The organism is Defluviimonas sp. D31 (assembly GCF_033436765.1).
Lineage (GTDB): Bacteria > Pseudomonadota > Alphaproteobacteria > Rhodobacterales > Rhodobacteraceae > Albidovulum.
Genome location: NZ_JAWQFN010000001.1, coordinates 1 through 114,194, shown reverse-complemented (window position 1 = coordinate 114,194; position 114,194 = coordinate 1). Strand labels below are relative to the sequence as shown.

Sequence of the window (114,194 nt, the reverse complement as noted above, 5' to 3'; positions counted from 1 at the left end):
CTCGCCCAGTCCTCGCCATGGCTGCACCATTCGGGCGGCACGGTCTGCGAACCGACCGATGTGCCGGTGAACAAGCGCCATCTGGACATGGTCTATTCCCACATCCGCTACTCTGACCGCGCCTTCCTTGGCTCGATCACCGCGGCCGACCGCGCCGCGGACAGCGTCGAGATGGCGCGCATCCTCTTTGGCGCGGAGTTCGTGGATCAGCACTGCGTGGTGATGGGGAACTTCAACACTACCTCGCCGCTGGTGCTGGACGGTGTCACCACCGCGGGCATCCGCACCTATGCGGCGGCCAATCAGGGCTCCATTCACTTGCCGTTCCTTCTGGGCGGCGCCGTTGCCCCGCTCACGATCGCGGGCATGGTGGCGCAGGGGCTGGCGGAAAGCATGGCCTCCTGCGCGCTGACCCAGCTCGTCCGCCCCGGTGCGCCCGCGATCCTGGCCAGCTTCTTTTCCTCGATGAGCTTACGCTCCGGCTCGCCCACCTTCGGCACGCCGGAGCCCGCGATCGGCTCTCTGGCCATGGGCCAGCTTGCGCGCCGCCTGAACCTCCCGCTGCGCTGCGCGGGAAATTTCAGCACGTCGAAACTGCCCGACGGCCAGGCCATGCAGCAAAGCATGATGTCGATGATGTCGGCCGTGCAAGGCGGCGCGAACTACGTGCTGCACTCTGCCGGTTTCCTCGATGGGCTGCTGTCGATGTCCTACGAGAAGCTCGTGATGGACACCGACATGTGCGGCGCGCTCCATGCCTATCTCGACGGGATGGAGGTCAACGAGGACACGCTTGCCTTCGATGCGCTCGCCGAACTCGGCCCCGGCCAGCACCTGTTCTCCACCCAGCACACGCTGCGGCACTACGAGACCGCGTATTGGGACAGCGGGCTCGATGACAACCAGCCCTGGGAGACATGGGACGAACAGGGCGGCATCGATTACGCCCAGCGCGCCAACGCCCGCTGGAAAAAGCTTTTGCGCGAGTACGAGGCCCCGCCGCTGGACGAGGGCATCGACGAGGCGCTGAGGGATTTCATCTCCTGCCGCAAGGATGCGATGCCGGACATGTGGTACTGACCCCGCGCACGGACTGACCGGCTGACCCCGACAAACCGAAAAAGACGACGCCCAGATGCCAGCCGGCCTCCGGGCGCTCGCTTCCTGCATTCTCACGCCCGCCAAAATGGGAAAAATTGGCATGAGCAAGAACCTGATCGACCTTATGGACGACAAGCTGCGCGACAAGCGCGAAAACTTCGACAGCATCCCCGTCATCGACGTGGCCCCGCTTCTCGACGGCAGCGACAAGAAGGGTGTGGCCAAGCAGATCCGATGGGCACTGTCGAACGCGGGCTTCATGTATGTGAAGAACCACGGCATTCCGCAGGCCTTCGTGGACGACGTCTTCGATGTGACCCGCCGCTTTTTTGACCTGCCCATGCAAGAGAAGATGGCGCTGCATGTCGGCAACTCCGACGTTGCGCTGCGCGGCTATATCGAGCCCTTCGGCGAGAACACCGATCCCGGCAAGACCCGCGACCTGAAGGAATGCTTCGACATCGGCCCCGAGCGCGCTTCGCTGGAAGGCCCGTTCTTCGGCCCGAACCAATGGCCTGCCGGCTTCCCGCAGTTCCGGGAACTGGTCTACGGCTACCATGAGAAGATGATCGTCCTGTCCAGGCAGTTGCTGCGGGGCATCGCGCTCAGCCTCGATCTGCCCGAAGCGCATTTCGAGGGCATCATGAAAGACCCGATCAGCATCCAACGCCTTCTGCACTACCCGCCGCAGAACGGGCATGCCGGCAAGGATATCATCGGCATTGGCGCACACACGGATTACGGCAACCTGACGATCCTAGCACAGGACGACGTGGGCGGGCTGCAGGTGATGAACCGTGAGGGCGACTGGGTCGACGGGACCCCGATCCGGGGCGCTTTCGTCATCAACATCGGCGACCTGATCCAGAAGCTGACGAACGACGTCTGCCTCGCGAACATGCACCGGGTGATCAACACGTCGGGGCGCGAGCGCTATTCGATCCCCTTCTTCATCGACGCCGATTTCGATGCCGTGATCGCGCCGTTGCCGTCCTGCGTGTCGGACGCCAACCCGTTGCGCTATCAGCCCGTCACCTGCGGGGCGCATAAATTCGGGCGCTTCGTCGCCAGTTACGCGCATCTGCAACAGCCGGCAGCTTGAGGGCCTGCCACGCGGCCGTGCCGCCAGGTGCGAGGGCCACGACAGGCCCCGGCGAAACGGACGTGATCAAGCAAACTCTCGACTGGGCCAGGACCATCGGTCGATTGGCTCAGTCACTCTTTCGCTGTGCCGATCGTATGCGATGCCTCCAAGCCGGACTGGACCAGCTCAGACCACCTTGTCGGGAACAGGTGCAACGGCATGGCAACTATCGGGTTTCCAAGCGATGCCAGTCCAGCCAAGGAAAACTAGTTTGCCGGAGCGGGGGGCGAGGATGTCAGGAGCGTCCAGCAGGATATCCGGCCAGCCCCGCTTTCGGGCTCGACCCGTGATCAGCGCATCCTGAGTGCGCCGTCGAGACGGATCACCTCGCCGTTCATGTAACCGCATTCGACGATGAAGCCCGCCAGCGCGGCGAATTCCGCCGGATCGCCAAGTCGCTTGGGAAAGGTAACCTCGGCGGCGAGACCTGCCTGCACCTCGTCCGGCAGCCCCCGCATCATCGGCGTGGCGAAGATGCCGGGAGCAATGGCACAAACGCGGATTCCGGAGGCGGCGAGATCGCGCGCGATCGGCAGGGTCATGCCAGCAATGCCCGCCTTCGATGCCGCGTAGGCGGCTTGACCCTTCTGCCCGTCGAATGCCGCGATCGACGCGGTGTTGATGATCACCCCGCGCTCCGGGCCTTCGTTCGCGGCCATCTTCGCCGCCGCCAGCCGGATCATGTTGAACGTGCCGACGAGGTTGACGTCGATCGTGCGGCGGAAGCTCGAAAGGGCATGAACTCCGTCGCGGCCGAGTGTCTTCTCGCCGATGACGATGCCCGCACAATTCACAAGCACGTCGATCCGGCCCATTGCGGTCATCGCGGCTTCGATGGCGGCAGTGGCCGATCCCTCGTCGGTAACGTCGGCATCAACGAAATGAGCGCCGATCCTGGCCGCGAAATCGGCCCCGGAGGTTTCTCGATCAAGAACAGTCACATGCGCCCCACGCACACGGAACGCTTCGGCTGTGGCGGCGCCAAGCCCAGACGACCCGCCGGTGACGATCACGCCGCATTGGTCGAGAAGCATTTGGTCTCTCCGGATAAATGAACGAACGTTCATAAAGTAGGCCGGTTGCACGCGACTGTCCAGTTTGTTTGCGAGGCATTGAATAAGGGGCTGGTATGCTGGATTCCGCCAATTGGTGTGGGATTTCTGCAACGCGGCGCAGGCGAGAGTTGTGCCCCCCTTGGCGCAAAGTGTATTTGGCCTATCTTAAAGGCACCGGCGACAGGCTCCGCAGCGCGATATGACAGATCGTTTTACGGGTGCTGGACGTCACGGAGTGATTAGAGCGATATTGGAGACAAAGATGAGCAACATGATCAAGACCGCACTCGCAGGCGCGGTTCTCGCCGGTGGTCTCGCGATGCCGGCTTTCGCTGGTGGTCTGGCTGAACCGGTCGTGGAAGCGCCGATTGCGCCGGTTCCGGTCATCGTCGGCACCGACTGGACCGGCTTCTACGTCGGTGGCGATCTCACCTACGGTGACGTGGGGACGAGCGGCCCGGACGGCGATGGCTTCATGTACGGCCTTCGTGCAGGTTATGACTACGACTTCGGCAACTGGGTTCTCGGTGGTCGCCTCGACTATGACTGGAGCGACATCGATCTCGCCCAGCGCGCTGGTTCTCTTGACTCGGTCTGGCGTGTGGGCGCCCGCGCAGGTGCTGACCTCGGCCGCACCCTGATCTACGGTATCGGCGGCTACGCCGAAGCTGATGCGAGCCTGAACGGCGTTGGCTACTCGGATGACGGCTGGTTTGTCGGCGCTGGCGCGGACTACCTGATCACCGATCGGTGGACCGTTGGTGCCGAAATCCTGTACCACGAGTTCAGCAACTTCGCCGCGACCGGCGTCGACATTGATGCGACCACCGCGTCGCTCACCGCCGGCTTCCGGTTCTGATACGGCTGCGGGAGGGCATGCTCTCCCGCATCCCATTTCTACCAGCGCCCGCTTGCTCCTTATGGGGTTGGCGGGCGTGTCCCATTAAGCATCATGCATGCCGTTTGCGGCAGGGCGAGATGCGATAGGCGGGATTCTCCTGAAATCACAGATGCGGCAAGGCGTGATCATCGCTGAGACGGCGGCGGTCGCGATCGAGCCTTCGTTTCCGCCAACCAAGCCGCGACCGGAACCGGGCAAAGCCTCGGGCGGCAACGGTGCGGTTCGGAGACGAGCGACCGTCCGGCACGACAACCACGAGGATCCCGTCGTTGCGCTCTGCAGCGCCGGCAAGTGTTGCCGCGTTTCATCGCTTCGGGATCGTTGACGCCAATTTCCAGCGATTACTTCCGCTTGACCGACTATTCACCCAATGTTGCCACAAATCGCGGCAAGTAAGACGCAAAGCAAAGGGCGAATCGTCTGCCCGGACCAATTGAGGAGTACATCATGAGTTTCCTGCGGCATTTTCCGACGGTTCTCGTCGCCTTGTGCGCACTGGCACTGGCTGGCTGCGGCTCGACCTTTCGGACTGCCTATTCCGAGCCGGTCCCCGCGGCGACCTCGTCGAGCTGGCGGCTTGCCGACGTCGCGGTAACGGTGCCCGATAGCCTCAAGGTCTCCGAGGCCAAGACGCTGTTCCCCAATGCCGACATCGTCTGGCGCGAGGATCCGGCCGGTGACCGGCATGCGCAGGTGGCGAAAATCGTCGGCGACGCGGCGCGTGCCGGTGGCGCTGGTCTCAATGGCTCGCGTCCGGTACGGCTCGAGATCACGGTCTCCCGGTTCCACGCCCTGACTTTCGAGGCCGAGACCCAGCTCTCCACCGCGGGCGTCCACAACATCGACTTCACGATCCAGGCCGTCGATGCCGCAAGCGGTGAAGTCCTTGCCGGGCCCGAGGCGGTCGAAGCGGCGTTGCCGGCGCTGTCCGGTCAGGACATGGCCAAGGCGCGGGCCCGTGGCGAGACCCAGAAGAGCCAGATCTCGGCACATCTGCGCCGTGTGTTCGCGGGCTGGCTGGGTCTTGGTCCCGATCCGCGCGGCAGCTTCAACCGCCTCGGCGGCTGAACCCATGCATTCACTCCGGGGCCGGTCATCCGGCCCCGGACTGCTCTCTTCGAGGGCTTGGCCTGCGACAGAAGATTGGTTATGACAAGGCCATGAAACCGAACAGCAACATCTGCATCATCTGCATTACCGGCTGACATCGTCAGGCGGGCTGTTCTTCTGTTTTCATCGAACCGATAGACTGTTATGCCCGCCGCCGGGATGCGTGCGCGAGGACAAGGCATGACGACGATCCGTCTCACCAATACGAAGACCCGCAGGAAAGAGGTCTTCGAGCCCATCGACCCGGCCAACGTGCGGATGTATGTCTGCGGGCCCACGGTCTATGACCGCGCCCATATCGGCAACGCCCGGCCCGTGATCGTCTTCGACGTGCTCTACCGGCTTTTGCGCCATGTCTACGGGGCCGAGCATGTCGCCTATGTCCGCAACTTCACCGACGTCGACGACAAGATCAACGCGCGCGCGGCCGAGATGAAGGCGGCGGGCGATGCGCGCCCGCTCGAGGCGATCATCCGCACGCTCACCGACGAGACCATCGGCTGGTACCACGCCGACATGGACGCGCTCGGTGCGCTTCGGCCGGACCGCGAGCCGCGCGCGACCGAGTGGATCGGCGCGATGATCGCGATGATCGAGGACCTGATCGACAAGGGCCACGCCTATGCAAAGGAGGGCCACGTGCTCTTCCGGGTGCGGTCCTACAGGGACTACGGCCAGCTCTCGGGCCGCTCGGTCGACGACATGATCGCGGGCGCCCGCGTCGAGGTGGCGCCGTTCAAGGAAGACCCGATGGACTTCGTGCTCTGGAAGCCGTCGAGCGACGAACTGCCGGGCTGGGACAGCCCCTGGGGCCGGGGCCGCCCCGGCTGGCACATTGAATGCTCGGCGATGAGCCAGGAGCTTCTGGGCGAGACCTTCGACATCCACGGCGGCGGAATCGACCTCCAGTTCCCGCACCACGAGAACGAGATCGCCCAGTCGATGTGCGCCCATCCGAAGGGCGGTTTCGCGAAGGTCTGGATGCACAACGAGATGCTGCAGGTCGAGGGCAAGAAGATGTCGAAATCGCTCGGCAACTTCTTCACGGTGCGGGATCTTTTCGATCAGGGCCATCCCGGCGAGGTGATCCGCTTCGTCTATCTCGGCACGCATTACACCAAGCCGATGGACTGGACCGAGGAGAAGGCGCGCCAGGCCGAGGCGACGCTCAGGAAGTGGCGTGGTCTCGTCGCGGGCATCGAGCCCGCGCCGAGCCCCGCGCCCTCCGTCATCGCCGCGCTCGCCGATGACCTCAACACGGCGGGCGCGATCGCCGAGCTTCATGCGCTCGCCGGGGCTGGCGACACGGCGAGGTTGAAGGCGTCTGCGGCGCTATTAGGGCTTCTTGATGACGCATTGGGCGGCTGGGCCAAGGTCCGGGAGGCGAACACAGCCGCCGCGGCCCTCATCGACGAACTTCTCGCAGCGCGTGCCAATGCCCGGAAGGCCAAGGATTTCGCGCGCGCCGACGCGCTTCGCGACGGGTTTGCGGCGGCGGGTGTGATCGTCAAGGACACGCCGCAGGGGGCCGAATGGGAGCTCGCGCCGGACTTCGACCCTGCAAAGCTAGAGGCGCTCAGATGACCCGCGAACGCCTCTACCTCTACGACACGACGCTCCGCGATGGCCAGCAGACCCAGGGCGTGCAGTTCTCGGTGCCCGAGAAGGTGCAGATCGCGGCGGCGCTCGACTCGATGGGCATCGACCATATCGAGGGCGGCTGGCCCGGCGCGAACCCGACCGACAGCGAGTTCTTCGAGAACCGTCCCGCGACCCGCGCCACCTTCACCGCCTTCGGCATGACCAAGCGGGCAGGGCGCTCGGCCGCGAATGACGACGTCCTCGCCGCGGTCCTGAACGCCGGCACCCCCGCCGTCTGCCTTGTCGGCAAGACCCATGACTTCCACGTCACGACCGCGCTCGGGGTGACGCTCGAGGAAAACCTCGACAGTATCGGCGCCTCGATCGCGCATTGCGTCGCGCAAGGCCGCGAGACGCTCTTCGATGCCGAGCATTTCTTCGACGGCTTCAAGGCCAATCCCGGCTACGCGCTCGATTGCCTGAGGGCGGCCCACAAGGCCGGCGCCCGCTGGATCGTGCTCTGCGACACCAATGGCGGCACGCTGCCGGCCGAAGTCGGCCGCATCACCGCCGAGGTCATCGCGGCCGGAATCCCCGGCGAGCGGCTCGGCATCCACACCCATAACGACACCGAGAACGCGGTCGCGGCCAGCCTTGCCGCGGTCGATGCCGGGGCGCGGCAGATCCAGGGCACGCTGAACGGTCTCGGCGAGCGCTGCGGCAACGCCAACCTGACCGCGCTGATCCCGACGCTGCTCCTGAAGGAGCCCTATGCCAGCCGCTACGAGACCGGCGTCACGCGCGATGCGTTGAAAAGCCTCACCCGCGCGAGCCGGATGCTCGACGACATCCTGAACCGGGTGCCGCTGCGGAGTGCGGCCTATGTCGGCGCCTCCGCCTTCGCGCACAAGGCGGGGCTCCACGCCTCGGCGATCCTCAAGGACCCGGCGACATACGAGCACATCGACCCCGCGCTCGTCGGCAACGAACGCGTGATCCCGATGTCGAACCAGGCCGGCCAGTCGAACCTGCGCGCGCGCCTCGCCGCCGCCGGAATCGAGGTCGCGTCGAAGGACCCCGTCCTTGCCCGCATCCTCGAGGTGATCAAGACGCGCGAGGACCAGGGCTATGCCTATGACGGCGCGCAGGCCTCCTTCGAGCTTCTCGCCCGGCGCGAGCTCGGGCTGTTGCCGGACTATTTCGAGGTCAAGCGCTACCGCGTGACCGTTGAGCGGCGGAAGAACAAGCGCGACCGGATGGTGACGCTCTCGGAGGCGGTCGTCGTGGTTAAGATCGGCGGCGAGAAGATGCTATCGGTCTCGGAATCGATGGACGAGACCGGCGCCGACCGCGGCCCTGTCAATGCGCTTGCGAAGGCGCTCGCCAAGGATCTCGGGCCCTATCAGGCGAATATCGACGACATGAAGCTGGTAGACTTCAAGGTCCGCATCACTCAAGGCGGGACCGAGGCGGTCACCCGCGTCATCATCGACAGCGAGGATGGCGCCGGGCACCGCTGGTCGACGGTGGGCGTCAGCCCCAACATCGTCGACGCGAGCTTCGAGGCGCTTCTCGACGCGATCACCTGGAAGCTCGTGCGCGACGGGGCGGTCGCGGCGTGAGCCTCATGGCCTGTGCCCAGTTGGTAGAGGCGGGCGACCCCGACCGCTTCGCCGCGACCATGGCCGCGCCGGTGGCGGTACGGGACCGGCTCTGGCCGCTCTACGCCGTAAACCTTGAGATCGCGCGGGCGCCTTGGGCCGCCTCCGAGCCGATGGTGGCGGAGATGCGGCTGCAATGGTGGATCGACACGATCGGCGAACTGGCGGAGGGCGCGGACCGGCGCGGCCACCCGGTGACCGAGGCGTTGGCGCCGCTCCTCGCCACCGATCCCGGGATCGCCCCCGTCCTGCAAAGTGTCGCCGAGGCGCGGCGCTGGGACTGCTGGCGAGAGCCGTTCGAGGATCGCGCCGCCTTCGACACCTATCTCGACGCGACCTCCGGCAACCTGATGTGGGCCGCCGCCCGCGCGCTCGGTGCGACGCCGGCTTGCGAAACGGCGATCCGAGATTTTGCCTGGGGGGCCGGTCTGGCCGCCTACCTTCGCGCCGCACCGGAGCTCGAGGCGCGCGGCCGTGTCCCCTTCGTCGATGGCCGGCCAGAAGCGCTGGCAAGCCTCGCCGCCGAAGGCCGCGCCCGCATCACCCGCGCCCGAAAGTCTGGCGTCCCCCGCGCCGCTCGCCCCGCTCTCTGGCCCGGCGCGAGCGCCGAGCGGCTCCTGTCTCTGGCTGAACGCGAACCGCGGCGCATCGCCGCCGGAACGCTCGCCCTGTCCGGTTTCGCCCGGAACTGGGCGCTCCTCGCCTGCGCGTTCACCGGCCGGTACTGACCGCTTCCCCTTCATCTTGCCCGGAAATATCAAGGGCGTCGTCCATTGGGGCGCCATTGGTTCGAGAACCAATGGACGACGGGCAGCGCCCCCGGCGCTCATCCCTCCCGCGGGCGCATCACCAGCCAGATCAGCGATGCCCCGGCCAGCACCAGGAACGGTAGCATCGCGAGGTTGACCGCCTGCCATCCGGCAACCGTGCTGCCGCCCGAGCAGTTCATCAGCGTTCCGGACGTGAGCGAGGCGAGCGTCACCCCGCCAAAGACCACAAGGTCGTTGATCCCCTGGATCCGGCCGCGTTCCTCCGGCGTGTGGGCCGATGCGAGAAGCGCCGTCGCACCGATGAAGCCGAAGTTCCAGCCGATCCCAAGCAGGACGAGGGCCGCGAAGAACTGCTCAAGCTCCACGCCCGACATCGCAACGGCGCCAGCTCCTGCGAGGATCACGAGGCCGAGCCCGACGATCCGCGGCGCGCCGAACCGCACGATCAGGTGGCCGGTGAAGAACGAGGGTACGAACATCGCCAGGACATGGGCCGAGACGATGTCGGCGGCGTTCCCCTTGTCGTAGCCGCAGCCGACGACCGCGAGTGGCGTCGAGGTCATGACGAGGTTCATCAGCGCATAGCTCACCGTCGCGCAGACGATCGCGACCCGGATCGTCGGATCGCGGAGCAGCGCGGCCCGGCTGCGCCCGGCGATCACGCCGTCCCGGCGCCGAGGGACGGTCGGAATGTCGAGAAACAGGAAGAGCCCGGCGCCGACGAGGTTAACGGCCACCGCCGCAAGATAGGTGCCGAGGAAAGCCACCGGCATGGCGTCCGCCGTGACCTTGACCAGTTGCGGGCCGATCAGCGCCGAGGCGAGCCCCCCCGCCATGACCCAGGAGATCGCCTTGGGCCGGAACGAATCCGGCCCGGTATCGGCGGCGGCGAAGCGGTAGAAGCCCTGGGCCGACATATAGACTCCGGTCAGGAGCGCACCGATCAGGAAGACCGGGAACGAGCCCCAGAGGAGCCCGAGCGCGCCGACCGCCGCCCCCGCGCCGCCGCCCGCCGTGCCGAGCCAGAACCCCGCCCTGCGTCCGAACCGCGCCATCAGCGCCGACATCGGCGTCGCGGTCAGCATCGAGCCGAGCACGATCATCGAGATCGGCAGCGTAGCCCAGCAGGGATTGGGTGCGAGCATCTGCCCGGCCAGCCCGCCCACGATGAAGATCATCGGCATCTGCGCGCCAAGGATCGCCTGCGCGAGGATCAGCACCGCGACATTGCGGCGGGCGCGGTGGGAATAGTCGGGAAGGGGGGCTATGACGTCCATGCGCCTGCCTAGTCGGGCGCGCGGGGGGCGCGCAAGCGGCAAAACACCACAGGTTTCATGCGTCGGGCGGCACCAGCCCGAGGCCGCGCAGGTAGATGCCGATCCCGGTCTCGAGCAACTCCTCGGGCGGGAAGGGGGCGCGGGCGCCCGGGGCGCCTCGGGTGTAAAGCTCGACGACGCCGTGGCTCATTGCCCAGATATGGGCCGAGAACATCGAGGCGGGCGGGCGCTTGTCGGCCGGGATATGCTGCGACAAGGCCTCGGCGGCGCGGGAAAAGACCAGCCGCGCGCGTTCGGCCGCCCGCGCAAGCTCGGGATTGGCGTTGAGCGAGATGCCGCTCTCGAACATCGCCATGTAGTGGCCGGGGAACTTGCGCGCGAAGGCGAGATAGGCGCGTCCTGTCGCCTCGAAGGCGGAAAGCGCCGTTGGCCGGCCCTGGTTGTAGGCATGGTCCATCAGGTCGGCGAAGATCTCGAACCCCTGGCGGGCGCATTCGGCGATGAGGTCGTCGCGGCCCGCGAAGTGGCGATAGACCGCGGCCGGGGTCACGCCGGCCGACTTCGCCGCGTCCGAGAGCGTGAAGCCCTGAGGACCCTGTTTCTCGATCAGCGTCAATGCCGCCTCGACGAGCGCCCGCCGGAGGTCGCCGTGGTGGTAGCCCTGCTTAGCCATGCAGGATCCCGGGTCCACCGCAGATCTTCGCGTCGACCTTACCAATTGCCTTGCGGTCGCGCCCGGCATAGTCGACTTGACCAAGAACGGTCTGGATCGCCGCTATCCGCGCCCGCGCCTTGTCGTCGGCGCGAATGACGGTCCAGGGGGCGTGTTTGGTATGGGAGCGGTCGAGCGTCTCGCGGATCGCCGCGGTATAGTCGTCCCATTTCTTCAGGCCCTCGACGTCGATCCAGGAGAGCTTCCACTGCTTCAGGGGATCCTTTTCGCGCTTGAGGAAACGCCGAAGCTGCTCGGCCCGGCCGACATTGAGCCAGAGCTTCACGAGCACGATCCCCTCGTCCACAAGCATCTGCTCGTATTCCGGCAGTTGCCGGAAGAAGAGTTTGCGCTGATCCGGTGTGCAGAAACCGAAGACATGCTCCACGACGCCGCGGTTGTACCACGAGCGGTCGAAGAGCGCGATTTCGCCCGCCGCCGGCAGCCAGTCGACATAGCGCTGGAAATACCACTGGGTCGCCTCGCGCTCGGTCGGTTTCGGCAGCGCGACGATATAGGCCGAGCGCGGGTTTAGGTTCTCGCGCATCCGCTCGATCGTGCCGCCCTTGCCGGCGGCATCGCGCCCCTCGAATAGGACGCAAAGCCGCTTGCCGGTCTCGCGCAGGTCGTGGAGCATCTTCACCAGCTCCACCTGCAGCGCCTCCATGTGGCGGGCGTAGTCCTTGCCCTTCATCTCGCGGTCGTAGGGATAGGTGCCCGACAGGATGTCGTCCTTGTCGCCGGCGCGGATTGCCTCTCGGATCTCGGCCGGCGCCTCGGTCTCGAGGTAACGGGTGATGTCGCCGACGAAGGGGATCTCTTGCGCCGACTCGTGCGTCTTCTTGCCCAACCTGGCCTCCTCTTCTCCTGCTTCCAGTATCGCCATTGCCGCGGCCTTCGCAACGGCGGCGGGATCAGCCGCCGATCGCGGCGAGATCGAACGGCGTCGACTGGTAGATCTCGTTGATCCAGTTGCCGTAAAGGAGATGCGCGTGGCTGCGCCAGCGGTTCAACGGCTGCCGGGCCGGGTCGTCGTCCGGGTAGTAGTTCATCGGCACGTTGATCGGCGTGCCGTTGGCCACGTCGCGGTCGTACTCCTCCTTCAGCGTGCCGGAGTCGTATTCGAAGTGGTTGAAGATGTAGAGCGCGCGGTGGCAGACGTCCTCGATCAGGCAGGGCCCGACCTCGTCACTTCCAAGGAGCGTCTTCAGGCCTTCGGCCCGGTCGACCTCATCCTGACGCATCTCGGTCCAGCGGCTGACCGGGATGACGAAATCGTCCGAGAAGCCGCGAAGGTAAGGCGACGCCGGAGCGCGGTTCTGGTGGCGGAAGCAGCCGAAGGCCTTGTGGTCGAGGATGTGCTTCTTCACGCCGTGGAAATGATAGGCCATCGCCATCCCGCCCCAGCAGACGCCGAAGGTGGAGTGGACATGGGTCTGGGTCCAGTCGAAGACCTCGCGGAGCTCGTCCCAGTAGGTGACCTCCTCGAACGCCAGATGCTCGATCGGCGCGCCGGTGATGATCAGCCCGTCGAATTTCTCGTTCCTCACAGCCTCGAAGGGGCGGTAGAAGGCCTCCATGTGCTCGGCGGCGGTGTTCTTCGTCTGGTGCTCGCTCATGCGGATCAACTGGAAGTCGATCTGCAGCGGCGTCGCGCCGATCAGCCGGGCGAACTGGTTCTCGGTCTGGATCTTCTTCGGCATCAGGTTCAGGAGCCCGATGCGGATCGGCCGGATGTCCTGATGCGCGGCGCGGTCGGGCGTCATCACCATGACGCCTTCCTTCGAGAGAACCTCAAAGGCGGGAAGCGTCGCGGGCAGGGTGATGGGCATCCGTAAATCTCCTGTGGAACGGCCGAGATAGTCGGTTCAGCCCCGTGCCTCAAGGGCGCGGGCGACGAGGTTCTCGAAATCGGCGGGGGTGCGGACCGTGGCCACCTCCTCGGCGGTGACGCTCACGCCCCAGTTCTTCGCCATCGCCGCGTAGATCGGCTGGCGATGGGCGAGCGCGCGGGCATAGGTCCAGCGCACGAAGGCATCGGGGTTGACCTTGTCCTCGGCGACGCCGGTCTCGGCCAGGTAGTCGGACCAGGCGGTGCGAAGGAAGTCGGGTTGGTAATACATCGGCTTCGGCGCGCGGTCGAAGCGGCGGATCAGTTCTTCGGTATGCGCGTCGGACCCCTTGATCCAGACCATGAGCGCGGCCCCCGAGAGCGCAGTGAGCACCGGATCGGAAAGGTCGTCCGGGTCCACCACCTCGCAGATCGAGCCGCCGGAATCGCAGACGAAGTGGCAATAGCCGTAAAGCTCCCGCGCGCGGTCGATGAAATGGGGGGTGTCGAGCAGCGCCGAGATCTCGGCGCGGCGGTGCTGGTCCTGGCGGCGCATGTATTCGGCGAAGGGCAGGCCACCCTTGGCCGGATCGCCCGGTTTGCCGAGATAGGTCGAGAGCGGCGAGAGGTTGTTGAAGGTGATGTTCGAGGTGATGTGGACGCTGTCCGTCATCAGCAGCTCGCGCAGAAGCGGCACGCGCATCGCCTCGCGCTTGAAATTGTCGGCGATGTGCTCGCCCATGTAGCGGGTGCCGATGCGGTAGTCGATGGAGTAGTGGAACCAGTCGCCGCTCTCCCTGAGCAGGTTCGAGACATGGGTCTTGCCCAGCCCCGACATGCCGAAGAGCAACACGCGCTTGCGGTCCGCCGCGCGCCAGTCCTGTGCCGTCTCGTAGATCATCGCCGCCTTCCTGCTCGTGTCGTCCCCGCTCCTAACCGCATGCGGCGGGATTTTCACGAGAAATCTGCATGTCCCGTGGAGTGGGTGCAACATTGCAGGCGCGAAAGAAAGCGGCCCCGCCGGGTGGAGGCGGGGCCGTCAGTCAGGCGCATGCGCCGGTATCAGAAGCTGTAGCCAATGCGCACGCCGGCGCCGATGCCGTCGTTGTCGTCGAAGTTCGCGCCGATGCTCCGGGTGGTCGCGCCGCCTATGTCGACATAGCGCAGGCCGCCGGTGACCTTGATGTTGCCGCGGGTATAGGTCGCGGCGACGCCGATGCTGCGGTAGCCGTCGGTCGGCCCGAGGTTGCCGGTCAGCGAGCCCGTGGACGGCTCGTAGCCGAGCGTGACCGCGCCCGACCAGGTCTCGTTGAACCGCCGGCCAAGGCCGAGCGTGTAGGAGACGGTGTCATCGCTGATATCCGCGATCGAGCCGCCGATGACCGAGTTGAACGCGGGCGGCGTGATATCGAAGACCGACCAGTCGACCCAGCGGACCGAGCCGAACAGGAGCGTGTCCGTCGCGATCCCGGTCTGGAATTCGAGGTTCACCGATTGCGGGATCTCGGTGTCGAACTCGGTCGGCACAGGCGAGTAGCTCTCGTTCGCCGTCAGGGTATGGGTCATCGCCGAATTGTAGGTCAGCGCGACGCGGGCCGCGATCTCGGGCTTTTCCCAGGCGACGCCGAGGACATAGCCCCACTGGCGGTCGCCGTCGGCCGTCATCGTGTAGGAGAAGAGCGGAATCCCCACGACGCCCTCGACGGTCTCGGTCCGCACGCCGCCGATGACCGAGAAGTTCTGCGGCAGCTTGTAGCGCAGGAGACCGGTAAACGCGAGCGAATCGACATCGGCCGTCGATCCCGCGAACGGATAGGGCCTGGCACTGGCCGGATAGCTCACGTTCACGCCGATCGGCTCGTCGACGATGATCGCGAGATCGACCTTGTCATTCAGCGCGTGTTTGTAGCCGAACGAGAAGGTGCCATAGCCCGTGGTCATGTCGCCGCTCGACAGCGCGCCGCCAAGAATGGTGCCGCTGACGTCCGGATTGATGCCGCCGATCGAGAACTCGGCGTAATTGCCCTGCTCGAAGAGTATTGCCACTGATTGCGGGGAGCGTTCCAGTCCCCCCGCGACAGCGGTCGTCGCGCCCATGGCAAAGGCGCCCGCCGCCATTATCACACGTCCCATCGATCCTCATCCCTAACGTGTATGGTTATTGTGTGGCGACGGTATGGGCGCCGGCTTCCCGGCGTCAATGAATGACGTCACGTCGCGTCAAACTACCTTGCGTTTGTGACGTAACGGCACTGCCGCGCCCCGTTCCCGGATGTTCAGCCAGTTCGCCGCGAGGATGATCGCGCCGCCCGCGAGAACCCAGAGATCGAACGGCTCGGCGTAGAAGATCATGCCAATGACGGCGATCACCGGCAGGCGCAGAAAGTCGATCGGGGTCACGACGGAGGCGGGCGCGAGCGAGAGCGCCTTGGTCAGGCTGAAATGCGCGCCGAGCCCGGCGAGGCCCATCGCGAGAACCCATGGCAGGAGCGCGCGGGAGGGCAGGGCGATGGCGCCGTCTGCGCCGGCGCAGATGAGCGCAAACGCGGATTGCATCACCGCGAGCCAGAAGAGGATGCAGGTGATCGACGCCACATGCGTGAGCCGTTTGGTCACGATGGCCGATCCCGCGAAGCCGACCGCGCAGAGCAACGCCGCCACGAGGCCGATCGATAGGCCGCCGCCGAAGGGGCGTGCGACGAGCAGGATTCCGGCGAATCCGATCAGCGCGGCGGCGAGCCGCGTCCGTGTCAGCCGCTCCCCGAGAAGGAGCGGCGCGGCGAGCGCGACGAGGATCGGGTAGGAGAACTCGAGCGCGAAGAGCTGCGCCATCGGGATCAGCGCGAGCGCGTAGAGCCAGAGGTTCTGCCCGGCGAAGTGGAGCACGTTGCGCAGGGCGTGGACATGGAGTCGGCGGGTGGTGATCTCGGTCTGCCGGCCGGTAGCAAAGGCCAAACTCACGACCACGGCGACGCCGATCACAGAGCGGTAGAGCATCATCTCGAACGTGTCGAGCGCGGGGGCGATCTCGCGCCCCGAGACCGCCAGGATGCAGAAGCCGGTGATCGAGCCGATCATCCAGAGGGCGGCCGCGAGCGGAGCGGGCAGTCCCGTCATGCCTGCCCGCGGGCGTGGAAGACGAAGCCGAGGAAGTTAAGCAGAACCTGCGCGGCAAGGATCGCGGTCGAGCCGGTCGGATCGTAATCGGGTGCGACCTCGACGAGGTCGATGCCGACGATCTCGTGCGCCCGCGCCGCGCCCTGCAGAATCTCAAGTACCTCGTAATAAAGAAAGCCGCCATGCGAGGGCGTGCCGGTGCCCGGAGCGATCGAGGGGCAGAAACCGTCGATGTCGATGGTGACATAGAGCCGTGCACCCTTGGGGATCCGCGCCAGAACGCCGTCGGCCCCGAGCTTGCGGACCTGGCGCACCGAGAGGATGTCGGCGCCCATCGCGCGGGCGGCCTCATAGCCCTCCTTCGCCGTCGAGGAGACGTTGCGGATACCGAGCTGGGTCAGCCCCGTCACATAGTCCTTTTCGGCTGCCCGCCGCATCGGATTGCCGTGGCCGTGACGCACGCCGTGGCGCTCATCGACGAAATCGAGATGGGCGTCGATCTGCAGGATGTGGATCGGCCCCCGGTCGTCGAAGGCGCGGATGCAGGGAATGTTGACCGAGTGGTCACCGCCGATCACGACAGGAAGCGCGCCGGCCTCGAGGATCGCGCGCACTCCCGTCTCGATGTTGGCATGGCTCCGTTCGGTGTCGGTATGGACGATGTCGGCGTCGCCGAGGTCGACGATGCGGACATCGGGGCCGAGATAGGTCGCATCGTCCTCATGGTCGTAGGCACCGGCATGGCCGAACGAGAAGAGCGTCGAGGCCTCGCGCACCGCGCGCGGACCGAACCGGGCGCCGGCGCGGAACTGGGTGCCGAAATCGAAGGGCGCCCCGAGGATCGCGACGTCGGCGTCGATCGCATCCCAGTCCGCGACATGGGGCCTCTTGCCGAAAGTTGCGATTCCCACGAAGGGCAGGTTCAGCCGCCCGGTTTCATAGCCATGTGTGCTCATGGTCGCCTCCCTTTGCCGGGGCAGAGTAGAGTGGCCAAGCGGCATCGCATAGACGACAAGCGGCATCCCGGTCGCGCCTGACAGGAAATTTATGCACGCGATGCGCTTTCCGCTCGCAAATTCCTGCCCAACGCGGCAGTTTCAAAGAAAAAGACAGAGGCAGATCATGGCATTCAAACCTCCGGCCCCGACGCCGCCGGGCCTGTTCCGGCGCATGCCTCCGGCAGTCTTTCCCGTGATAATGGGGCTCTTCGGCCTCGGCCTCGGCTGGCGGCGGGCGGCGGACAGCTTCGCGATTTCCGGCGGGATCGGGGAAGCGATCCTCGGCGCGACGACACTGCTCTTCGTGTTCTCGTTCTTCGGATACGGCGCCAAGCTCGCGCGGCGCCCGCGCGTGATCGTCGAGGAACTTCGCGTTCTGCCCGGCCGTGCCGGCGTCGCCGCGGCGGTCCTGTGCTGCTATCTCCTGTCAATGACGCTCGTGCCCTACAGCGTCGTCGCGGCTTACATCGTCCTGATGGCTGGGTTCGCGCTACACGCGATCCTTGTCGCCCTGCTCGTGCACCAGTTCGTCACAAGTCCGCCCGAGCAGCGCCGGGTGACGCCGGTCTGGCATCTCACCTTCGTCGGCTTCATCGTCGGCGCGCTCGCCGCGACAACGCTCGAACTCTATGTCCTTGCGCTCGTGCTCTTCCTTGCTACGGCGCTCGTTGCGGCGCTGATCTGGCTGGTAAGTCTCGAGCAGATATTCAGGGACGGGGTGCCTTCGCCGCTCCGGCCGCTGCTGTCCATCCACCTGTCGCCGGTCGCGCTTCTGGGGCTGGTGGCCGAGGCGCTGGAGCTTCATGCCGTGTCGCTCGGCTGCGCGGGGATCGCGGCGTTCATGCTCGCGTGGTTCTCGGTCAGGATATTCTGGCTGACCGAGTCGGGTTTTTCCCCGCTCTGGGGCGCATTCACCTTTCCGCTCGCGGCGACCGCCAATCTATGGCTGGTGGTCGGCTGGTTCTGGCGTGTGCCGGGCGGTGTGCTCCTCGTCGCGGCCACGCTGATCGTGCCTGCGATCGCGTTCCAGATGCTCAGGCTCTGGGCACGCGGGCAGCTTGCCATAAAGACCAACGCAGCGACGGCCTGAGCGGGCGCGCGATGCTCGTCCAGCGGATTTAGGGCTTGCCATCCGCCCCCTCGCATGAAACAGGGGAGCGCCAAACGAAAGCTCCCCTACGAGGTTCCCCATGGAGATTCGCGAGGCTCTCACCTTCGATGACGTGCTGCTTGTTCCGGCAGCGTCGAGCGTTCTGCCCTCCGATGCGGACACTTCGACCTATGTGACCAAGTCGATCCGAATGAACATACCGCTCCTGTCCTCCGCGATGGACACGGTGACCGAGGCGCGGATGGCGATCGCGATGGCCCAGGCCGGCGGTATCGGCGTCATTCACCGCAACCTCGGGATCGCGGAACAGGCGGCCGAGGTGAGTCGCGTGAAGCGGTTCGAAAGCGGCGTCGTCTACAACCCGATCACGCTCAAGCCCGACCAGACGCTGGCAGACGCCAAGATGCTGCAGGAGCGTTACTCCGTCACCGGGTTCCCGGTCATCGACGACGAAGGCCGCGTGGTGGGCATCGTGACCAACCGCGACATGCGCTTCGCCTCCGACGACAACACGCCCGTCAAGGTGATGATGACCGCCGAGAACCTCGCGGTGCTGAAGGAACCGGCCGACCTCGAAGAGGCCAAGGGGCTGATGAAATCGCGGCGGATCGAGAAGCTTCTGGTCACGGACGGGCGGGGCAAGCTGACCGGGCTCCTCACGCTCAAGGATACCGAGAAGGCGGTGCTCAATCCCCATGCCTGCAAGGACGATCTCGGCCGCCTGCGGGTGGCTGCGGCCTCGACCGTGGGCGATGCCGGGTTCGAGCGGTCGCAGGCGCTCATCGACGCGGGCGTCGACATGGTGGTGATCGACACCGCGCATGGCCACAGCGAGGGCGTTGCGAAGGCGGTGGAGCGGATCAAGGCGCTGTCGAACGCGGTCCAGGTCGTGGCGGGCAACGTCGCCACCGCCGAAGCCACCCGGGCGCTGATCGCGGCCGGGGCGGATGCGGTCAAGGTCGGGATCGGGCCGGGTTCGATCTGCACGACGCGGATCGTCGCGGGCGTCGGCGTGCCGCAGCTCACGGCGATCATGGATGCGGCCAGCGCGGCCGGGGAGATCCCGGTGATCGCCGATGGCGGCATCAAGTATTCCGGCGATTTTGCCAAGGCGATCGCGGCGGGCGCCTCCTGCACGATGGTAGGCTCCGCCATCGCCGGCACCGACGAGAGCCCCGGCGAGGTCATCCTCTACCAGGGCCGCAGCTTCAAGAGCTATCGCGGCATGGGCTCGCTTGGCGCGATGGCGCGCGGCTCGGCCGACCGCTACTTCCAGAAGGATGCGGCGTCGGACAAGCTTGTGCCCGAGGGGATCGAAGGCCAGGTGCCCTACAAGGGGTCCGCGGCCGCCGTCGTCCACCAGCTCGTCGGAGGCCTTCGCGCGGCGATGGGTTACACCGGCAACCGCAGCGTGGCCGAGATGCGCAAGAATTGCCGCTTCGTGCGGATCACGGGGGCCGGGCTCAAGGAGAGCCACGTCCACGATGTTCAGATCACGCGGGAGAGCCCGAACTACCGGCTAGGATAAGCCCTTTTCTCCGCGACCGTAGCGGCGGCTGTCAGAGGCCGCCGCCCGCGTGACTTCAACGATTTGACTCCGATCAGCCGGCGGAACTCGCGGAGCCGGCGTTCCGTTCGCATGTCGGCCAGGACATCCGTTGGACATGCCGTTCCAGCCCATGCCGGACGCGGACACGCCGTCTGGCCCCAAAGAGGCCAAACAGCCTCACGATTCCGATCGCTTTGGTCCTTGATATAAGTCAAGCCGCGGAAGGCACATTTGTGTGAGCATCCTTTCTCAGGATGCGCCTGTCCGGCGAAGCCTGCCGCCCACTCGGACCCCCGCGCTCGAAAAGCTGGCGCGACGGCCCGAATGCCGGGGCCGACTCCGAATGACAGGCGCCCAAGCGGCGAAAGGGCATGAGATCGGGGCATCGCCTCGGAACTCTCCGAGGTACTCGATCGCAGACATACGCCTTTCGCAGATAGCGGGAGGAGCAAGGATGACCGATCGAAAGGCCGACAAGGGCAAGGCGGGTGGCGAAGGGCCGCCCGAACGCGTTCCCTTCATGCAGCAGGTTCTCGACAACCCGTTCCTGCTGCTCTTCCTCGGGATCACCGTGCCGGCGGTGCTCTACACGATCTGGGGCGTCATGGAGATCGCCTCGATTCCGGTCTTCGAGTGACCCTGTCGCTGTAGGAAGGGCGCAACCATGGCCATCACACCCCCGTCAAACCGCCTCTGGTGGAAGGAACCGATCCACGGAATCGAGCTCGGCTGGATCATCATCGCCTTTCTCTGGGGCCTGTTCATGTTCTTCTTCATGATCGCCTGGCATTTCATCGGCGAGCAGAACCTCTCGACCGAGACCTACAAGGTCAAGCCAGAGCGCTACCAGGAAAGAGTCGAGGCCTTCGCCGCCGAGTTCCAGGCGCAGGATGCCGACGGCCAGCCGCTCGAGGAGAACGGCGTGCCGGTGGTGCGGCCGCCCGCGGGCGGCGACGCCTATATCCTCGCCCGGCTCTGGGAGTTCTGGCCGATCCTCGAACTGAAGAAGGGCGAGAGCTACCGGATCCACCTGTCCTCGGCCGATTGGCAGCACGGCTTCTCGCTTCAGCCCACGAACATCAACATCTCGGTCCATCCGGGCTACGAGCATGTCGTGACGCTGACGCCGACCGGGACCGGCGATTTCGGCATCGTCTGCAACGAATTCTGCGGCGTCGGGCATCACACGATGACCGGGCGCATCCGCGTCGTCGAGTGAGGGAGGAAGGACGATGACAAGCATTGATCATGGTGCGGTTCCCGTCTCCGGCGCCGGGGCGCGTTATCGCGTCTGCCGCTTCACCGGACTGAAGGTCGATTCAAGCGCCGAGACGCTGATCAAGGTCAACGCCGTCGCGGCGGTGCTGTTCCTCGCGCTCGGCGGGCTGATGGGGCTTCTCGTGGCGCTGACGCGCTGGCCGGCGGTGCAGCTTCTCGATGCCGAGCTGTTCTATCTCGTGCTCACCGGGCACGGGGCGAACGTGCTCCTGTTCTGGATCATCTTCTTCGAGATCGCGGTGCTCTATTTCGCCTCCTCGGTGATCCTCGGCAGCCGGCTTGCGACGCCGTGGCTCGCGTGGCTCGGCTTCCTCTTGATGGTCGCGGGCGCGGTGATGGCGAACTACGCGGTGCTGCGGGGCGATTCCTCGGTGATGTTCACCTCCTATCCGCCGATGCAGGCCTCGCACTGGTTCTACCTCTCGCTGATCGTCTTCGCGGTGGGGGCACTCGTATCGGTGATGGTCTTCTTCGGCACGCTCGTCGTGGCGAAGGCCGAGAACACCTATGACGGCTCGGTGCCGCTCGTCACCTTCGGGGCGATCACGGCGGGGATCATCGCGGTCTTCACGCTCGCCTCGGGCGCGGTGATCCTGATCCCGACCTGGCTCTGGTCGCTCGGGCTGATCTCCAACATCGACTCGCTGATGTACAAGGTCGTCTGGTGGGGCATGGGCCATTCGAGCCAGCAGATCAACGTCTCGGCCCATGTCGCGATCTGGTACGCGATCGGCGCGATGGTGCTCGGCGCCAAGCCGCTGTCGGAAAAGGTCAGCCGCACGGCGTTCCTGATGTACATCCTATTCCTGCAGCTCGCCTCGGCGCATCACCTCCTCGCCGAGCCGGGCATGAGCTCGACCTGGAAGATCGTGAACACCTCCTACATGATGTATCTCGCGGTCATGGGCTCGATGATCCACGGGCTGACGGTGCCTGGCGCGATCGAGGCGGCGCAGCGCCGCAATGGCTTCACCCGCGGCGCGTTCGAATGGCTGACCAAGGCGCCCTGGGGCAACCCGGCCTTCTCCGGCATGTTCCTGTCGCTCGTGATGTTCGGCTTCATCGGTGGCATCTCGGGCGTCGTGCTCGGGACCGAGCAGCTGAACGTGCTGATGCACAACACGATCTACGTTCCGGGCCATTTCCACGGCACGGTCGTCGCCGGCACGACGCTCGCCTTCATGGCGATGACATATCTCGTGGTGCCGCTGATCTTCCAGCGCGACATCGTCTGGCCGACGCTGGCGAAGTGGCAGCCGTTCCTCTTCGGCATCGGAGCGGGCGGGATCTCGCTCTTCATGATGGGGGCGGGCACGCTCGGCGTCGCGCGGCGGCACTGGGACATCTCGCTGACCGACGCGGCGCATGCGTTCGAATATCCGGCGGCGGCCTATCTGATGATGGGGCTCAACGGGATCTTCGCCATCCTTGCGGCGATCGGCGGGGTGATATTCATCCTCGTCGTCGTCGCCTCGATCCTGGTCGGGCCGAAGCTCGAGGGTCCCGGCGCGAAGATGCGCTTCCCGCTCCATGACCAGAGCCGCGAGGCGGTGGCGGAATACGGCAGCCACGGCACGCTGAAACTGCCGGGCACGATCATCCTCGTGGGCATCTTCTTCGCCTGCTTCGTGCTCTACTACTTCGTGAACTGGAAGTACCTGTCGGAACTCTGGCTGTTCCGTTGACCCCTTCCATACGATGCGGAGCCTGCCCATGACCGCCGCCCTGACGATGACCGCCTCGATCCTCAAGCTCCGGATCGGCTCCTTCGTGGCCCTCGCCGCCCTGGTCGGCATCGTCACGGGCGGCGGCGAAATGGGCTGGATCGAGGCCCTGGTCTTCACCCTCGCCGTGCTCGGGGCCTCCGGCGCGGCGGGGGCCTTCAACCACTACTTCGAGCGCGAGAGCGACCGGCTGATGGCGCGCACGGCGATGCGGCCCTTCGCCAGCGGGAAGCTGAAGCCGGGCGCGATCTGGCCTCTGACCTTCACCGCGCTCCTTGCGGCCTCGCTGGTGATGGGCTGGTCGGTGGGCGGCATGCTCGCCGCTCTCCTCGTCTTCTGCGGCGCCTTCACCTACGGCGTGGTCTACACGCTCTGGCTCAAGCGCCGCACCGTCTGGAACGTGGTGATCGGCGGCGCGGCGGGCAGCTTCGCGCTCCTCGCAGGGGCGGCAGCGGCGGCGCCCGAGTTCGGTCCGGTGCTGGCGCCGGTGCCGGTCATCCTGTCGGCAATGCTCTTTCTCTGGACACCGCCGCATTTCTGGGCGCTCGCCGCCGCGAAGGGTGCCGATTACGAGCGCGCGGGCATCCCGATGCTGCCCGTCGTCACCGGGCCGGAGGTCTGGGGGCCGGTGATCTTCAGCCATGTCCTGGTCCTCGTCCTGATCTCGTTCGGGCCTCTGCTCTATGGGCTCGGACCGCTCTACGGTCTCTGCGCCGCCCTCGGCGGAGCGTTGTTCCTCCGCTCGAGCTGGCGGCTCCTGCGCTGCCCGGAGCGCCGTAACGCGATGGCGACCTTCCGCGCGTCGCTCTTCCACTTTGCGCTGGTCTCGGCCGGCGTGCTGCTTGACGGGGTCGCGAGATGGGTCTCCTGAGGGCATTGGCAGTCATCCTCGCCGGTCTCGCGGCGGCGCCCGCCGTGGCGGAGAAGCTCGACGCGGAAATCGCCTACGAGACGAGCCAGGCGGCGATCGGCAACGCCACGGGTGACCACGTCCTGACCGATCATCGCGGCCGTACGCTCACGCTCGCGGAGCTGCGCGGCAAGCCGCTCCTCGTCTCGCTGATCTTCACCAGCTGCGCCACGGTCTGCCCGATCACCGCCGACCACCTACGCGAGTCCGTCCTCAAGGCGCAGCAGGCGCTCGGCACCGACGCCTTCAACATCCTCACCTTCGGCTTCGACGCCAGCGGAGACCGGCCGGCGCAGCTCGCGGGTTTTGCCGGCACCCACCGGCTGGTCGAAGTGGCAAACTGGCGGATCGCCAGCGCCGACCCGGCGACGACCGAGGCCCTGCTCACGGAACTCGGATTTTCCTTCCGCGCCGGGGCGGGCGGGTTCGAGCATGTGACCCAGACGAGCCTCCTCGATGCCGAGGGCCGGGTCTACCGGCAAATCTACGGCGAGGCCTTCCCGCTGCCGGTGCTCCTTGAACCCCTGAAGGAACTCGTGCTCGGCATCAGGACGACGGCGATCACGGCCGAGGGGCTCTGGGACCGGATCTCGTTCCTCTGCACGGTCTACAACCCGCTGACAGGCGCCTACCGTTTCGACTACGGCATCTTCTTCGGCATCTTTTTCGGGGCGCTCTCGCTGGTGCTGACCGGGATCGTGATCTTCCGGCTCTGGCTCGAACGCCGTCGGGCGCTGAGACAGTCCGGGCGCGGGGCGACCTGATGCGGGACATCCTGAGGCGCGGATTCGACCGGGTCGAACGCGGGCTCGACCGGCTGTTCGGGCCGGACTGGAACCCCCTCGCCCAGCTCGGCCCGCTCGGCTGGCTCCTGTTCTGGCTGGTGGCGGGGACCGGGATCTACCTCTTCATCTTCTTCGACACTGGCGTCACCGCGGCCTATGGCTCGGTCGAATGGCTGAGCCGCGACCACTGGTGGCATGCCGGGCTCGCCCGGAGCCTGCACCGCTACGCCTCGGACCTGATGGTGCTGGTGATGTTCACCCACCTCGTGCGGGAATGGGCGATGGACCGCTACCGGGGGCGGCGCTGGTTCTCCTGGATCACCGGCGTGCCGATCATCTGGTTCGTCTATCTCTCCGGCATCACCGGCTACTGGCTGGTCTGGGACGAACTGGCGCACTACGTCGCGCTGACCACGACCGAACTTCTCGACAGTCTCGGCATCTTCGCCGAACCGATCGCGCGCAACTTCCTCGCGCCGGATACGCTCTCGGACCGGTTCTTCACGCTGATGGTGTTCCTCCACATCGCGATCCCTTTGCTCCTGCTTCTCCTGATGTGGATCCACATCCAGCGCATCACCGAGGCGCGCACCAACCCGCCGCGCGGGCTTGGTCTCATCACGGTGGTCGCGATTATCGCGGCCTCGCTCGCGCTGCCGGCCAATCTCGACGGGCCCGCCGACCTGGCGAAGGTGCCGCAAGCGGTCGGGCTCGACTGGTTCCTCCTGTCGCTCTACCCGGTGATCGAGAGCGTGCCGCCCGGCGTGATCTGGGCCGGGACCGCGCTCTTCACCCTGCTTCTCTTCGGCCTGCCCTGGCTGCCACCGCGCCCTGAGGCCGCCGCCGCCGAAGTGTTCCTCGAGTTCTGCAACGGCTGCACGCGCTGTGTCGAGGACTGCCCCTATGCCGCGATCACGCTGGTGCCGCGCACGGACGGGCTGCCCTTCAGCCACGAGGTCGAGGTCAATGCCGACCGCTGCGTCGCCTGCGGCATCTGCATGGGCGCCTGTCCGTCTTCCTCGCCGTTCCGCCGTTCGGGCGATCTGATCACCGGGATCGATCTGCCCGGACGGCCGCTGGCCGAGCTTCGCGCCGAGGTGATCGCGGCGGCGCGCGGACTGACCGGGCCGGGGCGGGTGATGACGCTCTCCTGCGCCCATGCCGCGGGGCGAGAGGCGGCGCCGGGCCGCGTCGTCCTGCCTTGCGTCGCGATGGCGCCGCCCTCGCTTCTGGATTTCATCATCAGCCGCGGCCTTGCCGACGGCGTCGCTGTCGCCGGCTGTGCCGAGCGCGACTGCTACAACCGGGTCGGCGGGGCCTGGACCCGTGACCGCTTCGCCCGCACCCGCGATCCGCAACTCCGCCGGCGCGTGCCGCGCGAGCGGATCCTCACGGTCTGGGCCGGGCCGAGCGAGACGACGCGGCTCGCCGCCGAGCTGAAAGGCTTTTCGGAGCGGCTCGCGGCGATGCCGCCTTACGAGAATGTCCGGCCGCTCCAGGAAACCGAGTCCGCCGGGGCGAACGGCGCCGCAAAACGGGCAGGGAGCGCGACATGAGCGGGCCGGGCATCGACTGGGGCCGGCGCTGGCCGCATCTCGCACTGGGCGGGGCGCTGACCCTAGCGCTCTTTCTTGGTGTCGCCATGCTGTCGGCGCGGCCCATGTGGCAGAGCGTGCCCGGGGATATGGCCCTCATGCGGCTGAGTTTCGCCCACAGCGGCGTGCGCGATTGCCGCGACCGCACCGCCGAGGAACTGGCCAAGCTTCCGGCCAACATGCGCACGCCGCAGGTCTGCGAGCGTCGCCGGGCGCCGGTGCGGGTCGAGCTCGATCTCGACGGAGAACCGGCCTTCGCCGCCGACCTGCCGCCGAGTGGGATCTCGGGTTCGGGACCGTCGCGGGTCTATCACCGCCTGCTCGTACCCGCCGGCAGCTACCGCGTCGCGGTCCGGATGCGCGACGACCCGGCGGTCGCGGGCTTCACCCAGGAGGCGGCCTTCGATATCGTGGTGGCGCCGGCCGAAAGCGTCGCGATCGACTTCGACGCGACAACCGGCCGGTTCTACCTGCACTGAGGGGAGGGCGCGATGGCCCCGATCGCATGGAAACCGGAATACAGCGTCGGCGACCCGGCGGTCGACCACGAGCACCAGGAACTGGTGGAGCTGGTCAACAGCGCCGCCGCGGCGATCCTCGACGGCCGGCCCGGCGCCGATATCGACCGCAGTTTCGGCGATCTCTTCCGGGCGATATCGGCGCATTTCGCGCATGAGGAAAAGCAGATGCGGCGCGCCGAATACGACCAGTACCCGCCGCACAAGGCCGATCATGAGCGCCTGCTCGACGCGCTGCGCGACATCATGGATGACGCGCATGACGATGCCGAGGCGGCGGCGGAGCGGCTGACCGCGGCGCTCGAAGCCTGGTTCGTCGAGCATTTCCGGACCCACGACGCACGGCTGCACCGAAAGCTCGGACCACACGATCACTGACGGTCGCTCCGTGCGCCGTGTGGCGGCTCAGGCGTCGAGTTCTATCCAGACCGGAACGTGGTCGGAGGGTTTGTCGCCGCCGCGCACCGCCTTGTCGATCCCGGCGTCGTTGAGAAGGTCGGCGGCCTGCGGGCTGAGCAAGAGGTGATCGATGCGGATGCCGTTGTTCTTCGCCCAGGCGCCGGCCTGGTAGTCCCAGAACGAGTAATGCCCGGGCCGCGGCTCGCGGGTGCGGAACGCCTCGGTATAGCCGAGATTGAGGATCCGCCGGAACGCGGCGCGGCTATCGGGCAGGAAGAGCGCGTCCTCGACCCAGGCCGCGGGCTTCGCGGCATCCTCGGATTGGGGAATGATGTTGTAGTCGCCCGCCATGACCACCGGCATCTCCTCGGCCAGAAGCTCGGCAGCACGTTCCTTCATCCGCGCCATCCAGGCGAGCTTGTAATCGTATTTCGGCCCCGGCGCGGGGTTGCCGTTCGGCAGGTAGAGCCCGCAGAGCCGCACCGCCGTCTTGCCGACCACCGTCGCCTCGATCCAGCGCGCCTGCTCGTCCGCATCGTCGCCGGGCAGGCCGCGCGTCACGTCCTCCAGAGGCATCTTCGACAGGATTGCCACACCGTTGAAGCTCTTCTGGCCGTGGGTCTCGACGAAATATCCTCGATCCTCGAAAAGCTCGCGCGGGAACGCCTCGTCGACCGACTTGATCTCCTGCAGGAGCACGATGTCGGGCGACGCCTCATCGAGCCAGGCGGGCAGGGCCTCCGCCCGCGCCTTGATGCCGTTGATGTTGAAGGTCGCGATCTTCATTCCTGCCCCCGGATGCGGTTCCGGGGGCGATCATCCACGGCTTTCACCCGCGCCGCAACCCGATGGCGCGGCGGCGTCACTCGCCGCGCGGGAAGCGTTTCGATTCTTCCAGCACGTTGAGGTCCATGTGGTTGCGCATGTAGCGCTCCGAGGCCTTCTGCAGCGGCTGGTAGTCCCAGGGGAAGTAGTCGCCGTTCCGGAGCGCCTCGTAGACCACCCAGCGCCGCGCCTGGCTCTGCCGCACCTCGGCGTCGAACCGGGCGAGATCCCAGCGCGCCTCGGACTTTGCCTTCAGCGCCGCGAGCGTGTCGGCATGGGCCGGGTCGCCGGCGAGGTTCGTCAGCTCGTGCGGATCGGCCTCGAGGTCGAAGAGCTGGTCGGGGTCGAGCGCGCAGCGGTTGTACTTCCAGCGCCCCTCGCGGAGCGACACCAGAGGCGCGTAGGAGGCTTCGGCGGCGTATTCCATCATCACCGGCGCGGTGCGCTCGGTGCCCGTCGCGGTCGGAACGAGGCTCATCCCGTCGGTCCAGGGCATGACCTCGTCCAGCGAGACCCCGGCGAGGTCGCACAGCGTCGGCGTCACGTCGAGGGTCGAGACGGCCGTGTCGATGCGTTGGGGCGCGAGCCCCGGCGCGGCGATCATCAGAGGCACCCGCGACGAGCCTTCGTAGAAGTTCATCTTGAACCAGAGCCCGCGCTCTCCGAGCATGTCGCCGTGGTCGGAGACGAAGAGGATCACCGCCTCCTGCCGCGTCGTCTCCAGCGCCTCGAGGATGCCGCCGATCTTGTCGTCGATGTAGGAGATATTGGCGAAATAGGCGCGGCGGGAACGGCGGATGTCTTCCTCCGTGATGTTGAAGTTGCGCCAGTCGTTGGCGTCGAAGATCCGCTGCGCGTGGGGGTCGTGGTTGGCGTAGTCCATCGCCGGGATCTCGGGCTGGAGGTGCTCGCAGTCCTCGTAAAGATCCCAGTACTTCTTCCGCGCGACGTAAGGATCGTGCGGGTGGGTGAAGCTGACGGTCAGGCACCACGGCCGGTCATCGAGGCCCCGCGCGAGGTCATAGACCTTGCGCGTCGCGTTGTAGGCGACCTCGTCATCGTATTCCATCTGGTTGGAGATCTCGGCCACGCCCGCTCCGGTGACAGAGCCCATGTTGTGATACCACCAGTCGATCCGCTCGCCGGGCTTGCGGTAATCCGGCGTCCAGCCGAAGTCGGCGGGGTAGATGTCGGTCGTTAGCCGCTCCTCGAAGCCGTGGAGCTGGTCGGGGCCGACGAAATGCATCTTGCCCGAAAGGCAGGTTTGGTAGCCCGCGCGGCGCAAGTGATGGGCAAAGGTCGGGATGTCTGAGGCGAACTCGGCCGCGTTGTCGTAGACTTGGGTACGCGAGGGAAGCTGCCCCGACATGAACGAGGCTCGGCCCGGCGCGCAGAGCGGCGAGGCGGTGTAGGCGTTCTGGAACCGCACCGAACGCGCGGCAAGGCGCCTTAGGTTCGGCGCATGCAGCCATTCGGCCGGGCCGTCGGGAAAGAGCGTGCCGTTGAGCTGGTCCACCATCAGGATCAGGATGTTCGGTTTGTCTTGCGAAGTGCTGCTCAAGTCTTGCTCCTAGGGTTCTGGCGCGCCGCCGCCAACTTACTATGAACACCGGACCAGTTGCACGGCCTGGCACCGACGGATCGGGATCGGCGGCTGCGTGGTGCCGGGGGTGTCTTCGCGGTGATCCGCATATTTCAAATGGCACATAATATGAAAATATGCGTTCCTGCGTCGCAAAACAGCGATACCTGCTAATGACAGACTTTCATAATGCTTATGCCATGCTCGGCCGCTACAGCTCGGACCTGTGCCTGTTCGTCCTGGCGGCCGACCTCGGGAAGTTCTCAGCAGCCGCCGAGGCTGCGGGCCTTACACAGCCACGGCTGAGCCAGCGGATGAAGAGCCTCGAGGAAGGCCTTGGCGTTCAGCTCTTCGAACGCGGCAGGCGTGGCATACAGCTTACGCGGAGAGGGCAGGATCTCTATCAGGCCGTGGCGCCGGGTGTCGCGCTGGCCGCCGCGGGGCTATCGGCCTTCAGGATCCGGCCACCGACGGCCGAGGTCATGATCTCGGTGGATTTCGCCTTTGCGACCTTCCGCCTTCTGCCGCGCATGCCCGAGCTTCGGCAGGCGTTCGCGGCCCTCAACATCTCGGTCCTCGCCTCGCAAATGCCGGTCCCGGCCGACGCCTCCCCGGCGGATATCTCCATCCGCATGGGCGAGCTGAGCGAGCAACGGCCCGAGGAGGTCTGCCTGATGCAGGAACGCGTCTCGCCGGTCTGCAGCCCGGATTATCTGGAGCGACGGGCGTCGCGGATCCGGCTTGCGGATCTGCTGCAAGAGGCGCTTGTCGACCTCGCGTCGCCACCCGGCGCGCCCTGGATGAGTTGGAAGGAGTGGTTCGCGCGGTTCGGCCTGCAACACCGGCGGGATTCGGTACGCTCGACGTTCAACAGCTACGATCTCGTGGTCCGGTCGGCCGAAGCCGGTCTTGGGGTTGCGCTCGGGTGGCATGGACTCATCGACGACCGTCTGAAGGCGGGGTCGCTGGTGTTGGCGGTTCCGGAGCAGGTGGAAAGTGATAGGGGCTACCTGATCGGCCTCGATCCGGAGCGGGCCACGAAGGAGGCGCGCGCCGTGTACGACTGGATCATCGCGGCGATGACCTAGCCCTTAAGCGAGTTGTAGAGCGAGAAGTCGTGCTGATGCTCCTCGCGCAGGCGCGATTCGAGCTCGCTGTCGAGATCAAGCGAACCGGGAGGGGATACCATGAGCCGGGGCAGGTTGATCTCGCAGTCGAGCCGATCCTCGAGGAAGCCGACGAAACCCGGCATGTCGTCGTACCGGAAGATCCTGTCGACGCCTGGACCCTTCTGGGGGACGAGGAACCGGCTCTGACGCCCAACCCTCGCGAATTCGGGCTGCGGATCTCTCAGATAGGCTTCGATGAAGTCGTTGAAGGTGATCCCGGCGGTACTGCGTTCCGGGCTTGGCCCGTTGTCGCGCTGGCGGTAGCGATACCAGCTTCCGAGCCAGTCGAGCGGTTCGCGCATCACGGCGACAACCTGGAAATCCTCTTCCGCGGCGAGTTGGAGATAGGGAGCAAGGAAGCGCCAGTAGCGATGGGCCGAGGTATGCTTGAGTTCCGGCGGGCGCTGGATCACGACGCTCGCCAGCGATTCGAGCGCCGCCTCGATCGCGGTGCTGCCGGTTTTCGGCGTCGCGAGATAAACCAGCCGTTGCTTCCAGAAAACAAGCATCACGCCTCCCGTGCCCATGCCGTGAAGAAATCACGGCGCCGTTAACTAAACCTTTACCGGAAGAAGAAAAAGTCGATTTGATGAAATTCGTGTTGAAATGTTCTCTGTTTGATCTCATAAACATGAGAACATGACAAGAACACGAGCAGTGATTGCCGGCCTTAGCCGGGTGTGAAATAAGGAAGCGACCAATGGCAGTGGCGAACCTTTTCGACATGAACGACAAGCGATCCGCAGACAAACAGAAAGCCCTCGATTCAGCGCTTGCACAGATCGAGCGGCAGTTCGGCAAGGGTTCGATCATGCGCCTTGGCGCCGACAACCCGGTGATGGAGATCGAGGCGACCTCGACGGGCTCGCTCGGGCTCGACATCGCGCTCGGCATCGGCGGTCTGCCGAAGGGCCGGATCGTGGAGATCTACGGTCCGGAAAGCTCGGGCAAGACCACGCTGACGCTGCATGTCGTGGCCGAGGAGCAGAAGAAGGGCGGGGTCTGCGCCTTCGTCGATGCCGAACACGCGCTCGACCCGCAATATGCCAAGAAGCTCGGCGTAAATCTCGACGAACTGCTGATCTCGCAGCCCGACACCGGCGAGCAGGCGCTGGAAATCGTCGACACGCTGGTGCGCTCGGGCGCGGTCAGCCTCGTCGTCGTCGACTCGGTCGCGGCGCTGACACCGAAGTCGGAACTCGAGGGCGACATGGGTGACTCAAGTGTCGGCGTCCATGCCCGCCTCATGAGCCAGGCGATGCGCAAGCTAACCTCCTCGATCAGCCGCTCGAACTGCATGGTGATCTTCATCAACCAGATCCGCATGAAGATCGGCGTGATGTTCGGCTCGCCCGAGACGACGACGGGCGGCAACGCGCTGAAATTCTACGCCTCCGTGCGCCTCGACATCCGCCGCATCGGCTCGATCAAGGATCGCGACGAGGTCGTCGGCAACACGACGCGGGTCAAGGTCGTCAAGAACAAGGTGGCGCCGCCATTCAAGCAGGTCGAATTCGACATCATGTATGGCGAGGGCATCTCAAAGACGGGCGAGCTCATCGACCTCGGCGTCAAGGCCGGCGTCGTGGACAAGTCGGGCGCATGGTATTCCTTCGGTGACGAGCGCATCGGCCAGGGCCGCGAGAACGCCAAGCAATTCCTCAGGGACAATCCCGACATGGCCTGGCAGATCGAGGACAAGATCCGGGCGAGCCACGGGCTCGAATTCGGAGCCTCGGACGATGACGCAACGGCCGAGGATGTGATGGAGGGCTGAGGACGGTTTGAGATCGTTCCCCTTCATGCGAGGATCGAACGCGGCCCCAAGGGGCCGCGTTTCGCGTTTTCGGGGGATAGCGTGATGGATCATTTCGAGGATATTCGCCGCACCGTCGCCACCTACGTCGAAGGAATGGCGCGCGGCGACCGCGCGGCGCTTGAGCGCGCCTTCCATCCCAAGGCGTCCTCGATCGGCCATTTCGACGGCGGGCTCGAATGGGAGGGCGTCGAGAAGTTCATCGCCTCCTGCGCGGCCGAGGCGATCCCGGCTGAGGCGCCCGTGCCGCCGCACGCGATCGAGTCGATCGCCGTGGCCGGCGACACGGCCGTCGTGCGGGTGATGAACGTCTGGGCGGGGCTCGATTTCCGCGACACGCTGACGCTGCTTTTCCACGAAGGCCGCTGGCAGATCGTCGCGAAGGTCTTCCTGCACCTTACCTGAGGTCAATGCTGCGCCGCAGGAATATGGACATGGCTCCCGACAAGGGCTAACACGCCAAGGCTGAACCCTTCCGCCCCGAGAGGCCCGCCCGATGCCCAGCCTGAACGACATCCGCTCGACCTTCCTCGACTTCTTCCGGCGCAACGATCACCGGATCGTCGACAGCTCGCCCCTCGTCCCGCGCAACGACCCGACGCTGATGTTCACCAACTCGGGCATGGTTCAGTTCAAGAACCTCTTCACCGGGGTCGAGACGCGCGATTACGTCCGCGCCTCCACCAGCCAGAAATGCGTCCGCGCGGGCGGCAAGCACAACGACCTCGACAACGTCGGCTACACGGCGCGGCACCATACGTTCTTCGAGATGCTGGGGAACTTCTCCTTCGGCGACTATTTCAAGGCCGAGGCGATCCCCTACGCCTGGGAACTTCTCACCAAGGACTTCGGGCTGAACAAGGACAAGCTCCTCGTCACGGTCTACCACACCGACGATGAGGCGGCCGGGATCTGGAAAAAGGTCGCGGGGCTTCCCGACGACCGCATCATCCGCATCCCCACGGACGACAATTTCTGGCGCATGGGCCCGACCGGTCCCTGCGGCCCCTGTACCGAGATCTTCTACGACCACGGCGACCACATCTGGGGCGGCCCTCCGGGCTCGGCCGAGCAGGACGGCGACCGCTTCATCGAGATCTGGAACCTCGTCTTTATGCAGAACGAGCAGTTCGAGGACGGCTCGATGCGCGCGCTCGACATGCAGTCGATCGACACCGGCATGGGGCTGGAGCGCATCGGCGCGCTTCTGCAGGGCAAGCACGACAACTACGACACCGACCTGATGCGATCGCTGATCGAAGCCTCGGCGCACGGCACGTCGAGTGATCCGGACGGGCCGGGCAAGATCCACCACCGGGTGATCGCGGACCATCTTCGCTCGACCTCGTTCCTGATCGCCGACGGGGTGATGCCGTCGAACGAGGGGCGCGGCTATGTGCTGCGCCGGATCATGCGCCGCGCGATGCGGCACGCGCATCTTCTGGGCGCGCAGGACCCGCTGATGCACCGGTTGGTGCCGGCGTTGGTGCGGCAGATGGGCGGAGCCTATCCGGAACTGCAGCGGGCGCAGGCGCTGATCGAGGAGACGCTGAAGCTCGAGGAAACCCGCTTCAAGCAGACGCTGGAACGCGGCCTTCGTCTGCTGGACGACGAGCTTGAAAAACTCGGCGACAGCCAGCCGCTGCCGGGCGCCGCGGCGTTCAAGCTCTATGACACCTACGGCTTCCCGCTCGACCTCACGCAGGATGCGCTGCGAGAGAAGGGCCGGACTGTCGATGTCATAGGCTTCGACCATGCGATGCAGGAGCAGAAGGCCAAGGCGCGAGCCGCCTGGGCGGGCTCGGGCGAGACCCAGGACGCCGCGATCTGGTACGACCTGGCCGAAAAGCACGGCGTCACCGAGTTTCTAGGCTACGACACCGAGACCGCCGAGGGCCAGATCCTCGCGCTGGTCGCGGAGGGCAAGGAAACCGGCGCGGCGGCGAACGGCGCCAAGGTGCAGATCGTCGTGAACCAGTCGCCCTTCTATGCCGAAAGTGGCGGCCAGGTCGGTGACACCGGCTTCATCCGCACCGATACCGGCATGGCCCGGGTGACGGATACGAAGAAGTCCGCCGGCATCTTCATCCATATCGCCGAAGTGGCCGAGGGCGAGATCGCCCGTGGCCAGCCCGCGAAGCTGGAAGTGGCCCACGCCCGCCGCACCGCGATCCGGGCAAACCATTCGGCGACCCACCTCCTGCACGAGGCGCTCCGCCGCGCGCTCGGCGATCACGTCGCGCAGCGCGGCTCGCTCAACGCCGAGGACCGGCTGCGCTTCGATTTCAGCCATTCCAAGGGGTTGACGGGCGCGGAGCTTGCCGGTGTCGAGGCCGAGGTGAACGAGTTCATTCGCCAGAACTCGCCCGTGGAGACGCGGATCATGACGCCCGACGACGCGCGCGGGCTCGGCGCACAGGCGCTCTTCGGCGAGAAATACGGCGACGAGGTGCGGGTCGTCTCGATGGGCACGCTTTCGGGTTCCGGCAAGGGTGCCGACGGCGACACCTATTCGCTGGAGCTGTGCGGCGGCACCCATGTGAAGCGCACCGGCGATATCGGTGCTTTCGTGGCGCTCGGCGACTCGGCGTCCTCCGCCGGGGTGCGGCGGATCGAGGCGCTGACCGGCCAGGCGGCGCTCGACCACCTGCGCGGCCAGGACCAGCGGCTTTCCGAGGTCGCGGCGACGCTGAAGGCGCAGGCCGCCGACGTGCCGGCGCGCGTGAAGGCGCTGATGGACGAGCGCAAGGCGCTCGCCAACGAAGTTGCGCAGCTTCGCCGCGAACTGGCGATGGGCGGCAGCGCGGGGCAGGGCGCTTCCGACCGCGAGGTCAACGGCATCCGCTTCCTGCCGCAGATCGTCTCTGGCGTCTCCGGCAAGGACCTGCCCGCGCTCGTCGACGAACTGAAGGCGCGGATCGGTTCGGGCGCGGTGCTGGTCGTCGCCGATACCGGCGGCAAGGCGGCGGTGGCGGCGGGCGTGACGCCGGACCTCACGGCGCGGCTCTCGGCGGTCGATATCGTCAAGGCCGCGGCCGAGGCGCTCGGCGGCAAGGGCGGCGGCGGGCGGCCGGACATGGCGCAGGCCGGCGGCGCGGATGCGTCGAAGGCCGAGGAGGCGGTGAAGGCCGCCGAAGCGATCATCGGAGGTGCGAAATAATGAGCGAGACCAAATCCGCGCTGTGGATTGCGCATGTGACGGTGACCGACGCCGAGGCCTATGGCAAGTACGCCCAGGCCGCGGGCCCGGCAATTGCCAGGCACGGCGGCGTGTTTCTCGCGCGCGGCGGGCGCTATGTCCAGCTTGAGGGCAACGAGCGGCCGCGCAATGTCGTGGCGCGCTTCCCCTCGCTCGAAGCGGCGGTCGCCTGCTACAACAGCGACGAGTACCAGGCGGCGCTCGCCCATGCAAAGGGCGCCAGCGAACGCGACCTGATGGTGCTCGAGGAAGCCTGATGGCGGATCTCGCCCGGCTTTTGGCAACCCATGCCGGGGCGGGGCGAGTGGTGTGGATCGGGCTGCGCCCCGAGAGGCTGGCCGATCCCGTCTCGGTTGATGCGGCGGAGCTGACCGAGGCGGGGCTCGCGGGCGATCACGCCCGCAAAGGCAAGCGCGCGCTGACGCTGATCCAGGCGGAGCATCTGCCGGTGATCGCCGCGCTCTGCCGGCGCGCGGCGGTCGCGCCGGACCTCCTGCGGCGCAATCTCGTGATCGAGGGCATCAACCTCGCTGCGCTTCGCCATGCGCGACTGAGGATCGGCGGCGCCGAGGTGACGATCACCGGCCCCTGCGCGCCCTGTTCGCGGATGGAAGCGGCGCTGGGGCAGGGCGGCTACAACGCGATGCGCGGCCACGGCGGCTGGTGCGCCGAGGTGGTCCAGACGGGCCAGATCGCGATGGGCGATCGCGTAACGGTGGCCGGGGCGGAGACGAGCGGGCGCTGATGCCGCCGGGCATGGAAGCGCCGATAATGCGGCGGCCCGAACGGAATCTGTCGATTGCCGCTGCGAACCGCGCTACGTTAAGCCAAAAGCAACGAGGCAGCGCCAGGCTTCCGGACGTGGCGGAATCCGAAGGCGCCGCCCGCGACGCGAGGCGAGAGCATGTGCAGATGGGCGGCCTATACCGGCACTCCGATCTTTCTTGAGGACATCGTCAGCCGGCCCGGCCATTCGCTCATCCATCAGAGCCAGTGTGCCTCGGAATGCAAGTCGGCGATCAATGCCGACGGGTTCGGGCTCGCCTGGTATGGCGAGCGCGAGGAACCCGGGCTCTTCCGCGACATCCTGCCGGCCTGGTCGGACCCGAACCTGCGCTCGCTGACGGCGCAGGTGAAATCGCATCTCTTCCTCGCCCATGTCCGCGCCTCGACCGGCACCGCGACGAGCCGCAACAACTGCCATCCCTTCGCGGTCGGCCGCTGGTCCTTCATGCACAACGGCCAGATCGGCGGCTACGACGCGCTGCGCCGTGACGCCGAGATGCTGATCCCCGACCATCTCTATGCCCACCGGAAGGGCGCGACCGACAGCGAGGCCCTGTTCCTCGTCTCGCTCGGCGAGGGGCTCGACGAGGATCCGAAGGGAGCGCTCGAACGGGCGACGGCGCGGTTCGAAGTGCTGTCGCGCGAGAAGGGGACGGCCCCGCATGTGCGGATGACGGCGGCCTTTTCCGACGGCACGCGGCTCTACGCGGCCCGTTACGCGACCGACGCCGGGGCGCCGACGCTCTATCACCGCTGGTCGGAGTCGCGGCGCGGCCGTGCGGTTGTCTCCGAACCCCTGGAAACCGGTGAATGCTGGGACGCGGTGCCGCCGGGCAGCTTCTGCACCTTCGAGGGTGACCGGGTGACGATCGAGCGCTTTGCGCCCGCGCAACTCGCCCGCGTCGCCTGACGCCGCGGGGGCCTGCGGCTGTCGCTTTCCGGGTCACCAAATGTCGTTTTCGCTTGCGAAGCGCCGCATCCCGCAATCGGCCCCGGCCCAATGCGGGTACAAGAACCCCAAACCGACATAGTCAGGAGACTCAGGGATATGAGCGAAGTTTCGGAAGGCCGGCGGGCACGGGGTGGCGGCGGCGCGGCGCGCCGGGCGGAACGCACCGCTGTCCGCATCGAATGCGCCAAGTTCATCGAGCGCAACATTCCGAACCTCGAAATCCTCAACGAGGAAGCGCTCGAGATCATCGAGGCCAATGCCGAGACGATCCTCGAGGAAGTCGGCGTCAACTTCGTCGAGAACCCCGAGGCGCTGAAGCGCTGGAAGGATGCCGGCGCCGATGTAGACGGCGAGCGCGTCCGCATCCCGAAGGGCCTCGCGCGCCAGCTCTGCAAGACCGCGCCCTCGTCCTATGTCCAGCACGCCCGCAACCCCGAGCGCAACGTGACCGTGGGCGGCCGCGGCCTCGTCCTCGCGCCGGTCTACGGCCCCCCCTTCGTGCGTGACGCCGACGGCGGCCGCCGCTACGCGACGCTCGACGACTTCCACAAGTTCGTGAAGCTCGGCTACATGTCGAAATGGCTGCATCACTCGGGCGGCACGGTCTGTGAACCGACCGACATCCCGGTGAACAAGCGCCACCTCGACATGCTGCTCGCCCACATGACGCTGTCGGACAAGCCCTACATGGGTTCGGTGACCGAGCCGGTCCGCGCCGCGGATTCGGTCGAGATGTCGAAGATCCTCTTCGGCAACGACTTCGTTGACCAGAACACCGTGATGACCTCGCTCATCAACATCAACTCGCCGATGACCTTCGACGGGATCATGATGGGCGCGCTCGAGGTCTACGCAAAGGCCAACCAGGCCTGCATCATCTCGCCCTTCATCGTCGGCGGCGCGATGGCGCCGGTGACGGTCGCGGGAACGCTGACGCAGGTCATGGCCGAGGTGCTGGCCGGCGTCGCCTACAGCCAGCTCATCCGCCAGGGTGCGCCGGTGATATTCGGCGCCTTCGTGACCTCGATCGACATGAACTCGGGCGCACCGACCTTCGGCACGCCGGAAGCGGCGCATATCACCTACGGCGCGGGCCAGCTCGCCCGCCGCATGGGTCTGCCGTACCGCTCGGCCGGCTCGTTCTGCGGCTCGAAGCTGCCGGACGCACAGGCCGCCTACGAAACGTCGAACTCGCTCAACATGGGCCTCCTCGCCGGCGTGAACTTCATGCTGCATTCCTGCGGCTGGCTGGAAGGCGGCCTCGTGTCGTCCTTCGAGAAGTTCGTGATGGATGCCGACCAGCTCGGCGTGCTGCATCACCTCGCCAAAGGTATCGACATGTCCGAGACCGGCCAGGCGATGGACGCGATCCGCGAAGTCGGCCCTGGCGGCCACTATCTCGGCTGCGAACATACGCAATCGAACTTCAAGCAGGCGTTCTGGCGGACCGAACTGCTCGACTACAAGCCCTACGAGGCCTGGGAAGAGGAAGGCGCCCGCGACACCGTGGCGCTGGCGCGCACCCGCGTGACGAAGCTCCTGAACGACTACCAGAAGCCCGCGATCGACCCGGCTGTCGAAGAGGCGCTGAACGAATACGTCGCGAAGAAGAAGGCCTCGATGCCCGACGCCTTCATGTAATCGCGCCAGTCGCGAGGGACAGGAAGGGCCGCCCATCAGGGCGGCCCTTTTGCATTCAGGTTCGGCCCGGCTGGGGCAGGAGCCGCGCTTCGGCCATCATCGCGATCAAGACTTCGATATGCCGGATGAAGCTGTAGGAGGCGTCGCCGGCCTGGCGTGTCGCCTCCAGCCGCTCCTCCTCGGCCAGCAGAGCGGGAAGCGCCCGCTCCGGTGCGGGCGCTTCCGCGACGCGCATCACCCGTTTCAGGTCACGGTTGCGGTTGTACTCGGCAAGCCCGGCGCGGGCCGCGCGGATCAAGAGACGGGGACGCCGCAGTTCGGAGACGAGCGAGAGTAGATCGGACATTCCATCCTCCGGAAAAAAGACAACCGGAAGATGCATCTTGAATCGCGGGCGTTGCCTCTCTTGGCGGTGGTGCGACCGGGTGTTTCAGAGAAATTTAGAATTTATCAACAATTCTCAGGGTCGTGCTCGATTTTAACGGACGGGTAAGAAAAGCAACTCACGGTTGAGTTTGTTGTGGTTAAGGCGACGTGAAGGCGCTGAAGGACATTCGGGGGAAAGATGACGCTAATGGTTCACATGCAGGCCGGACTGCCTGCCTGGCTGCCCGAGAACGCGCGCCTGTATCTGCGCCATACGGAGGAGGGGCTGTCGCTCCGCGCACTGGCGCGAAGCGAGGGCTGCCATGCCTCGACGGTGCTGCGTAAGGTTCGTGCCTTCGAGAACCGTCGCGATGATCCTCTGATCGACGACGCGCTGAACCGGCTCGGACGGTTGCATCTTCGCCTGATCGGGACGGAGCGGGCACAGGAGACTTCGCGACCAGATTTTGCACAGGAAGGGAACTGCCCGATGACCGCACCGATCCGCTCGATCCAGCCCCAGATCGCCGACGAATCCACAGTAGAGCGCGAAGCGCGCCGCATTCTGCGCCGCCTGTGCGAGGCGGGTGCCCTGCTTGCGATCGCGCCGGAGATGGAGAAGGCGGTCGTTCTCAAGGGCACGGTCCGGATCGCGGTGGTCGATCGCTCTGCCGCGCAGGCCTTTGCCCTGAAGGACTGGATCGCGGTGCAGAAACCGGGCCGGGTGACCACATATGAGATCACGACGGCCGGCCGCGCGGCGCTGAAGCGGCTCCTGGCCGAGGAGCAATCGAACCGGTCCGGCGGATTCGCCGAGGTCCAGACGCCCTTCACTGAACAGCACCGGGTCTGGGATGAACGCGCGGTCATGGAACCGGGCGAGCAGACGACGCGGCGCATGCGCTACAACCTCGCCGAGAGCCCGCTCGCCGTCCTGGCGCGGCGGAAGGAGAAGGACGGCCAGCCGTTCCTGACGCCCGATCTCGTGGTCGCCGGCGAACGGCTGCGCGAGGATTTCGAACTGGCGCAGATGGGGCCGCGCGTCGCGCAGAACTGGGACCGCTTCCTGACCGCCGGCGACCGCGGCAATTTCTCGGGCGACGGCGGGCTTGGCGGCGGATCGGGCAGGGCGCGCGACCGGGTCGCGGCAGCGTTGAAGGATCTCGGCCCCGGCCTCGGCGACATGGTGCTGCGCTGCTGCTGCTATCTCGAAGGGCTGGAGGCCGCCGAACGCCGCATGGGCTGGTCGGCGCGGTCCGGTAAGATCGTGCTCCGCATCGCTCTGCAGCGACTGAAGCGGCACTACGACGAGATCAATGGCGGCAAGGCGCCTTTGATCGGCTGAACATCGGCCCCGTAATCATCAGGGGCGCCCCGGCGGGGCGCCCCTTTGTCGTGCAAGGACGGACTTCTGTCCCGATCAGGCGAGATCGAACCGGTCGAGGTTCATCACCTTGGTCCAGGCCGCCACGAAGTCGGTGACGAAGGTCTCGGACGCGTCCGAGCAGCCATAGACCTCGGCGAGCGCGCGCAGTTGCGAATTCGATCCGAACACCAGATCGGCGCGCGTGCCGGTCCACCGGACCTTGCCCGAGGCGCGGTCGCGGCCCTCGTAGAGTCCCTCGCCGGCCGGCTTCCACTCGGTGCCCATGTCGAGCAGGTTGACGAAGAAGTCGTTGCTCAGAGTCCCCGGCCGGTCGGTGAGGACTCCATGCTTCGACTGGCCGTGATTGGCGCCGAGCACCCGCAGACCGCCGACAAGCACGGTCATCTCGGGCCCCGACAGCGTCATCAATTGCGCCTTGTCGATCAGGAACTCCTCCGCCGAAGCTGTGTAGCGGCCCTTGAGGTAGTTTCGGAACCCGTCCGCCACCGGTTCGAGCGGCGCGAAGGACTCCGCATCGGTCTGCTCCTGCGTCGCGTCCATCCGCCCCGGCGTGAACGGCACCTCGACCTTGTGACCGGCCGCCTTCGCCGCCGCCTCGACCGCCGCCGAACCGGCGAGCACGATCAGGTCGGCGAGCGAGAGCTTCTTGCCGCCGCTCTGGGCGTGGTTGAACGTCTTCTGGATGGCCTCCAGCGCCGCGAGCACCTTGGCCAGCTGCGCGGGCTCGTTCGCCTCCCAGTCCTTCTGCGGTGCGAGACGGATCCGCGCGCCGTTCGCGCCGCCGCGCTTGTCCGAGCCGCGGAAGGTCGAGGCCGAGGCCCAGGCGACCGAGACGAGGTCGGAGACCGAAAGCCCCGAGGCGAGGACCTTGGCCTTGAGATCGGCGATGTCCTTGGCATCGACGAGCTTGTGATCCACCGCCGGGATCGGGTCCTGCCAGATCAGGTCCTCGGCCGGCACCTCGGTGCCGAGATAGCGAACCTTCGGCCCCATGTCGCGGTGCGTGAGCTTGAACCAGGCGCGCGCGAAGGCATCGGCGAAGGCTTCGGGATCCTTGTGGAAGCGCCGCGAGATCGGCTCGTAGATCGGGTCGAAGCGCAGCGAGAGGTCCGCTGTCGTCATCATCGGCCGGTGCTTCTTCGACGGATCATGGGCGTCGGGGATCATGTCCTCGTCCCTGACGTCCTTGGCGAGCCACTGGTTGGCGCCTGCCGGGCTCTTCACCAGTTCCCACTCATAGCCGAAGAGCATGTCGAAATAGCCCATGTCCCACTTGGTCGGGTTCGGCTTCCAGGCGCCCTCGATGCCGCTGGTGATCGTGTCATAGCCCTTCCCGGCGCCATGGGACGACAGCCAGCCGAACCCCTGCGCCTCGATCGGCGCGGCTTCCGGCTCGGGGCCGACAGCGGTCGCGGGACCGTTGCCGTGAGCCTTGCCGAAGGTGTGGCCGCCGGCGACCAGAGCCACCGTCTCCTCGTCGTTCATCGCCATGCGGCCGAAGGTTTCCCGCACGTCGCGGCCCGAGGCGACCGGGTCGGGATTGCCGTTCGGCCCTTCGGGGTTGACGTAGATCAGGCCCATCTGCACCGCCGCGAGCGGGTTTTCGAGGTCACGTTCGCCCGAATAGCGCTTGTCGCCCAGCCATTCGGTCTCGGACCCCCAGTAGATGTCCTCCTCGGGCTCCCAGATGTCCTCGCGGCCGCCGCCAAAGCCGAAGGTCTTGAACCCCATCGATTCGAGCGCGCAGTTTCCGGCGAGGATGTAGAGATCGGCCCAGGAGAGCGCCTTGCCGTATTTCTGCTTGACCGGCCACAGCAGCCGGCGCGCCTTGTCGAGGTTGCCGTTGTCGGGCCAGGAGTTAAGCGGCGCGAACCGCTGGTTGCCGGTCGAGGCGCCGCCACGGCCGTCGGCGGTGCGGTAGGTGCCCGCCGCGTGCCAGGCCATGCGGATGAAGAGCGGGCCGTAATGGCCGTAATCGGCCGGCCACCAGTCCTGGCTGTCGGTCATCAGCGCGTAGAGGTCTTTCTTGACCGCCGCGAGATCAAGCTTGTTGAACGCCTCGGCGTAGTCGAACGCGGTGCCCATCGGGTTCGAACGCGGGGAATTCTGGTGGAGAATCCGCAGGTTGAGCTGGTTCGGCCACCAGTCGCGGTTCGATACGTGAATCTTGCCTGACATCGGGCACTTGCTGTCGCCGTCCATGGTTTCCTCCGATCGTGTACGATGTTGTCGTCTATACGGATCTCGCCGCGCGGCGCGGGACGAATCCCTTTCGGCCCCGACCGTAGCGTCCCGCTTGAGGCGGTGCCAGTCGAACTCGTGGCCCCCGAGCCCCTCGCGGCAAGAATTGCCGCGTGACTATGGGCTGAAACTGGAATAATTAAAAATCGGAAATACTTCGGTATTTGATAAGGATTTCTTATGCCGATCACGCTTCGCCAACTCTCGTATTTCCTTGCCCTCGCCGAGGCGCGAAGCTTCGGCGGCGCGGCCGAACTGGTGCATGTCTCGCAGCCCGCTTTATCCATGCAGATCAAGGAGCTGGAAACCGTTCTCAACGCGACCCTCGTGGAGCGGCTGCCGCGCGGGCTGCACCTGACGCGGGCTGGGCGCGAGCTGGAAATCCGGGCCCGCCGGATCATCGCCGAGATCGGGGAGCTCGAAGCCTCGGCCAGGCGAAAGACGCTTACCGGCAGGCTCAACCTCGGCATCATCCCGACGGTCGCGCCCTATCTCCTGCCGCAGGCCCTCACCGCCCTCAGGGCGGACGACCGAACGCGCGACCTGCGGATCCGCGAGGCGCGCACCGACGACCTGATGGAGGACCTGCACTCCGGGCGTCTCGACGCGATTGTCATCGCTGAGCCGCCGCCGGGTGCGGACCTCGCCGCGGCCACGGTCTTCGAGGACCGCTTCCTTCTTGCCGGCAGCGCCGCGCGCATCGCCGCAGCCGTGGGGATGGAGACGCTCCGTCCCTCGCGGCTCGATCCCGACCAGCTTCTCCTGCTCGACGAGGGGCATTGCCTGGCCGACCAGGCGCTCGAGGTCTGCGGCCTCGACCGCAAGCGGCTGCGGCTCGACCTCGGCGCGGCGTCACTGTCGACGCTTTGCGGCCTCGTCGGGCAGGGGATCGGGCTGACATTCCTGCCGGAGATTGCCGTCCGCACGGAAACGGCCGCGGTGCCCGATATGGCCCTACGGCGCTTCGCAGAGCCGGAACCCGCGCGCCGAATCGCGCTGGTGCGCCGCGCGACGAGCGATGGCGAGGGATGGTTCGATGCGCTGGCGGAGGTACTGGCGGCCTCCGGCCGGGCGCTTGTCGAAAGCGCGCGGGCCGAAATTCCGCTCGGCCCGCGCGAAGCGGAACGCGCCTAGCCGGCGTCCGACGCGCGCGTCAGACCCACAGCGTGGACCATGCCCGCAACGACGCCGCCGATGAGCGGCGCGACGATGAAGAGCCACAACTGTCCGAGCGCGCCGCCTCCGGCGAAGAGGGCCGGGCCGATAGAGCGCGCCGGGTTCACGGAAACCCCGGTCACGTTGATCCCGACGAGATGGATGCCGGTCAGTGTGAGCCCGATCGCGAGCCCGGCGAACGCCGCCGGCGCACCGGATTGTGTCGCCCCAAGGATCACCGTGACGAACAGGAAGGTCGCGACCGCCTCGAAGAGGAAGGCGGCGATCATCGAATACTCGCCGTTGTATCCCGCGCCGTAGCCATTCTGCCCAAGCCCATTGACCGCCAGGTCGTAACCGGCCCGCCCGGATGCGATCATGAGGATCACGAGCGCGCCGAGGATCGCCCCGGCGATCTGCGCGAGGCTGTAGAGCGCGGCCTCGCGACCGGACATCCGCCCGGCCGCAACCATGCCGAAGGAAACTGCGGGATTGAGATGGGCGCCCGAAATCGCGCCGAGCCCATAGGCCGCCGCGACAATCGACAGGCCGAACGCTACTGATATTCCGTGAAATCCGATCTGCTCGCCCATCAAGACGGCCGATCCGACCCCGAAAAACACCAGAATGAATGTGCCGATGACTTCGGCGAAGAGCTTCTTCGACATGTAAACTCCCTGCAAGGCTTATGCAGTCGAAGCATATCCGCTTCGCGTTGCGTTTCAGCGAAAAAAAGCCTATCCCACGACAAAGCGACCCAGAGGGGGATTGATCCGTGCGTGACCTCAAGATTCCCGGCCAGCGCCATCCCGAAAAGGCACGCCGCCCGGATCAGGATCAGCCGAAGAAACCCGACTGGATCCGCGTGAAGGCACCGACGTCCGCCGGCTACAAGCAGACCCGCGACATCCTGCGCACCAACAAGCTCGTGACGGTTTGCGAGGAAGCGGGCTGCCCCAATGTCGGCGAATGCTGGTCGGCCGGTCACGCCACGATGATGATCATGGGCGAGATCTGCACCCGGGGCTGCTCGTTCTGCAATATCGCGACCGGCCGGCCCGACGCGCTCGACGCGTTCGAGCCGGGGCGGGTGGCCCATGCGGTCGAGACGCTGGGGCTGAAGCATGTCGTCATCACCTCGGTCGACCGCGACGATCTCGCGGATGGCGGCGCGGAGCATTTCGCCCAGACGATCCGCGCGGTGCGGCACCGCTCGCCGGGGACCACGATCGAGATCCTGACTCCGGACTTTCTGAAGTGTGCGCCGGAAGCTCTTGAAAAGGTTGTCGAAGCGCGGCCAGACGTCTTCAACCACAACCTCGAAACGGTGCCCGGCCTCTATCCCTCGGTGCGGCCCGGCGCGCGCTACTTCCACTCGCTGCGGCTTCTTCAGCGCGTAAAGGAACTCGACCCGGCGATGTTCACCAAGTCCGGAATCATGGTCGGGCTCGGCGAAGACGGGCAGTCCGTGCGGCAGGTGATGGACGACATGCGCGCGGCCGATGTCGATTTCCTCACCATCGGCCAGTATCTGCAGCCGACGCCGAAGCACCACCGGGTAGACCGGTTCGTAACGCCCGAGGAATTCGCTGGCTACGAGAAGGCCGCCTATGGCAAGGGATTCCTGATGGTCTCGGCGACGCCGCTCACGCGGTCCTCCTACCACGCGGGCGAGGATTTCGCCCGGCTCCGGGCCGCGCGGCTGGAAAAGCTAGGCCGCGGCTGAGGCGTGCGGGCCAGATCGCCCGGCCGGATCAGAAGTTCAGCCCGATGGGCAGGTCGAAGCGCAGGCCGGCCTCCGAGGCTCCGGCGAGTTCGACTCCGGCGCGATCCTGCTTGATCGACGCGTTGCCGAGTTCGTCGATGGTGATGGCGGTCAGGCGCCGGTCGATCCGTCCTGACGCATTGGTGCCAGTGACGACCGCGAGCGGCCGCATCCACTCCATGGTCGCGCGGTAAGCCAGCCCGGATCGGACCGCCGGGGCGGGCACCGCGCCCTCCGCCGCGACGCGGGGTGCGGCAGTGACCGACCTGCTTTCCCTTGTCTGGGCAGCGGCCGGATCCGGCATCACGAGGCCGATCAGGCCGATGGCGGCGGCGAAACACGGCGATGGCATTGGCTTCGAAAGCTCCCGAGTAGCGGCCGCCGCATCGTAAGATTGCCCGGCAGTTCGGACCCAGATTTCCGCAACAGGGTTAATGTCCGATGAATCCGGGACGGCCAATCGTCACTCGGCCGGTGCAACACGCTTGAGATAGGCGGCGATTGCCGCAGGGTCGGCCGGGACGAGACCGGAAAGGCCCTCGACCACCTCGGCCATGGCGCCGCCGACCGAATCGTAGTCCGGCGTAAGGCCGGTGGTGAGGAAGGCGACGATATCGGCCTCGGACCAGGTGAGCTTCGACGGCGTGAGGTTCGGGAACCGCCCCTTGCCCGCCGGAACCGGCGCGCCAGCGAGCCAGCGGCTCAGGTCCATTGCACCGAGCGCCCCCCTTGGTGTGTGGCATTCGCCGCAATGGCCGAGCGCCTCGACCAGGTAGCGGCCCCGTGTCTCGGCTTCACTCAGATCTCCTGTCACCACCCAGCGATCGTCGAGATAGAGCCGTTTCCACAGCCCGAGGCCAAGCCGGATATTGTAGGGGAACCCCACTTCGTGCGGCGCATTGGGGCTCGGATCGGCGGGCAGGGTGGCGAGGAAAGCGCGCAGGTCAACGATGTCCTGCAACGTGACCCGCGCGTAGCTCGCATAGGGAAAGACCGGGTAGTAGTGACGGCCGTCGGGCGAGACCCCGCGCAGCATCGCGTTGGCGAGGTCGAGCGCGGTCCAGGTTCCGATCCCGGTGACGGGATCGTTCGAGATATTCGGCGCGACGAACGTCCCGAATGGCGAGGAAAAGCGCTTTCCGCCCCTCAGCACCAGCCGGTCCGCGCCTTCGGCGGTCTCGGCGGAATGGCAGGCGGCACAACCGCCCGCCCGAAAGACCTGTTCGCCACGCGCCACGTCGGCATCAAGGCCCGCCAGCGCGTCTTCGGGAAGCGGCAGCGGCCGCAGCACGAGCCATGCAGCGGCAGTTCCCGCTACCGCGAAGGCCGTCAGGCTGAGAAGGATCCGGCCCATCCGTCAGTTCAAATCCGGAGCACAGGGCGTGGTGAGGGCCGGGCCAAGTTCAGTTTGCAGACGCACGGTAGGCTTCGTGGCAACCCGTACAGGCATCGCCCACGCCCTTCATCGCGCCCTGGAGGCCCGCGAGATCGACGCCGGCCGCGGACTGCATCGCGGTAGCCGCATCAACGAGCGCCTGCGCCTTGTCGCCAACGTCTGATCCGGCTTCCCATATCTTGGCGAGCGCTCGCGTGTCGGTATTGGCAAAATCGTCGGAGCCTTCCGGCCAGAGCATCGAAATGTCGAGCGTCGACGCGGCAAGGAGGTTGTCGGCGGCTTTCTGCGCCGCTTCGGCGTTGTATTCGACCTCGCCCTTGGCCATGGCGCCGAGAATGGCGAGGTTCATGGTCCGGTAGCCCATGATGCCCTGGCGCACCTTGATCTCGCGCGCGAAAGGCGCGTCCTGGGCGACGGCGGCGCCGGTAATCAGGGTCGTGGCGGCGGTTATCGTCAAAAGAAAGGTCTTCATGGCAATCTCCCTGCGTCTGATGGAGGGAAGGATAGCTGTGCCGAATTCTTCCACCAATCGGAAATTTCGCATGGTATTGGTGAGAATACGCACAGGGTAATTTCCCTGTTCCCGGGAGTCAGGACCGGCGGCGCGACGTTGGGAGGGCATGCAATGCGCGAGAACTGGGACGATCTTCGCTTCGTTCTGGCGGTGGCGGAAGAGGGATCGGTCAGCGGCGCGGCGCGACGGCTTGGCGTCAACCACGCCACCGTCCTGCGCCGGATCGCGGCCTACGAGGAGGCGGTCGGGATCGAGATCTTCGACAAGACCGCGCGCGGCTATTCCGTTCCGCCGGTACAAAGCCGCGTCATCGAGGCCGCGCGCGAGGTCGACCGTGCCGTGCAGGCGGTCGGGCGGATGCTCCAGGGCGTGCGCTCGCCGCTGTCCGGCAACATCCGGGTTACGGCGACCGACACCTTCTGCCAGTTCGTCCTGCCGCCGATCGTGGCCGAACTGCGCTCCGAGGCGCCCGACCTCCGGATCGAGATCCTTTGCACCAACACCCATCTCGACCTCGCCCGGACCCATGCCGAGATCACCGTGCGCCCGACGGTCCGGCTGCCCGAGTATCTTGTCGGCGAAACCGCCGGGGTGCTCGGGTTCGGCCTGTTCCGCGCGAGGGGGGCGGGGGCCGACGACTGGCTCGGCCTGTCGGGCCCGCTCGCGCGCACCCCGGTCGGCAGCTGGATCGCGACTGCGGTCGACCCGGCGCGGATCGTTGCCGCCGCCGACAGTTTCCCGGTCCTGCGCGAGGTTGCGGCGACCGGGCAGGGGATGGCGGTTCTGCCCGATCTTCTCGGCGCCGAGGATCCCCGGCTCGAACGGGTGACGGGCATCCTGCCGGACCTGTCGGTCGATATCTGGGTCGCGAGCCATGCCGATCTGGCCGAGGTGCCGCGGATTGCCGAGACCCGCAGGCTGCTGTCGGAGGCGTTGCGCGCCATCGCGCCGCGGCTTCGGGGAGCCGTTGGAGCGCCCTGAGCCGGCGAGGCTCAAGGCAGCGGACGCACCTTCGGAGCGGTGCCGCCCGGATCGACGAGTGCGCCACCGGGCACGAGACCCAGCCGTTCCAGCCCGGCCAGGGCGAGGCAGATCACGACCACCGCCGCGACGAGCAGGACGCGGCTACGCGACGGCGGGTGGCGGGCGATCCGCGCCATCCGCAGGAGGTGAATCGGATTCATGCCGGCTCACCGGCCTCCGGCCCGGTGAAGCGCACCTTGCCGATATGCGGCAGGTTGCGGTTTCGCTGCGCGAAGTCGATGCCGTAACCGACGACGAACTCGTCAGGAATCTCGAACCCGGTCCAGGTCGCGCGGATGTCGACCTCGCGCCGCGAGGGCTTGTCGAGCAGCGCGCAGACCTCGAGCCGCCTTGGCTCGCGGCTTTTCAGGAGCCGCACGACATGGCTGAGCGTGAAGCCGGTATCGACGATGTCCTCGACGACAAGGACGTCGCGGCCGGAGATCTCGCCGCGCAGGTCCTTCAGGATGCGCACCTCGCGCGAGCTTTCCATCGCGTTGCCGTAGGAGGAGGCTTCGAGGAAATCGACCTCGACCGGCAGGTCGATCTCGCGCACCAGATCGGCTATGAAGACGAAGGAGCCGCGCAGGAGCCCGACCACGACGAGCTTGTCGGTGCCGCCGAAAGCCCGCGTGATTTCCTTGGCGAGCGCCTCGACCCGCGCCGCGATGGCCTTGGCCGAGATCATTTCGTCGATGACATAGGGTCTGTGCGGCATGGGGCCCTCTTGATCTTGTGCTCCCATTTAGCGACATGGGCCGCCAGAGTCACCAAGGGGATGGGGATGCCGACACATTCCGAAACGCGGACGATGCCCTACACCGCGGCACAGATGTACGACCTGGTGGCCGATGTCGCGCGCTATCCCGAGTTCCTGCCCTGGACAGCGGCGGCGCGGATCCGCTCGCGGCGCAAGCGCGAGGACGGGTCCGAGTTGATGGAGGCCGACCTCGTGATCTCGTTCAAGGTGTTCCGCGAACGCTTCGGCAGCCGGGTCGTGCTCTGGCCCGACGAGCGGCGGATCGAGACCGAGTATCTCGACGGGCCGTTCCATCACCTGCAGTCGAGCTGGAGCTTCCGCGACCGCGCCGAGGGGGGCTGCGAGGTGGCGTTTTTCGTCGACTTCGCCTTCCGCAATGCGATCCTGCAAAAGCTGATCGGGGTCGTCTTCGACGAGGCGATGCACCGCGTCGTGCGCGCCTTCGAGGCCCGCGCGGCGGCGCTTTACGGAACCGTCTGATCCGAAGTTGACCAACGAATTGTTAAGGATGCTCGTCTTGGCGTCCAACGTAAAAAGAGAGCTGGAGAGGGAATGCCGAAGAACTGGCGGGAACGGCTAGAAGAGGCCATGACCCAGCGAAAGTTATCAATGCGGGCTCTGTCACTGGAAGCCGGCCTTGGGCCAAGTTACGTCTCGGTCCTACTCAAAGAACGCAAGGAGCCAACAATCGAGAACATGCTGGCACTATGCAAGGTGCTAGACATAAGCGCATCGTGGCTCATTTCCGGTGTTAATATCACGCCCCCTCGTGAGCGGATCTTGCGGTTTCTAGTAGAGAACCCGAATGCTGAGGCGGCGATTCTTGATCTTCTTCAGGCGTTTAAGCGTTGAGGACAACGCGCGCCGATCATAAGCGGTAAAGATCACTAATCGCGCCGAACGCCACTACCATGCAGGATGACGGTGGCGTTCTGCCAATCAGAGGTAGGACCCGGACGGGCCCCGTTCACGCGACAGGTCGAGCGTGCCTAAGACGTGATGTCATAGGCGCGCTCTCCGTGTGCGGCGATGTCGAGCCCGTTGAACTCGGTTTCCGCGTTGACGCGGATCGGCGTGACGAGCCCCGCGATCCTGGCGAGGATCCAGGTCGCGGCGACGGTGAAGACCCCGACGATGGCGAGCGCACCGAGCTGCGCGGTCCAGCTTCCGGCGCCGAAAACCGCGATCATCACCGTGCCGAAGATGCCGCCGACGCCGTGGACAGCGAAGACGTCGAGCGTGTCGTCGATGCGGATCTTATTGCGGATGAGCGCCACCGCCTCCTGGCAAAGGACGCCGGCGACGGCGCCGATGATGAGGGCTTCGAGCGGACCGACGAAGCCGGAGGCCGGGGTGATCGAGGCGAGCCCGGCGATCGTGCCGGTGACGAGGCCGACGAGCGAGGCGCGGCCGAACTTCACCCGCTCCCAGAGCGCCCAGGTCAGCGAGGCGGTTGCGGCCGAGATATGGGTGACCGTGATCGCCATCGCCGCGCCCCCGTCGGCGGCAAGCTGCGAGCCGCCGTTGAAGCCGAACCAGCCGACCCAGAGGAGCCCCGCGCCGATCGCCACGAAGCCCGGATTATGCGGCGGCGTGGTGCGGTTCTTGCGCGGGCCGACCATGACAGCGAGCACCAGCGCCGCGAGGCCCGCGGTCTCGTGCACCACGATCCCGCCGGCGAAATCCTTCGTGCCGGTCGCGCCGAAGATCCCGCCGTCGGCAAGGAAGCCGCCGCCCCAGATCCAGTGCGCGACCGGCGCGTAGACGCCAAGCATCCAAAGCGCGGAGAAGAGGAGGACGAAGCCGAAGCCCACGCGCTCGGCGAAGGCGCCGAGGAAGAGCGCGGGCGTGATGATCGCGAAAGTCATCTGGAAGGCGAAGAACAGCACCTCGGGCAGGGTGCCTTTCACGGTCGTCGCATCGACGCCCGCAAGGAACGCACGGGCGAAGCCGCCCCAGAACGGGCCCTCGCCGCCGAAAGCGATGGAATAGCCACAGACGAGCCAGAGCACGCTCATGAGGCACGCGACTGCGAAGCAGTGCATGAAGACCGAGAGCACGTTTCGCGCCCGAACGAGCCCGCCGTAGAACAGCGCCAGCCCCGGCAGCGTCATCAAGAGGACGAGGCCAGTGGCCACAAGGATCCAGGCGGTATCGGCGCCATTCATCTGCGTTTCCCTTCGCGAATTTTCCCGTCCGCGCGGCAAAGCGTGAAGTGGCCGCCGCGCAAAGCCTGTTTTTCCGGAAGCGCGCCGAAAATCCGGGCAGTTCGCGATCTGCCCGCAAACTGGGCGGTTTCGCGCGGTACTGGCGTAAAAAACGGGCGCGACGCGGATCAGCCGCCGAGCGCACCGATCAGGAGGTCGAGCGCATGTTCGACCGTCGCTTCCCGCACGGCGGAGCGGCCGCGGGCACCGTAATCCACGGTCTCGACACGCGTCGGCGCACCCTTGCGGGCAAGGCCGAAACAGACCCTTCCCTCGGGCTTGTGCTCTGACCCGCCCGGTCCGGCGATGCCGGTGACGGCAACCGTGAGCGTAGCCCCGGAGCGGGCAAGCGCGCCCTCGGCCATCTCGCGGGCCACGGCCTCGCTGACAGCGCCGTGGGTGGCGAGAGTTGCCTCGGACACGCCCAGCATCGCGACCTTGGCGGCGTTCGAATAGGTGACGAAGCCGCGGTCGAATATGTCGGAGGCGCCCGCGACCTCGGTGATTGCCCCCGCGATCAGTCCGCCGGTGCAGCTTTCGGCCGTGGCGATCACCGCGCCGTGGGGCCGCGCCAGCGACAGGAGCGTTCCGGCCCGGCTCACAACCGCATGACCCCGTGCCACAGGCCGGCTGCTATCATCGTCGCCACCCCGGCGAAGAGTCCGGCCCAGAGGTCGTCCTCCATCGTGCCGGCGGCGGTGTGTTTGCGGTCGGCGCGGCCGATCGGCCCCGGCTTCCAGATGTCGAAGAGCCGGAAGAAGAGGAAGGCCGCGACCCAGCCCGGCCAGGGGAAGTGCCAGCTGTCGAGCCCGGCCCACCAGAACCCGGCGGAGGGAAAGAGGAGCGCGATCCATTGGCCCGCGACCTCGTCGATGACGATTTCCGAGGGGTCCTTGTCAGCCTGTCCCGCGACGGCGCCCGCCGTGGCCCAGAAGCCGAGCGGGATGACGAGGATCGTCGCGGCCAGCAGCAGCGGGAAATGCCCGATCCCGTGGATCACGAGGCCGAGCGCCACCGCGACCGCCGAGCCCCAGGTGCCCGGAGCGGGGCGCAGGAGCCCGGTGCCGAACCAGGTGGCGATGAGGCGAGGGAAAGTCATGGCTTCACCAGCGTCACGCAAGCGAGGGCGGCGATGCCTTCCTCGCGACCGGTAAAGCCGAGCCGCTCGGACGTCGTGGCCTTGACGCTGATCCGGTCCGGCTCCACGCCAATAATCCGCGCGAGTTCTCCTGCCATGTCAGGGGCATGCGGGCCGATCTTCGGGCGTTCGCAGATCAGCGTCACATCCGCGTTCGAGAGCCGGTAGCCCCTCGACCGGGCAAGATCGGCGGCATGGGCGAGGAAGATCTCGCTCGCGGCCCCCTTCCACTGCGGGTCCGAGGGCGGGAAATGGCGGCCGATATCGCCCTCGGCCAATGCGCCGTAGATCGCGTCGGTCAGTGCGTGCATCCCGACGTCGGCGTCGGAATGGCCGAGAAGCGCCTTTGAATGCGGCACCCGCACCCCGCAAAGCATGACGTGGTCGCCCGCCGTGAAGGCGTGCACGTCGAAGCCGTTACCGGTGCGGACATCCATGCCGAGCCCCACTTTCCGTTCGGCGCGGTCGAAATCGCCGGGCCAGGTGATCTTGATGTTCTCCTCCTCGCCCTCGACGATGGCGACGTCAAGCCCCGCGGCCAGCGCCATCTCGACATCGTCGGCGGCATCGCCGGGGAACGCGCGATGGGCCGCGAGGATTTCGGCGAAGCGGAAGCCCTGCGGGGTCTGGGCGCGATGGAGCCCGTCGCGGGCGCGAATTCCGGTCACGTGCCCGGCCGATCCGCTCCAGAGCGCGTCCGTCACCGGAAGGGCAGGGGCTGCCGCAGGATGGTCGCCGAGGGCAGCTAGCACGCGTCCGATCAGTGCAGCCGAGACGAAGGGGCGGGCGCCGTCGTGAATGAGGACGGTCTCGACGGCAGCCGGATCGAGAGAGTCGAGCGCGTTGCGCACCGACTGAGCCCGCGTTGCGCCGCCCGCGACCAATGTCACCCGACCTGCGAATTCCGCGACACCGCGAGGCATGTCGTCTGGATGCAGGACAACGACAATCCGCGCGAAGCCGGAAAACGCAGCGACCGTGCGGGCGAGGACACTTCTCCCGCCGATCGGTCGCCATTGTTTCGGATCACCCGTTCCGGCCCTCGTGCCGCGGCCTGCCGCCACGATTATGATCGCCGTCTTCGATTTGTCGGTCACCCCGGCCTCCGTTTTCCACTGCTCTAATCGCCCCGGCGCGTCCCGGCAATGCCGCGTCGCGCCGCCGTCCCGGAGGGGAGTGCCCAAAAACCGGGCAGATCCTGTTCCGGCACAGCCTGACGACGCGTTCGGTTTGCGTTTCGCTGTGCAGGCGATTAACAGAATGGCACCTGCACAAGGATTAGGCATATGGCGCTCGATCTCGGCCCGGTCACGCTCGACCCGCCGGTCCTGCTCGCCCCGCTCGCGGGGATCACCGATCTGCCGTTCCGGCGACTCGTCGGATCCTTCGGCGCGGGCCTGACCGTGTCCGAGATGGTGGCCTCCGGCGAGCTTCTGACCGAAAAGCCATCGGTCCGGGCCAAGGCGCGGACCGATCTCGGGCTTGCCGACGCCGCGCCGACCTCGGTGCAGCTTGCCGGCCGCGAGGCGCGGGCGATGGCCGAAGCGGCGCGGGTCGTGGCCGACATGGGCGCGCGGATCATCGACATCAACATGGGTTGCCCCGCCAAGAAGGTCACCGGCGGGCTCTCGGGCTCGGCGCTGATGCGCGATCCCGACCATGCGCTCGGGCTGATCGAGGCGGTGGTGGGCGCGGTCGACCTGCCGGTGACGCTGAAATGCCGGCTCGGCTGGGATGCCGATTGCCTCAATGCGCCCGTGCTCGCCCGGCGGGCCGAGGCGGCCGGGGTCCGGATGATCACCGTGCACGGCCGCACCCGCCAGCAGTTCTACAAGGGCAGCGCCGACTGGGCCGCGATCCGCGCAGTCAAGGAGGCGGTGCGGATCCCCGTCGTCGCCAATGGCGATATCATTGATGTCGCCTCCGCGCGGTCGGCCCTCGCGGCTTCGGGCGCGGACGGGGTGATGGTCGGGCGCGGCGCGCAGGGGGCGCCGTGGCGGCTCGCCGGGATCGCGGCGGCGCTCTATGGCCGGCCCGCTCCGGCCGTGCCGCAAGGAGAGGCGCTTTCGGACATGATTTCAGGACATTATGAAGCAATGCTGTCGTTCTACGGGCGCGATCTCGGTGTCAGGATCGCGCGCAAGCATCTTGGATGGTATGCCGACGAGGCAGGGATGGATGCGAGGTTGCGGTCACGGATCATGGTGGCGACCGATCCTGCAGACGTGCTTGCCCTGATCCGCGCCGGCATCGGCGGCGCCCCGGTGGGGCGTGCCGCATGACGCTGCCCTCCGCCGCGACGCTCTGGGCCTCGCTGCCAGTGCCGGCGATCCTGATCGACGGCGGGGATCTGGCGCTCGACCTCAATCCGGCGGCCGAGCTTTTTCTCAACATGTCGGCCAGATCGCTCGTCGGGCAGCCGGTCTTCGACCGGCTCGCGGTCGACGCGCCGCTCGAGGAGGTCTTCGCCCGGGTGCGCGCCAACAGCGCCTCGCTTTTCATCAACGATGTGGACGTCGGCACGGGCGAACGCGCGCCGGTGACTTGCAACTTGCAGGCCGCGCCACTGGCGGATGCGCCCGGCACGATCCTGCTCATGATCTCTCCGCGCGAGTTCGCCGAGCGACTCGGGCGCGGGCAGGGAATGAAATCGGCCGCCCGTTCGGCCATCGGCATGGCCGAGATGCTGGCGCACGAGATCAAGAACCCGCTGGCGGGGATCACCGGGGCGGCGCAGCTCCTTTCGATGAACCTCGGCCCGGAAGACATTGAACTCGCGGACCTTATCGTGGCCGAGACCCGGCGTATCGTGAAGCTTCTCGAACAGGTCGAGCAGTTCGGCAACCTGCGCCCGCCCGAGGCGCGGGCGGTCAATATCCACGACGTCCTTGACCGGGCGCGGCGCTCCGCGATGCTCGGATTCGCCGCGCACATGACGATCCAGGAGGATTACGACCCCTCGCTGCCGCCGACGCGGGGGGATGCCGACCAGCTTCTGCAGGTGGTGCTCAACCTTCTGAAGAACGCCGCCGAGGCGGCGAAGGGCCGGCCCGGTACGATCCGGATCCGCACCTTTTACGACCACGCGCTGAGGCTGCGGCGCGCCGACGGCAGCGGCACGTCGCTGCCCCTGCAGATCGAAGTCACCGACGACGGGCCGGGCATCCCCGCCGAGATCGCCGAGGCGATCTTCGATCCCTTCGTCTCGGGGCGCGAGAACGGCACCGGGCTCGGGCTCGCGCTGGTGTCCAAGATCGTTGCCGATCACGGCGGCTGGATCACCGCGGATTCCGTGCCCGGGCGCACCACCTTCCGCCTCTCGCTTCCCGTCGCCCCGAAACCTGAGGAGGGCTTCTGATGGATGGCACCGTCCTTGTAGCCGATGACGACCGCACGATCCGCACCGTGCTGACCCAGGCGCTGACGCGCGCGGGCTGCAAGGTCCATGCGACCTCCTCGCTCGTGACCCTGATGCGCTGGGTCGAGGAGGGCAAGGGCGACCTCGTGATATCGGACGTGGTCATGCCCGACGGCAACGGCATCGAGGCGTTGCCGAAGATCGCCTCGGTGCGGCCCGGACTGCCGGTGATCGTGATCTCGGCGCAGAACACGATCATGACGGCGATCCAGGCCGCAGAGGCCGAGGCCTACGACTACCTGCCAAAGCCCTTCGACCTGCCGGACCTGATGAAGCGCGCCTCGCGCGCGCTGAGCCAGAAGCACCATACCGCGCCTTTGGCCGCGGCGCCGCGCGAGGCGGTCGAGGACCTGCCGCTCGTCGGCCGCACCCCGGCAATGCAGGCGCTCTACCGGCTTGTGGCAAGGGTCATGAATGCCGACCTGCCGGTGCTGATCACCGGCGAATCCGGCACCGGCAAGTCTCTCGTCGCTCGCGCGATCCACGATTTCTCCGACCGCCGCACCATGCCCTTCATCACCGTCCAGGCCGCCGACCTGCACGGCGTCGACGGGCCGGCGTCGCTTGTCGCCCGCGCCAGGGGCGGCACGATCGTCTTCGACGAGGTCGGGGATTTCGACTCCGAACTGCAGGGCCGGATCGTGCGGATGTTCGATACGTTCACCGACAATGCGCCGCGGATTCTTGCGACGAGCCAGGAGGATCTGGCCGCGAAGCTAGAGGCGGGCCGGTTCCGCAACGACCTCTACTACCGGCTCGGCGGCGTCACCCTCGCGGTTCCCGCGCTGCGCGATAGGGTGGATGACATTCCACTCCTGACCGAGCATTTCCTCGCCCGCGCCGAGCGCGACGGCGCCCCGGCGCGGCGCCTGAGCGATGACGCCACCGCGATCATTCGCGCCTACCGCTGGCCCGGCAACGTGCGCCAGCTCGAGAACACGATTCGCCGGTTGATGTTTACCGCTCTCGGCGCCGAAATCACCCGCGCCGAGGTCGACGCGGTGCTCGGGCCAACACCGGCCGAAGTGCCCCGTGCCGGGGTCGCCGAGGAGGGTGAGCGGCTTTCGGCCTCGATCGCGCGGCACCTCAAGCGGTATTTCGACCTGCATGGCGACGGCCTGCCGCCGCCCGGCCTTTATGACCGCATTCTCAAGGAGATGGAGACCCCGCTGATCGAGATCGCGCTCGATGCGACCAGCGGAAATCAGGCGAAATGCGCCGACCTTCTCGGCATCAATCGCAATACTTTGCGCAAGAAGATCACCGATCTGGATATCCGCGTGACACGGCGCCGTAAGTTGATGTAAAACAGCAACACAACGTGGCCCGCCGGTGGCAAGCGGCGCAAGGACCACAACATGTTGGCGATGGTCGCGGAAGCGACCCAATATTCAGGGGCAAGCTCGTGCAGGGCTTAGCGCGCAGTTTTTCGACGGACAGGCTTACGCGCCTGCGCAAGCAGCGGCGTTTCCAGAATTACGTGACGCTCGGGCTCGTCATTCTCGGCCCGCTGCTGGCTCTGGCCACGTTCATCGGTCTAGGCCCCTTCGGTCAGGGCGCCGAGTCGAACGCCCTGCGGCTGATCCTGCTCGCCGACCTCGTCTATTTCCTCGCGCTCGGCGGCATGGTGCTTGCGCGACTCGCGCGGATGATCGCTGCGCGGCGGGCAAAATCGGCCGGTTCGCGGTTGCATCTGCGGCTGACCGGGGTTTTCGCGGGCATCGCGCTGGTGCCCACGATCCTCGTAGCGGTCTTTGCCGGGCTGACCGTCAATATCGGCCTCGAAGGCTGGTTCTCGGATCGCGTCCGCGGCGTGGTGGGCACGTCGCTGTCCGCGGCCGAGGCCTACCAGGAGGAACACCGGCGCGACCTGATCGCCGATGCCGAGGCACTTGGCGGATATCTCAACGCCGCCCGCCGCGAGACCTTCCTGCTCTCCGACAGCGACCTGCGCCAGCTTCTGACCCAGGGCCAGACCCAGATCCAGCGCGGTCTGCGCGAGGCCTATGTCATCGATGGCGTCGGCGAACTCCGGGCGCGCGGCGAACGCAGCTATCTCTTCGATTTCGAAAAACCGAGCGCGGATCAGATCGACCGCGCGCGTGGCGGCGAGACGGTGCTGATCGAGGACTGGTCGAACAACGAGTTTCGCGCGCTGATCGCGCTGCCCGCCTTCGCGGACCGGTTCCTTTACGTCAGCCGAGACGTGAAGGGGCAGATTCTCAGCCTGCTCGATGAGACCCGCGCGACCGTGGACCTGTACAAGCAGCTCGAAGCCTCGCGCGGCCGGGTCGTGTTCGAATTCGGTCTGGTCTATATCGGCTTTGCGCTGATCCTCGTGCTCGCGGCGATCTGGATGGGGCTCTGGTTCGCCGAACGGCTGTCGCGCCCGGTCGGGCGGCTCGCGAGCGCTGCGCAGCGCGTCGGTGCCGGCGATCTCGAGGTTCAGGTGGTCGAGGAAGAGGGCGACGACGAGATCGCCATGCTCGGCCGCGTCTTCAATCAGATGACCCGGCAGCTCAACACCCAGCGCCAGGCGCTGATCGACAGCCACCGCATCACCGAGCGGCGGCGGCGGCTTTTCGATTCGGTCCTGTCCTCCGTCACCTCGGGCGTCATCGGCCTTGATGCCGAGGGCCGGGTGGACTTCCTCAACCGCGCGGCCACCCGGTTGCTTCAGCTCGACGAGGCGGGCGACCATGACCGTGCGCTCGCCGACGCGGTGCCCGAGTTCGCGGCCCTCTTCGACCGGCTGCGCGACGGGATCGGCGAGGTGGCACAGGAGGAGATCAAGGTCAGCCGAAGCGGGCGGCTCGAAAGCCTGCTCGTGCGGATGGCGATCCGGCGCAATGCCGATGGCCGGCTCGAGGGCTATGTGGTCGCCTTCGATGACGTGACCGATCTCGTATCGGCGCAGCGCATGGCCGCCTGGGGCGACGTCGCACGTCGCATCGCACACGAGATCAAGAACCCGCTGACCCCGATCCAGCTTTCGGCGGAGCGGATCAAGCGCAAGTTCACCAGCCTTGTCGGCGACCAGGCCGAGGCGCTCGGCCAGATGACCGATGTGATCGTCCGCCAGACCGGCGACCTGAGGCGGATTGTCGATGAATTCTCGAAGTTCGCCCGCATGCCGGAACCCGACCGGCGCGATCACGATCTTTCGAAGCTGATGCGCGATGCGGTCACGCTCCAGGAGGGGGCGCTGCACGGGGCGAAACTGGTGGCTGATCTGCCGGATGAACCCGTGGTGGTCGAACTCGATGCGACAATGATTTCGCAGGCGGTTACCAACCTCATCAAGAACGCCGGAGAGGCGATTGAAAGCTATATGGAAACTGGCGCAGAAGACGGTTATGCGCCGGAGGTGCGAGTGAGCATGGAGGCGAGCGAGGATCTCGTCACGATCCGCATCGCCGACAACGGGATCGGGTTGCCCGAGGACCGTGCACGGCTGTTCGAACCCTATGTGACAACCCGCGAGAAGGGCACCGGGCTCGGACTGCCGATCGTCAAGAAAATCATCGAGGAACACGGCGGCACGCTGACGCTGAGCGATGCCGACCCGTTCCAGGACGGCGCCCGATATGGCGCATTGGCCGAGATTCGCCTGCCGCGCGCACGATCCGGCCGGACACAGAAGGAGAAGGCGATGGAAGCCGCCGGAGGTGGACAGTGAACGACATTCTGATCGTCGATGACGAACGCGACATTCGGGAACTGATCTCGGATATCCTGAAGGACGAGGGCTTTACGACGCGGCTCGCGGCCAACTCGGACGAATGCATGGCCGAGATCAACAACGAACCGCCCGCGCTCATGATTCTCGACATCTGGCTCAAGGACAGCCGGATGGACGGGATCGACATTCTCAAGACCGTAAAACGCGACAATCCCGACGTCCCGATCATCATCATCTCGGGTCACGGAAATATCGAGATCGCGGTCGCTGCGATCAAGCAGGGCGCCTACGACTTCATCGAGAAGCCCTTCAACATCGACCAGCTCACCGTGGTCATCAGCCGTGCGATGGAAACCTCGCGGCTCAGGCGCGAGAACGCCTCGCTGCGGCGTCGCGACGTCAGCTCGTCCGAAATGATCGGCACCTCGCCTGCGTTCCGGGTGCTGAAGGCGCAGCTCGAGAAAGTCACAAAGTCGAATGGACGGGTGATGCTGACCGGACAGCCGGGATCCGGCAAGGAGGTCGCGGCGCGCTACATCCATGTCCAGTCGAACCGGGCGAGCGGGCCTTTCGTCACCGTCTCCTCCGCCTCGATCGAGCCAGAGCGGATGGAGGAAGTCCTGTTCGGCCGGGAAACGCCGGAACGCGGCGTGGAGAAGGGGCTTCTGGAGCAGGCGCATGGCGGAGTCGTCTACTTCGACGAAGTGGCGGACATGCCGCTCGGCACTCAGTCGAAGATCCTCCGCGTCCTGACCGAGCAGCAGTTCACCCGCGTCGGCGGCGGGGACAAGGTGCGCGTCGATCTTCGGGTGATCTCTTCGACGACCCGAAATCTCCAGAACGAGATCGCCGCGGGCCGGTTCCGCCAGGAGCTTTATGACCGTCTGAACGTGGTGCCGATCGCGGTGCCGACGCTCGAGGAGCGGCGCGAGGACATTCCGGAGCTTGCGCGCCACTTCGTCGAGACCTTCAACAAGAGCCAGGGCCTGCCGCTTCGGGACCTGAGCGAGGAGGCGGATGCCCTGATGCAGACGATGGCCTGGCCGGGCAATATCCGCCAACTTCGCAACGTGATCGAGCGGGTGCTGATCCTCGGCGAGGCGAACGGGCCGATCGACGCGCGCGAATTGCCGAGCCAGAACGAGGCGGGCGGCGAAGACGGGCGGATCCTCCTGTCCGGCGGGCTTGCGACGCTGCCTTTGCGCGAGGCGCGCGAGCTTTTCGAGCGGGAATACCTTCTGACCCAGATCAACCGCTTCGGCGGCAATATCAGCCGCACCGCGACCTTCGTCGGCATGGAGCGGTCGGCACTGCACCGCAAGCTGAAGTCGCTTGGCGTCGTGACGAATTCGAAGACCGGCGCGCGCGTCGCCCAGTTCGAGGAGGAGGATGTCTGAGCGCGGCATCGTGCGGCACTTGCACGTTCCCGGCAGGGTGGCAGCGCAACAGCCCTGATCTGCTGCAAGCGGCGCGTTCCTGCGCCGTTGACCGCCCGCGGGAGCGCGCCTATCAAGAGCGGCGGCCTCGGACGGGAGAGCGGGCATGAAGGTCATCATCTGCGGCGCGGGTCAGGTCGGCTGGCAGATCGCGCGCCATCTCTCGGGAGAGAGGAACGACGTCACCGTCGTCGATATGAACGCCGATCTGGTTCGCCGCGCGACCGAGGCGCTCGACGTGCAGGGCGTGGTGGGTTTCGCCTCGTATCCGGACGTGCTCGAGCGCGCGGGTGCGCGCGATGCCGACATGATCATCGCCGCGACCTATTCGGACGAGGTGAACATGGTCACCTGTCAGGTCGCGCATTCGGTCTTCGGCATCACCCGCAAGATCGCGCGGCTCCGGGCCCAGTCCTACATGGACGCGATCTATTCCGACCTCTACCGCCGCGACCATCTGCCGATCGACGTGGTGATCAGCCCCGAACGCGAGGTGGCCGAGGCCGCGCTGCAGCGCCTCGCCGCGCCCTCGACCTTCGACACCGAGAGCTTCATGAACGGCAAGGCGCAGCTTCTCGGTGTGGCGCTCGATCCCGAATGCCCAGTGCTGAATACACCCCTGCGCCAGCTCACCGACCTCTTCTCGACGCTGCGCGCCATCGTCGTCGGCATCCGCCGCGACGGTAGGCTCTTCGCGCCCGAGCCCGACGACCAGCTTTATGCCAGCGACCAGATCTACGTCTTTTCCCACGTCGAAGACGTCAACCGCACGCTCGACATCTTCGGCAAGGCGACGAAAAAGCAGGAGCGGGTGGTGATCATCGGTGGCGGCAATGTCGGCCTCGCGGTGGCCAGGGCGCTCGAGGCGCGCACCGACCGGATCCGCGCCAAGATGATCGAGAAGAACCGAGAAAGCGCCGAACGCGCCGCCGACGCGCTCGAACGCACGATCGTGCTGAATGGCGACGGCATGAACATGGAGCTTCTGGCCGAGGCCAATATCGACCGCGCCGACGCGGTTCTCGCGGTGACCGACGACGACAAGACCAACATCCTCGCCGCGGTCCGCGCCAAGCAGGCCGGCTGCAAGATGGCGATCGCGCTGATCAACGATCCGACGCTGGTGCCTTTGATGGGCGCGCTCGACATCGACGCCTATATCAACCCGCGCGCCACCACCGTGTCGTCGATCCTGCGCCATATCCGCCACGGCCGGGTACGGTCGATCTACTCGATCGGCGATGCCGAGGCCGAGGTGATCGAGGCGCAGGTGCTTTCGACCTCGCCGATCGCCGGACGGCCGGTGCGCGAGGTCGAGTTCCCCGAAGGCGTCCTCGTCGGCGCGCTGATGAAGGGCGACAAGGTGGTGAAGCCCACGGGCGACACTCGGATCGAGGAGGGCGACGTCGTCGCGCTCTTCTGCATGGCGGGCGACGTCCCCGAGGTCGAGCGCCTGCTTCAGGTCTCGATCGACTTCTTCTGAGTCATGCGCCGGATCCTCGATCTTCCCTTCATGGTGATCCTGATCGGGATCGGAGCACTCGCGATGTATGTGCCGGCCATCCACGGTTTCGTCACACGCAACTATCCGGTTTCGCGCGACTTTCTCTATTCCGGCACGCTGTTCCTGTTGCTGGCGGCGGTGCTCGGGATCGCGACCGCCGCGAACCGCCCTTCGCAGCCTGCACGCGGCCAGCTGCTCACGCTGCTAGGGACCTTCACGGTGCTCCCGGTGATGCTCGCCGTGCCCATGGCAGAGTCGGTTCCGTCCGTCAGCCTCTACGACGCCTGGTGGGAGATGGTCTCGTCGCTCACCACGACCGGAGCGACGCTCTTCTATCCCGAAAGCCTGCCACCAACGGTGCACCTGTGGCGCGCGCTCGTCGGCTGGATGGGCGGATTCTTCGTCCTCGTGACGGCGGTGGCGATCCTCGCACCGATGAACCTCGGCGGGTTCGAGGTGCTGACCGGCGCGACAGCCGGGCAGGGCGCGGTCTCGGGCGGGCAGGTCGCGCGCGGCGCGACGGCGTCCGAGCGGCTGGTGCGCTACACGCTCACGCTCTTTCCCGTCTACGGCGGATCGACGCTCGTGCTCTGGATTGGCCTGATCCTGGCGGGCGACACCGCGTTCGTCGCGGTGTGCCATGCAATGTCCACCCTCGCGACCTCGGGTATCTCGCCGGTCGGAGGATTGGGGGGAACGGGATCGGGGGTGACGGGCGAGATCGTGATTTTCCCGTTCCTCGTCTTCGGACTTTCGAGGAGGTTCTATCCGTCGGGTCGCACCATGCGTAATGCAAGCGGTCTGATCGAGGATCCCGAGCTGCGCATGGCGCTGCTCCTGCTGACGGCGGTGCCGGCGCTCCTGTTCCTGCGGCACTGGGTCGGCGCGCTCGAAGTCGACGAGGTGGCCGACACCGTCGCCGCGCTGCGCGCGCTCTGGGGCGGCATCTTTACAGTCCTGTCATTCATGACCACGACTGGGTTCGAATCCGGCGACTGGGCCGAGGCGCGAATCTGGTCCGGACTGGCGACTCCGGGCCTCATACTCGTCGGCCTCTCCGTGATCGGCGGCGGCGTCGCCACGACGGCGGGCGGCGTGAAGCTCCTGCGGGTCTATGCGCTCTACCGGCACGGCGAGCGCGAGATCGAGCGGCTGGTGCACCCAAGCTCGATCGGCGGCGCCGGGGTACAGGCCCGCAAGCTGCGCCGTCAGGGCGCGCAGATGGCCTGGATTTTCTTCATGCTCTTCGCGCTGTCGATCGCTGTCACGATGCTGGCCCTGTCGCTGACCGGGCTCGATTTCCAGGCCTCGACCACCTTCGCGGTGGCCGCGCTCTCGACCACCGGACCGCTGGCGTCGGTCGCGGGCGAGTTCGCGCTCCGCTGGGCCGAGCTTGACGCGGCCGCGCGCGCGGTGGCGGCGGCGGCGATGGTGCTGGGGCGGCTCGAGACGCTGGCGATCATCGCGCTGCTCAACCCCGACTTCTGGCGCGGCTGACGTCCGGGCGATCGTGAACACCCAAACAACATTATTTTTTCGGTGGAAACTCCCGAAATCTTAAGCATACTCCCCTCAAGCCCCCGGTGCAGCGCCGAGGGGCGGAAGCGACTCGCGAAGAAAACAACAAGGCGACAATAAGCATGGCTGCCGACAAGCAAAATTTACAAGATGCCTTTCTTAACCATGTCCGCAAGGCGAAGGTTCCGGTCACGATCTTCCTGATCAACGGGGTGAAGCTGCAGGGAGTGATTACCTGGTTCGATAACTTCTGCGTATTGCTTCGCCGCGATGGCCAGTCGCAGCTTGTCTACAAGCATGCGATCTCGACCATCATGCCGGGCCAGCCGATCTCGCTTTACGAGGGCGAAGACTGATCGATCCCAAGACCGTCAAGGACCGCCCGACACGGGCCTACGTCCTTCATCCAGATCTGAAAACGGCGCGGAAGCGCCGCTTGCCGGAACATGCGCTCGCCGAGGCGGTGGCGCTGGCCGCGGCGCTGCCCGACATCGCCGTCGTCGGTGCGGACGTCGCGCGCCTGGGCAAGGTGCATCCCGGAATGCTGTTCGGCTCCGGCAAGATCGAGGAACTGGGCCTTCGCTTTGCCGAGGCCGGTATCGATCTCGTGCTGGTCGACGGCCCCGTGAGCCCGGTCCAGCAGCGCAACCTCGAGAAGGAGTGGAAGGTCAAGCTCCTCGACCGGACCGGCCTGATCCTCGAGATCTTCGCCGACCGGGCGCGGACCCGCGAGGGCGTGCTGCAGGTCGAGCTCGCGGCGCTGAGCTACCAGCGCACGCGGCTGGTGCGCGCCTGGACCCATCTCGAACGCCAGCGTGGCGGGCTCGGCTTCGTCGGCGGACCCGGCGAGACCCAGATCGAGGCCGACCGGCGTGCGATCGACGAAGAGGTCGTGAAGATCCGCCGGCAGCTCGAAAAGGTGGTGAAGACGCGCGAGTTGCACCGCGCGGCACGGCGCAAGGTGCCCTTCCCGATCGTGGCGCTCGTCGGCTACACCAACGCCGGCAAGTCGACGCTCTTCAACCGCATGACCGGTGCGGAGGTCCTGGCCAAGGACATGCTTTTTGCCACGCTTGACCCGACGATGCGCGGTGTCGAGCTGCCGTCGGGCAAGAAGGTGATCCTGTCGGACACCGTGGGTTTCATCTCGGACCTGCCGCCGCAGCTCGTCGCGGCGTTTCGCGCGACGCTGGAGGAGGTGCTGGAGGCCGACCTGATCCTGCATGTGCGTGACATCGCCCATCCCGAGACCGAGGAGCAGGCGGCCGATGTCGGCGAGATCCTTGAAAGCCTAGGGGTTTCGGAAGACGTGCCGATGTTCGAGGTCTGGAACAAGATCGACATGCTGGCCCCGCCGCTGCGAGAGGCGCTCCTGGTCCAGGACGCCCGCCGGCCCGAGGTCCATGCCGTCTCGGCGCTGACCGGAGAGGGGCTGGCGGCATTGCTCGACGCGATCACCACTGCGCTCGATGACGAGCGGCACGAGGCCGAGCTGGTCCTGCCCTTCACCTCCGGCCGCGCGCGGGCCTGGCTCCACCGTGAGGGCGTCGTCGTGACAGAGGCCGACGGCGAGGACGGTCACCACGTCACCGTGCGCTGGAGCGCGCGGCAGAAGGCGGCGTTCGAGGCGCTCCGGGACACGAACGGCCAATCCGGCTGAAGCCGCCAGGTCCGGCGCAGCGGCCTGGGCGGCTACGGCGTACCGGCCGGTGTAAGGACCATGATCCCGGTCGCCGCGGCGCGCGCGAGTTCGGGGTCGAGCGACATCGGCACATATTCGCCACGGCGCCACAGCACGCTCAGATCGTCGTAGTGCCGGCTGAGAGGATGGCCCGACTGCCCGGTCGAGATGATGAAGACCGAACTGTCGGGATCGGCAAAATCGTAGACCCCGCGGTAGCCAGCGCCGTTCACGTTGAGAAACGGCTCGTCGCCGCTGCCGGCGGTGAGCCCGCGATCGAGCGTGTGGTCTCCGCCGCTCTTCGACTGGCGGATGTTGACGACCCATTTGAGGAACGGCGTGCGGCCCAGCACCGGATGATCCTGCGCCGCCTGGTGGGCGTCGCCCCAGCGCCAGCTCTCGACGTTCGACCCGTAAAGTTCCGACAGTTCAAGAACCGCGTCGTCGAGCGCGAGACTCGCAATATCGGCACAGGTCTCGAGCGGTGCGGACTGCATCACGTCGCACCAGCGCGAGGCGCCGTCAATGTCGCGGTAGACGCGTTCGATGAACAGCGGCTCGACATGGGTGAAGGACTCGGCCAGCGGCCCGAGCTCGTCGCGGATCAGCCGGTTTTGCAGCGCGTTGACCCAGGCCGCGTAGATCAGCGGTTCGGGCAGGTGTTCGTTCATGTCGCCGTCCCATTCGGCCAGCACTTCGAGCGCGGTTTGCCGCAGTCGTTCCTGCGTACCGGTGGGCGCGGCCTCGCCGGTGAACCAGAGGTCGGCCGCGATCAGCGGCAGCAATGTGCGGGCGACCGGTGACACGGTGTCGAGCTGGGCGGCAATGAAGCTCTCGCGGCTGTGGACCTCGCGTTCCTGCATCAGGCGTGTCCAGCGCTGAACCCGCTGGGTATCGCCCCATCGAAAGGTGACATGGTTCGGGAAGGGACGGTCGACGGTCTTGTTGTTGGTGTTTCCGACGATGCCGCCCTCGGGGTCGAGGAAGCGCGGATTGGCCGAATAGGCCATCCGTCCGGTCCAGCGGTTCTCCGGTTTCCAGCCGAGCGCGGGCAGGCGGCCCTGACCCTGCATCGCGGCTGGGCGCTCGGGCATCGCGCCGAACATCACCATGCCGATCCCTTCGGCATCCGCCATGACCACGTTTTGCGCCGGCGCGACAAAATCCTTGCCCGCCTCGATACCGTCCTCGACCGTTTGGGCGTGCATCAGTTTCATTGCCGAGGTCATCGACTTGTCTGCCGGATCGAGCGCGGTCCAGCTCAACGCCGCGACATGGCCGGGCGGGGTGACGGAAGCGAGGTCGAAGTGGGAACCGGGAATGATCGGGCCATTGTCGCTCCACCGGAGCGTCACGGTAATCGGCGGTGCGTCCTTGACCTCGATGATGGACCGGCGATTGACGAAGGGCTTCCAGCCGTCCGCGGTCCGGTAGCGTTCTGGATCGGCGGGGTTGAGCTCCTCCATCCGGATGTCCTGATCGTCGAGCCAGGCGGTGCTGATCCCCCAGCCGAGCCCGGCATTGCGCCCGGTGAGGACGGCGGGAATGCCCGGAATCGTTCCGCCGATGACCCCGCCGGTCTCGAGCTCCAGGCGCGCGAGGTACCAGAGCGACGGCGCGCTGAGATCGAGATGCGGGTCATTGGCCAAAAGCGAGCCGCCGGCGGCCGAGCGGTTCGGCGCGGCGGCCCAGGCATTGGAGGCGCCGGCGAACGGCAAACGGGCGACGGGGGATAGAATGTCCTGTTCCGGCTCGAGCGCGGCGAAGGAACGCTCAACGCCCGGCATCAGGCTCGCGTAGGGCGGCAACGCGGCCACGCCCTTGCCGGGAACGTCGGGCATCAGGTCGCGCACCCAGTCCTGCGACAGGAGCGACAGTCGCGCCGTCAGGACCTCGGATTCGATCTGCCCGCTCGCGCGCATCGCCATCAGCTTCAGGATCGCGATGGAATCGGCCGGCTGCCAGTAGGGGATCTCGTTCGAGAAGAGGAAGAACTCAGGCGCGCCGCGGCCCTTCGCCTCGGCATTGATGATACCGATCCAGGCGTTGACGCCCTTGGCATAGGCCTCGAGCGACGCCTTCGTCGCCTCGTCCTGCGCCGCGACAGACTGAACCGCGAGGCCGTAGAGATCGAGCCGACGCATCAGTTCGTCGGTCTTGACGCTCGCGGTCCCGAAGATCTCCGCGAGCCGGCCTTGCGCGGTGCGGCGCATCATCGTCATCTGCCACAGCCGGTCCTGCGCGTGGACGAAGCCGAGCGCGAAGAAGACGTCGGGATCGCTAGCGCCGAAAGCATGCGGCACGTTGGCGGTGTCGCGCACGATCTCGACCGGGGCGGTCACACCGGCGACGCGGAAGTCCTCGTCATAGTCGGGAAGCGATCGCGACGCGAAATAATAGCTCAGTCCCAATCCTGTCGCGGCCAGAACGACCAGCGCGGTGAAGATACGCAGAAGCCAGCGAAACACGGTTGCCATGAAGGTCGGGCTCGGATCAGGTCACAAGACGGCGCGCCCGATGCCGGCGCCGCCCCATGGGACCGGTTGACGGCACGGGCAGGGCGGTTAACTAGGGCAGAACGGGCTGAACCGCAATGATCTTGGGAGGATGTGATGGCGAGGTTGGCATTTCTCGGCTTGGGCGTGATGGGCTTTCCGATGGCCGGTCACCTCGCGGCCAAGGGGCATGAGGTCACGGTCTACAACCGCACGCCCGCGAAGGCCGCCGCCTGGGTTGCCAAACATGGCGGCGCCGCGGCCCCGACGCCGGCGGAAGCGGCCAGCGGCGCCGATTTCGTGATGGCCTGTGTCGGCAATGACGACGACCTGCGCATGATCTGCACTGGCGAGGGCGGCGCCTTCGCGGGAATGGCGAAGGGCGCGATCTTCGTCGACCACACGACGGTCTCGGCCGCCGTGACCCGCGAACTGGCGGCCAGCGCCGCCGAGCTCGGGATCGGCTATGTCGACGCACCGGTCTCGGGTGGCCAGGCGGGGGCCGAGAACGGCGTCCTTTCGGTGATGTGCGGCGGCGCGGAGGCGGATTATGCCCGCGCCGAGCCGGTCATCGCCGCCTACGCCCGGATCTGCCGCCGTCTTGGCGACACCGGCGCGGGGCAACTCGCCAAGATGGCCAACCAGATCTGCATCGCCGGCCTCGTCCAGGGCCTTTCGGAGGGGCTCCACTTCGCTGAGAAGGCCGGGCTGGACATCGAAGGCCTCGTCGAGGTGATCAGCCAAGGCGCGGCCGGGTCGTGGCAGATGGTGAACCGCCACAAGACCATGGCCGAGGGGAAGTTCGACTACGGTTTCGCGGTCGACTGGATGCGCAAGGACCTCGGCATCTGCCTCGCGACCGCGGACGAGAACGGCGCGAGCCTGCCGGTCACGGCACTCGTCGACCAGTTCTACAAGGACGTGCAGAAGATGGGTGGCGGCCGCTGGGACACGTCGAGCCTGATCGCCCGGCTCAGAAAGCTGGACTGACCGGCGGCGGCGGAAGGGGGCGGTGCCCCCATCCCCGCTTGCGCGGGGATTCCCCCGGAGTTTATCAGGACGGTGTTGCCGCACAGTTCTGACCTTGGAGTAATCACAGCGTGAATCCATGCGGTTGGACGAGCCGCATGAGCAAACCGACGCCCGCCTGCTACCGCGCCACGAACTGGTCCAGCTACACCGCTTCGCTTCGCAAGCGCGGGTCGCTTCCGATCAGGTTGGACAAGGACATGACCTGGCGCGCACCGCATGACGGCGGCCCCGGTCGCCCTGCCGTGTTCTCGGATGCGGCGATCCAGCTCTGTCTGACCGTCAAGGTCCTGTTCAAGCGGCCGCTCCGGCAAACGACCGGGAGGGTGGCCAGCTTGCTCAAGATGGCGACCCTCGACCGGGCAGGGCCGGATTGCACCACCCTTTACCGACGTCAGAAGGCACGGGCCGTCCAGATCCCGTATCGGCGTGCCGATGGCCCCCTGAACCTGCTGGTGGACAGCACCGGGATCAAGTTCCGCGGCGATGGCGAATGGCAGGCCAGAAAGCACGGTTTTCAGGGCCGACACCAATGGCGCAAGGTGCATCTGGCCGTGGACACCGCCACTTCGGACATCCGGGCGGTGGAGTTCACCTCGAGTGGCGATGGCGACAGTCCGGTCTTGCCGGACCTGCTCGATCAGATCCCCGAGGGCGAAGACATCGGCAACGTGACCGCCGATGGCGCCTATGACACGCGCCGCTGCCACACTGCCATCATCGACCGGCAAGCCACTGCGATCATCCCGAACCGCAAGAACGGTCGGCTCCGGAAAGAGGACTGCCCGGCCGCGATCGCCCGAAATGAAACCCTGCGCGCCACCCAACACTACGGCAGGGCGTTCTGGAAGCGATGGACGGGATACCATGTCCGAAGCCGGATCGAGGCGAAGATGCGGTGCCTCAAGGCCTTCGGTGAACGCATCGCGGCAAGAGACCCCGACCGCCAGAGCGCCGAAATCCAGCTCCGCATCGCACTGATGAACCGCTACTCGGCCCTCGGAACGGCCGACATCATTCGCGTGACCTGACGCTGATCGGGAAAGGGGCCATCATGCCTCAGGCGTGAGTTGCGCAACAACGCCATCAGAGCCACTCATCTTGGTCACTCCGTCATGGTATTACTTTGCGCAGGTCGGAACTGACGTCAGATAGTCGAACGGCAAGAATTCTGCAAAAGGCACCAGTGCATTATGGGTTTCGTCAATCAGGTTATTGTATTCGCGGACGATCCGGCCCTCCGGTGTCACCTCCATCACCCGCCCCTGCATTGAAGAGGTGATCATCCAGTTGCCGTTCGGCAAAATCTGATGGGCTCCCATTATGAAGCTAAAAAAATCCAGACCCGTGCCCAGAAGCGCATCCTCGGTACGTCCGGTTCGGGGATCGAGGCGAATGATGTTTGACCGGAACCTGTCCATATTGTTTGAAAAGACTGTGATCGTACCGTCAATATTGAAGTCGGGGTCATGCTGGTCGTTCCAGGGACCATAGGCTACCCATTTGACCTCCCCCGTCCGGCGGTCGATCACTGCCAACATGTCGATGTTGCGCATGCTGACCAAGAGATCCCCAGGCGCGAACTGCGGGAAGGCTGCGGCCATAGTTGGCAAAAGCTCCTCGATATCGTTCGGATGGAACAGGTCAGCCTTTTCGTTCTCGCCCATATCTCGGTCGAATGAGAAATTCTCCGGCATTCTGAGCGCAAGCGAATTGGACGCGGAAATACCGATGACGTCGTCAATAAGGTCGATAGATTCAAGGATGTCGCCAGTTTCGGGGTTAAATCTGACCATCTTTTGGTCTTGCCCGCCATCCCAGCGTGACGCCTGCCACGTCCAATAACCTTCATGCCCTGCCGTGAACGAATGGTGGTAGACTTGATCGATGCGGGACCAGATCACGCGACCGCAAGGGTCGAAGCGTGCCATTCCCATAGCGGTGTCCCAGCTTGCAATCACCGAACCATCGGGAAGCATGGCTACCGCATGCACGAATTCACCCGGGTTGCCACTGTCGAACACAAGTGAATAGTCGATCGGAACCGAAAGAACGACTTCTCCAGACGGGTCCAGAAGATCGACAAAGTATCTCACACGATCCGCGTCAAAACGGTTGATTAACCAATAGCCCGAAGCGATGGCAGCCTCATCATGAACGACATGGCGCTCGTTCGCCGCGTCGGGGCGGCGGCGAAAGAATGTATAGGGTGGCAGGATGCGACCGGTGGCCCGAAAGGATCGGACCGCAGACCTGAATTCATCGGTTTTCTGCCATGGCCACCAGTCCTTATGCGTCGACCACATACCGACACAGAACGCGGCCAGAAGCGAAAGAAACAGGCCCGACAAGATCGAAACGGTTTTCGCGCTCATCTTCTACATTCCATGAGACGACAACGGGCAGCACCGCCGACTCGAACGATAGTGCGTATGGTTGTAGCATGCGACCTCGGGCGCTTCGCAAGGAAGAATTGGCAGACATTCGGAAACAATAAGCGCCATTCTCTTGTATTCCTTTAAATGTCGTTGTCGACAGATTCTAACCAGTTTCCGAACCAGCCGCGACGTCGGATTTAGGCCGCTCAGAGCTGTCGCCACACTTCAAGAGCGGCAGTGCGGTTGAGCTTGAAATTGCGTCTGGAGGAGACGTTGCGTTCCCTGTTGAAGAGGTTGTAGACGGTGGCCTGAACGGCGGCGAACATCTGCAAACTTCGCATCCGCCTGAACCGCAGCATCGCCCGCTCCCGTCGTCGGAATGGTGAGTGCGCGTTCTCCGCTCGGCTGTCGAGCCAGCGTCCTGTTGTCTGGAGATCGGCGGCTCCGAGGTCCTTGAGAGCGGCGCGATACGAGCGGAGCAGGTCCGTGACGATCTCCCGCGGCAGGCCAAAGCGCTTAATTGATTTCTTCAGAAATTTCATAGCGGCGCGCTTGTCCCGGCGTTTGGTGACGACCGCCTCCAGAACTTCGCCCTCGTGATCCACGGCGCGCCAGAGGAAACACCGCTTCCCGTTGACCTTCACGAACACCTCGTCCAGATGCCAGCGCCAGGTCGAGAATGCGCACATGCGATCGACACCCCTGCGCTCGATCTTGGCGGCGAACATCGGGCAGCCGAGCCACCTCTCTCCGGGATTCCCACGCGCGCCCGAAAATGAGTCTTTTCTGGTGCGGTGCAAATTTGATACTGTCACAAAGTACGCAAGCGCCTAAGTCCTTCGGACTGATGCTGGGATTGTAATACCTGCAATCGTGGCGGCGGACTAGGATCGCATTTTATTTGTCACTTGTCCGAAAGGATTTGAATAATGAGAATTCGGATGACGTCAAGCCATGCTTTAATAAACACAATGCTTGGTTTGTCGCTGGCGGCACTAACGCCAAACTCAGCTCTTGCCTACATTGGCCCCGGCGCGGGTCTTGGCGCCATCGCCGTGACCATAGCCGTCGCATTCGGTTTCCTTCTTCTTCTGATCGGGCTTGTCTGGTACCCGCTCAAACGACTGTTGAAGAGAGAAACAGGCGGCAGTAAGGCGAAAGACAAGTCGGAGTGATCGTCGACGCCGTAGTTTCGCTACTTGCGGTTGGAGCCTTTGCTTTCGCCCTCAAGGGCTTGGCAATCGTCGGCGTTGCAAGAGAAGCATTGAATCTGGCCGCGGCTGGTGTCTCGGCGATGCTTGACCGGGAGCTCGATGACCTTGGGAAAGAAGCTGCTGTCCGACGCGCAGGCTTCGGCCTGATCAAGTCCGCATTCAGTATTTTCTGGCGTTTCGGTCTGACTCTCGCCGCAGCTGCCGTTCCGATTTTCGTCGCAGAACTCGTCGGGCTCGCCTCCAGCGTGGATGTGATCAACTTCATGCTGCAATGGGAGTACATTCTCGGCTTATCGATACTGGGCGTTCTACTGTCCGAGTTTATTAGACGCCGACAAAGCCCATCCGTAAAAGAAGACGCCGCGGCGAACCGCTACTCGACTGCGGACCGCTTGATCCACATGATCGCGTTCTCCCACCCGAAGGTTCTGAAATCAGCATCCCGGCTAGAGGATGCACTTATGCCGATAACTGCGGAGCAGGCTTCATTTCGACCCATTTTCATCACGTCGTTAGCCAGAGCCGGCACAACCGCTGTCTTAAATGCAATTTATGATATGCCAAGTATAGCCACGCATACTTATCGTGACATGCCCTTCCTCACCGCACCCCGGCTTTGGAACCTACTCGCAGGAGGCAGTAGCAGAACTGTCGAACGCCGGGAGCGCGCCCATGGCGACGGTCTCGAAATTGACCTCGACAGCCCCGAAGCTTTCGAAGAAGTCGTTTGGCAATTGTGCTGGCCGGACAAGTATGGGGAGGCTGGTATCAAGTGCTGGGATGAGACAGATAGAGAAAATAAGAGTGAGCAATTTCTCTTTCACCACATGATCAAGATAATCAATGCGCGGGTATATCGGGGCGAAGTTTCCTCTTTTCAAAATGCACGATATTGCTCAAAGAACAATGCCAACATCGCGCGCATCCCGTTCTTGAAATCCGCCTTCCCCAATAGCCAGATTGTCGTCCCGATAAGGCAGCCAGGTGCCCATGCGGCTTCGCTACTGCGACAGCATCAAAACTTCAGTAAATTGCATGACCAGGACGCATTCATTCGTCGATACATGCGTGATATTGGTCACTTTGAATTCGGACAGCTTCATAAACCTATTCTGTTTCCAGGCGTTGAATCGAACGGCTACGATCGATCTTCGGGAAATTATTGGCTGCAGTATTGGATTCATGCTTTTCGCGAAATTCTAAACTATCAAGAGACCTGCATATTCGTGCTTCAGGATGATCTTCGCTCGTCACCACAGCGGACCATGGAGGACTTGTGCATGGCTTTGGGTCTGCACCAATCCACTTTGCAGTTTTCCCGCTATTTTCGTTCCGAGCCCGATCAAGCTGTGCCGGGGCTGTTTGACCAGGAACTGTACGATGAGGCGGAAACTCTTTATCGGGGGATGGAAGCTGTTGCGAAACGTCAGAGCGCGGGCATCAGGGCTTCTGCGCAGTATTTGTAAGGGTCTTTTCAGAGGGAATTCCGTTGAGTGGGGCAGGGCGGTTTCGTAGGTGATAGGTCTCGGCCTCTGGTCCATTGGGACGAAGCTTTCTGGCGCGGGCGGTCGGTCGCCGAGCGAGCTGTGCGGCCTGACGGTGTTGTATTGGCGCCGCCATCGCTCGATCAGGATTTGCGCTTCCCTACCGGTGCTGCCCGAGTGTACGGCAGGCGTGGCGCTCGGATACGCCGAGCGTCTGCCGCACATGGTCGATGCACTTGCGGCGGCGCGAAGGGCTCAGAAGTTTTCTCGTGCCGCCTCGCTCAGGATCATCTTGTCCAGCGTCAGATCCGACAGCGCACGCCGCAAACGCGCATTCTCCTGCTCCAGCTCCTTAAACCGCTTCGGTTGATCCCGGCTCATGCCACCGTATTCACGGCGCCACCGATAGCATGTCTGCTGCGTCACGCCGACCTGCCGAACCGCGTCGCCGCTTTTGCCGAGTGGCGCGTCCCCCGCGCGGGACAAGGGACAACCATCCTGTCCTTGGAGAGACTACTTCGAATTCGTCTGCCAGCGCCGCCTCACGTCTTCAACGGATAGCGGTCCGGCTCCTCAAACACGTCAAGCACCACCGTCCCCGCCTCGATGCGCGCGGAGTGAATCGCCCCTGAAGGGATCGCGTAGCTCTCGCCCGGCCCGCAATCTCTTGTCTCGCCTTCGATTGTGAGGGTCACGCGGCCTTTCAGAACGATGCCCCACTGGCCCTTGTGGGAATGCGGCGGCAGGTTGAGGTCGCGGTGGAACGTGAAGAAGACCGCGAGCCCGTCATCCGAGCGTAATACGTTCGTCGTGACCACCGCCTCGGGGAACGGAATGTCGACGGCGGGAAATCGGCGCATGAAATCGGCAAGGGGCATCGGTCGGATCCTTCGATCGTCGGCATCGGCCGGACTACTAGCACAGTGAAGCCAAGAGTCCCTATCGTATCAAGCGACAGAAACGCCCATGCCGACTTGCCGTGGGTTTCCGCCCGAGACTTTCCGGAAAGCGCCCGCGCTTCGGCCCATCGAAGCCCTCTGTCCCGGCGTGGCGGTAACGGAGCCCTTTATGAAGACGGAGGCGGGGATCAACGGCTCGCTCCGACGGATAAATCGCGACCTGCACTTGTCGCGCCTTCCCGAGTGCTGTGCCCTCGCCCATAACCGGGATCACCTCCTGTGCTACAGGGGAATCGTTGCGCGCACGACGGACGGCGGTTTCATGCCGGACTGGATCGGGACGCCCGCGGCCGTCGACGAGATGCTCGACCGGACGCGCATGCTCATGCCGCCGATCGGCTGCACGTTCTCGGACCGCGCCCGGCCCGCATCTCCGAGGCAAGGGGCTTGCGCGGCGGAGCAAATCGTCCTATACGCGCGCCACTTCACAGGCGAGGCTTGGGCCCTCGGGGGAGACATCCCCGAAAGGTCCGCCGGTTGTCCCGGACTTGATCCGGGACCTCATGCTTCGCCGAGGCGCAAACCGGAAAGGAAATGGACATGGCGCTCCCCGATTTCTCCATGCGTCAGCTTTTGGAAGCTGGCGTTCACTACGGCCACCAGACCCAGCGCTGGAACCCGCGGATGTCGGAATACATCTACGGCGACCGCAACGGCATCCACATCATCGACCTGACGCAGACGGTGCCGATGCTCGACGCCGCGCTCAACGTCATCCGCGAGACGGTGGCCAAGGGCGGCCGCATCCTCTTCGTCGGCACCAAGCGTCAGGCCGCCAAGCCGATCGCCGATGCCGCGGAAAAGTGCGCGCAGTACTACATGAACCACCGCTGGCTCGGCGGCACGCTGACCAACTGGAAGACCGTCTCCCAGTCGATCGCGCGCCTCAAGCAGATCGACGAGGTTCTGGGTTCGGGCGCCGAGGGCCTGACCAAGAAAGAGCGTCTGGGCATGGAGCGCGAGCAGGCGAAACTCCAGGCCTCGCTCGGCGGCATCCGCGAGATGGGCGGCGTTCCCGACCTGCTGTTCGTGATCGACGTGAACAAGGAAGACCTCGCCATCCTCGAAGCGCAGAAGCTCGGGATCCCGGTCGTCGCCGTCGTCGACACCAACTGCTCGCCCAAGGGCGTTGACTACGTCATCCCCGGCAACGACGACGCCGCCCGCGCGATCGCGCTCTACTGCGATCTCGTCAGCCGCGCCGCGCTGGACGGCATGTCGGCCCAGATGGGCGCCGCCGGCATCGACATCGGCGCGCTCGACGAGGCGCCGACCGAGGAAGCGGTCGCCGAAGAGGCCTGACCGGAACCCGGTGGGGCGTGTCCGAGCGCCCTGTCATCCTACCTTCATCGGGCGGGGGTACTCCCCGCCTGACCTATTGAGAAATCTTCGAAGGAGAGCCGACATGGCGATCACCGCACAAATGGTGAAAGAGCTGCGCGAGTCGACCGGCGCGGGCATGATGGACGCCAAGAAGGCGCTGACCGAGACGAATGGCGACATGGAAGCCGCCGTCGACTGGCTGCGCACCAAGGGCCTGGCCAAGGCCGCCAAGAAGGCCGACCGCGTCGCCGCCGAGGGCCTGATCGGCGTTGCCGTCAAGGACGGTCGCGGCGTCGCCGTCGAGATCAACTCGGAAACCGACTTCGTCGCCAAGAACGCCGACTTCCAGGACATGGTCCGCGAGATCACCAACATCGCGCTCCAGACCGGCGAGACGCTGGAGGTCCTGAAGGCCACGCATCTGAACGGCAAGCCGGTGGAAGACGTCCTGACCGACGCGATTGCTCGCATCGGCGAGAACATGACGCTGCGCCGGATGCACGTTCTCGAAGGCGACACGGTCTATTCCTACGTCCACTCGGCCGCGGCCGAAAGCATGGGCAAGATCGGCGTCCTCGTCGCGCTGAAAGGCCCGAAGGACAAGGCAGAGGCGATCGGCAAACAGTTCGCGATGCATATCGCCGCGACCTCGCCGCTCGCTCTGAACGAGGCGGCTCTCGATCCGGCAGTCGTCGAGCGTGAGCTTCAGGTCCAGACCCAGAAGGCGCTGGAGGAGAACGCCGCGTCGGCGAAGCCGAAGCCCGATCAGGTGATCCACAACAACATCATTCCGGGCCGGATGAAGAAGTTCCTTTCTGAAAACACGCTGCTTGGCCAGCAGTTCGTGATCAACCCGGACGTGACGGTCGAACAGGCCGCCAAGGATGCCGGCGTCGAGATCACCGGCTTTGCCCGCGTCGCCGTGGGTGAAGGCATCGAGAAGGAAAAGGAAGATTTCGCCGCCGAGGTCGCCAAGACCCGAGGCGCCTGACACCTCGTCAGGATCACCATCGACGAAGGGCCGGGGTGCACCCGGCCCTTTTTCTTTTCGGGGAGTGCCAGCAGTCGGCCGATGATCGGCATGGCTGGGTCCGGAGGGTGCGTAACGCCCCCCCCCGGACCCGGGACCCGGATTTCCGGGGTTTGAGCCATTATCCGGAATGTCTGGCGATTTCCCGGGCAGGCCCTACCAAGGCACCACTCACTGAACGTCGTCACGATGCCTGATCTGCTGCGGTCCCGGCTGATGCAGATCAACGGAAGAGCGAAAAACTCTCGTTGCGGCGAAGCGGAGTGAAGACAGAACCGGAAGGGCGGCGCCTCCGATCGATGGAGACGCCGCCCTGAGACGCGCCGACGCCTGTTGGGGATTGGGACAGGGCGCGCTTTAATGACGGACCAGCCAGCCCATGAAAACGACCAACTGGTCCGCGTCCGGTTTCCCGGCACCCCCGTTTCCCCCGCAAATGCGGGTTGGTCCCGGGAGCTGTTCCTGGCCAATGCCACCACTTGCGGAACACCCCCACGTTGCCCATTTCTCCGCAGCCTTGGCTGATTCATATCAACCAGATTCAAGGATGTTTTGGTTCCGGCAGCGGACCGACCGAAAAAGCGGGGGTTTATAGGGCGGGTGGTGCGCCTCGCCACGAGACGCACCACCCTATAGCCGCGCCAGCACCTGTTGGGGATGAGGACAGGGCGCGTCTTCGTGTCGAACCTGCCAGATGAGAAAGCATCCGGCAGGCCCAACTTCCGGTTTCCCGGGCCCCTCATTCCCCCGCAAACTGCGGGATGGTCCGAGGGAGCAGTTCCTGGCCAATGCCACCACTCACGGAACGATTAGTATATTGCAGGTTTACCATGCGTAACGAAAGTATGGGAATCCATACCCGCCTGAATTGTAACGGAGTCTTGAGCGGTCGTCGCAGATATAGAGGACCTTCCGGCTCCAAACCGAAAATTGTCCCGCCCCTCGAAACAATGTGGCGCCGGATTACTCCGGAAGCATGAAGATCTGATTCTGGAACGAGGCTTTCAGGACCGCCTGGGCCGTCGTCTCGACGTCCAGCGCCTCGCGCGCCAGGCGGAGGTGCTTCTCGACCGTGGCCGGCGTCAGCCCCATGATGGTTGCAATGTCCTGCATGGTCTTGCCGTCGCCAACCCATTCCAGCGCCTCGCGCTGGCGCGGCGTCAGCGCGCGTCGCGACGAAGCGAAGGGCATCGCCGTGATCCGGAGGTGCGTGATGTTGTTGATCACCGCGATCTCCGACCCGAACTCCTCCCACATGGCGTCGACCTCGAACTGCCGCAAGCCGGGCCTCGCGCAAAGACCGATGGCGCCCTTCGCGCGTACGGAGACGTCCCGGAAGCTGATCGAGTAGCCGGCCCGGATATTGTAGCGGAAGTTCAGGTCGATGATCCGTTTCTCGATATCGGTGAGTTCTCGGCTCGCGGCCACCTCTTCGATCAGCCGCCAGGAACAGGCGCCCTCGCTCGCGGCAGCCCATTTCACCATCGGCGCGTCATTGAACAGGCCGGACTTCACGAACAGGTCGAGATACCGCTGCTCGTGGTTCGACAGGACGAGGAGGTCGTCGGCATTGCCGAAGGATGTCGACGTCCGGAACCGGGTGAACCCGTAGAGCAGGCGGTCGAATCCGTATTCCGCCATCTTGGCGAGGTGAAGCGACCAGATCTCCTCGATGGTTTCGGCTTCGATGACACGTTCGAGATGCGGGATGAGCGGGGAGGGCGGCTTCATCCACACCTCCGTGCGGAGGTCTGACCGCGGCCGCAGCCGCCTGCGCGCGGCGCGGCAGCATGATCACGGACAACCGTGCGTAGGGCCAATTGAATCAACGAAGCCATGACACTATCCCCGCTCAATTTGTGGCATGCCGCCTGAGCACTGTCGAGAGGAGCCACTTTCCATTTCAACTGTTCGTGATACCTAATGCGGCATACAACCTGAGCGGAGCCTGCAATGACGGATGGACATTGGGACGTTGTGATCGTCGGTGGCGCGGTGACCGGCGCCGCGACGGCCTGGTGGTTGCTCGGCATGGCGCCCGATCTGAGGGTCTTGGTGGTCGAGAAGGACCCGACCTACGCCCGCGCCGCGACGGCGCTGTCGGTGGCCTCGGTGCGCCAGCAGTTCTCGAATCCCGTGAACGTCATGATCTCGCGCTTCGGTGCCGCGTTCATCCGCGACTTCGGCGCGCGGATCGGCCCGGAGGGTGGGGTTCCCTCGCTCGGCCTGAAGGAGAACGGCTACCTGTTCCTGACCGGAACCGAATCGGGCGCCGCCGTTCTCGAGGAACTGGCCGAGATGCAGCGCGGGCTCGGTGCCGCGACCGAGGTGCTCGGCCGGGCGGAGCTCGCGCGGCGCTATCCGTGGATGCAGCTCGACGACGTGGTTGCGGGCAGTATCGGCGCGCGTGACGAGGGCTGGTTCGACAACATGGGAATGTTGAACGGGTTCCGGGCGGGCGCCAGGGCGCGCGGCGCGGTCTTCGTTCATGACCGGGTCTTGGGCCTGGAGCGAGCGGGCGGGCGCGTCTCGGCCGCAATGCTCGAAGCCGGGGGCAGGGTCACCGCCGACGCCTTTCTCTGCGCGGCCGGCACCGGCTCGACCGAGATCTGCGCGATGGCGGGCATTGCGCTTCCCGTCGAGCCGCGCAAGCGCACGGTCTTCGTCGTCGACGCGCCGAACGCCCGGCACGCCGACGCGCCGCTGATCATCGACCACACCGGGATCTACCTGCGCCCCGAACATGGGGCCTGGATCACCGCGACGGTGCCGTTCGACGATGGACCCTGCGACGAGGCGGACTGGGAGCCCGATCACGCCCAGTTCGAGGACCTGATCTGGCCGCGGCTCTACAACCGGAGCGAGGGTTTCGACGCGGTTAAGGTGATGCGGTTCTGGGTCGGTCACTACGACTACAATCGGCTGGACCAGAACGCGATCCTGGGGCGCTGGCCGGGGATCGAGAATTTCCATGTCGCGACCGGCTTTTCCGGGCATGGCCTGCAGCAGGCGCCCGCGGTGGGACGCGGCATGGCGGAACTGATCCTTACGGGGCGCTACGAGACGCTCGACCTCTCGCCGCTCGGGCCGGAACGCGTGCTGGAGAACCGGCCTTTCCTCGAACGTGCCGTCGTCTGACGCGCCCGCCGGTTCAAAGCTTGTCGACAGGAACCTTGAGATAGGTGCCGCCATCCTCGTCGGGCGGCGGCATCCGGCCCGCCCGCATGTTCACCTGCAGGGACGGGATGATCAGTTTCGGCATGTCGAGCGTCCTGTCGCGGGCTTCTCGCAGGGCAACGAATTCCTCGGCCGATCGCGACCCGCCGATATGGACGTTGCGCGCCTTCTCCTCGCCGACCGTCGTCTCCCAGGCGTAGTCGTCGCGGCCGGGGGCCTTGTAGTCATGGCCGACGAATATCCGCGTCGCGTCCGGCAGGGCGAGGATCTTCTGGATCGAGTCGTAGAGCATTCCGGCCGAGCCGCCGGGGAAATCGCAGCGCGCGGTGCCGAAATCCGGCATGAAGAGCGCGTCGCCGACGAAGGCCGCATCGCCGATCACATAGGTCAGACAGGCGGGCGTATGTCCGGGCGTGTGCAGCACCCGACACTCGAGCGCGCCGATCCCGAACCGGTCACCATCGCGAAACAGCCGGTCGAACTGGCTGCCGTCACGCTGGAACTCGGTGCCCTCGTTGAAGACCTTGCCGAAGGTGTTCTGGACAACCGTGATATTCGCACCGATGCCGATCCGGCCGCCGAGACGTTCCTGGATGTAGGGTGCGGCCGAGAGGTGATCCGCGTGGACATGGGTCTCGAGGATCCATTCGACCCGCAGGCCCTTCGCACGGATATGCTCGATCACGCGATCGGCCGAGTTCGTGCCGGTGCGGCCCGAGGCATAGTCGAAATCGAGAACCGAATCCACGACCGCGGCGGCCATGCTGCCGGGATCGACAACGACATAGCTCACAGTGTTGGTTGCCTCGTCGAAAAACGCGGTCACGTCAGGTTTCACGAGCGTCATCGTCTGCCTCCGGGATCGTCTCTACAGGATATGGTCGGTGGCAAACACATATCAAGTAATGAATGTGTTAACCCGAATGCTGACGGTCACGTCAGCGCGCGGACCCGAGCGACGAGTTGGGGCAGGTCGCGGAAATCGTCGAAGACGCCGGTGAAATGGATCTCGGAGCGCGGCACGCGAAGATAGCCGGCGGAGAAAAGCAGAAACGGCAGGCCAGCGGCTTCGGCCGTGCGCGCATCGACCTCGCTGTCGCCGATGAAGAGACCGTGGACACCAAGCGCGGCGCTGGCGGCGCGGAGCGGGGCAGGGTGCGGCTTTCGCTCGGCCAGGGTATCGCCGGCGATGACGCAGTCGAAGAACGGCGCGAGCCCTAGCGCGTCAAGAACCGAGGCCGTCGCCGCGGCGGGCTTGTTGGTGCAGATCCCGAGTCGGTGCCCGTCGGATCTCAGCGTTTCGAGCGTCTCGTGGACATGGGGATAGACCGTCGTGAGCTCGGCGGAGCGTTCGGTGTAGTCGGCCACCAGCCGCCCGGCCAGCGCATCGTGTCGGGCCATGTCGATTCCGCGTTCGGCCATGACGCGGGCCACGAGTATCTTGGCGCCGTCGCCGACGAAGGAGCGGACCTGGTCAGGCGCCATCGGTTGCCGACCCTCGGTCGCGAGCATCCGGTTCACCGCAGCCGCGAGGTCGGGCAAGCTGTCGATCAGCGAGCCGTCGAGATCGAAGATCAGCGCCGGGGCAGGGCTCACGCTGCCTTCCACTTTATGGAGCAGCCCATCGAGGCGACCTGGTGCTCTGGTCCCTTGCCGGTTTCCGCGACCATCCGCATCGCCTCGTAGAGCTCGCGCTTGGCGTCGGGCGCCGCGGCCTGACGGCCAGACGCGTCGAGGCGGCCGCGATACTGAAGCTCCAGTCCGGCGTTGAAGCCAAAGAAGTCCGGTGTGCAGGTCGCGCCGTAAGCCTCTGCAACGGCTTGACTTTCATCGAAGAGATAGGGGAAGGTGAAAGCGTGGCGCGTGGCCTCGGACTTCATGACGTCGAAGCCGTCCTGCGGATAGGCCAGAGCGTCATTCGAAGAGATCGCGGCGACGCCGATCCCGAGATCCTGCAGCGCCTTCGCATCTCGGACGATGCGGTCGATCACCGACTGCACGTAGGGGCAGTGGTTGCAGATGAACATGATCAGGGTGCCCTTCGGGCCCGCGATCTCTCCCAATGACCAATCGCGGCCATCCGTGCCGGGCAGCGTGAAATCCACCGCTTTCCAGCCAAACTCACAGACGGGCGGAGATACTGCCATGGCGTTTTCCTCTATCTTCAGGCGGCTTCGGCCGCCTTGCGGATCGCTGCGATATTCTGGCCGTAGACTTCGGGCTTCGCAACCGAACCACCGGAAAACACGCCCGATCCGGCCACCAGGACATCCGCGCCGGCCGCCGCGACCAGCGGCGCGGTTTCGGGCGTGATGCCGCCGTCGATCTCGATATGGATCGGACGATCGCCGATCATGGCGCGCAAGTTACGAACCTTATCCACTTGGGAATGAATGAATTTCTGTCCGCCGAAGCCGGGGTTCACGGTCATGACGCAAACAAGGTCGACGAGGTCCATGACCGGCTCCAGGACATCCGCGGGGGTTCCGGGATTGATCGCGAGGCCAGCCTTTTTGCCTGTCGCGCGAATGGCTTGCAGCGTGCGGTGGATGTGCGGGCCGGCCTCGACATGGGCGGTGATGATGTCGGCGCCGGCCTCGGCGAAGGCCTCGATATAGGGATCGACAGGCGCGATCATCAGGTGCACATCCATGACCGAGCGGATATGCGGCCGGATCGCCTTGCACATCGCCGGACCGAAGGTCAGGTTCGGCACGAAGTGGCCGTCCATCACGTCGACATGGACCCAGTCGCAGCCTTGATCCTCGATGGCGCGGATCTCCTGGCCGAAATTCGCGAAATCGGCAGAGAGGATCGACGGGGCGATCTTGATCTTGCGGTCGAAGGACATGGAAAGGCTCCGGGATTGCTGACTGGGACCGTCTAGCGGCAAAAGGCGCACAACGCCAGAATGCAGCTTCGCATTGCGGCAAATACTGGCGATGGAGGCGGTCCACGGCCAGTTTCACCCATCTTAATATTACATAATTCTGCTTATCAGATATTTGCATCGAGATCGACGGGCGCGCCCTTCCGCCAGACGCCTGAGAGTTGTAGACTCTCCGTGAGATGTACGAAATCCGCGTCGCGCCCCGGTTTCAGCGCGCCGCATCGATCCGCGATGCCGAGCACCCGCGCCGGAATCCGGCTCGCCATCGCCAGCGCGCGATCGACCGCCACGCCGACATCGTCGCGTAATACCCTGATCGCACGCGCGAAATCGAGATCGGCACCTGCAAGCGTGCCATCCGCGAGCGTCAGCCTTCCATCCCGGCGAAGGATCTCGCGCCCGTTCAGTTCGAAGCGCTCGATCTCGGTCCCGGCCGGCGCCATCGCGTCGGTCACGAGGAAGATTTCGCCCGGCCCGGACTTGGCGGCTAGTGCCGCCGCAATCGCGGCCGGATGCACATGGATCCCGTCGGCGATCAGCCCGGAATCGAGCGCGCCGGTCGCCAGCACCGCGCCGACGAGGCCGGGTTCCCGGTGGCCAAATGGGCTCATTGCGTTGAAAAGATGCGTGGCGAGCCGCGCGCCTGCGGCCACGGCGGCACGGCAGGTCGCGAAATCCGCATCAGTGTGGCCAAGAGACACGATCACGCCGGCCTGAGCCAGCGCCGCTATCTGCGCAACGCTTACGTTTTCCGGCGCCAGCGTCACCATGAGTCGCGGCAACCGCCGCGCCGCGTCGAGAAGCATGGCAAGGTCGCCTTCGCCCATCGGCCGGATCAGCGCTGGATCATGGGCCCCCTTCCGGGCGACGCTCAGATGCGGTCCTTCGAGGTGCAGGCCCGCGACACCGGCTATGCCGGCAGCAATCGCACCCTCGATCGCGGCGATTGCCGCGCGGGTTGTCGCAGGCGTATCGGTGATCAGCGTCGGCAGGATCGTCAGCGATCCAAGCCGGGCGTGGGCTTCAGCGATGCGCGCCACGGTCTCGGTATTCGGCGCGTCGTTGAACATCACGCCGCCGCCGCCGTTGAGCTGCAGGTCGACGAAGCCGGGCGCGAGAATGCCTCCCGAAAGCGCCACCCTACCGGCGCCCTCGGGTCGCGCCTCGGGCGGTAGAACCGCGGCGATCCGGCCCTTGTCGACGAGGAGAGCGCCGGGGCCGAGCCGGTCGCCATCGAAGATCGCCGCGCCGTGGTAGAGCGTCGCCATCATCGCGGCTCCTTCATTACCGCCAGCCGGTCCGCAAGCGCAAGCGCGCCGTCAAGTGCACTGCCCTTCGGCGGGATGATCCGGGCCGCGTGGGTCGACAAGAGCCAGGGCCCATAAGCCGGGCCAAGCCCCCCAACCAGACAAAGCGGCTCGCCCTCGCCATGACCGAGAACAGTGGTCGCGCTATCGATATAGGCGGCCCCCTCGCCCATCAGGCGCCCCGCCACCGTGTCGCCGGCCGACGCGGCAGCGACGATATCCGGCGCGAGCGCGGCGTGGTCGGCCGGAGATGCGTTCAGCCCGAAGGCGGTGATCCCGGCCGCGCCGCCGAACCGCTTCAGCGTGGCCCGCGTCAGATCACTCGACGGCGCGATCCCGTCATGGGCCAGAAGCGTCTCCGTTAGCAGACGGCGGCCGAGCCAGGCACCAGAGGACTGGTCGCCGAGCGCGAACCCCCAGCCGCCGACGCTGCGAATCCTGCCGCCCGTCTGGCGACCGATGAACGAGCCGGTGCCGATCGCGGCGACCGCACCATCGTCCGGCCCGAGCGCGCCTGCGATCGTTGTCGGCTGATCGTCCGTGACGGTGACGCGCGCGAAGGGCAGCCTGGCAGCGACGCGGTCAGCCATGGCTCCGTCCATCACCCCCGCCAGCCCGACATGCGCGACCGCACGCCTCAGCGCCGCCTCTGGCAAGCCGGCGGCCTCCGCGAGGTGCGACAGCAGATGCGCGATCCGCGCCATCGCGCCCGCGAAATCCGAGACATTCGCGGGTCCGCCAATCACATCGACGCGCTTGCCAGAACCGAGGCGCAACGCCGCCCGGCTCGAGGTGCCGCCGCCATCAAGGCCGATCAGGATCGGCGTCTCGGCCATGGTCTCGATTTCATCCTCCCAACTATAAACGGGCTATTGAAGCCGATGGCCAGCTCAGGTGATCACATCCGGTCCCGCGCGCCCGGTCCTGGAACGGATTTCGGCGAGTTCCTCGGCCGCCTCGATGACCGGCGCGAGCGCAATCTGGACATCCTGCCCAAGCCCGTCCGGCCCGGCCACATAGCGTTCGAGATAGAGCCGGATCGTCGCGCCCTCCGTCCCGGTTCCGGACAGCCGCAACACCACGCGCGAGCCGTCGTTGAAGACCACACGCAGCCCCTGCCCCCGAGAGACCGATCCGTCGACCGGATCGGCATAGGTGAAGTCGTCCGCTGCCGCGACCGTCAGACCAGCAACCTCCTGTCCCGGCAGTTCCGCGAGCCTCGCGCGAAGGGTCGCGATCACCGCTTCGGCGGCCTCGGACGGCAGAGCCTCGTAATCGTGCCGGGAATAGTAGTTCCGGCCGTAACGGCGCCAGTGCTTGTTGAGGATTTCCGCAACGCTTTCATTGCGTTCCGCTAGGATGTTCAACCAGAGAAGAACCGCCCAGAGTCCGTCCTTCTCGCGCACATGGTCCGACCCGGCGCCGAAGCTCTCCTCGCCACAAAGCGTCGCGCGGCCGGAATCGAGGAGATTGCCGAAGAACTTCCAGCCGGTCGGCGTCTCATGGCAACCGATGCCGAGCGCCGCGGCCACCCTGTCGACAGCCGTGGAGGTCGGCATCGAGCGGGCCACGCCTTTCAGCCCGTTGCGGTACCCGGGCGCGAGATGGGCGTTGGCCGCGAGCACGGCGAACCCGTCGGAGGGCGCGACGTAGATTCCGCGCCCCAATATCATGTGGCGGTCGCCATCGCCGTCCGACGCCGCGCCGAGATCGGGCGCCTGAGGACCGGACATGCGCTCCACGAGATCATGCGCCCAGGTCGGGTTCGGATCGGGATGCATGCCGCCGAAATCAGGCAGCGGCTCGGCATTGACGACCGTGCCCGGCGCCGCGCCGAGGCGGTTTTCCAGGATCTCGCGGGCATAGGGTCCGGTCACGGCGCACATCGCGTCGAACCGCATCCGAAATCCGCGTGCGAACATCGCGCGGATCGAGGCGAAGTCGAACAACCCTGCCATCAGCGCGGCATAGTCGGCGACCGGGTCGATGACGGAAACCTCCATTCCGCCAACCTCTTGCTCGCCGATCCTCGACAGGTTCACATCCGCTTCATCGGCAATGAAGAATTCTTCGATCGCCATCGTCCGGGCATGGATCGCCTCGGTCACCGCCTCAGGCGCCGGGCCGCCATTGGCGGTGTTGAACTTGACGCCGAAATCCGCTTCCAGCCCGCCGGGATTGTGCGAGGCCGACAGGATGATCCCGCCATCAGCGCCGTTCAGCCGGATCAAGTGCGAGGCAGCAGGTGTCGAAAGAAGCGCATTCTGCCCGACGATCACCCGCTTCGCGCCGTTGGCCGCAGCCATCTTCAGAATCACTTGGGCCGCGCGATCGTTGAAATAGCGACCGTCACCCCCGACCACATAGGTCTTGCCCTCCGCGCCGCCGGTCGCGTCGAAGATCGACTGGATGAAGGTTTCGAGATAACCCTCTGAAATAAAGACCTTCGTCTTCTTTCTCAACCCCGAGGTGCCGGGCTTCTGCCCGTCGTTCGGACGGCACGTCACACGCATCATTCACTCCCTCCCGGCGCCGGTTCCGGCCCTACATCAGGCTGGTCACCCAGAGGATCGTGGCATCCTCGGCGCTCAGCGAAATCACATTGTGGCCCATCGTCGCGTCATAGTAGGCACTGTCGCCGCGCCGCAGGTCGACGGGCTCGTAAAACTCGGTATAGAGCCGGGCAACGCCGGTCAGGACGTAGAGGAACTCCTCGCCGTCATGGCGGACCCAGCCGTCGAACTCCTCGATCGAGCGCGCCCGGATGCGCGCCGTGTAGGGCAGCATCTGCTTGGCGCGCAGCGTGCCGGCCAACAGCCGGTGCTCGTAGGTCGCGGTCGCGTGGGCCTGGCCCTCGGCCGCCTTGGTCACCGCCATGCGCCCCGAGATCTGCGCCTTCGACGGCGGCGTGAAGAGCTGGGGCACGGTGATCGACAGGCCCTCGGCGAGCTTTTTCAACGCCTCGTAAGTCGGTGACATCTGGCCGTTTTCGATTTTCGAGAGCGTCGAGCGCGCAAGCCCCGCCTGCCCCGCCGCCTGCTCCAGTGTCCAGCCGCGCTCCTTTCTCAGGTCGCGCACCCGCTGGCCGAGATTGAGCGGCTCGGTCGGCTCACCCTCGGCGCCGTCGGCGCGGGCGATGCGGATCATTCCGGTCGGGTCGATGTCGCTCATCTGATCATTCCAAGAGTCCTCCCGTGCAATAACGCCATTCCGCCCCGGCTTGCAACGGCTGGGCGGGCGGCGTAGCGAAGGGCATGCGCTCCGTTACCGATGCTCAGCCCTGGCCCGCCTGCCCCGCGCCGTTCAACCTGGCGCGGCATGTGCTCGCGGCCGTCCGGTCACGGCCCGACCATGTCGCGCTGCAGATCCTGCGGTCCTCTGGCACCGAGCGCTGGAGCTACGGCCGGCTCGACGCCGCGGTGCGCGGCGTGGCGACGGGCCTGCTGGAGCGGGGGCTCGTGCCCGGCGACCGGGTGATGCTGCGGCTCGGCAACGGGGTCGCCTTTCCGCTAGCCTTCCTTGGCGCGGTGACGGCGGGGCTGGTGCCGGTGCCGACCGCGTCGGGCCTGACGCCGGGCGAGGTCCGTCGGCTTTGCGCCGCGATCGCGCCGAAGCTGATCGTCGCCGGCGAGGGCATCGCCCTGCCCGACCCTGCCCCCTGCCCGGTCCTGAGCGAGGCCGAACTCCGCGGGTACGAGACGCGCCGGCCCGCCAACTGGGCGCTTGGCGATCCCGACCGGCTCGGCTACGTCGTCTTCACCTCGGGCACCTCGGGCCGTCCGCGTGCTGTCGCCCATGCCCATCGCGCGGTCTGGGCCAGGGGCATGATGGCCGGCGGCTGGACCTGCATAGGCGCCGACGACCGGCTGATGCATGCCGGGGCGCTGAACTGGACCTATACGCTCGGCACCGGCCTCTTCGATCCCTGGGTGGCCGGCGCCACCGCGCTGGTTGCCGCCGAGGGCGTCGCGGCCGAGCAACTCCCGCTTCTGGCGAAGCGATTCGACGTCACGATTTTCGCTGCTGTTCCCGGCGTTTACCGAAAACTCCTCGCGCAGGGACGGCCACTCGCCCTGCCCCGGCTTCGGCATGGACTGTCGGCGGGCGAGAAGCTGCCGCTGTCGATCCGCCAAGCCTGGCGCAGCGCCACGGGCACCGACCTGCACGAGGCGATGGGGATGTCGGAATGTTCGACCTTCCTTTCGTCCTGCCCGCTCCGCCCGGCCCCCGACGGCGCGACCGGTTATGCTCAACCCGGCCGCCGGATAGCGGTTCTCGGGAGCGACGGCGCTCCGGTCGATCGCGGCGAGTCCGGGATCCTCGCCGTCCATCGCGACGATCCCGGACTGTTCCTCGGGACGCTCGAAGGCGATACAATCAACCCGCCTGAAGGGGACTGGTTCCAGACCGGCGACATGGTGACGATGGCCGAAGATGGCGCGATCACCTCCCTCGGCCGGGCCGACGACATGATCAACGCCGGCGGTTTCCGCGTCTCGCCGGCCGAGATCGAAGCCGCCTTGAACACGCATCCCGGAGTCGGCGCCAGCGCGGCGGTCGAACTCAAGGTCAAGTCGGATGCCAGCGTCATCGCCCTTTTCTATACCGGGGAGGCGCTTGAAACCGATCTGGCAGCGCATGCGGAAACCTGTCTCGCGCGCTACAAGCAGCCGCGGCTCTATCTCCGCCGCGACGCCCTGCCGGTGACCGCGAACGGCAAGGTCAACCGCCGCGCCTTGCGTGAGGAATGGAAGGAAACACCATGATCCGGCTCGACATTCTTTCCGACATAGCCTGCCCGTGGTGCTATGTCGGCAAGGCCTATCTCGATCGCGCGCTCGAGGCGCATCCAGAGCATCCCTTTCTCATCGAATGGCATCCCTACCAGCTCAATCCAGAGATGCCGAAGGAAGGGATGGACCGGCGCGCCTACATGGAGGCGAAGTTCGGTGGCCGCGAGGGCGCGGTCCGCGCTGACGCCCCGCTCATCAGCCATGCCGCCGAGGCAGGGATCGAGCTTCACCTCGACCGGGTGGAACGGGCGCCGAACACGCTCGATGCGCACCGGCTGATCCACTGGGCCGGGTTCGAAGGCCGCCAGACGGCGATGGTCTCGGCGCTGTTCCGCGCGCTCTGGCGCGACGGTCGCGATATCGGCGATGCCGAGGTTCTGGCCGATGTCGCCGGAGAGGTCGGGCTCGACCGGGCGATGATGCGGCGGCTTCTCGAAGGTGACGGCGATGTGGAGGAGATCCGGACGCGCGTCGCCCACGCCCGCGAACGCGGTGTGAACGCGGTACCGACCTTCATCATCGCCGAGCGGCATGTGCTGCAAGGCGCCCAGCCGGCCGATACCTGGGGCAAGATCATCGAGGAGTTGACGGAGCGGCTCACGGAACTGCGGCGGGACACGGAGGAGTGACCGCGGCGGCGGACATCGCGCCGGTCCGGCGCCTGCCGCTGCCGGAATTCGTGGCGCTGTTGGCGATGATGTTCGCTTTGACCGCCTTCTCGATCGACGCGATGCTGCCTGCGATGCCGGAGATCGCCGCGGAACTGACGCCCGGCGCGCCGAACCGGGCGCAGCTGATCGTCACGAGTTTCGTGTTCGGCATGGGCCTCGGCACATTCGTGACCGGCCCGCTCTCGGACGCGTTCGGCCGCCGCGCGGTGATCATCGGCGGCGCGATGCTTTTCTGCCTTGGCGCCTTGCTGGCCTGGGCGGCTCCGACACTGGAGCTCATGGTCGCGGCGCGAATCCTGCAGGGCCTCGGCGTGGCCGGACCGCGCGTAGCGGCGATGGCGCTGGTCCGGGATCTTTACTCCGGCCGCCAAATGGCGCGGCTCGTATCCTTCGTGATGATGGTCTTCGTTCTTGTGCCAGCGGTCGCGCCGCTCATCGGCTCCTACATCATCGCGGGCGTTGGCTGGCGCGCGATCTTCGTCGCCTTCGTGGTCTTCGCGATGCTGTCTATGGCGTGGTTTGCACTTCGTCAGGCCGAGACGCTGCCGCCAGCGGCGCGGCGGCCGTTCCGGCCCGGCCCGCTGGTCGCTGCGGCGCGCGAGGTCCTGTCGAATCGGCTGGTGACGATGGTAATCCTCGCGCTGACGCTGGCCTTCGGCTGCCTCTTCACGACTCTGGCCTCCACCCAGCAGGTCTTCGACCAGAGCTTCGGCCACGCCGAGAGCTTCCCTCGCTGGTTCGCGTTGATCGCGCTGGTCTCTGGCACGGCAAGCCTGCTGAACGCCAAGGTCGTCATGCGTTTCGGGATGCGCTTCATGGTGACAGCGACTTTCGCTTTTCAGGCGGTGAATTCTGGGGTGATGTTCATCCTCTTCGCAATGGGATGGCTGCCCGAGGCGGCGGCCTTCTGGGCCTATCTCTACTGGACGGTCACGGTATTCTTCATGGCCGGCCTCACGATCGGAAACCTCAACGCGCTGGCGCTCGAACCGATGGGCCATGTTGCGGGCACGGCGGCTTCGATCGTCGCGGCCCTCGCGACGGTCCTGTCGGTCGCTGTCGCGACGCCGATCGGCCTTGCCTTCGACGGAACCCCTTTACCACTCATGGCCGGGGTCTTCGGCTGCTCGGCGCTGGCGCTGCCGTTGATGCTCCGCCTGCCCCGACCACATTGAACCCGCTCGGCCGCCGGTCTCAGCCCTGGCGGACCTTCTCGGCGAGATCGCGGGCGATCGTATAGGCGCCCTTGATCTTGTCGCTGTCCTTGACCCAGTCCCGCCGGATGATGACCTTGTTGTCCTTGATCCTGGCCATCCCGCGCTCGGCCTGAAGGTAGTCGACGAGGCCGGCGGGGTTGGGGAACTTGTCCATGTGGAACTGCACCGTCGCGCCCTTCGGACCGGCGTCGAGCCTGCCGATATGCGCCCGCCGGCACATCGCCTTGATCCGCATGACCAGAAGCAGCGTGTTGACCTCCTTAGGCACCGGGCCGAAGCGGTCGATGAGCTCGGCGGCGAAGCCCTCGAGCTCCACCTTCGTGGTCAGCGATGACAGCCGGCGATACAGTCCGAGGCGCACGTCGAGATCGGGAACATAGGCTTCGGGGATCATGACCGGTACGCCGAGATTGATCTGGGGCGACCATTGCCCGTCGTCGGCCGTCGGTGTCTCGAGGTCGCCCGCCTTGATCCTCGCGATCGTCTCTTCCAACATCGCCTGATAAAGTTCGTAGCCTACCTCGTTGATATGTCCGGATTGTTCCTCTCCGAGGATATTGCCGGCGCCGCGCAGGTCGAGGTCCTGAGAGGCCAGATTGAATCCCGCCCCGAGGCTGTCGAGGCTGCCCAGAAGCCGCAGACGCTTCTGCGCATTCGGCGTGAGAGGCAGGCGCGGCTTGGTGGTGAGGTAGCAATAGGCGCGGAGCTTCGACCGCCCGACCCGACCGCGGATCTGGTAGAGCTGCGCTAGGCCGAACATGTCCGCCCGGTGCACGACCATCGTGTTCGCGGTCGGGATGTCGAGCCCGCTCTCGACGATGGTCGTCGCCAGAAGCACGTCGTACTGGCCGTCGTAGAAGGCGTTCATCCGCTCGTCGAGTTCGCCCGCCGCCATCTGGCCGTGGGCGATGACATAGCTGACCTCGGGCACATGGGTCTTCAGGAAGTCCTCGATCTCGGGCAGGTCCTTGATGCGCGGGACGACGTAGAAGCTCTGCCCGCCGCGGTAGCGTTCGCGTAGGAGCGCCTCCCGGATGGTGACGCTGTCGAACTCGCTGACATAGGTGCGGATCGCCAGGCGGTCGATTGGCGGCGTGCCGATTATGCTGAGATCCCGGACACCTGTGAGCGAAAGTTGAAGCGTTCGCGGGATCGGCGTTGCGGTCAGGGTGAGGACATGGATCTCCGACCGCATCTCCTTCAGCCGCTCCTTGTGGGTGACGCCGAAATGCTGTTCCTCGTCGATGACGAGAAGCCCGAGGTTGCGGAACTTCATCCCCTTGGCGAGCACCGCATGGGTGCCGATGACGATATCTACGCTGCCCTCCGCCAACCCCGCCCGCGTCTCTGCCGCGTCGCGGGCCGAGACGAAGCGCGAGAGCGGCCGGACAGTGATCGCGGTGCCCCGGAAGCGTTCCGAGAAGGTCTTGAAATGCTGGCGGGCGAGCAGGGTTGTGGGCGCGATCACCGCAACCTGGACCCCGGACATCGCGGCGATGAAGGCGGCGCGCATCGCCACCTCGGTCTTGCCGAAGCCGACATCGCCGACGACGAGCCGGTCCATCGGGCGGCCCTCGGCGAGATCCCCCGCCACCTCCTCGATGGCGGACAACTGGTCGTCGGTCTCTTGGTAGGGGAAGCGCGCGGCGAAGGCGTCCCATTCGTGGTGCGGCGCCTCGAGGATCGGCGCCTTGCGCAGTAGACGTTCGGCCGCGACCCGCATCAGACGCTCGGCGATCTGGCGGATGCGTTCCTTGAGCTTCGCCTTCTTGGCCTGCCAGGCGCCGCCGCCGAGCTTGTCGAGAAGTCCCTCCTCGTGGCCGTAGCGGCTGAGAAGCTCGATGTTTTCGACCGGCAGGTAAAGCCGGTCACCGCCGGCATATTCGAGCGCCACGCAATCATGCGGCGCACCGAGCGCGGTGATCGTCTCGAGCCCGGTATAGCGGCCGACGCCGTGATCGACGTGGACCACGAGATCACCCGGCGAAAGCGATTGAGCCTCGGTCAGGAAGTTCTCGGCTTTCCTGCGTTTTTTCGCGCCCCGGATGAGCCGCTCGCCAAGCACGTCCTGCTCGGAGATCACGGTGAGCCCGCCACCCTCGAACCCGTGTTCGAGCGCCCAGACCGCGAGGAACAGCCCGCCCTTGCCCTCGGGCACGTCGCGGATGTCGCGGATGAACGTGGTGCCCAGTACCTCCTCGTCTTCCAGGAGCCCCTTCAGGCGTTCTCGCGCGCCTTCCGAATAGGAGGCGACCACGACCTGCCCATCCGCGCGGCGCGCATTCAGATGATCGGCCAGTGCACTGAAGAGATTTACGTTTTCAAGCTGACGCTCGGGCGCGAAGTTGCGACCGATCCGGCCGCCAGCGTCCAAGACACCGGGTCCGGTCGCCTGCGGCAGTTCGACGAACTGGATCACCCGGTGACCGGCGATCGCCGCCTGCCAGCCGGCATCGTCGAGATACATCAGCCCCGGCGCGCAGGGCTTGTAGACCGAATCCAGCCGGTCCTTGCGCCGCATCGCCTCGCGCCGGGTGTCGTACTGATCCTCGATACCTTCCCAGCGCGAGAGCCGCGCCGGGGTGAGCTGGTCGTCCAGCATGACGCTCGCGCCGGGCAGGTAGTCGAACAAGGTCTCCAGCCGCTCGTGGAAGAACGGCAGCCAGTGCTCCATCCCGGCGTGCTTGCGCCCCGCGCTCACCGCCTCGTAGAGCGGATCGTCGCTGCCAGCGGCGCCGAACTCGATGCGGTAGTTCTGCCGGAAGCGGGTGATAGCCGCCTCGTCGAGGATGATCTCCGAGACTGGCGCGAGCTCGATGGCAGTCAGCTTCTCGGTCGTCCTTTGCGTCGCCGGGTCGAAGCGCCGCGCGCCGTCGAGCACGTCTCCGAAAAGGTCGAGCCGGACCGGCCCGCCCTCGCCCGGCGGGTAGATGTCGATGATGCCCCCCCGGACCGCGTAGTCGCCGGGCTCGGTCACGGTCGGGCTTTGCGAAAAGCCCATGCGGACGAGGAAGGAGCGCAACTGCGATTCGTCGATCCGCTGGCCGACGCGGGCGGTGAACGAGGCGGCGGTCAGCACCTCGCGGGCGGGCAGGCGCTGGGTCGCGGCGCTGAGCGTGGTCAGAAGGACGAACGGCCCGGGCAGCCCCTGGGCAAGTGCCGCGAGCGTGGCCATCCGCGTCGCCGAGACATCGGCATTCGGCGAGACACGGTCGAAGGGCAGGCAATCCCAGGCCGGGAAGGTCAGGACGAGAGCGTCTGGCGCGAAGAAGGCAAGCGCGGCCCGCATCGCCTCCATCCGCTTGTCGTCGCGCGCGACATGAAGCACGGGCGCGCCCTTCGCCAATTCGCGGGCGAGAAGGCGGGCGTCAAAGCCCTCGGGCGCGCCGGAGAGCATGATATGGGCAGGCGTGGTCATGGCCCTCACCTACCCCGCCCGGCGCCGGAGTCAACCTGGCAGGATAGAGACGTTCATGTTCTGCAGCATGCCCCAGAACGCGGTGATAAGAATAGAGACGATTCCGATCGCCTGGACCATTATCCGATGCATCGAAAGTCGCCGGCGCAGGGCTTCACCCTGCTCGTCGCGTTCCTCGATCCGCGCTGCCGTGGTCAGGCTGAGCAAGGCCACGATCGACAGAGGCAGCGCGATCAGGAAGACCGCCTGGCAGAATTCCACACGATAGATGAAACCCAGAAGCGCGAGCGAAGTGAGCGCGAAACTCAACATGGCCATCAGGATCACCCCGGCTTCGCGGCCGATATAAAGGATTCGCGCCACATGCACCCTCACGATGTCCTGAAGATCCTGCTCCGCAGCGCCGCCCAGCCGGCGCGCACGCATCACCATATCGAACGGGATTCCCAGCACCCGGTGCGATGCTGTCGACCAGATGGCGGCCAGCGCGATCCAGTACCAGAGATTGGAGAATGATCGGAAGTCGATCAGGTCGTGAATCGTTTGCATTAAGTCCAAGGCGTTTCCCCGATGCATTCGGGTTGGATGCTAGCGGCGCTCTGCGGCGGTTTCCACTCTTGAGATATGGTGCGAACCATGCAACCCGTGTTTTCGACCGCAGCGAAGAGACCGCGACATGACCCCGATCCAGGCTCCCTACCCCGCCACCCGATTCCGGCGCCTGCGCCGCACGGCCGCCCTTCGCGACCTCGTGGCCGAGACCCGACTTGGCACCGGCGATCTGATCTGGCCGATCTTTGTCACCGATGTTCCCGGCGCCGATGTGGCCGTGCCCTCGATGCCGGGCGTGTCGCGGCAGACCGTCGAGGGCGCAGTGCGCGCGGCCGAGGAGGCGGCAACGCTCGGGATCCCGGCGCTCTGCCTCTTTCCCTACACCGACCCAGCGGTGAAGACAGAGGCATGCGAAGAAGCCTGGAACCCCGAGAACCTTTCCAACCGCGCGGTTCGCGCGATCAAGGCTGCGGTGCCGGAGCTCGCCGTGATGACCGATGTGGCGCTCGATCCCTACAACGCCAATGGTCACGACGGGCTGGTGCGTGATGGCGTCATCCTCAACGACGAAACGGTCGAGGCGCTGGTCAGGATGACGCTCGCTCAGGCCGAGGCGGGCGCCGACATTCTCGGGCCGTCGGACATGATGGACGGCCGGATCGGCGCGATGCGCTCCGCGCTCGAAGCCGCGGGGCACAAGGATGTGGCGATCCTGAGTTACGCCGCGAAATACGCCTCGGCCTTCTACGGACCGTTCCGCGACGCCGTCGGCGCGTCCGGGGCGCTGAAGGGCGACAAGAAGACCTACCAGATGAACCCGGCGAACCGCGAAGAGGCGCTGCGGCTCGTCGCCCGCGACCTTTCCGAAGGGGCGGACATGGTGATGGTCAAGCCCGGGCTCGCCTATCTCGACATCTGCGCCGCGGTGAAGGCCGAGTTCGGCGCGCCGACCTTCGCCTACCAGGTCTCGGGCGAATACGCGATGCTCAAGGGCGCGATCCTGAACGGCTGGGTGAAGGATGAGGTGATCCTCGAAAGCCTGCTGGCGTTCCGGCGCGCGGGATGCGACGGGATCCTTACCTATTTCGCCCCTGAGATCGCGCGGATCCTGCGGGGCTGACCCGGCGGCGTATCGCGAAGTTGATCGCGTGAGGCGCAAGTCTTGATGACAGGCGGGTCAATCTGCACTATAGATGGTAGCGGATCGGCCGGATAAGGTCGGCATCGGCATTGAGAGCGGAGCAGTGAGATGAGCGGACTTTCCCGTCGCGGAGCAATCCTTTCCGGCAGCGCCCTGTTGGGGCTTTCGGCTTGCGGCAACGGTGTCGGGGGATCCGGCGCGGCGCAGCTCGATGCCCGGGTCGACGCCACAAGAGACTTCCTGCGCGAGCGCTATCCGGGCACGGTCGAATTGACCAACAGGGCCGCCGGCGTGCTCTACATGCCGCTGATGACCGAGGCGGGGCTCTTCATCGGCGGTGCCTACGGTCAGGGCGCGCTCCGGATCAACGACATCACGGTTGACTACTATTCGGCGACCCAGGCGAGCTGGGGTCTGCAGGTTGGTGCGCAGCAATACGCCCATGCGCTGTTCTTCATGACGCCGCAGGCGCTCGCCGACTTCCGCAGGGCAGACGGTTGGGTTGCCGGCGCGGACGCGAAATACGCCACGCCCGAGGGCGGCGGATCGCTCGGTGCCGACACGACGACGACGACCTCGCCCGTCGTGGCGATGGTGTTCGGCCAGGCCGGCTTCATCGCCGGGGCGACAGTCGAGGGCACGAAATACACACGGATCATTCCCTGAAGATTTCGTTCGGCCCGGCACCGAACGGACCGAAGCGGGCGCTGATCTGATCCCCGGAAACTGGACCGTTTGAAGCTGGAGTTTTCCGCTACGCTTTCCCGGCTGGAGAGGAGCGGAATCGCAGGAGCTGTCAGACGGATTCGAACCAGTCTCCGAATGGACAGTGAGCTTGCCCCTTATGCGGCGCCGAGGCCGCGCCACTCGGCGAGAGCAGCGGCGCGGTTCTTCTTGAAATTTGCCCTCGAGTAGAAGCTGCGCTCCGAGTTGAAATGGTTGAAGACCGAGGCGTGGACGGCGGCGAACATCTGCAGACTTCGCATTCGCCGGAAGCGCTGCATTGCCCGTTCCCGTCGTCGGAATGGCAGGTGTGAATTCTCCGCCCGATTGTTGAGCCAGCGACCAGTTGCCTGGCGGTCGGTCGCACCGACCTCCTTCAATGCGGCGCTATAGGAGCGCAGCTTGTCGGTGACGAAAATGTGCGGGCGACCGTAGCGCTTCATTGATTTCTTGAGGANGGCAGGTGCGAATTCTCCGCCCGATTGTTGAGCCAGCGACCAGTTGCCTGGCGGTCGGTCGCACCGACCTCCTTCAATGCGGCGCTATAGGAGCGCAGCTTGTCGGTGACGAAAATGTGCGGGCGACCGTAGCGCTTCATTGATTTCTTGAGGAATTTCAATGCAGCTTTCTTGTCCCGCGTTTTCGTCACGAAGCTTTCGAGGACCTCGCCCTCATGATCGACGGCCCGCCAGAGGTAGTGCCGCTCGCCGTTGATCTTCACAAACATCTCGNTCGAGAACCTCGCCCTCATGATCGACGGCCCGCCAGAGGTAGTGCCGCTCGCCGTTGATCTTCACAAACATCTCGTCGAGATGCCATTGCCACTGCGGCCCAGAACGCAAGCACTCGGCACGTTTCTTGCGGATCTCGGCGGCGAACATCGGTCCGAAACGCTGCCACCAGAACCGGACCGCTTCATGGCTTATGTCGATGCCACGCTCGTGCAGCAGGTCCTCGACGTTACGGAGCGAGAGCGGGAAGCGCACGTACATCATCACCGCCAGGCGGATGATCTCAGGCGAAGTCTTGAAGTATTTGAACGGGCCAGGCTTCGACATCAAGCGACGCTAGTCGGCGCCCTGCCTCGCCGCAAGCTGGGTTCCTCTGACTCCGTCCGGGGCTGGTCTTGAACCACTTGAACGGACGGGGTTTGGTCATGGCCGGACGCAAGCCATCGCCTTGTAACATCTCAAGCCAAGTTTGCCTGACAGGACCTCGTAGGCTCAGCCGCCTGCCAGCATTTTCGCCGCCGTCCGCAGATAACCCGGGGAGTGATCGACCCCGGCCACGCTCTCGTCGTTGGTGGCGAGCCCGAAATAGCAGCCGCAGAAGTCTCGCGCCGGGTCAACGTAGATGCCCTGACCCATGTTGCCGTGCTTGAACATCGCGCCATCCTCGAAGGCATGGTCCCACTGCGCGGTGTTGAAGGCCGGCGTTTCGCCGAACCAGCGCTGGCCATAGGCCAACTCGGTGGACACCGCGTAGGCGGCCGGGTTGCCCAGCGTCTGGATCTCCTTCAGCAGTTCGTCGGACACGATCTGCTCCTCGGAAACCACGTTCCAACTCGGCGTGTAGATCAGCGCATAGCGCAGCATGTCCTCGAGCGTGGTAAAGTTCAGCCCGCCGCCCACGGGGGTGCCGTCCGGTGCGAGGCCGACGATGAACGGGTTGCGCGCGCCGATCTTCGACCAGACGCGGTCGTTCCAGTACTGCTCCCAGGACTGCCCGGTGACCTGCTCGGTCAGCAGCACCAGAGCCTGGGTGTTGGACGTCGAATAGCGGAACCGGTCGCCGGGCTTCTCGCCCTCCAGCGGCTGCACGTCCCCGAGCATCTTGCGCCACTCCGTCGGATCGTCGGTCGGCGTGAAGATCGCCGTGAAGAACTTCGTGATCCATGAGTCGGGGTTGCTCAGGCTCTCGAAGGTTTCTTCGTTGTCGACGCCCACCGACATGTTTATGGTGTTCTTGACGCTGACGTTGTCCCAGTAGCTGCCGGCAAGGTCGGGAAGATAGGTCGACATCGGCTGCTCCATGTCGACCTTGCCCTCATTGGCCAGCATCGACACCAGCAGCCCGGTCGTGGTCTTAGAGGCCGACATCCAGACGTGGTAGCCCGTCGGATTCATGCCCGGATAGATCTCGAACACTACCTTGCCTTTGTGGGCCATCGCCATGCCCTGGACCTGGCGTGGGCCCACCAGATACGCGCGCAGGGGCGGATTGGCCGAGCCGTCGAGATTGTTGAAGGTGATGTCCAGCAGGTCCGCCTGGATGTTTCGCTCGAGCACACTGAACTCGGGCTGAACCGGGACGATCGCCGACTTGAAGAACGACGGGATGTTCATGTTGTAGAACACCGAGTCGTCGTTGCCCGACTGCCAGTTCGGAAAGCTGAAGCGCGAAGTCGCGCCTTCTACGAAATCGAGCGGCTGCGGGCTCTTCCACCGCGCCATGGGGCTGTCGACCGACAGCGGTTCGAACCCGGGCGCTCCGGAGCGAACAGGGCCGCTGGCCTGCGCGGACCCGGCGCTCGGAATGAAGCCGAGCCCGGCAGCGGCACCGATTGCGGCGGTACCGAGCAGGGTTCTGCGGCTCAATTCGAACTGATTCAGGTTGCCAGCATTCATCTCTCTCTCCTGCCTGAAACTGTCTTCCGGTGTTTGCGCATTTTCGTGCAGCTGCTCTGTCGCCGTGCGGCGCCTAGAAGCGGCGTCGCTCCGTTTCGCTGCCGCTTGGCGACTTTGCTGAGGGTCTCGTCAAGAGAAGCGGGGAAGGCCGTTCCTGCCTCAACTTTCCGGTCCGTCCACGGTGTCCGCGTCCAGGGTCCAGCCGCTCAGCATGCGCGACTCCCCGTCGAGGATGAATATGGTCTCGTCGCTCGGCTCGACCCGCAGCAGCCCGGAGACCCGAACGGGAGTATAGAGGGACTCGACCTGCTGATCCGCCCGAAGCCTGACCCGCACGAGTTGATTCGGCGGAGGAGTCGGAAAGTGGCTGCACATCCCCACTTGGGGAACCAGATAGCCGAACCCGCTGCCATCCGGGGCCTTTGGCGCGGGAATGATGTAGCCGGAGATCGAAACCTCGACTCCATCAAAGATGGGGTTGGTGGCCATGCGGGCGGCCTGCCGCTTCCTGGCGATGTCCCAGCGCTGCTCAAGCAACGCATCTACATCGTGACCGTTTGCCTCGAGCTTCTCCTGCGCCGCGATGCGGCGAGCCTTCAGACGCGAGCGTGTCTCCTCATCAAGATCAGTGCCGGAGAGCTTCTCGTCCGACTGAACCAACAGTTTCAACTCGTTCAGCATGTCGGCCCCCATGTCTTTGTAGGGGTCGTCAAAGACCACGGCGAACGGATCCGCCAAATCTGAAAATTCGATCGCTTCCGGTTCTGCTGTTGCCTGAGTGGCGGCCAATAAGGCCGCCACGAATACAGAGAGCAGGAACCGCGAAATCACTTCTCGTTGCTTGGATGCGATCACGGTCAGTTTCCACCATCCGCGGGGACGCCGCCCCCGAAGTCACTGGGCATCCCGGTCGAGAATTGGGCATTCCAAGACTCTTCCGAGATCGGCTCGAAGCGCGGCTTGTCCTCGGGTTCAAATCGGATCGGTTGACCGGCGAAAACCGGCAAGAGCTCATCGTCCCGCACAGTCACCTGCCCATTGACGATCACGGCTTTCATGCCCGTCGAAGGGATGGCGCCCTTTTCGTAGGTCGAATTGTCCGTGAAGGTTTCGGGGTCAAACACCACGATATCGGCAACCATGCCGGTTTGGATGCGGCCGCGTTCCTGCATGGCCTTGAGACCGGTATCGCCCATGTGCTTGGCGGCGTTGTAGCTGAGGATCGACATCAGCTGCATCATCGGGATGTTGTTTTCCCGGCCGAGCCGGATCGTCGCGCCTCGGGATCCAGCGGTGCGGGGGTGTGTGCCGCCCAGTTGGTCAAACGGGTAATCCCACGGGGCGTCGAGCGGCTGCGCACCAACCGCATCGCTGGCCATGGTCACGCCCTTCAGCGTCAGCCACTTCGGCTGCTCCTCCTCGGGCATCTTGAACACGACAATCGGCCTCGATGGTTCGGAGGCGACGGTCGCCTTGTAGGTCTCGGTGGTGTAGTACTCACCCGTGACCGGATCCAGCAAGGTATCCTCATACTTGTGGCCCAGCTGATCGAGCCAGACATCAGGCGCCAGAAACTCCGCATTGATCGTGGTGGACCCCGCGGCGTAGGGATAGATCTCGCCCCAGATGTTGAAGCCCCTTTCCTGGAGGCCTGAAATCATTTCGTGCGTCACGCGCCAGCCGGGGTTGTTGAAGTGCAGCGCGATCGCCGGGGCGCCGAGCGTGATTGCGTTTGCGATGAGTTCCTGCGCGCCGTTGACCTCGGATGTGTCGTTGCCGAGCGTATAGCGTGTATGCGCACCGGTTGCGCGGCCATAACGGGCACCGACCTTCTGCACCTCGAACATCTCGCGTGCGGATACGCCAGACCTCATGTACCCCACTGTACTACCGATTCCGACTGCGCCAGCCTGCAGACCCTTATCGATCTCTTCGAGAATCGCGTTGCCCTGTTCCAGGGTCGGGCGTGTCGCACTCCAGCCCGTGTTCTTCCGGGTTTCATACGCGGCTACGGGGCCTTGTTTCAGGACCTCTGCGTCGTCGAACCCGTCGATAAACATCGCGCGGGCCAACTCGTGGCTGACCGCGCAGCCATAGTTGGCCTGGGTCACACCGGCGCGCGCTTCGTACCAGTCCGCCATATAGGATCCCGCACAGCCCAACTCGAAATCCATGCTGCTGGTCAACCCGTCGCGCAACCCGAGAGAATAGCCGATCGGCATCTGAAAGTGGAAATGGGTGTCGATGAAGCCCGGCGCCACGATGTGGCCGTTGGCATCGATGGTCTCGGCACCGGAGATGGCCTCCGAGGTGATCGCGGCGATCCGGCCATCCTTGACGCCCACGTTCGCGATCGAGTCGAACAGCGTCTCCGGGTCCATCACCCGGCCATTGTTGATGACGAGGTCATAGTCTTGCGCGAAGGCCGTCGAAACCGTCAGCAGCCCTGCAATAAGTGCTGTTGTAGAAAGGGATGTTTTTGCTTTCATGGCATTTTCCTTTTTCGAAGTTTTACTTGCGTGTTTTCTGTAGGCCACAGTTCACGACTTCATTGCGGATCGCCCCGCCATTTGGGGCATCGAAGACGAGTTCTCCTCCCGCACCACGAAGCCGCCGATCACGAGCAAGGTCCGCGCGCCCACGGCGGGCTGGATCGGTTCGTCGCAGTTCGCCTTTTCGGCGATGATCGCCGGGTCGAGCACTTTCCCACTAGCGTCTACGACCACGCCTGTCTCCAGCGCGAATTTGCTGATTGCAACGGTCCTACCGTCGTCGACGGCCACGTTGCGGATCGCATCGAGTCCTGTTTCGGGGTCGATTACCCGCCTGTTCAGGAGAAAGATGTTATTGACCGGCGTGGCGGTCGCCGACACGAAACTCGCCGTACGAACCACGATTGTTAGCGCCTCATTGCCTAACGCAGTTGGCACGTTGCGATCTTCCCCTGCTTTCCAACGTTCGAACTGCGGCTAGAGAGCGCCGGTTGAGGAAACGATAGCAGTCCGGACAACGAATCGACTTGCATCTTGTGCCATTCGGATCATTTTCTTGGTGTGGGTCGTCAATTTCGGAGAGTTCGACGTCGTGGTGAAGGTAGGCAAGGACGCTGATCCGAAGTTCACTCGGGCAATGTACGTCCTCCTTCCCTTCGCCAGCGCATTCGCCAGACGGGGCGGCGACGTCGAGCCGATCCTGCGCAGGAACCGGATTCCGCCCGACGCGCTGTCCGACCCGACCATGCTGGTCGAGGCAAATGCCTGCTATGGCGCCATGGAGGACATGGCGAACGAGGTCGGCGATCGATGTTTCGGGGCGAGTATCGCGATCGACGTCGCCAATTCGGGATCGCCCGCGATCCGAGATGCCGCTGCGCATGCCAGGATTTTCGGTGACTTCCTGTCCAGGCTGGTAGTGGAAATCGCCAGGAAGATGAACAATGTGCGGTACCGCGTGGATGTGTCGTCCGAGGCGGCCAGTTTTGAGATCCGGCGCACGGTCGCGCCACGCGGGGCGACGACGCAGGTCGATGCGGTGGGTGTCGCGTTCTACGTGACCGTGTTCAAACGAGGTCTCGGGGACGTCTTCGATCCCGCGCGCATTGCCGTGATCGCCCCGACCATTGATGGTGTTCCCGAAGGCTTTCTGCCGAAGCAAAGCCTGATGAAGTCCCGGATAAACGGACTTCGGATCAGCTTTCCTCCCGAATGGCTCTGGTCGCCGTTTTCGCTCGACTGGCGGATCGACAACGCGGAAAGAGGAGACCTCGGCGGCGAGGACAGCGACGCCTTGCTCGTCCATTTTCGGTCCATGATCGAGGACAGCATCGACGAGCCAGACTTGTCCCTGCATCGGTTCGCCGACCTTGTCGGCCTGCATCCGCGTCGCGTGCAGCGCATTCTCTCGGCGAACGGCACCTCCTTCCGACAGCTAAAGGAAGACGTGCGGCGCGGCCGCGCCCTTGAATTGCTGTCGACCACGATAGCGCCGATGTCGGAGATCGCGTCGCAGGTCGGGTTTTGCGATGTTACCGCCTTCGACAGGGCGTTCAAGAAATGGACCGGCAGGACGCCCGGTCACTTCCGGCCCTCTCCCCCGTTCGAACGCGACAGTTGAGGGCCCCTGGTCGGCGCCACGGGGGGCGGCAGCGGCTGGACCGGTGCGCAAAGCCGGACGGCCTGCTCGACCAGGGATGTCACGCGGGCCGGTGGTGTCAGACCAATTCGAACCCGTCTCCACAAGGGCAGGATCGCTGTCCCTTATGACGCGCCGAGGCCGCGCCACTCGGCGAGAGCAGCGGCGCGGTTCTTCTTGAAATTCACCCTCGAGTAGAGGCTGCGCTCCCAGTTGAAATGGTTGAAGACGGAGGCGTGGACGGCGGCGAACATCTGCAGACTTCGCATCCTCCGAAATCGCTGCATTGCCCGTTCTCGGCGTCGGAACGGCAGGTGCGAATTCTCCGCCCGATTGTTGAGCCAGCGACCAGTTGCCTGGCGGTCGGTCGCACCGACCTCCTTCAATGCGGCGCTATAGGAGCGCAGCTTGTCGGTGACGAAAATATGCGGGCGACCGTAGCGCTTCATTGATTTCTTGAGAAATTTCAATGCCGCCTTCTTGTCCCGCGTCTTGGTCACGAAGCTCTCGAGAACCTCGCCCTCATGATCGACGGCCCGCCAGAGGTAGTGCCGCTCGCCGTTGATCTTCACGAACATCTCGTCGAGATGCCATTGCCACTGCGGCCCAGAACGCAAGCACTCGGCACGTTTCTTGCGGATCTCGGCGGCGAACATCGGTCCGAAACGCTGCCACCAGAACCGGACCGACTCGTGGCTGATCTCGATCCCGCGCTCGTGAAGCAGGTCCTCGACGTTACGGAGCGAGAGCGGGAAGCGCACGTACATCATCACCGCCAGGCGGATGATCTCCGGGCTGCTGTGGAAATACTTGAAAGGGTCGCGTTTCGTCATGGCCGGACGCTACGAGGCCGACCTGCCCGTCTCAACCAGATTCCTTCTGACAGCGCCATTGCGATTGACGAAGATAATTCCACTCAGGACGCGCCGGTCGTCCACACGCGGCTTGCCATGGCTCTTGGGGAAGAAGGGCTGAAGACGCGCCATCTGCTCGTCCGTCAGCCAGAAAAGNATTGCGATTGATGAAGATAATTCCACTCAGGACGCGCCGGTCGTCCACACGCGGCTTGCCATGGCTCTTGGGGAAGAAGGGCTGAAGACGCGCCATCTGCTCGTCCGTCAGCCAGAAAAGGTTGCTCATGCTCAGGTCTCCTTGCGGAGCCTGAATCACGCCGAAAGTCGGAAATCAATGGGTCTGGAGCCTAGTCAACGGTGGAGGAAAAATCCCGTGGCAGGTCAATCGAGACGCGCCACTAAATGTCCCCCGCCGGTGTCGATCAGATTAGCCGGCGCCGGTTCATGTCCGAGCAGACGGACCGGGCTCGGCACATCTCCCGACAGCCGCGCCGAGGTCGGGCGGGTGATCGTCGGGTCGGGAACCGGAACGGCCTCGATGAGGCGCCTTGTATAGGGATGCTGGGGATTGCCGAAGATCTGCGCGCGGCTGCCCATCTCGACGATCTGGCCCAGATACATCACGCCGACCCGGTCCGAGAAATTCTCGACAACCGCCATGTCATGGCTGATGAAGAGGAAGGCGATGCCGATTTCCTCCTGCAATGCCCGCAAAAGGTCCAGCACCTTGGCCTGCACGCTGACGTCGAGGGCCGAGACGCTTTCATCGGCGATGATCAGGTCGGGGTTGAGCGCCAGCGCGCGGGCTATGCAGATGCGCTGACGCTGGCCGCCGGAAAATTCGTGCGGGTACCGGCCTAGCTGGTCGCCGGTCAGGCCGACACGATCCATCAGTTCGGCGGCACGGGTACGGCGTTCGGCCACGTCACCAATCCCGTGGATCACGAGCGGCTCGGAGATCTGGTCGCCCACCGTCATGCGTGGATCAAGCGCCGCCATCGGGTCCTGAAACACCATCTGGATCTTACGGCGAAGCGATTTCATGGCGGCGCCTCGGGCCGCCGATACCGGGCTGCCGCCGATCTCGATCACCCCCTCATGTGGCACGAGCCCGACCATCGCCTTGGCGATCGTCGACTTGCCGCAGCCGGATTCCCCTACAAGCGCAAAGGTTTCACCCCTCAGGATGTCGAAGCTGACATGTTCTACTGCATGGACTTGATGCGTCACCCGGCCAAAGAGACCGCCCTTCAACGGGAAGCGCACGGTCACGTCCGAGAGCCGCGCGACAGGCAAAGCGGCAACCTCGACCCGCGTTTTTCCCCCGCCGATGCGCGGCACAGCGGCCAGAAGATCGCGCGTGTATTGCGCCTTGGGCCGGGCAAAAAGGTCGACGGTTGTCGCCTCTTCCACCATCCGCCCGTCGCGCATGACGATCACGCGGTCGGCCATCTCGGCCACCACGCCCATGTCATGGGTGATGAGGATGATCGCGGTGCCGGTCTCGCGCTGGAGATCGCGCAGAAGGTCCAAAACCTCACGCTGAACGGTGACGTCGAGAGCTGTCGTCGGTTCGTCCGCGATCAGCACCTCGGGGCGCAAAGCGAGCGCCATGGCGATCATCACCCGCTGGCGCATGCCGCCCGAAAGTTCATGTGGATACTGATCCATGCGTCGCTCGGGCTGGCTGAGCCGCACCGCCTTCAGCGCGTCCAGCGACCTGGCACGGGCCTTGGCGCGGCTGACGGGCTCATGTGCCCGTATCGCCTCGGCAATCTGGGTACCGACCGTCATTACCGGGTTGAGGCAGGTCATCGGCTCCTGAAAGATCATCGCGATCCGGTCGCCCCGGACGGCGCGCATCTCGGCCTCGCCAAGTGCCGTGAGTTCGGTCTCGCCGAGATTGACCCTGCCGCCGGTCACTCGAACGGCGGGCGGGGGCAACAGCCCCATGATCGCAAGCGAGGTGATCGACTTGCCCGAGCCGCTCTCCCCGGCGATGCACAGCGTCTCACCGCGCCGGAGTGAAAAGGACAGGTCCGAGACGAGCGGGGCCAGCCCGGCCTCGGTCCGGACCGATACGGTCAATCCCTCGACCGTCAGGACAGGCGCCGCATCCGGGGCCATATCGGCCCCGGACCGGCTTTTGACCCGGGCGCCCGGCGTCAGGTTCATTCGAAGACGCACCGGGGGAAGTAGAAGCTGACCACCCAGTTCGGCATGTCGACGATCTCGGAGATACGCAGGTCGCCGCAGACCGAGCACAGCATATAGGCATCGACTGCAGATATCCCGCGCCGGGCCGTCAGGAGGTCGATCATGTTCGACACCGCATCGCGCGCCGCCGCCATCAGGTCGGGACCGATGCCGGTCGTGACCTCATATCCTTCGGCATCGAGATGGCGCGTCACCGGACCCGGCGTGGTGAAGCGCGGGGTCTTGAGGTTCGCGCCCTTCACGACATCGAGCGTCAGCACCACGTCCATCGGGCTTTCGATGGCCGTGCCACAGACCTCGCCGTCGCCCTGCGCCGCATGAGTATCACCCACGCTGAACAAGGCGCCCTCGACTTCGACCGGCAGATAGAGCATGGTGCCCGATGCCAGATCCCGGATGTCGAGATTGCCGCCGACGCGCCGGGGTGGCACGACGGAATGCAGCCCGGCCTCGGCCGGGGCATTTCCGATCGTTCCCGCGAAGGGTTTTAACGGAATGCGCGCTTCCGTGCCCCAGAGAGCCGGGGCAAGGCTTGTCGGATCATAGGACCAGATGGTCAGGGCGGGGTCCGCGAACTGGTCGGCAAGAAGACCGAAGCCCGGGATGTTGGCGGTCCAGCCGAACCCCTTGCCGTCGAACCGGCGGGGCGTAAACCCTTCGACCGTCACCTTAAGCGCGTCGCCCGGCTTCGCGCCCTCGACATAGATCGGCCCCGAGACCGGGTTGATCTTGCCGAAATCGAGGTCGACCACGCTTTGCAGGGTCGAGGACGGGCCAAGCTGGCCCGCCGAACTGTCCTGACAGTGGAACTGTATCGTCGATCCAGGCTCAGCGCGCAGCGCCGGGGGCAGGGAATTGTCCCAGCCGAAATGGTGCTGCGCGCCGTGGATCGTATAGTTGCAATCCCTGCACATCTTACTGTTTCACCCAGACATAGTCGTAGTTGACCGGGATCGACACCGGATCGACGTAGAGCGAATCCTCGCCGCCCATGCGTTCGGACTTCATCGTATAGCGCTCTTCGTTGAAGACCGGGGCCCAGGGGGCCTGTTCCATGACCCCCATGTAGGTGTCGGACCAGAGCTTCAGCCTTGCATCGGCCTGCGAGGGATCGGACATGCTGTCAGCCTCGACCGCCATCTTGTCGAGCCCCTCGTCACAGAACTTCGACCAGTTCCAGCCGCCCTCACCCGCGCCTGCGCAGCCAAGGATCGGACCGTAGAAGTTCGACGGATCGGGGAAATCGGCGATCCAGGCCATGCCGCCCGACCAGATCATGGGCGCGGTCCCGGCCCCGCCCGCCTCAATCACATTGGCCTGCGCCAGCGACTGGATATTGGCCTTGATGCCGATCGCTGACAGGTCCTGCTGGATCGCCTGCGCGATGCGCGGATTGGGGTCGGTGTTCATGACGTAAAGATCGGTCTCGAACCCGTCGGCTAGTCCCGCCCCGGCGAGAAGCGCCTTCGCCCCTTCGACGTCATAGGGATAACCCGCATAGCCTTCGGTGTAACCCGGCATCGACGGTGGCAGCGGCTGCGTCGCGGGCACGGCTCGGCCGTTGATGATCTGGGTGATCCGCTCCTTGTTGATCGCCATGTTCACGGCCTTGCGGACATCAAGATTGTCCAAGGGCGGGATGGTGACGTTGAGCGTGATATAGCCGGTATGAAGCTGACCACCCTGCACGACGCGCGCGGCCTGTGCCGGATCGCCCATCACCTCGGTAAACTTCGCGGGCGGAATGCCGTCGCCGGGCACATCCACCTCGCCGTTCTGAAGGCGCAGAAGGGCGACGACCGGTTCCTGTCCTACCTCAAAGACGACGGAATCTAGATAAGGAACCCCATCGCGCCAGTAATCGGCGTTCTTTTCGAAGACGAGCCGTTGGCCGAGCGTCCATTCGCCCAGCTTGAAGGCGCCCGTGCCGATGGGTTTCTTGCCGAAATCGGCGCCTGCCTCATCCACGGCTTCTTTCGCGACGACGCTAGCGAAATTGAGCGCCATGACATGCAGGAAGGTCGCGTCGGGGCGTGAGAGCGTGATCTTCACTGTCGCCGGATCGATCACCTCGACGCCCGACAGGCCATCCGGACCGGCAGCCTCGAACCCGGCGATGGACCCGAAGAAGCCAGCACCGGGCGATTGCGTCGCCGGGTCGGTCACGCGGTCGAGCGAATACTTGACATCCTCGGCCGTCATCTCGCGTCCGTTGTGGAACTTCACGCCCGCGCGCAGGTGGAAGGTATAGGTCAGGCCGTCCTCGGAGATGTCATAGCTTTCGGCCAGGCCCGGACGCAGGGTCGTCGTGCCCGGGACGTAATCCATCAGCCCGTCGAAGAGCGACTTGATCATCGACCAGTTCTGCCAGTCATAACCTATGGCGGGATCGAGCGTCGCCACATCGTCCTTGTACGTGATGACGATGGACCCGCCCGCCTGGGCATTCGGGTCAGGCGTATACTCCTGCGCCGCAGCAGGGATGGCCAGGGCGAGCAGGACGGCGGTGGAAGCAAGCAGTCTTTTCATTTTCTCTCTCCTGTTGGTTACTTCAGTCGTATTCTCGGGTCGATCAGGGGCGCGATCAGGTCGGCCAGGAGGTTGCCAAGGACGATGGCGCAGGCCGAAACCAGCGTGACGCCCATGATGATGGGAATGTCGACGCGCTGGATAGCCTGCCAGGCGAGCTGGCCGATGCCGGGCCAGCCGAAGACGCTTTCCACAACGACGATGCCCCCCATGAAAATGCCGATATCGATGCCGATCATGGCGATGACCGGCAGGATCGCATTCGGCAAAGCATGGGCCAGCACCACCCGGGCGCGGCCCAACCCCTTGGCGCGGGCTGTACGGATGAAATCGGCCCTGAGCACATCGAGCATCGAGGACCGCATCATCCGGCTGTACCAGCCCGAGCCGAGGATGCCGAGCGTGAGCGAGGGCAGAACCAGATGCGCGAAGGTGCCGTAGCCGCCGATCGGAAACCAGCCGAGCTTGACGGCGAAGACATAGAGCAGCAGCAGCCCCACGACGAATTGCGGCGCCGAGACGGTGACAAAGGACATCATCATCAGGCTGTGGTCGAGCGCCGTGCCCCGCCTCAAAGCCGCGAAAATGCCCATTGTCAGGCCGATGGCCAGTTCGCAGGCGATGGCGCCGAGCATCAGGAGAAGCGTGGCGGGCAGTCGCGAGGCGATGAGTTCGGCCACCTCGGTCTTTTGCAGGTAGCTGCGGCCGAGATCACCCTGCACCATCCCGAAAAGGTAGCGCGCGTATTGCACGACGAAGGGCTGGTCGAGGCCCAGTTCGCGCCGGATGTTTTCAACGGTCTGGGCGGTTGCGGATCGGCCGGCGATCTGGCGCACCGGATCGGCGGGCAGGACATACAAAAGGACAAAGGTGATGAAGCTGACGCCGAGAAGGATCAGCAGGGATTGCAGCAGGCGGCGAAGAAGATGGGCGGCCATGTCAGTTCTGCCCCCTCTGCATCGGGTCGAGTACATCGCGAAGCGCGTCGCCGACAAGGTTGAAGGCCAGTGCCAGAAGGATGATCGCTGCGCCGGGGATGAAGACGAGCCAGGGGGCCGACTGAAAGTAGGTCTGGTTCTCAAAGATGATATTGCCCCAGCTTGGCGTCGGCGGCTGGACCCCCACGCCCAGGAAGGAAAGGGTCGCCTCCAGCAGCACGGTCGTCGAGATGCCGAGCGTGCCCCAGACGATGATCGTCGGCACCAGATGCGGCAGGATATGGCGGAAGAGTATGCGGCCTGTCCCCGCGCCCAAAGTGCGCTCGGCAGCGATGAAGTCGCGTTCGGCAAGCGAACTTGTCTGGGTGTAGATCACCCGGGCGGTCTGGACCCAGTTCACCAACGCGATGACAACCGCCACGATCCAGAGCGAGGGATGGAAGATCGCCGCAAGGCAGATGGCGAGGAGAAGCGCGGGGAAGGCCATCATCAGATCGGTGAACCGCATCAGAAGTGCCCCGATCCAGCCCCGGAAGAAGCCCGCCGTGATGCCGATCAGCGTGCCGATGACCAATGCCAGCCCGTTCGCCGCCACCCCGATGATCAGCGAGGTCCGCGCGCCGTAGAGGATGCGGCTGAGGAGGTCGCGGCCGAGAAGGTCGGTGCCAAGCACATAGGTCTCGTTCGGCGGCAAGGGCGCGCCTTCCAGCGTCAGCCCGTCGAAATGCTGCTCGTCCGGCGCATACGGTACCAGTACCGGCGCAAAGACGGCGCTTGTGACGACCAGGACGATCAGCGCAAGGCCGATCAGTGCCAGCTTGCGCTGCATCAGCCGGGCAAGGGCGCCCTTCGGGATATGCGCCTCAGCCGCGGTCGCGTCTGTCATCGTCGTCATCCTGCCGGTTCGTCATCTGAGCGACGACTCGCGCGGCGGCCTCCTCGAAGCTGACGCGCCAGGCCATCGCCATCTGGCGAAGCTGGTCGTAGGCGGCCGCATCGTCCTTGCCGCCCCGCGCCGCGAGCATCGTCACCGCCCGCACGACCGTTTGGCGTTCATCCAGCCGCTGCCGCAGACCAGCAATCTCGACCGATAGAGTGCGCTGAACGTCGAAGGCGTCCCGCGCAATCAGGAGCGCCGAATAGGCGCCGCTGTCGCCCACGGGCTTCAGAAGCTGGGCATGCGCACCTGCGCGCAGGGCCCATTCGATCCGGCCGGGCGCTTCGGACCCGATGAGCGCGATCATTGGCATCGGGCTTTCACCCGGACGCCAGGGGAACTGATCGTCATGACCCATATCGGCATCGAAAAAGACAAAATCGGCGGCCAGAGCCCAGGGCCCCGGGTCGGGCCAGGATTGCTGCACCTCAAGCCCGATGGCGCGCAATTGCCGCTCCAGCGCCTGAACGACCGGATGCGGGCGATGCAGGATCACCGCAGTCGCCCCGCCAAGGTTCTGTATCCGCAGCGGCCGCCGTTTCATGACACCACCTTCAGGGTCGGAAATGCAGGCGCCGGACGGGGACGCGTGAGATAAGGATCGCCCGCTACCGACGGCAACGCCTTCAGCGTCCGGAAGGCGCCGCCCTCCACTCGAGCGATCAGAACGGGCAGCGAGGTGTGATGCGTCGCCACATCGATTACGCCGCCCGGGGCTTGCTGCAAGAGCGTCCCAAGCGGCAGGTCCTCGGCCCCCGGGCGACCGTTCAGAAGCCGCGCAAGCTCGCGCACCGCGGCATAGGCCGCTGCCTCATGCGAGGAGGCGAACGCGTCGCGGCCGGGCCAGCCCTGCGCGCCACGGAAATAGGGACCAGCGGCGATAAGCCCGTCAGCCACATATTTCAGCGCCGGGAACTCGGCCTCGGTCAGGTTGCACGACAGGATCGGGCAGCGCTGCGGGGCGAAGGCGGGATCGTCCTCGGCCAGCCGGTGCATCGCTTCGAGGAACTCGTAGGTCGATGTGCCGACAAGGTTGTTGAGGACGAAGTCGGGCCGCGCGTGGCGAATTTCCTCGATCATGCGGCCGATTTCGCGCGAGCTGAGCGGCAGGTAACGCTCGCCCAGGACCTCGCCCCCGGCCCCCGTGATATACTCGCGGGCCAGCCGGTTCATCTCCCATCCCCAGATATAGTTCGATCCGGTCAGATAGGCGCGCCGCCCGTGTTCGGGCATGGCCCAGTCAAGGAGCGGCAGCAGGTGCTGGTTCGGACAGGCATGGGTGTAGACGACATGATCCGACGCCTCGAAGCCCTCATAGGGCAAGGGATACCAGAGCGTGCCGCCATGCCGTTCCAGAACCGGGATCACCTCCTTGCGGCTCCAGGAAGTCACGCAGCCGATGACATGGTGCGCGCAGCTGTTGCGCAGGATGTCATCGCAGAGCGGGCCATAGGCATCGGCGTTCCCGCCGGGATCGCGCTCCACCGGCACGAAACTGAGATCAAACGCCGGATCGCCGTTGACCGCGGCCATCGCCGCGACGGCCCCAGCGCGGCTCGCCTCGGAAATGAGCGAATAGCCACCCGAGCGGGAATAGAGCAGCCCAAGTTCGATGCGTCGCCTTCCGTCGCCCATGGTGCCCCCAAACCAAAAAAGCCCTGAAGCGGACCGAAGGGTCTGCGTTCAGGGCCTGTTTGCCGTCCGGCTCGTCGCCAATGTTTGTTTCAGACTATAGAGGTCTGGAAACGGGTCAAGTGGGTTCGACGGCGGTGTCAGAGGAACCTAGCTTGCGGCGAGGCAGGGCGCCGACTAGCGTCGCTTGATGTCGAAACCTGACCCGTTCAAATACTTCAAGACGAGCCGCGAGATCAT

Annotated in this window: 103 protein-coding genes and 7 pseudogenes (1 of these 110 running past the window's edge); 53 read left to right on the top strand and 57 right to left on the bottom strand. The window is 65.5% G+C overall.

The features are described from left to right. On the top strand, positions 1–1,080 hold the 3' portion of the coding sequence (locus R5H32_RS00550; protein WP_318336742.1) for a trimethylamine methyltransferase family protein. The gene continues 492 nt to the left of window position 1, outside the view; the window shows 1,080 of its 1,572 coding nt (coding positions 493–1,572); the start codon falls outside the window, past its left edge; its stop codon occupies positions 1,078–1,080. 121 nt (positions 1,081–1,201) lie between these two features. Further along, complete coding sequence (locus R5H32_RS00545) at positions 1,202–2,203, top strand: isopenicillin N synthase family dioxygenase (RefSeq protein ID WP_318336741.1); 1,002 nt, start codon at positions 1,202–1,204, stop codon at positions 2,201–2,203. Between the two features lie 332 nt (positions 2,204–2,535). On the opposite strand, the gene R5H32_RS00540 is transcribed toward R5H32_RS00545, so the two are convergent. After that, positions 2,536–3,279, bottom strand: a complete 744-nt coding sequence (locus tag R5H32_RS00540) for an SDR family NAD(P)-dependent oxidoreductase (RefSeq protein ID WP_318337320.1) — start codon at positions 3,277–3,279, stop codon at positions 2,536–2,538. Between the two features lie 283 nt (positions 3,280–3,562). Between R5H32_RS00540 and R5H32_RS00535 the strand changes: the two genes are divergently transcribed. The 5 genes from R5H32_RS00535 (at position 3,563) to R5H32_RS00515 (ending at position 9,281) form a co-directional block, all read left to right on the top strand. Then, positions 3,563–4,159 carry a porin family protein gene (locus R5H32_RS00535; RefSeq protein WP_318336740.1) on the top strand — a complete coding sequence of 199 codons (597 nt, stop codon included), beginning with the start codon at positions 3,563–3,565 and terminating at the stop codon, positions 4,157–4,159. A gap of 489 nt (positions 4,160–4,648) precedes the next feature. Then, a complete protein-coding gene (locus R5H32_RS00530; protein WP_318336739.1) occupies positions 4,649–5,269 on the top strand; it encodes a DUF6778 family protein in 621 nt (206 codons plus the stop codon). Between the two features lie 222 nt (positions 5,270–5,491). Further along, positions 5,492–6,895, top strand: a complete 1,404-nt coding sequence (gene cysS / locus R5H32_RS00525) for a cysteine--tRNA ligase (RefSeq protein ID WP_318336738.1) — start codon at positions 5,492–5,494, stop codon at positions 6,893–6,895. Further along, entirely contained in the window at positions 6,892–8,514 is a 1,623-nt protein-coding gene (gene cimA, locus R5H32_RS00520; RefSeq protein WP_318336737.1) for a citramalate synthase, read from the top strand. The genes cysS and cimA overlap by 4 nt, the downstream gene beginning before the upstream one ends. Continuing rightward, on the top strand, positions 8,511–9,281 hold the full coding sequence (locus tag R5H32_RS00515; RefSeq protein WP_318336736.1) for a squalene/phytoene synthase family protein: 771 nt from the start codon (positions 8,511–8,513) through the stop codon (positions 9,279–9,281). Before cimA ends, R5H32_RS00515 begins: the two co-directional genes overlap by 4 nt. 98 nt (positions 9,282–9,379) lie before the next feature. Here R5H32_RS00515 and R5H32_RS00510 read toward each other — a convergent pair whose 3' ends face one another. The 8 genes from R5H32_RS00510 to speB form a co-directional block, all read right to left on the bottom strand. After that, positions 9,380–10,600, bottom strand: coding sequence for an MFS transporter (locus R5H32_RS00510; protein ID WP_318336735.1), 1,221 nt, complete (start codon positions 10,598–10,600; stop codon positions 9,380–9,382). Positions 10,601–10,655: 55 nt separating this feature from the next. After that, the gene (locus R5H32_RS00505; RefSeq protein WP_318336734.1) at positions 10,656–11,273 is read right to left on the bottom strand and encodes a TetR/AcrR family transcriptional regulator; all 618 of its coding nucleotides are present in this window, start codon (positions 11,271–11,273) and stop codon (positions 10,656–10,658) included. Further along, complete coding sequence (ppk2, locus tag R5H32_RS00500) at positions 11,266–12,162, bottom strand: polyphosphate kinase 2 (RefSeq protein WP_318336733.1); 897 nt, start codon at positions 12,160–12,162, stop codon at positions 11,266–11,268. Before ppk2 ends, R5H32_RS00505 begins: the two co-directional genes overlap by 8 nt. A gap of 64 nt (positions 12,163–12,226) precedes the next feature. Then, entirely contained in the window at positions 12,227–13,144 is a 918-nt protein-coding gene (gene metA, locus R5H32_RS00495; RefSeq protein WP_318336732.1) for a homoserine O-acetyltransferase MetA, read from the bottom strand. A 36-nt stretch (positions 13,145–13,180) separates the two neighbouring features. Beyond that, entirely contained in the window at positions 13,181–14,044 is an 864-nt protein-coding gene (locus tag R5H32_RS00490) for an ATPase (RefSeq protein WP_318336731.1), read from the bottom strand. A gap of 161 nt (positions 14,045–14,205) precedes the next feature. Continuing rightward, positions 14,206–15,276 carry a hypothetical protein gene (locus tag R5H32_RS00485; RefSeq protein WP_318336730.1) on the bottom strand — a complete coding sequence of 357 codons (1,071 nt, stop codon included), beginning with the start codon at positions 15,274–15,276 and terminating at the stop codon, positions 14,206–14,208. 87 nt (positions 15,277–15,363) lie between these two features. Continuing rightward, on the bottom strand, positions 15,364–16,260 hold the full coding sequence (locus R5H32_RS00480) for a DMT family transporter (RefSeq protein WP_318336729.1): 897 nt from the start codon (positions 16,258–16,260) through the stop codon (positions 15,364–15,366). Continuing rightward, the gene (gene speB / locus R5H32_RS00475) at positions 16,257–17,216 is read right to left on the bottom strand and encodes an agmatinase (RefSeq protein ID WP_318336728.1); all 960 of its coding nucleotides are present in this window, start codon (positions 17,214–17,216) and stop codon (positions 16,257–16,259) included. Before speB ends, R5H32_RS00480 begins: the two co-directional genes overlap by 4 nt. A gap of 166 nt (positions 17,217–17,382) precedes the next feature. Between speB and R5H32_RS00470 the strand changes: the two genes are divergently transcribed. The 10 genes from R5H32_RS00470 (at position 17,383) to R5H32_RS00425 (ending at position 27,106) form a co-directional block, all read left to right on the top strand. Next, positions 17,383–18,348, top strand: a complete 966-nt coding sequence (locus R5H32_RS00470; RefSeq protein ID WP_318336727.1) for a tellurium resistance protein — start codon at positions 17,383–17,385, stop codon at positions 18,346–18,348. 100 nt (positions 18,349–18,448) lie between these two features. Beyond that, positions 18,449–19,897: an IMP dehydrogenase gene (gene guaB / locus R5H32_RS00465; RefSeq protein ID WP_318336726.1), complete on the top strand. Its 1,449-nt coding sequence runs from the start codon at positions 18,449–18,451 to the stop codon at positions 19,895–19,897. Positions 19,898–20,372: 475 nt separating this feature from the next. Further along, positions 20,373–20,555, top strand: coding sequence for a hypothetical protein (locus R5H32_RS00460; RefSeq protein WP_318336725.1), 183 nt, complete (start codon positions 20,373–20,375; stop codon positions 20,553–20,555). Positions 20,556–20,582: 27 nt separating this feature from the next. After that, positions 20,583–21,137: a hypothetical protein gene (locus R5H32_RS00455; protein WP_318336724.1), complete on the top strand. Its 555-nt coding sequence runs from the start codon at positions 20,583–20,585 to the stop codon at positions 21,135–21,137. A gap of 13 nt (positions 21,138–21,150) precedes the next feature. Continuing rightward, the gene (locus R5H32_RS00450; protein ID WP_318336723.1) at positions 21,151–22,881 is read left to right on the top strand and encodes a cbb3-type cytochrome c oxidase subunit I; all 1,731 of its coding nucleotides are present in this window, start codon (positions 21,151–21,153) and stop codon (positions 22,879–22,881) included. 28 nt (positions 22,882–22,909) lie between these two features. Continuing rightward, positions 22,910–23,791, top strand: a complete 882-nt coding sequence (gene cyoE / locus R5H32_RS00445; protein WP_318336722.1) for a heme o synthase — start codon at positions 22,910–22,912, stop codon at positions 23,789–23,791. After that, a complete protein-coding gene (locus R5H32_RS00440; protein WP_318336721.1) occupies positions 23,779–24,594 on the top strand; it encodes an SCO family protein in 816 nt (271 codons plus the stop codon). Before cyoE ends, R5H32_RS00440 begins: the two co-directional genes overlap by 13 nt. Further along, a complete protein-coding gene (locus R5H32_RS00435) occupies positions 24,594–26,171 on the top strand; it encodes a cytochrome b N-terminal domain-containing protein (protein WP_318336720.1) in 1,578 nt (525 codons plus the stop codon). The genes R5H32_RS00440 and R5H32_RS00435 overlap by 1 nt, the downstream gene beginning before the upstream one ends. Continuing rightward, positions 26,168–26,689 carry a hypothetical protein gene (locus R5H32_RS00430; RefSeq protein WP_264771380.1) on the top strand — a complete coding sequence of 174 codons (522 nt, stop codon included), beginning with the start codon at positions 26,168–26,170 and terminating at the stop codon, positions 26,687–26,689. Before R5H32_RS00435 ends, R5H32_RS00430 begins: the two co-directional genes overlap by 4 nt. 12 nt (positions 26,690–26,701) lie before the next feature. Beyond that, positions 26,702–27,106 (top strand): bacteriohemerythrin, encoded by a 405-nt coding sequence (locus tag R5H32_RS00425; protein ID WP_264771379.1) that lies wholly within the window; start codon positions 26,702–26,704, stop codon positions 27,104–27,106. 27 nt (positions 27,107–27,133) lie between these two features. Here R5H32_RS00425 and xth read toward each other — a convergent pair whose 3' ends face one another. Both xth and betC read right to left on the bottom strand, forming a co-directional pair. Continuing rightward, positions 27,134–27,913 carry an exodeoxyribonuclease III gene (gene xth / locus R5H32_RS00420; RefSeq protein ID WP_318336719.1) on the bottom strand — a complete coding sequence of 260 codons (780 nt, stop codon included), beginning with the start codon at positions 27,911–27,913 and terminating at the stop codon, positions 27,134–27,136. 76 nt (positions 27,914–27,989) lie between these two features. After that, positions 27,990–29,513 (bottom strand): choline-sulfatase, encoded by a 1,524-nt coding sequence (gene betC / locus R5H32_RS00415; RefSeq protein WP_318336718.1) that lies wholly within the window; start codon positions 29,511–29,513, stop codon positions 27,990–27,992. A gap of 194 nt (positions 29,514–29,707) precedes the next feature. Between betC and R5H32_RS00410 the strand changes: the two genes are divergently transcribed. Beyond that, positions 29,708–30,622: a LysR substrate-binding domain-containing protein gene (locus R5H32_RS00410; RefSeq protein ID WP_318336717.1), complete on the top strand. Its 915-nt coding sequence runs from the start codon at positions 29,708–29,710 to the stop codon at positions 30,620–30,622. Here the strand turns inward: R5H32_RS00410 and R5H32_RS00405 are convergent. Then, positions 30,619–31,212, bottom strand: coding sequence for a sulfotransferase family 2 domain-containing protein (locus R5H32_RS00405; protein ID WP_318336716.1), 594 nt, complete (start codon positions 31,210–31,212; stop codon positions 30,619–30,621). The two genes, R5H32_RS00410 and R5H32_RS00405, sit on opposite strands and share 4 nt — an antisense overlap. Before the next feature lie 191 nt (positions 31,213–31,403). Between R5H32_RS00405 and recA the strand changes: the two genes are divergently transcribed. The 7 genes from recA (at position 31,404) to R5H32_RS00370 (ending at position 39,097) form a co-directional block, all read left to right on the top strand. Continuing rightward, on the top strand, positions 31,404–32,480 hold the full coding sequence (gene recA / locus R5H32_RS00400; protein WP_318336715.1) for a recombinase RecA: 1,077 nt from the start codon (positions 31,404–31,406) through the stop codon (positions 32,478–32,480). A gap of 84 nt (positions 32,481–32,564) precedes the next feature. After that, positions 32,565–32,924 carry a nuclear transport factor 2 family protein gene (locus tag R5H32_RS00395; RefSeq protein WP_318336714.1) on the top strand — a complete coding sequence of 120 codons (360 nt, stop codon included), beginning with the start codon at positions 32,565–32,567 and terminating at the stop codon, positions 32,922–32,924. Positions 32,925–33,015: 91 nt separating this feature from the next. Continuing rightward, positions 33,016–35,679 (top strand): alanine--tRNA ligase, encoded by a 2,664-nt coding sequence (alaS, locus tag R5H32_RS00390; RefSeq protein WP_318336713.1) that lies wholly within the window; start codon positions 33,016–33,018, stop codon positions 35,677–35,679. Beyond that, positions 35,679–35,975, top strand: a complete 297-nt coding sequence (locus tag R5H32_RS00385; protein WP_318336712.1) for a DUF1330 domain-containing protein — start codon at positions 35,679–35,681, stop codon at positions 35,973–35,975. The genes alaS and R5H32_RS00385 overlap by 1 nt, the downstream gene beginning before the upstream one ends. Then, entirely contained in the window at positions 35,975–36,463 is a 489-nt protein-coding gene (locus R5H32_RS00380; RefSeq protein ID WP_318336711.1) for an MOSC domain-containing protein, read from the top strand. Before R5H32_RS00385 ends, R5H32_RS00380 begins: the two co-directional genes overlap by 1 nt. Before the next feature lie 159 nt (positions 36,464–36,622). Then, positions 36,623–37,414 carry a class II glutamine amidotransferase gene (locus R5H32_RS00375; protein WP_318336710.1) on the top strand — a complete coding sequence of 264 codons (792 nt, stop codon included), beginning with the start codon at positions 36,623–36,625 and terminating at the stop codon, positions 37,412–37,414. 138 nt (positions 37,415–37,552) lie between these two features. After that, positions 37,553–39,097, top strand: a complete 1,545-nt coding sequence (locus R5H32_RS00370) for a trimethylamine methyltransferase family protein (protein ID WP_318336709.1) — start codon at positions 37,553–37,555, stop codon at positions 39,095–39,097. A 55-nt stretch (positions 39,098–39,152) separates the two neighbouring features. Here R5H32_RS00370 and R5H32_RS00365 read toward each other — a convergent pair whose 3' ends face one another. Then, positions 39,153–39,443, bottom strand: a complete 291-nt coding sequence (locus R5H32_RS00365) for a DUF6477 family protein (RefSeq protein WP_318336708.1) — start codon at positions 39,441–39,443, stop codon at positions 39,153–39,155. A gap of 219 nt (positions 39,444–39,662) precedes the next feature. Between R5H32_RS00365 and R5H32_RS00360 the strand changes: the two genes are divergently transcribed. Beyond that, a complete protein-coding gene (locus R5H32_RS00360; protein ID WP_318336707.1) occupies positions 39,663–40,808 on the top strand; it encodes a DUF6456 domain-containing protein in 1,146 nt (381 codons plus the stop codon). Between the two features lie 75 nt (positions 40,809–40,883). On the opposite strand, the gene katG is transcribed toward R5H32_RS00360, so the two are convergent. After that, positions 40,884–43,052: a catalase/peroxidase HPI gene (gene katG / locus R5H32_RS00355; protein ID WP_318336706.1), complete on the bottom strand. Its 2,169-nt coding sequence runs from the start codon at positions 43,050–43,052 to the stop codon at positions 40,884–40,886. A 219-nt stretch (positions 43,053–43,271) separates the two neighbouring features. On the opposite strand from katG, the gene R5H32_RS00350 reads away from it, so the two are divergent. Then, positions 43,272–44,225 (top strand): hydrogen peroxide-inducible genes activator, encoded by a 954-nt coding sequence (locus tag R5H32_RS00350; RefSeq protein ID WP_318336705.1) that lies wholly within the window; start codon positions 43,272–43,274, stop codon positions 44,223–44,225. Here the strand turns inward: R5H32_RS00350 and R5H32_RS00345 are convergent. Continuing rightward, positions 44,222–44,914: an MIP family channel protein gene (locus tag R5H32_RS00345; protein ID WP_318336704.1), complete on the bottom strand. Its 693-nt coding sequence runs from the start codon at positions 44,912–44,914 to the stop codon at positions 44,222–44,224. The two genes, R5H32_RS00350 and R5H32_RS00345, sit on opposite strands and share 4 nt — an antisense overlap. Positions 44,915–45,021: 107 nt before the next feature. Between R5H32_RS00345 and lipA the strand changes: the two genes are divergently transcribed. Beyond that, on the top strand, positions 45,022–45,972 hold the full coding sequence (gene lipA / locus R5H32_RS00340) for a lipoyl synthase (protein WP_318336703.1): 951 nt from the start codon (positions 45,022–45,024) through the stop codon (positions 45,970–45,972). 28 nt (positions 45,973–46,000) lie between these two features. Here the strand turns inward: lipA and R5H32_RS00335 are convergent, their stop codons facing one another. The 3 genes from R5H32_RS00335 to R5H32_RS00325 all read right to left on the bottom strand — a co-directional run bounded on the left by R5H32_RS00335 (position 46,001) and on the right by R5H32_RS00325 (position 47,972). Further along, positions 46,001–46,363, bottom strand: a complete 363-nt coding sequence (locus tag R5H32_RS00335) for a hypothetical protein (RefSeq protein ID WP_318336702.1) — start codon at positions 46,361–46,363, stop codon at positions 46,001–46,003. 111 nt (positions 46,364–46,474) lie between these two features. After that, positions 46,475–47,365: a cytochrome c gene (locus R5H32_RS00330; protein ID WP_318336701.1), complete on the bottom strand. Its 891-nt coding sequence runs from the start codon at positions 47,363–47,365 to the stop codon at positions 46,475–46,477. A 49-nt stretch (positions 47,366–47,414) separates the two neighbouring features. Further along, positions 47,415–47,972 carry a cytochrome c gene (locus R5H32_RS00325; protein ID WP_318336700.1) on the bottom strand — a complete coding sequence of 186 codons (558 nt, stop codon included), beginning with the start codon at positions 47,970–47,972 and terminating at the stop codon, positions 47,415–47,417. 60 nt (positions 47,973–48,032) lie between these two features. On the opposite strand from R5H32_RS00325, the gene R5H32_RS00320 reads away from it, so the two are divergent. Further along, on the top strand, positions 48,033–48,902 hold the full coding sequence (locus tag R5H32_RS00320; RefSeq protein ID WP_318336699.1) for a LysR family transcriptional regulator: 870 nt from the start codon (positions 48,033–48,035) through the stop codon (positions 48,900–48,902). A gap of 11 nt (positions 48,903–48,913) precedes the next feature. On the opposite strand, the gene R5H32_RS00315 is transcribed toward R5H32_RS00320, so the two are convergent. Together R5H32_RS00315 and hpt are read right to left on the bottom strand one after the other, a co-directional pair. After that, a complete protein-coding gene (locus R5H32_RS00315) occupies positions 48,914–49,105 on the bottom strand; it encodes a hypothetical protein (protein WP_318336698.1) in 192 nt (63 codons plus the stop codon). Then, entirely contained in the window at positions 49,102–49,662 is a 561-nt protein-coding gene (gene hpt / locus R5H32_RS00310) for a hypoxanthine phosphoribosyltransferase (RefSeq protein ID WP_318336697.1), read from the bottom strand. Before hpt ends, R5H32_RS00315 begins: the two co-directional genes overlap by 4 nt. Positions 49,663–49,728: 66 nt before the next feature. On the opposite strand from hpt, the gene R5H32_RS00305 reads away from it, so the two are divergent. Next, positions 49,729–50,184 carry a type II toxin-antitoxin system RatA family toxin gene (locus R5H32_RS00305; RefSeq protein WP_318336696.1) on the top strand — a complete coding sequence of 152 codons (456 nt, stop codon included), beginning with the start codon at positions 49,729–49,731 and terminating at the stop codon, positions 50,182–50,184. A gap of 72 nt (positions 50,185–50,256) precedes the next feature. Next, positions 50,257–50,556 (top strand): helix-turn-helix transcriptional regulator, encoded by a 300-nt coding sequence (locus R5H32_RS00300; protein WP_318336695.1) that lies wholly within the window; start codon positions 50,257–50,259, stop codon positions 50,554–50,556. A gap of 137 nt (positions 50,557–50,693) precedes the next feature. Here R5H32_RS00300 and R5H32_RS00295 read toward each other — a convergent pair whose 3' ends face one another. The 4 genes from R5H32_RS00295 to R5H32_RS00280 all read right to left on the bottom strand — a co-directional run bounded on the left by R5H32_RS00295 (position 50,694) and on the right by R5H32_RS00280 (position 54,146). Next, positions 50,694–51,872 carry an ammonium transporter gene (locus R5H32_RS00295; protein WP_318336694.1) on the bottom strand — a complete coding sequence of 393 codons (1,179 nt, stop codon included), beginning with the start codon at positions 51,870–51,872 and terminating at the stop codon, positions 50,694–50,696. 167 nt (positions 51,873–52,039) lie between these two features. Continuing rightward, on the bottom strand, positions 52,040–52,513 hold the full coding sequence (locus R5H32_RS00290) for a nicotinamide-nucleotide amidohydrolase family protein (protein WP_318336693.1): 474 nt from the start codon (positions 52,511–52,513) through the stop codon (positions 52,040–52,042). Beyond that, the gene (locus tag R5H32_RS00285; RefSeq protein WP_318336692.1) at positions 52,510–53,010 is read right to left on the bottom strand and encodes a phosphatidylglycerophosphatase A; all 501 of its coding nucleotides are present in this window, start codon (positions 53,008–53,010) and stop codon (positions 52,510–52,512) included. Before R5H32_RS00285 ends, R5H32_RS00290 begins: the two co-directional genes overlap by 4 nt. After that, positions 53,007–54,146: a bifunctional 2-C-methyl-D-erythritol 4-phosphate cytidylyltransferase/2-C-methyl-D-erythritol 2,4-cyclodiphosphate synthase gene (locus R5H32_RS00280; protein WP_318336691.1), complete on the bottom strand. Its 1,140-nt coding sequence runs from the start codon at positions 54,144–54,146 to the stop codon at positions 53,007–53,009. The genes R5H32_RS00285 and R5H32_RS00280 overlap by 4 nt, the downstream gene beginning before the upstream one ends. A gap of 189 nt (positions 54,147–54,335) precedes the next feature. Here R5H32_RS00280 and dusB point away from each other — a divergent pair, with 189 nt between their 5' ends. The 9 genes from dusB to hflX all read left to right on the top strand — a co-directional run bounded on the left by dusB (position 54,336) and on the right by hflX (position 66,267). Then, positions 54,336–55,331 (top strand): tRNA dihydrouridine synthase DusB, encoded by a 996-nt coding sequence (gene dusB / locus R5H32_RS00275; protein WP_318336690.1) that lies wholly within the window; start codon positions 54,336–54,338, stop codon positions 55,329–55,331. Beyond that, entirely contained in the window at positions 55,328–56,407 is a 1,080-nt protein-coding gene (locus R5H32_RS00270) for a two-component system sensor histidine kinase NtrB (protein ID WP_318336689.1), read from the top strand. Before dusB ends, R5H32_RS00270 begins: the two co-directional genes overlap by 4 nt. After that, positions 56,407–57,774 (top strand): response regulator, encoded by a 1,368-nt coding sequence (locus R5H32_RS00265; protein WP_318336688.1) that lies wholly within the window; start codon positions 56,407–56,409, stop codon positions 57,772–57,774. The genes R5H32_RS00270 and R5H32_RS00265 overlap by 1 nt, the downstream gene beginning before the upstream one ends. A gap of 98 nt (positions 57,775–57,872) precedes the next feature. Beyond that, complete coding sequence (locus R5H32_RS00260; protein WP_318336687.1) at positions 57,873–60,146, top strand: PAS domain-containing sensor histidine kinase; 2,274 nt, start codon at positions 57,873–57,875, stop codon at positions 60,144–60,146. After that, positions 60,143–61,546 (top strand): sigma-54 dependent transcriptional regulator, encoded by a 1,404-nt coding sequence (locus R5H32_RS00255; protein ID WP_318336686.1) that lies wholly within the window; start codon positions 60,143–60,145, stop codon positions 61,544–61,546. Before R5H32_RS00260 ends, R5H32_RS00255 begins: the two co-directional genes overlap by 4 nt. A gap of 145 nt (positions 61,547–61,691) precedes the next feature. Next, complete coding sequence (gene trkA, locus R5H32_RS00250) at positions 61,692–63,068, top strand: Trk system potassium transporter TrkA (RefSeq protein ID WP_318336685.1); 1,377 nt, start codon at positions 61,692–61,694, stop codon at positions 63,066–63,068. 3 nt (positions 63,069–63,071) lie between these two features. After that, positions 63,072–64,586: a TrkH family potassium uptake protein gene (locus R5H32_RS00245; protein ID WP_318336684.1), complete on the top strand. Its 1,515-nt coding sequence runs from the start codon at positions 63,072–63,074 to the stop codon at positions 64,584–64,586. 143 nt (positions 64,587–64,729) lie between these two features. Then, positions 64,730–64,963 (top strand): RNA chaperone Hfq, encoded by a 234-nt coding sequence (gene hfq / locus R5H32_RS00240; RefSeq protein WP_105512925.1) that lies wholly within the window; start codon positions 64,730–64,732, stop codon positions 64,961–64,963. Beyond that, the gene (gene hflX, locus R5H32_RS00235; RefSeq protein ID WP_318337319.1) at positions 64,960–66,267 is read left to right on the top strand and encodes a GTPase HflX; all 1,308 of its coding nucleotides are present in this window, start codon (positions 64,960–64,962) and stop codon (positions 66,265–66,267) included. The genes hfq and hflX overlap by 4 nt, the downstream gene beginning before the upstream one ends. 32 nt (positions 66,268–66,299) lie before the next feature. Here hflX and R5H32_RS00230 read toward each other — a convergent pair whose 3' ends face one another. Next, positions 66,300–68,765, bottom strand: a complete 2,466-nt coding sequence (locus tag R5H32_RS00230) for a penicillin acylase family protein (RefSeq protein WP_318336683.1) — start codon at positions 68,763–68,765, stop codon at positions 66,300–66,302. Between the two features lie 135 nt (positions 68,766–68,900). Between R5H32_RS00230 and R5H32_RS00225 the strand changes: the two genes are divergently transcribed. Together R5H32_RS00225 and R5H32_RS00220 are read left to right on the top strand one after the other, a co-directional pair. Beyond that, on the top strand, positions 68,901–69,773 hold the full coding sequence (locus R5H32_RS00225; protein ID WP_318336682.1) for an NAD(P)-dependent oxidoreductase: 873 nt from the start codon (positions 68,901–68,903) through the stop codon (positions 69,771–69,773). Between the two features lie 137 nt (positions 69,774–69,910). After that, on the top strand, positions 69,911–70,843 hold the full coding sequence (locus R5H32_RS00220) for an IS5 family transposase (protein WP_318336681.1): 933 nt from the start codon (positions 69,911–69,913) through the stop codon (positions 70,841–70,843). Positions 70,844–70,933: 90 nt separating this feature from the next. Here the strand turns inward: R5H32_RS00220 and R5H32_RS00215 are convergent, their stop codons facing one another. Next, positions 70,934–72,187: an arylsulfotransferase family protein gene (locus R5H32_RS00215; protein ID WP_318336680.1), complete on the bottom strand. Its 1,254-nt coding sequence runs from the start codon at positions 72,185–72,187 to the stop codon at positions 70,934–70,936. A gap of 209 nt (positions 72,188–72,396) precedes the next feature. Then, positions 72,397–72,921 (bottom strand): annotated as a pseudogene (locus R5H32_RS00210) (IS6 family transposase); the annotation flags it as partial. Positions 72,922–73,161: 240 nt separating this feature from the next. Between R5H32_RS00210 and R5H32_RS00205 the strand changes: the two are divergent. Then, positions 73,162–73,365 carry a hypothetical protein gene (locus R5H32_RS00205; protein WP_318336679.1) on the top strand — a complete coding sequence of 68 codons (204 nt, stop codon included), beginning with the start codon at positions 73,162–73,164 and terminating at the stop codon, positions 73,363–73,365. Further along, a complete protein-coding gene (locus R5H32_RS00200) occupies positions 73,362–74,870 on the top strand; it encodes a sulfotransferase (protein ID WP_318336678.1) in 1,509 nt (502 codons plus the stop codon). The genes R5H32_RS00205 and R5H32_RS00200 overlap by 4 nt, the downstream gene beginning before the upstream one ends. A 78-nt stretch (positions 74,871–74,948) precedes the next feature. Here the strand turns inward: R5H32_RS00200 and R5H32_RS20955 are convergent. From R5H32_RS20955 to R5H32_RS00190, 3 genes and pseudogenes are all read right to left on the bottom strand, one after another. Then, positions 74,949–75,059: pseudogene (locus tag R5H32_RS20955) on the bottom strand (integrase core domain-containing protein); the annotation flags it as partial. Continuing rightward, positions 75,052–75,335: pseudogene (locus tag R5H32_RS00195) on the bottom strand (transposase); the annotation flags it as partial. The pseudogenes R5H32_RS00195 and R5H32_RS20955, both read right to left, overlap by 8 nt. A 95-nt stretch (positions 75,336–75,430) precedes the next feature. Further along, on the bottom strand, positions 75,431–75,766 hold the full coding sequence (locus R5H32_RS00190) for a cupin domain-containing protein (protein ID WP_318336677.1): 336 nt from the start codon (positions 75,764–75,766) through the stop codon (positions 75,431–75,433). Between the two features lie 615 nt (positions 75,767–76,381). On the opposite strand from R5H32_RS00190, the gene rpsB reads away from it, so the two are divergent. Continuing rightward, complete coding sequence (gene rpsB / locus R5H32_RS00185) at positions 76,382–77,149, top strand: 30S ribosomal protein S2 (protein ID WP_318336676.1); 768 nt, start codon at positions 76,382–76,384, stop codon at positions 77,147–77,149. A 103-nt stretch (positions 77,150–77,252) separates the two neighbouring features. Beyond that, positions 77,253–78,161: a translation elongation factor Ts gene (tsf, locus tag R5H32_RS00180; protein ID WP_318336675.1), complete on the top strand. Its 909-nt coding sequence runs from the start codon at positions 77,253–77,255 to the stop codon at positions 78,159–78,161. A 1,002-nt stretch (positions 78,162–79,163) separates the two neighbouring features. On the opposite strand, the gene R5H32_RS00175 is transcribed toward tsf, so the two are convergent. Beyond that, a complete protein-coding gene (locus R5H32_RS00175; RefSeq protein WP_318336674.1) occupies positions 79,164–79,931 on the bottom strand; it encodes a LuxR family transcriptional regulator in 768 nt (255 codons plus the stop codon). A 222-nt stretch (positions 79,932–80,153) separates the two neighbouring features. Between R5H32_RS00175 and R5H32_RS00170 the strand changes: the two genes are divergently transcribed. Next, positions 80,154–81,338 carry an FAD-binding oxidoreductase gene (locus R5H32_RS00170; RefSeq protein WP_318336673.1) on the top strand — a complete coding sequence of 395 codons (1,185 nt, stop codon included), beginning with the start codon at positions 80,154–80,156 and terminating at the stop codon, positions 81,336–81,338. A gap of 13 nt (positions 81,339–81,351) precedes the next feature. On the opposite strand, the gene R5H32_RS00165 is transcribed toward R5H32_RS00170, so the two are convergent. The 8 genes from R5H32_RS00165 to R5H32_RS00130 all read right to left on the bottom strand — a co-directional run bounded on the left by R5H32_RS00165 (position 81,352) and on the right by R5H32_RS00130 (position 88,745). Then, positions 81,352–82,215, bottom strand: a complete 864-nt coding sequence (locus tag R5H32_RS00165; RefSeq protein WP_318337318.1) for an MBL fold metallo-hydrolase — start codon at positions 82,213–82,215, stop codon at positions 81,352–81,354. 95 nt (positions 82,216–82,310) lie between these two features. After that, complete coding sequence (gene gph / locus R5H32_RS00160; RefSeq protein WP_318336672.1) at positions 82,311–82,973, bottom strand: phosphoglycolate phosphatase; 663 nt, start codon at positions 82,971–82,973, stop codon at positions 82,311–82,313. After that, positions 82,970–83,524, bottom strand: coding sequence for a thioredoxin family protein (locus R5H32_RS00155; RefSeq protein WP_318336671.1), 555 nt, complete (start codon positions 83,522–83,524; stop codon positions 82,970–82,972). The genes gph and R5H32_RS00155 overlap by 4 nt, the downstream gene beginning before the upstream one ends. 17 nt (positions 83,525–83,541) lie before the next feature. After that, a complete protein-coding gene (gene rpe / locus R5H32_RS00150) occupies positions 83,542–84,228 on the bottom strand; it encodes a ribulose-phosphate 3-epimerase (protein ID WP_318336670.1) in 687 nt (228 codons plus the stop codon). A gap of 146 nt (positions 84,229–84,374) precedes the next feature. Beyond that, positions 84,375–85,535 carry an N-acetylglucosamine-6-phosphate deacetylase gene (gene nagA, locus R5H32_RS00145; RefSeq protein WP_412098980.1) on the bottom strand — a complete coding sequence of 387 codons (1,161 nt, stop codon included), beginning with the start codon at positions 85,533–85,535 and terminating at the stop codon, positions 84,375–84,377. Further along, positions 85,535–86,410, bottom strand: coding sequence for a BadF/BadG/BcrA/BcrD ATPase family protein (locus R5H32_RS00140; protein WP_318336668.1), 876 nt, complete (start codon positions 86,408–86,410; stop codon positions 85,535–85,537). The genes nagA and R5H32_RS00140 overlap by 1 nt, the downstream gene beginning before the upstream one ends. Before the next feature lie 54 nt (positions 86,411–86,464). Beyond that, a complete protein-coding gene (locus tag R5H32_RS00135; RefSeq protein WP_412098979.1) occupies positions 86,465–88,087 on the bottom strand; it encodes an alpha-D-glucose phosphate-specific phosphoglucomutase in 1,623 nt (540 codons plus the stop codon). 31 nt (positions 88,088–88,118) lie between these two features. Beyond that, complete coding sequence (locus R5H32_RS00130) at positions 88,119–88,745, bottom strand: XRE family transcriptional regulator (RefSeq protein WP_318336666.1); 627 nt, start codon at positions 88,743–88,745, stop codon at positions 88,119–88,121. An 83-nt stretch (positions 88,746–88,828) separates the two neighbouring features. On the opposite strand from R5H32_RS00130, the gene R5H32_RS00125 reads away from it, so the two are divergent. From R5H32_RS00125 to R5H32_RS00115, 3 genes are read left to right on the top strand one after another with little or no spacing between them, the layout of a single operon-like run. After that, the gene (locus tag R5H32_RS00125) at positions 88,829–90,340 is read left to right on the top strand and encodes a class I adenylate-forming enzyme family protein (protein WP_318336665.1); all 1,512 of its coding nucleotides are present in this window, start codon (positions 88,829–88,831) and stop codon (positions 90,338–90,340) included. Continuing rightward, positions 90,337–90,996: a DsbA family oxidoreductase gene (locus R5H32_RS00120; protein ID WP_318337317.1), complete on the top strand. Its 660-nt coding sequence runs from the start codon at positions 90,337–90,339 to the stop codon at positions 90,994–90,996. Before R5H32_RS00125 ends, R5H32_RS00120 begins: the two co-directional genes overlap by 4 nt. After that, a complete protein-coding gene (locus tag R5H32_RS00115; RefSeq protein WP_412098978.1) occupies positions 90,993–92,213 on the top strand; it encodes a multidrug effflux MFS transporter in 1,221 nt (406 codons plus the stop codon). Before R5H32_RS00120 ends, R5H32_RS00115 begins: the two co-directional genes overlap by 4 nt. A 19-nt stretch (positions 92,214–92,232) precedes the next feature. Here the strand turns inward: R5H32_RS00115 and mfd are convergent, their stop codons facing one another. Together mfd and R5H32_RS00105 are read right to left on the bottom strand one after the other, a co-directional pair. Next, positions 92,233–95,673 carry a transcription-repair coupling factor gene (mfd, locus tag R5H32_RS00110; RefSeq protein WP_318336664.1) on the bottom strand — a complete coding sequence of 1,147 codons (3,441 nt, stop codon included), beginning with the start codon at positions 95,671–95,673 and terminating at the stop codon, positions 92,233–92,235. A 30-nt stretch (positions 95,674–95,703) separates the two neighbouring features. After that, entirely contained in the window at positions 95,704–96,249 is a 546-nt protein-coding gene (locus tag R5H32_RS00105) for a component of SufBCD complex (RefSeq protein ID WP_318336663.1), read from the bottom strand. A gap of 100 nt (positions 96,250–96,349) precedes the next feature. Between R5H32_RS00105 and hemB the strand changes: the two genes are divergently transcribed. Continuing rightward, the gene (gene hemB / locus R5H32_RS00100) at positions 96,350–97,345 is read left to right on the top strand and encodes a porphobilinogen synthase (RefSeq protein WP_318336662.1); all 996 of its coding nucleotides are present in this window, start codon (positions 96,350–96,352) and stop codon (positions 97,343–97,345) included. 129 nt (positions 97,346–97,474) lie between these two features. After that, a complete protein-coding gene (locus R5H32_RS00095; RefSeq protein WP_318336661.1) occupies positions 97,475–98,032 on the top strand; it encodes a YSC84-related protein in 558 nt (185 codons plus the stop codon). Positions 98,033–98,208: 176 nt separating this feature from the next. Here R5H32_RS00095 and R5H32_RS00090 read toward each other — a convergent pair. The 6 genes and pseudogenes from R5H32_RS00090 to R5H32_RS00060 all read right to left on the bottom strand — a co-directional run. Next, positions 98,209–98,544: pseudogene (locus R5H32_RS00090) on the bottom strand (DDE-type integrase/transposase/recombinase); the annotation flags it as partial. A 17-nt stretch (positions 98,545–98,561) separates the two neighbouring features. After that, positions 98,562–99,147, bottom strand: a pseudogene (locus tag R5H32_RS20950) (IS6 family transposase); the annotation flags it as partial. A 165-nt stretch (positions 99,148–99,312) separates the two neighbouring features. Next, positions 99,313–100,716, bottom strand: coding sequence for a serine hydrolase domain-containing protein (locus R5H32_RS00075; RefSeq protein ID WP_318336659.1), 1,404 nt, complete (start codon positions 100,714–100,716; stop codon positions 99,313–99,315). A 159-nt stretch (positions 100,717–100,875) separates the two neighbouring features. After that, entirely contained in the window at positions 100,876–101,571 is a 696-nt protein-coding gene (locus R5H32_RS00070) for a DUF3299 domain-containing protein (protein ID WP_318336658.1), read from the bottom strand. A 2-nt stretch (positions 101,572–101,573) separates the two neighbouring features. Beyond that, positions 101,574–103,205: an aminoacylase gene (locus tag R5H32_RS00065; protein WP_318336657.1), complete on the bottom strand. Its 1,632-nt coding sequence runs from the start codon at positions 103,203–103,205 to the stop codon at positions 101,574–101,576. Positions 103,206–103,256: 51 nt separating this feature from the next. Then, entirely contained in the window at positions 103,257–103,589 is a 333-nt protein-coding gene (locus R5H32_RS00060; RefSeq protein ID WP_318336656.1) for a hypothetical protein, read from the bottom strand. A gap of 178 nt (positions 103,590–103,767) precedes the next feature. Here R5H32_RS00060 and R5H32_RS00055 point away from each other — a divergent pair, with 178 nt between their 5' ends. Continuing rightward, positions 103,768–104,829 (top strand): AraC family transcriptional regulator, encoded by a 1,062-nt coding sequence (locus R5H32_RS00055; RefSeq protein WP_318337315.1) that lies wholly within the window; start codon positions 103,768–103,770, stop codon positions 104,827–104,829. A 143-nt stretch (positions 104,830–104,972) separates the two neighbouring features. Here the strand turns inward: R5H32_RS00055 and R5H32_RS00050 are convergent, their stop codons facing one another. From R5H32_RS00050 to R5H32_RS00005, 10 genes and pseudogenes are all read right to left on the bottom strand, one after another. Next, positions 104,973–105,680, bottom strand: coding sequence for an IS6 family transposase (locus R5H32_RS00050; protein ID WP_318336655.1), 708 nt, complete (start codon positions 105,678–105,680; stop codon positions 104,973–104,975). Positions 105,681–105,734: 54 nt separating this feature from the next. Next, a pseudogene (locus R5H32_RS00045) lies at positions 105,735–105,866 on the bottom strand (transposase); the annotation flags it as partial. Further along, positions 105,859–105,987, bottom strand: a pseudogene (locus R5H32_RS00040) (IS5/IS1182 family transposase); the annotation flags it as partial. The pseudogenes R5H32_RS00040 and R5H32_RS00045, both read right to left, overlap by 8 nt. A 95-nt stretch (positions 105,988–106,082) precedes the next feature. Next, the gene (locus R5H32_RS00035; RefSeq protein ID WP_318336654.1) at positions 106,083–107,828 is read right to left on the bottom strand and encodes an ABC transporter ATP-binding protein; all 1,746 of its coding nucleotides are present in this window, start codon (positions 107,826–107,828) and stop codon (positions 106,083–106,085) included. 44 nt (positions 107,829–107,872) lie between these two features. After that, positions 107,873–108,832 carry an acetamidase/formamidase family protein gene (locus R5H32_RS00030; protein ID WP_318336653.1) on the bottom strand — a complete coding sequence of 320 codons (960 nt, stop codon included), beginning with the start codon at positions 108,830–108,832 and terminating at the stop codon, positions 107,873–107,875. A 1-nt stretch (position 108,833) separates the two neighbouring features. Continuing rightward, on the bottom strand, positions 108,834–110,447 hold the full coding sequence (locus R5H32_RS00025; RefSeq protein WP_318336652.1) for an ABC transporter substrate-binding protein: 1,614 nt from the start codon (positions 110,445–110,447) through the stop codon (positions 108,834–108,836). 17 nt (positions 110,448–110,464) lie between these two features. Next, positions 110,465–111,385: an ABC transporter permease gene (locus tag R5H32_RS00020; protein ID WP_318336651.1), complete on the bottom strand. Its 921-nt coding sequence runs from the start codon at positions 111,383–111,385 to the stop codon at positions 110,465–110,467. A 1-nt stretch (position 111,386) separates the two neighbouring features. Beyond that, the gene (locus tag R5H32_RS00015) at positions 111,387–112,271 is read right to left on the bottom strand and encodes an ABC transporter permease (RefSeq protein ID WP_318336650.1); all 885 of its coding nucleotides are present in this window, start codon (positions 112,269–112,271) and stop codon (positions 111,387–111,389) included. Next, positions 112,249–112,866: an ANTAR domain-containing response regulator gene (locus tag R5H32_RS00010; RefSeq protein WP_318336649.1), complete on the bottom strand. Its 618-nt coding sequence runs from the start codon at positions 112,864–112,866 to the stop codon at positions 112,249–112,251. Before R5H32_RS00010 ends, R5H32_RS00015 begins: the two co-directional genes overlap by 23 nt. Then, positions 112,863–113,957: a transporter substrate-binding protein gene (locus R5H32_RS00005; protein ID WP_318336648.1), complete on the bottom strand. Its 1,095-nt coding sequence runs from the start codon at positions 113,955–113,957 to the stop codon at positions 112,863–112,865. Before R5H32_RS00005 ends, R5H32_RS00010 begins: the two co-directional genes overlap by 4 nt. Between the last annotated feature and the right edge of the window lie 237 nt (positions 113,958–114,194).

Bases quoted from the DNA above. Each gene is read 5' to 3' on its own strand.
- R5H32_RS00545 (WP_318336741.1), top strand. From the start codon at position 1,202: ATGAGCAAGAACCTGATCGACCTTATGGACGACAAGCTGCGCGACAAG.
- R5H32_RS00540 (WP_318337320.1), bottom strand. From the start codon at position 3,279: ATGCTTCTCGACCAATGCGGCGTGATCGTCACCGGCGGGTCGTCTGGG.
- R5H32_RS00535 (WP_318336740.1), top strand. From the start codon at position 3,563: ATGAGCAACATGATCAAGACCGCACTCGCAGGCGCGGTTCTCGCCGGT.
- R5H32_RS00530 (WP_318336739.1), top strand. From the start codon at position 4,649: ATGAGTTTCCTGCGGCATTTTCCGACGGTTCTCGTCGCCTTGTGCGCA.
- cysS (WP_318336738.1), top strand. From the start codon at position 5,492: ATGACGACGATCCGTCTCACCAATACGAAGACCCGCAGGAAAGAGGTC.
- cimA (WP_318336737.1), top strand. From the start codon at position 6,892: ATGACCCGCGAACGCCTCTACCTCTACGACACGACGCTCCGCGATGGC.
- R5H32_RS00510 (WP_318336735.1), bottom strand. From the start codon at position 10,600: ATGGACGTCATAGCCCCCCTTCCCGACTATTCCCACCGCGCCCGCCGC.
- R5H32_RS00505 (WP_318336734.1), bottom strand. From the start codon at position 11,273: ATGGCTAAGCAGGGCTACCACCACGGCGACCTCCGGCGGGCGCTCGTC.
- metA (WP_318336732.1), bottom strand. From the start codon at position 13,144: ATGCCCATCACCCTGCCCGCGACGCTTCCCGCCTTTGAGGTTCTCTCG.
- R5H32_RS00490 (WP_318336731.1), bottom strand. From the start codon at position 14,044: ATGATCTACGAGACGGCACAGGACTGGCGCGCGGCGGACCGCAAGCGC.
- R5H32_RS00485 (WP_318336730.1), bottom strand. From the start codon at position 15,276: ATGGGACGTGTGATAATGGCGGCGGGCGCCTTTGCCATGGGCGCGACG.
- R5H32_RS00480 (WP_318336729.1), bottom strand. From the start codon at position 16,260: ATGACGGGACTGCCCGCTCCGCTCGCGGCCGCCCTCTGGATGATCGGC.
- speB (WP_318336728.1), bottom strand. From the start codon at position 17,216: ATGAGCACACATGGCTATGAAACCGGGCGGCTGAACCTGCCCTTCGTG.
- R5H32_RS00470 (WP_318336727.1), top strand. From the start codon at position 17,383: ATGGCATTCAAACCTCCGGCCCCGACGCCGCCGGGCCTGTTCCGGCGC.
- guaB (WP_318336726.1), top strand. From the start codon at position 18,449: ATGGAGATTCGCGAGGCTCTCACCTTCGATGACGTGCTGCTTGTTCCG.
- R5H32_RS00460 (WP_318336725.1), top strand. From the start codon at position 20,373: ATGACCGATCGAAAGGCCGACAAGGGCAAGGCGGGTGGCGAAGGGCCG.
- R5H32_RS00455 (WP_318336724.1), top strand. From the start codon at position 20,583: ATGGCCATCACACCCCCGTCAAACCGCCTCTGGTGGAAGGAACCGATC.
- R5H32_RS00450 (WP_318336723.1), top strand. From the start codon at position 21,151: ATGACAAGCATTGATCATGGTGCGGTTCCCGTCTCCGGCGCCGGGGCG.
- cyoE (WP_318336722.1), top strand. From the start codon at position 22,910: ATGACCGCCGCCCTGACGATGACCGCCTCGATCCTCAAGCTCCGGATC.
- R5H32_RS00440 (WP_318336721.1), top strand. From the start codon at position 23,779: ATGGGTCTCCTGAGGGCATTGGCAGTCATCCTCGCCGGTCTCGCGGCG.
- R5H32_RS00435 (WP_318336720.1), top strand. From the start codon at position 24,594: ATGCGGGACATCCTGAGGCGCGGATTCGACCGGGTCGAACGCGGGCTC.
- R5H32_RS00430 (WP_264771380.1), top strand. From the start codon at position 26,168: ATGAGCGGGCCGGGCATCGACTGGGGCCGGCGCTGGCCGCATCTCGCA.
- R5H32_RS00425 (WP_264771379.1), top strand. From the start codon at position 26,702: ATGGCCCCGATCGCATGGAAACCGGAATACAGCGTCGGCGACCCGGCG.
- xth (WP_318336719.1), bottom strand. From the start codon at position 27,913: ATGAAGATCGCGACCTTCAACATCAACGGCATCAAGGCGCGGGCGGAG.
- R5H32_RS00410 (WP_318336717.1), top strand. From the start codon at position 29,708: ATGACAGACTTTCATAATGCTTATGCCATGCTCGGCCGCTACAGCTCG.
- R5H32_RS00405 (WP_318336716.1), bottom strand. From the start codon at position 31,212: ATGCTTGTTTTCTGGAAGCAACGGCTGGTTTATCTCGCGACGCCGAAA.
- recA (WP_318336715.1), top strand. From the start codon at position 31,404: ATGGCAGTGGCGAACCTTTTCGACATGAACGACAAGCGATCCGCAGAC.
- R5H32_RS00395 (WP_318336714.1), top strand. From the start codon at position 32,565: ATGGATCATTTCGAGGATATTCGCCGCACCGTCGCCACCTACGTCGAA.
- alaS (WP_318336713.1), top strand. From the start codon at position 33,016: ATGCCCAGCCTGAACGACATCCGCTCGACCTTCCTCGACTTCTTCCGG.
- R5H32_RS00385 (WP_318336712.1), top strand. From the start codon at position 35,679: ATGAGCGAGACCAAATCCGCGCTGTGGATTGCGCATGTGACGGTGACC.
- R5H32_RS00380 (WP_318336711.1), top strand. From the start codon at position 35,975: ATGGCGGATCTCGCCCGGCTTTTGGCAACCCATGCCGGGGCGGGGCGA.
- R5H32_RS00375 (WP_318336710.1), top strand. From the start codon at position 36,623: ATGTGCAGATGGGCGGCCTATACCGGCACTCCGATCTTTCTTGAGGAC.
- R5H32_RS00370 (WP_318336709.1), top strand. From the start codon at position 37,553: ATGAGCGAAGTTTCGGAAGGCCGGCGGGCACGGGGTGGCGGCGGCGCG.
- R5H32_RS00365 (WP_318336708.1), bottom strand. From the start codon at position 39,443: ATGTCCGATCTACTCTCGCTCGTCTCCGAACTGCGGCGTCCCCGTCTC.
- R5H32_RS00360 (WP_318336707.1), top strand. From the start codon at position 39,663: ATGACGCTAATGGTTCACATGCAGGCCGGACTGCCTGCCTGGCTGCCC.
- katG (WP_318336706.1), bottom strand. From the start codon at position 43,052: ATGGACGGCGACAGCAAGTGCCCGATGTCAGGCAAGATTCACGTATCG.
- R5H32_RS00350 (WP_318336705.1), top strand. From the start codon at position 43,272: ATGCCGATCACGCTTCGCCAACTCTCGTATTTCCTTGCCCTCGCCGAG.
- R5H32_RS00345 (WP_318336704.1), bottom strand. From the start codon at position 44,914: ATGTCGAAGAAGCTCTTCGCCGAAGTCATCGGCACATTCATTCTGGTG.
- R5H32_RS00335 (WP_318336702.1), bottom strand. From the start codon at position 46,363: ATGCCATCGCCGTGTTTCGCCGCCGCCATCGGCCTGATCGGCCTCGTG.
- R5H32_RS00330 (WP_318336701.1), bottom strand. From the start codon at position 47,365: ATGGGCCGGATCCTTCTCAGCCTGACGGCCTTCGCGGTAGCGGGAACT.
- R5H32_RS00320 (WP_318336699.1), top strand. From the start codon at position 48,033: ATGCGCGAGAACTGGGACGATCTTCGCTTCGTTCTGGCGGTGGCGGAA.
- R5H32_RS00315 (WP_318336698.1), bottom strand. From the start codon at position 49,105: ATGAATCCGATTCACCTCCTGCGGATGGCGCGGATCGCCCGCCACCCG.
- hpt (WP_318336697.1), bottom strand. From the start codon at position 49,662: ATGCCGCACAGACCCTATGTCATCGACGAAATGATCTCGGCCAAGGCC.
- R5H32_RS00305 (WP_318336696.1), top strand. From the start codon at position 49,729: ATGCCGACACATTCCGAAACGCGGACGATGCCCTACACCGCGGCACAG.
- R5H32_RS00300 (WP_318336695.1), top strand. From the start codon at position 50,257: ATGCCGAAGAACTGGCGGGAACGGCTAGAAGAGGCCATGACCCAGCGA.
- R5H32_RS00295 (WP_318336694.1), bottom strand. From the start codon at position 51,872: ATGAATGGCGCCGATACCGCCTGGATCCTTGTGGCCACTGGCCTCGTC.
- R5H32_RS00285 (WP_318336692.1), bottom strand. From the start codon at position 53,010: ATGACTTTCCCTCGCCTCATCGCCACCTGGTTCGGCACCGGGCTCCTG.
- dusB (WP_318336690.1), top strand. From the start codon at position 54,336: ATGGCGCTCGATCTCGGCCCGGTCACGCTCGACCCGCCGGTCCTGCTC.
- R5H32_RS00270 (WP_318336689.1), top strand. From the start codon at position 55,328: ATGACGCTGCCCTCCGCCGCGACGCTCTGGGCCTCGCTGCCAGTGCCG.
- R5H32_RS00265 (WP_318336688.1), top strand. From the start codon at position 56,407: ATGGATGGCACCGTCCTTGTAGCCGATGACGACCGCACGATCCGCACC.
- trkA (WP_318336685.1), top strand. From the start codon at position 61,692: ATGAAGGTCATCATCTGCGGCGCGGGTCAGGTCGGCTGGCAGATCGCG.
- R5H32_RS00245 (WP_318336684.1), top strand. From the start codon at position 63,072: ATGCGCCGGATCCTCGATCTTCCCTTCATGGTGATCCTGATCGGGATC.
- hfq (WP_105512925.1), top strand. From the start codon at position 64,730: ATGGCTGCCGACAAGCAAAATTTACAAGATGCCTTTCTTAACCATGTC.
- R5H32_RS00230 (WP_318336683.1), bottom strand. From the start codon at position 68,765: ATGGCAACCGTGTTTCGCTGGCTTCTGCGTATCTTCACCGCGCTGGTC.
- R5H32_RS00225 (WP_318336682.1), top strand. From the start codon at position 68,901: ATGGCGAGGTTGGCATTTCTCGGCTTGGGCGTGATGGGCTTTCCGATG.
- R5H32_RS00220 (WP_318336681.1), top strand. From the start codon at position 69,911: ATGAGCAAACCGACGCCCGCCTGCTACCGCGCCACGAACTGGTCCAGC.
- R5H32_RS00215 (WP_318336680.1), bottom strand. From the start codon at position 72,187: ATGAGCGCGAAAACCGTTTCGATCTTGTCGGGCCTGTTTCTTTCGCTT.
- R5H32_RS00205 (WP_318336679.1), top strand. From the start codon at position 73,162: ATGCTTGGTTTGTCGCTGGCGGCACTAACGCCAAACTCAGCTCTTGCC.
- R5H32_RS00190 (WP_318336677.1), bottom strand. From the start codon at position 75,766: ATGCCCCTTGCCGATTTCATGCGCCGATTTCCCGCCGTCGACATTCCG.
- rpsB (WP_318336676.1), top strand. From the start codon at position 76,382: ATGGACATGGCGCTCCCCGATTTCTCCATGCGTCAGCTTTTGGAAGCT.
- tsf (WP_318336675.1), top strand. From the start codon at position 77,253: ATGGCGATCACCGCACAAATGGTGAAAGAGCTGCGCGAGTCGACCGGC.
- R5H32_RS00175 (WP_318336674.1), bottom strand. From the start codon at position 79,931: ATGAAGCCGCCCTCCCCGCTCATCCCGCATCTCGAACGTGTCATCGAA.
- R5H32_RS00170 (WP_318336673.1), top strand. From the start codon at position 80,154: ATGACGGATGGACATTGGGACGTTGTGATCGTCGGTGGCGCGGTGACC.
- R5H32_RS00155 (WP_318336671.1), bottom strand. From the start codon at position 83,524: ATGGCAGTATCTCCGCCCGTCTGTGAGTTTGGCTGGAAAGCGGTGGAT.
- rpe (WP_318336670.1), bottom strand. From the start codon at position 84,228: ATGTCCTTCGACCGCAAGATCAAGATCGCCCCGTCGATCCTCTCTGCC.
- nagA (WP_412098980.1), bottom strand. From the start codon at position 85,535: ATGGCGACGCTCTACCACGGCGCGGCGATCTTCGATGGCGACCGGCTC.
- R5H32_RS00140 (WP_318336668.1), bottom strand. From the start codon at position 86,410: ATGGCCGAGACGCCGATCCTGATCGGCCTTGATGGCGGCGGCACCTCG.
- R5H32_RS00135 (WP_412098979.1), bottom strand. From the start codon at position 88,087: ATGCGTGTGACGTGCCGTCCGAACGACGGGCAGAAGCCCGGCACCTCG.
- R5H32_RS00130 (WP_318336666.1), bottom strand. From the start codon at position 88,745: ATGAGCGACATCGACCCGACCGGAATGATCCGCATCGCCCGCGCCGAC.
- R5H32_RS00125 (WP_318336665.1), top strand. From the start codon at position 88,829: ATGCGCTCCGTTACCGATGCTCAGCCCTGGCCCGCCTGCCCCGCGCCG.
- R5H32_RS00120 (WP_318337317.1), top strand. From the start codon at position 90,337: ATGATCCGGCTCGACATTCTTTCCGACATAGCCTGCCCGTGGTGCTAT.
- mfd (WP_318336664.1), bottom strand. From the start codon at position 95,673: ATGACCACGCCTGCCCATATCATGCTCTCCGGCGCGCCCGAGGGCTTT.
- R5H32_RS00105 (WP_318336663.1), bottom strand. From the start codon at position 96,249: ATGCATCGGGGAAACGCCTTGGACTTAATGCAAACGATTCACGACCTG.
- hemB (WP_318336662.1), top strand. From the start codon at position 96,350: ATGACCCCGATCCAGGCTCCCTACCCCGCCACCCGATTCCGGCGCCTG.
- R5H32_RS00095 (WP_318336661.1), top strand. From the start codon at position 97,475: ATGAGCGGACTTTCCCGTCGCGGAGCAATCCTTTCCGGCAGCGCCCTG.
- R5H32_RS00075 (WP_318336659.1), bottom strand. From the start codon at position 100,716: ATGAATGCTGGCAACCTGAATCAGTTCGAATTGAGCCGCAGAACCCTG.
- R5H32_RS00065 (WP_318336657.1), bottom strand. From the start codon at position 103,205: ATGAAAGCAAAAACATCCCTTTCTACAACAGCACTTATTGCAGGGCTG.
- R5H32_RS00050 (WP_318336655.1), bottom strand. From the start codon at position 105,680: ATGACGAAACGCGACCCTTTCAAGTATTTCCACAGCAGCCCGGAGATC.
- R5H32_RS00035 (WP_318336654.1), bottom strand. From the start codon at position 107,828: ATGGCCCCGGATGCGGCGCCTGTCCTGACGGTCGAGGGATTGACCGTA.
- R5H32_RS00030 (WP_318336653.1), bottom strand. From the start codon at position 108,832: ATGTGCAGGGATTGCAACTATACGATCCACGGCGCGCAGCACCATTTC.
- R5H32_RS00025 (WP_318336652.1), bottom strand. From the start codon at position 110,447: ATGAAAAGACTGCTTGCTTCCACCGCCGTCCTGCTCGCCCTGGCCATC.
- R5H32_RS00020 (WP_318336651.1), bottom strand. From the start codon at position 111,385: ATGGCCGCCCATCTTCTTCGCCGCCTGCTGCAATCCCTGCTGATCCTT.
- R5H32_RS00015 (WP_318336650.1), bottom strand. From the start codon at position 112,271: ATGACAGACGCGACCGCGGCTGAGGCGCATATCCCGAAGGGCGCCCTT.
- R5H32_RS00010 (WP_318336649.1), bottom strand. From the start codon at position 112,866: ATGAAACGGCGGCCGCTGCGGATACAGAACCTTGGCGGGGCGACTGCG.
- R5H32_RS00005 (WP_318336648.1), bottom strand. From the start codon at position 113,957: ATGGGCGACGGAAGGCGACGCATCGAACTTGGGCTGCTCTATTCCCGC.